The 113,080-nt window shown below is 68.7% G+C and carries 105 protein-coding genes, 3 tRNA genes and 1 pseudogene (1 of these 109 running past the window's edge); 35 read left to right on the top strand and 74 right to left on the bottom strand.

Going from position 1 to position 113,080, the window contains the following annotated elements; all coding sequences use genetic code 11:
- Positions 1-16: 16 nt before the first annotated feature.
- The 8 genes from ABC337_RS11730 to ABC337_RS11695 form a co-directional block, all read right to left on the bottom strand.
- Entirely contained in the window at positions 17-1,294 is a 1,278-nt protein-coding gene (locus tag ABC337_RS11730; RefSeq protein WP_412883799.1) for an MFS transporter, read from the bottom strand.
- A 15-nt stretch (positions 1,295-1,309) separates the two neighbouring features.
- The gene (locus ABC337_RS11725; RefSeq protein ID WP_412883800.1) at positions 1,310-1,747 is read right to left on the bottom strand and encodes a MaoC family dehydratase; all 438 of its coding nucleotides are present in this window, start codon (positions 1,745-1,747) and stop codon (positions 1,310-1,312) included.
- A 2-nt stretch (positions 1,748-1,749) separates the two neighbouring features.
- Positions 1,750-2,229, bottom strand: a complete 480-nt coding sequence (locus ABC337_RS11720) for an FAS1-like dehydratase domain-containing protein (RefSeq protein ID WP_412883801.1) — start codon at positions 2,227-2,229, stop codon at positions 1,750-1,752.
- Positions 2,230-2,248: 19 nt separating this feature from the next.
- Positions 2,249-2,473, bottom strand: coding sequence for a DUF3188 domain-containing protein (locus tag ABC337_RS11715; protein WP_412883802.1), 225 nt, complete (start codon positions 2,471-2,473; stop codon positions 2,249-2,251).
- A gap of 70 nt (positions 2,474-2,543) precedes the next feature.
- Positions 2,544-3,464, bottom strand: a complete 921-nt coding sequence (locus ABC337_RS11710; protein WP_412883803.1) for a DUF2797 domain-containing protein — start codon at positions 3,462-3,464, stop codon at positions 2,544-2,546.
- A 26-nt stretch (positions 3,465-3,490) separates the two neighbouring features.
- On the bottom strand, positions 3,491-4,354 hold the full coding sequence (locus ABC337_RS11705) for an HpcH/HpaI aldolase/citrate lyase family protein (protein WP_290255983.1): 864 nt from the start codon (positions 4,352-4,354) through the stop codon (positions 3,491-3,493).
- Positions 4,355-4,500: 146 nt separating this feature from the next.
- A complete protein-coding gene (locus tag ABC337_RS11700) occupies positions 4,501-5,415 on the bottom strand; it encodes an aldo/keto reductase (protein WP_487247084.1) in 915 nt (304 codons plus the stop codon).
- A 77-nt stretch (positions 5,416-5,492) separates the two neighbouring features.
- Positions 5,493-7,199 carry a glycoside hydrolase family 13 protein gene (locus ABC337_RS11695; protein WP_412883804.1) on the bottom strand — a complete coding sequence of 569 codons (1,707 nt, stop codon included), beginning with the start codon at positions 7,197-7,199 and terminating at the stop codon, positions 5,493-5,495.
- 84 nt (positions 7,200-7,283) lie between these two features.
- On the opposite strand from ABC337_RS11695, the gene ABC337_RS11690 reads away from it, so the two are divergent.
- The gene (locus ABC337_RS11690; RefSeq protein ID WP_412883805.1) at positions 7,284-8,507 is read left to right on the top strand and encodes an ROK family protein; all 1,224 of its coding nucleotides are present in this window, start codon (positions 7,284-7,286) and stop codon (positions 8,505-8,507) included.
- A 9-nt stretch (positions 8,508-8,516) separates the two neighbouring features.
- On the opposite strand, the gene ABC337_RS11685 is transcribed toward ABC337_RS11690, so the two are convergent.
- From ABC337_RS11685 to ABC337_RS11660, 6 genes are all read right to left on the bottom strand, one after another.
- Positions 8,517-10,088, bottom strand: a complete 1,572-nt coding sequence (locus ABC337_RS11685) for a Na+/H+ antiporter (protein ID WP_412883806.1) — start codon at positions 10,086-10,088, stop codon at positions 8,517-8,519.
- A 127-nt stretch (positions 10,089-10,215) separates the two neighbouring features.
- On the bottom strand, positions 10,216-10,875 hold the full coding sequence (locus tag ABC337_RS11680; RefSeq protein WP_412883807.1) for an NAD(P)H-binding protein: 660 nt from the start codon (positions 10,873-10,875) through the stop codon (positions 10,216-10,218).
- 158 nt (positions 10,876-11,033) lie between these two features.
- Positions 11,034-11,107 (bottom strand) — tRNA-Met (locus ABC337_RS11675).
- Positions 11,108-11,168: 61 nt separating this feature from the next.
- Positions 11,169-11,240 (bottom strand) — tRNA-Thr (locus ABC337_RS11670).
- A gap of 255 nt (positions 11,241-11,495) precedes the next feature.
- On the bottom strand, positions 11,496-13,508 hold the full coding sequence (locus ABC337_RS11665; RefSeq protein ID WP_412883808.1) for a DEAD/DEAH box helicase: 2,013 nt from the start codon (positions 13,506-13,508) through the stop codon (positions 11,496-11,498).
- Between the two features lie 440 nt (positions 13,509-13,948).
- Positions 13,949-14,602, bottom strand: coding sequence for an MOSC domain-containing protein (locus ABC337_RS11660; RefSeq protein WP_412883809.1), 654 nt, complete (start codon positions 14,600-14,602; stop codon positions 13,949-13,951).
- Positions 14,603-14,782: 180 nt separating this feature from the next.
- On the opposite strand from ABC337_RS11660, the gene ABC337_RS11655 reads away from it, so the two are divergent.
- From ABC337_RS11655 to ABC337_RS11640, 4 genes and pseudogenes are all read left to right on the top strand, one after another.
- Positions 14,783-15,457, top strand: coding sequence for a Tat pathway signal protein (locus tag ABC337_RS11655; RefSeq protein ID WP_412883810.1), 675 nt, complete (start codon positions 14,783-14,785; stop codon positions 15,455-15,457).
- Positions 15,458-15,459: 2 nt separating this feature from the next.
- Entirely contained in the window at positions 15,460-16,680 is a 1,221-nt protein-coding gene (locus ABC337_RS11650) for a glutathionylspermidine synthase family protein (protein WP_412883811.1), read from the top strand.
- On the top strand, positions 16,677-18,197 hold the full coding sequence (locus ABC337_RS11645; protein ID WP_412883812.1) for an APC family permease: 1,521 nt from the start codon (positions 16,677-16,679) through the stop codon (positions 18,195-18,197). The genes ABC337_RS11650 and ABC337_RS11645 overlap by 4 nt, the downstream gene beginning before the upstream one ends.
- A 9-nt stretch (positions 18,198-18,206) precedes the next feature.
- Positions 18,207-19,397, top strand: a pseudogene (locus ABC337_RS11640) (acyl-CoA dehydrogenase family protein).
- Between the two features lie 24 nt (positions 19,398-19,421).
- On the opposite strand, the gene ABC337_RS11635 reads toward ABC337_RS11640, so the two are convergent.
- The 7 genes from ABC337_RS11635 to ABC337_RS11605 form a co-directional block, all read right to left on the bottom strand.
- Positions 19,422-20,207, bottom strand: a complete 786-nt coding sequence (locus tag ABC337_RS11635) for an SDR family oxidoreductase (RefSeq protein WP_412883813.1) — start codon at positions 20,205-20,207, stop codon at positions 19,422-19,424.
- A 5-nt stretch (positions 20,208-20,212) separates the two neighbouring features.
- Positions 20,213-21,613: a glycosyltransferase 87 family protein gene (locus tag ABC337_RS11630; protein ID WP_412883814.1), complete on the bottom strand. Its 1,401-nt coding sequence runs from the start codon at positions 21,611-21,613 to the stop codon at positions 20,213-20,215.
- A gap of 92 nt (positions 21,614-21,705) precedes the next feature.
- Positions 21,706-23,112 (bottom strand): MFS transporter, encoded by a 1,407-nt coding sequence (locus tag ABC337_RS11625; RefSeq protein WP_412883815.1) that lies wholly within the window; start codon positions 23,110-23,112, stop codon positions 21,706-21,708.
- Entirely contained in the window at positions 23,109-23,621 is a 513-nt protein-coding gene (locus tag ABC337_RS11620; RefSeq protein ID WP_412883816.1) for a winged helix-turn-helix transcriptional regulator, read from the bottom strand. Before ABC337_RS11620 ends, ABC337_RS11625 begins: the two co-directional genes overlap by 4 nt.
- Positions 23,622-23,670: 49 nt before the next feature.
- Positions 23,671-24,948: a glycosyltransferase 87 family protein gene (locus ABC337_RS11615; RefSeq protein ID WP_412883817.1), complete on the bottom strand. Its 1,278-nt coding sequence runs from the start codon at positions 24,946-24,948 to the stop codon at positions 23,671-23,673.
- A 5-nt stretch (positions 24,949-24,953) separates the two neighbouring features.
- Complete coding sequence (locus tag ABC337_RS11610; protein WP_412883818.1) at positions 24,954-26,132, bottom strand: cystathionine gamma-synthase; 1,179 nt, start codon at positions 26,130-26,132, stop codon at positions 24,954-24,956.
- Between the two features lie 17 nt (positions 26,133-26,149).
- A complete protein-coding gene (locus ABC337_RS11605) occupies positions 26,150-27,535 on the bottom strand; it encodes a cystathionine beta-synthase (RefSeq protein WP_412883819.1) in 1,386 nt (461 codons plus the stop codon).
- 132 nt (positions 27,536-27,667) lie between these two features.
- Between ABC337_RS11605 and ABC337_RS11600 the strand changes: the two genes are divergently transcribed.
- The gene (locus tag ABC337_RS11600) at positions 27,668-28,801 is read left to right on the top strand and encodes an ArsB/NhaD family transporter (RefSeq protein ID WP_412884940.1); all 1,134 of its coding nucleotides are present in this window, start codon (positions 27,668-27,670) and stop codon (positions 28,799-28,801) included.
- Between the two features lie 25 nt (positions 28,802-28,826).
- Here ABC337_RS11600 and ABC337_RS11595 read toward each other — a convergent pair whose 3' ends face one another.
- Positions 28,827-29,228, bottom strand: a complete 402-nt coding sequence (locus ABC337_RS11595; RefSeq protein WP_412883820.1) for a VOC family protein — start codon at positions 29,226-29,228, stop codon at positions 28,827-28,829.
- Positions 29,229-29,362: 134 nt separating this feature from the next.
- On the opposite strand from ABC337_RS11595, the gene ABC337_RS11590 reads away from it, so the two are divergent.
- Positions 29,363-30,343 carry a DNA-3-methyladenine glycosylase family protein gene (locus tag ABC337_RS11590; RefSeq protein ID WP_412883821.1) on the top strand — a complete coding sequence of 327 codons (981 nt, stop codon included), beginning with the start codon at positions 29,363-29,365 and terminating at the stop codon, positions 30,341-30,343.
- A 23-nt stretch (positions 30,344-30,366) separates the two neighbouring features.
- Here ABC337_RS11590 and ABC337_RS11585 read toward each other — a convergent pair whose 3' ends face one another.
- Positions 30,367-32,040 (bottom strand): AMP-binding protein, encoded by a 1,674-nt coding sequence (locus tag ABC337_RS11585; protein WP_412883822.1) that lies wholly within the window; start codon positions 32,038-32,040, stop codon positions 30,367-30,369.
- Positions 32,041-32,152: 112 nt separating this feature from the next.
- On the opposite strand from ABC337_RS11585, the gene ABC337_RS11580 reads away from it, so the two are divergent.
- Positions 32,153-32,431 (top strand): putative quinol monooxygenase, encoded by a 279-nt coding sequence (locus ABC337_RS11580; RefSeq protein WP_412883823.1) that lies wholly within the window; start codon positions 32,153-32,155, stop codon positions 32,429-32,431.
- A gap of 122 nt (positions 32,432-32,553) precedes the next feature.
- Here ABC337_RS11580 and trxA read toward each other — a convergent pair whose 3' ends face one another.
- From trxA to ABC337_RS11535, 9 genes are all read right to left on the bottom strand, one after another.
- Positions 32,554-32,958 (bottom strand): thioredoxin, encoded by a 405-nt coding sequence (gene trxA, locus ABC337_RS11575; protein WP_290256008.1) that lies wholly within the window; start codon positions 32,956-32,958, stop codon positions 32,554-32,556.
- A gap of 124 nt (positions 32,959-33,082) precedes the next feature.
- Complete coding sequence (locus ABC337_RS11570; protein WP_412883824.1) at positions 33,083-33,628, bottom strand: acyl-CoA thioesterase; 546 nt, start codon at positions 33,626-33,628, stop codon at positions 33,083-33,085.
- 64 nt (positions 33,629-33,692) lie between these two features.
- Positions 33,693-34,421, bottom strand: a complete 729-nt coding sequence (locus ABC337_RS11565) for a Type 1 glutamine amidotransferase-like domain-containing protein (RefSeq protein WP_412883825.1) — start codon at positions 34,419-34,421, stop codon at positions 33,693-33,695.
- Positions 34,422-34,498: 77 nt separating this feature from the next.
- Positions 34,499-35,050, bottom strand: a complete 552-nt coding sequence (locus ABC337_RS11560; protein WP_412883826.1) for a GNAT family N-acetyltransferase — start codon at positions 35,048-35,050, stop codon at positions 34,499-34,501.
- A 4-nt stretch (positions 35,051-35,054) separates the two neighbouring features.
- Positions 35,055-36,221: an EAL domain-containing protein gene (locus ABC337_RS11555; RefSeq protein WP_412883827.1), complete on the bottom strand. Its 1,167-nt coding sequence runs from the start codon at positions 36,219-36,221 to the stop codon at positions 35,055-35,057.
- Positions 36,218-36,394, bottom strand: a complete 177-nt coding sequence (locus ABC337_RS11550; protein ID WP_290256012.1) for a DUF1059 domain-containing protein — start codon at positions 36,392-36,394, stop codon at positions 36,218-36,220. Before ABC337_RS11550 ends, ABC337_RS11555 begins: the two co-directional genes overlap by 4 nt.
- A 194-nt stretch (positions 36,395-36,588) precedes the next feature.
- Positions 36,589-37,011: a DUF7793 family protein gene (locus ABC337_RS11545; RefSeq protein WP_412883828.1), complete on the bottom strand. Its 423-nt coding sequence runs from the start codon at positions 37,009-37,011 to the stop codon at positions 36,589-36,591.
- 135 nt (positions 37,012-37,146) lie between these two features.
- A tRNA-Tyr gene (locus tag ABC337_RS11540) sits at positions 37,147-37,228 on the bottom strand.
- A gap of 208 nt (positions 37,229-37,436) precedes the next feature.
- Positions 37,437-37,691, bottom strand: a complete 255-nt coding sequence (locus tag ABC337_RS11535; RefSeq protein WP_412883829.1) for a hypothetical protein — start codon at positions 37,689-37,691, stop codon at positions 37,437-37,439.
- Positions 37,692-37,893: 202 nt separating this feature from the next.
- Here ABC337_RS11535 and ABC337_RS11530 point away from each other — a divergent pair, with 202 nt between their 5' ends.
- Positions 37,894-38,385 carry a YajQ family cyclic di-GMP-binding protein gene (locus ABC337_RS11530; protein ID WP_290256015.1) on the top strand — a complete coding sequence of 164 codons (492 nt, stop codon included), beginning with the start codon at positions 37,894-37,896 and terminating at the stop codon, positions 38,383-38,385.
- A 19-nt stretch (positions 38,386-38,404) separates the two neighbouring features.
- Here the strand turns inward: ABC337_RS11530 and ABC337_RS11525 are convergent, their stop codons facing one another.
- Together ABC337_RS11525 and ABC337_RS11520 are read right to left on the bottom strand one after the other, a co-directional pair.
- Entirely contained in the window at positions 38,405-39,514 is a 1,110-nt protein-coding gene (locus tag ABC337_RS11525; RefSeq protein WP_412883830.1) for a tyrosine-type recombinase/integrase, read from the bottom strand.
- Positions 39,489-39,890 carry a helix-turn-helix domain-containing protein gene (locus ABC337_RS11520; protein ID WP_412883831.1) on the bottom strand — a complete coding sequence of 134 codons (402 nt, stop codon included), beginning with the start codon at positions 39,888-39,890 and terminating at the stop codon, positions 39,489-39,491. The genes ABC337_RS11525 and ABC337_RS11520 overlap by 26 nt, the downstream gene beginning before the upstream one ends.
- 115 nt (positions 39,891-40,005) lie before the next feature.
- Between ABC337_RS11520 and ABC337_RS11515 the strand changes: the two genes are divergently transcribed.
- From ABC337_RS11515 to ABC337_RS11460, 12 genes are all read left to right on the top strand, one after another.
- Entirely contained in the window at positions 40,006-40,227 is a 222-nt protein-coding gene (locus tag ABC337_RS11515; protein ID WP_412883832.1) for a helix-turn-helix transcriptional regulator, read from the top strand.
- 174 nt (positions 40,228-40,401) lie between these two features.
- Positions 40,402-40,779, top strand: coding sequence for a DUF3039 domain-containing protein (locus ABC337_RS11510; RefSeq protein ID WP_412883833.1), 378 nt, complete (start codon positions 40,402-40,404; stop codon positions 40,777-40,779).
- Positions 40,776-40,901: a hypothetical protein gene (locus ABC337_RS11505; protein WP_412883834.1), complete on the top strand. Its 126-nt coding sequence runs from the start codon at positions 40,776-40,778 to the stop codon at positions 40,899-40,901. The genes ABC337_RS11510 and ABC337_RS11505 overlap by 4 nt, the downstream gene beginning before the upstream one ends.
- Before the next feature lie 28 nt (positions 40,902-40,929).
- A complete protein-coding gene (locus ABC337_RS11500) occupies positions 40,930-41,655 on the top strand; it encodes a hypothetical protein (RefSeq protein ID WP_412883835.1) in 726 nt (241 codons plus the stop codon).
- Entirely contained in the window at positions 41,652-41,951 is a 300-nt protein-coding gene (locus tag ABC337_RS11495; RefSeq protein ID WP_412883836.1) for a hypothetical protein, read from the top strand. The genes ABC337_RS11500 and ABC337_RS11495 overlap by 4 nt, the downstream gene beginning before the upstream one ends.
- 1 nt (position 41,952) lies before the next feature.
- Complete coding sequence (locus ABC337_RS11490; RefSeq protein WP_412883837.1) at positions 41,953-42,123, top strand: hypothetical protein; 171 nt, start codon at positions 41,953-41,955, stop codon at positions 42,121-42,123.
- 277 nt (positions 42,124-42,400) lie between these two features.
- Positions 42,401-42,553, top strand: coding sequence for a hypothetical protein (locus tag ABC337_RS11485; protein ID WP_412883838.1), 153 nt, complete (start codon positions 42,401-42,403; stop codon positions 42,551-42,553).
- Positions 42,554-42,564: 11 nt separating this feature from the next.
- Positions 42,565-43,389 carry a hypothetical protein gene (locus tag ABC337_RS11480; protein ID WP_412883839.1) on the top strand — a complete coding sequence of 275 codons (825 nt, stop codon included), beginning with the start codon at positions 42,565-42,567 and terminating at the stop codon, positions 43,387-43,389.
- A gap of 69 nt (positions 43,390-43,458) precedes the next feature.
- On the top strand, positions 43,459-43,764 hold the full coding sequence (locus ABC337_RS11475) for an HNH endonuclease (RefSeq protein ID WP_412883840.1): 306 nt from the start codon (positions 43,459-43,461) through the stop codon (positions 43,762-43,764).
- 696 nt (positions 43,765-44,460) lie between these two features.
- Complete coding sequence (locus ABC337_RS11470; protein WP_412883841.1) at positions 44,461-48,177, top strand: peptidoglycan DD-metalloendopeptidase family protein; 3,717 nt, start codon at positions 44,461-44,463, stop codon at positions 48,175-48,177.
- A gap of 302 nt (positions 48,178-48,479) precedes the next feature.
- The gene (locus tag ABC337_RS11465; protein ID WP_412883842.1) at positions 48,480-48,878 is read left to right on the top strand and encodes a Panacea domain-containing protein; all 399 of its coding nucleotides are present in this window, start codon (positions 48,480-48,482) and stop codon (positions 48,876-48,878) included.
- Entirely contained in the window at positions 48,879-49,337 is a 459-nt protein-coding gene (locus ABC337_RS11460; protein ID WP_412883843.1) for a hypothetical protein, read from the top strand. It abuts the gene before it with no gap.
- 8 nt (positions 49,338-49,345) lie between these two features.
- On the opposite strand, the gene ABC337_RS11455 is transcribed toward ABC337_RS11460, so the two are convergent.
- Entirely contained in the window at positions 49,346-49,576 is a 231-nt protein-coding gene (locus tag ABC337_RS11455) for a helix-turn-helix domain-containing protein (protein ID WP_412883844.1), read from the bottom strand.
- Positions 49,577-49,603: 27 nt separating this feature from the next.
- Here ABC337_RS11455 and ABC337_RS11450 point away from each other — a divergent pair, with 27 nt between their 5' ends.
- Together ABC337_RS11450 and ABC337_RS11445 are read left to right on the top strand one after the other, a co-directional pair.
- Complete coding sequence (locus tag ABC337_RS11450; RefSeq protein ID WP_412883845.1) at positions 49,604-49,789, top strand: hypothetical protein; 186 nt, start codon at positions 49,604-49,606, stop codon at positions 49,787-49,789.
- Positions 49,790-50,037: 248 nt separating this feature from the next.
- Positions 50,038-51,480: an IS30 family transposase gene (locus ABC337_RS11445; protein ID WP_487247083.1), complete on the top strand. Its 1,443-nt coding sequence runs from the start codon at positions 50,038-50,040 to the stop codon at positions 51,478-51,480.
- A gap of 120 nt (positions 51,481-51,600) precedes the next feature.
- On the opposite strand, the gene htpX is transcribed toward ABC337_RS11445, so the two are convergent.
- Entirely contained in the window at positions 51,601-52,470 is an 870-nt protein-coding gene (htpX, locus tag ABC337_RS11440) for a zinc metalloprotease HtpX (RefSeq protein WP_412883846.1), read from the bottom strand.
- Positions 52,471-52,544: 74 nt separating this feature from the next.
- Positions 52,545-53,816 (bottom strand): MFS transporter, encoded by a 1,272-nt coding sequence (locus tag ABC337_RS11435; protein WP_412883847.1) that lies wholly within the window; start codon positions 53,814-53,816, stop codon positions 52,545-52,547.
- 81 nt (positions 53,817-53,897) lie between these two features.
- Between ABC337_RS11435 and ABC337_RS11430 the strand changes: the two genes are divergently transcribed.
- Both ABC337_RS11430 and ABC337_RS11425 read left to right on the top strand, forming a co-directional pair.
- Positions 53,898-54,365, top strand: coding sequence for a Fur family transcriptional regulator (locus ABC337_RS11430; RefSeq protein WP_412883848.1), 468 nt, complete (start codon positions 53,898-53,900; stop codon positions 54,363-54,365).
- 26 nt (positions 54,366-54,391) lie between these two features.
- On the top strand, positions 54,392-55,888 hold the full coding sequence (locus tag ABC337_RS11425; protein ID WP_412883849.1) for a catalase: 1,497 nt from the start codon (positions 54,392-54,394) through the stop codon (positions 55,886-55,888).
- Between the two features lie 100 nt (positions 55,889-55,988).
- Here ABC337_RS11425 and ABC337_RS11420 read toward each other — a convergent pair whose 3' ends face one another.
- The 9 genes from ABC337_RS11420 to ABC337_RS11380 form a co-directional block, all read right to left on the bottom strand.
- Complete coding sequence (locus tag ABC337_RS11420) at positions 55,989-56,858, bottom strand: ABC transporter ATP-binding protein (protein WP_412883850.1); 870 nt, start codon at positions 56,856-56,858, stop codon at positions 55,989-55,991.
- Positions 56,848-57,621: an ABC transporter permease gene (locus ABC337_RS11415; protein ID WP_290256021.1), complete on the bottom strand. Its 774-nt coding sequence runs from the start codon at positions 57,619-57,621 to the stop codon at positions 56,848-56,850. Before ABC337_RS11415 ends, ABC337_RS11420 begins: the two co-directional genes overlap by 11 nt.
- Positions 57,618-58,463: an ABC transporter permease gene (locus ABC337_RS11410; RefSeq protein ID WP_412883851.1), complete on the bottom strand. Its 846-nt coding sequence runs from the start codon at positions 58,461-58,463 to the stop codon at positions 57,618-57,620. Before ABC337_RS11410 ends, ABC337_RS11415 begins: the two co-directional genes overlap by 4 nt.
- Positions 58,460-59,443, bottom strand: a complete 984-nt coding sequence (locus ABC337_RS11405; RefSeq protein ID WP_412883852.1) for an ABC transporter substrate-binding protein — start codon at positions 59,441-59,443, stop codon at positions 58,460-58,462. The genes ABC337_RS11410 and ABC337_RS11405 overlap by 4 nt, the downstream gene beginning before the upstream one ends.
- Before the next feature lie 248 nt (positions 59,444-59,691).
- Entirely contained in the window at positions 59,692-61,266 is a 1,575-nt protein-coding gene (locus ABC337_RS11400) for an amino acid permease (protein WP_412883853.1), read from the bottom strand.
- 106 nt (positions 61,267-61,372) lie between these two features.
- On the bottom strand, positions 61,373-61,789 hold the full coding sequence (locus ABC337_RS11395) for a DUF779 domain-containing protein (RefSeq protein ID WP_412883854.1): 417 nt from the start codon (positions 61,787-61,789) through the stop codon (positions 61,373-61,375).
- A gap of 82 nt (positions 61,790-61,871) precedes the next feature.
- The gene (exaC, locus tag ABC337_RS11390) at positions 61,872-63,395 is read right to left on the bottom strand and encodes an acetaldehyde dehydrogenase ExaC (protein WP_412883855.1); all 1,524 of its coding nucleotides are present in this window, start codon (positions 63,393-63,395) and stop codon (positions 61,872-61,874) included.
- A 176-nt stretch (positions 63,396-63,571) separates the two neighbouring features.
- The gene (locus ABC337_RS11385) at positions 63,572-64,984 is read right to left on the bottom strand and encodes a GAF domain-containing protein (protein ID WP_412883856.1); all 1,413 of its coding nucleotides are present in this window, start codon (positions 64,982-64,984) and stop codon (positions 63,572-63,574) included.
- 195 nt (positions 64,985-65,179) lie between these two features.
- A complete protein-coding gene (locus ABC337_RS11380) occupies positions 65,180-66,619 on the bottom strand; it encodes an FAD-dependent oxidoreductase (RefSeq protein ID WP_412883857.1) in 1,440 nt (479 codons plus the stop codon).
- Positions 66,620-66,797: 178 nt separating this feature from the next.
- On the opposite strand from ABC337_RS11380, the gene rarD reads away from it, so the two are divergent.
- Positions 66,798-67,859 (top strand): EamA family transporter RarD, encoded by a 1,062-nt coding sequence (rarD, locus tag ABC337_RS11375; protein ID WP_412883858.1) that lies wholly within the window; start codon positions 66,798-66,800, stop codon positions 67,857-67,859.
- Between the two features lie 12 nt (positions 67,860-67,871).
- Here the strand turns inward: rarD and ABC337_RS11370 are convergent, their stop codons facing one another.
- The 8 genes from ABC337_RS11370 to ABC337_RS11335 all read right to left on the bottom strand — a co-directional run bounded on the left by ABC337_RS11370 (position 67,872) and on the right by ABC337_RS11335 (position 79,972).
- Positions 67,872-68,744 (bottom strand): universal stress protein, encoded by an 873-nt coding sequence (locus ABC337_RS11370; RefSeq protein ID WP_290256028.1) that lies wholly within the window; start codon positions 68,742-68,744, stop codon positions 67,872-67,874.
- A gap of 130 nt (positions 68,745-68,874) precedes the next feature.
- The gene (locus ABC337_RS11365; RefSeq protein ID WP_412883859.1) at positions 68,875-70,470 is read right to left on the bottom strand and encodes an endo-1,4-beta-xylanase; all 1,596 of its coding nucleotides are present in this window, start codon (positions 70,468-70,470) and stop codon (positions 68,875-68,877) included.
- Between the two features lie 164 nt (positions 70,471-70,634).
- Positions 70,635-72,422: a polysaccharide deacetylase family protein gene (locus ABC337_RS11360; protein WP_412883860.1), complete on the bottom strand. Its 1,788-nt coding sequence runs from the start codon at positions 72,420-72,422 to the stop codon at positions 70,635-70,637.
- Between the two features lie 58 nt (positions 72,423-72,480).
- Positions 72,481-74,283: a polysaccharide deacetylase family protein gene (locus ABC337_RS11355; protein WP_412883861.1), complete on the bottom strand. Its 1,803-nt coding sequence runs from the start codon at positions 74,281-74,283 to the stop codon at positions 72,481-72,483.
- On the bottom strand, positions 74,273-75,622 hold the full coding sequence (locus ABC337_RS11350; RefSeq protein ID WP_412883862.1) for a glycosyltransferase family 2 protein: 1,350 nt from the start codon (positions 75,620-75,622) through the stop codon (positions 74,273-74,275). The genes ABC337_RS11355 and ABC337_RS11350 overlap by 11 nt, the downstream gene beginning before the upstream one ends.
- Positions 75,619-76,077, bottom strand: a complete 459-nt coding sequence (locus ABC337_RS11345; RefSeq protein ID WP_412883863.1) for a hypothetical protein — start codon at positions 76,075-76,077, stop codon at positions 75,619-75,621. The genes ABC337_RS11350 and ABC337_RS11345 overlap by 4 nt, the downstream gene beginning before the upstream one ends.
- Before the next feature lie 1,030 nt (positions 76,078-77,107).
- Positions 77,108-78,472 (bottom strand): 4-aminobutyrate--2-oxoglutarate transaminase, encoded by a 1,365-nt coding sequence (gene gabT / locus ABC337_RS11340; RefSeq protein ID WP_412883864.1) that lies wholly within the window; start codon positions 78,470-78,472, stop codon positions 77,108-77,110.
- A 69-nt stretch (positions 78,473-78,541) separates the two neighbouring features.
- Complete coding sequence (locus tag ABC337_RS11335) at positions 78,542-79,972, bottom strand: gamma-aminobutyraldehyde dehydrogenase (RefSeq protein WP_412883865.1); 1,431 nt, start codon at positions 79,970-79,972, stop codon at positions 78,542-78,544.
- Between the two features lie 160 nt (positions 79,973-80,132).
- Here ABC337_RS11335 and ABC337_RS11330 point away from each other — a divergent pair, with 160 nt between their 5' ends.
- Entirely contained in the window at positions 80,133-81,575 is a 1,443-nt protein-coding gene (locus tag ABC337_RS11330; RefSeq protein ID WP_412883866.1) for a PucR family transcriptional regulator, read from the top strand.
- A 173-nt stretch (positions 81,576-81,748) separates the two neighbouring features.
- On the opposite strand, the gene ABC337_RS11325 is transcribed toward ABC337_RS11330, so the two are convergent.
- Positions 81,749-82,288 carry a hypothetical protein gene (locus ABC337_RS11325; protein ID WP_412883867.1) on the bottom strand — a complete coding sequence of 180 codons (540 nt, stop codon included), beginning with the start codon at positions 82,286-82,288 and terminating at the stop codon, positions 81,749-81,751.
- 172 nt (positions 82,289-82,460) lie between these two features.
- Between ABC337_RS11325 and ABC337_RS11320 the strand changes: the two genes are divergently transcribed.
- Complete coding sequence (locus ABC337_RS11320) at positions 82,461-83,327, top strand: DUF1206 domain-containing protein (RefSeq protein ID WP_412883868.1); 867 nt, start codon at positions 82,461-82,463, stop codon at positions 83,325-83,327.
- 26 nt (positions 83,328-83,353) lie between these two features.
- Here the strand turns inward: ABC337_RS11320 and ABC337_RS11315 are convergent, their stop codons facing one another.
- The 12 genes from ABC337_RS11315 to ABC337_RS11260 all read right to left on the bottom strand — a co-directional run bounded on the left by ABC337_RS11315 (position 83,354) and on the right by ABC337_RS11260 (position 96,767).
- Positions 83,354-84,343, bottom strand: a complete 990-nt coding sequence (locus ABC337_RS11315) for a DNA topoisomerase IB (RefSeq protein ID WP_412883869.1) — start codon at positions 84,341-84,343, stop codon at positions 83,354-83,356.
- A gap of 91 nt (positions 84,344-84,434) precedes the next feature.
- On the bottom strand, positions 84,435-85,883 hold the full coding sequence (locus tag ABC337_RS11310; protein ID WP_412883870.1) for an FAD-dependent oxidoreductase: 1,449 nt from the start codon (positions 85,881-85,883) through the stop codon (positions 84,435-84,437).
- Positions 85,884-85,927: 44 nt separating this feature from the next.
- On the bottom strand, positions 85,928-87,196 hold the full coding sequence (cobA, locus tag ABC337_RS11305) for a uroporphyrinogen-III C-methyltransferase (RefSeq protein WP_412883871.1): 1,269 nt from the start codon (positions 87,194-87,196) through the stop codon (positions 85,928-85,930).
- A gap of 106 nt (positions 87,197-87,302) precedes the next feature.
- Positions 87,303-88,232, bottom strand: a complete 930-nt coding sequence (locus ABC337_RS11300) for an ABC transporter permease (protein ID WP_412883872.1) — start codon at positions 88,230-88,232, stop codon at positions 87,303-87,305.
- Positions 88,222-88,947: an ABC transporter ATP-binding protein gene (locus tag ABC337_RS11295; protein ID WP_412883873.1), complete on the bottom strand. Its 726-nt coding sequence runs from the start codon at positions 88,945-88,947 to the stop codon at positions 88,222-88,224. The genes ABC337_RS11300 and ABC337_RS11295 overlap by 11 nt, the downstream gene beginning before the upstream one ends.
- A gap of 38 nt (positions 88,948-88,985) precedes the next feature.
- Positions 88,986-90,173 (bottom strand): ABC transporter substrate-binding protein, encoded by a 1,188-nt coding sequence (locus ABC337_RS11290; protein WP_412883874.1) that lies wholly within the window; start codon positions 90,171-90,173, stop codon positions 88,986-88,988.
- Between the two features lie 102 nt (positions 90,174-90,275).
- Positions 90,276-91,007, bottom strand: coding sequence for a hypothetical protein (locus ABC337_RS11285; protein ID WP_412883875.1), 732 nt, complete (start codon positions 91,005-91,007; stop codon positions 90,276-90,278).
- 89 nt (positions 91,008-91,096) lie between these two features.
- On the bottom strand, positions 91,097-92,527 hold the full coding sequence (locus tag ABC337_RS11280; RefSeq protein WP_412883876.1) for a sulfate adenylyltransferase subunit 1: 1,431 nt from the start codon (positions 92,525-92,527) through the stop codon (positions 91,097-91,099).
- Positions 92,527-93,489, bottom strand: a complete 963-nt coding sequence (gene cysD, locus ABC337_RS11275; protein WP_412883877.1) for a sulfate adenylyltransferase subunit CysD — start codon at positions 93,487-93,489, stop codon at positions 92,527-92,529. The genes ABC337_RS11280 and cysD overlap by 1 nt, the downstream gene beginning before the upstream one ends.
- Positions 93,486-94,229 (bottom strand): phosphoadenylyl-sulfate reductase, encoded by a 744-nt coding sequence (locus tag ABC337_RS11270; RefSeq protein ID WP_412883878.1) that lies wholly within the window; start codon positions 94,227-94,229, stop codon positions 93,486-93,488. Before ABC337_RS11270 ends, cysD begins: the two co-directional genes overlap by 4 nt.
- Complete coding sequence (locus ABC337_RS11265) at positions 94,193-95,947, bottom strand: nitrite/sulfite reductase (RefSeq protein ID WP_412883879.1); 1,755 nt, start codon at positions 95,945-95,947, stop codon at positions 94,193-94,195. The genes ABC337_RS11270 and ABC337_RS11265 overlap by 37 nt, the downstream gene beginning before the upstream one ends.
- 88 nt (positions 95,948-96,035) lie before the next feature.
- Positions 96,036-96,767, bottom strand: a complete 732-nt coding sequence (locus ABC337_RS11260) for a sirohydrochlorin chelatase (protein WP_412883880.1) — start codon at positions 96,765-96,767, stop codon at positions 96,036-96,038.
- Between the two features lie 58 nt (positions 96,768-96,825).
- Here ABC337_RS11260 and ABC337_RS11255 point away from each other — a divergent pair, with 58 nt between their 5' ends.
- Together ABC337_RS11255 and ABC337_RS11250 are read left to right on the top strand one after the other, a co-directional pair.
- Positions 96,826-97,497: a trimeric intracellular cation channel family protein gene (locus ABC337_RS11255; protein ID WP_412883881.1), complete on the top strand. Its 672-nt coding sequence runs from the start codon at positions 96,826-96,828 to the stop codon at positions 97,495-97,497.
- A gap of 14 nt (positions 97,498-97,511) precedes the next feature.
- Entirely contained in the window at positions 97,512-97,940 is a 429-nt protein-coding gene (locus tag ABC337_RS11250; protein ID WP_290256052.1) for a hypothetical protein, read from the top strand.
- A gap of 113 nt (positions 97,941-98,053) precedes the next feature.
- Here ABC337_RS11250 and ABC337_RS11245 read toward each other — a convergent pair whose 3' ends face one another.
- The 4 genes from ABC337_RS11245 to ABC337_RS11230 all read right to left on the bottom strand — a co-directional run bounded on the left by ABC337_RS11245 (position 98,054) and on the right by ABC337_RS11230 (position 102,524).
- Complete coding sequence (locus ABC337_RS11245) at positions 98,054-98,890, bottom strand: DUF559 domain-containing protein (RefSeq protein ID WP_412883882.1); 837 nt, start codon at positions 98,888-98,890, stop codon at positions 98,054-98,056.
- Between the two features lie 392 nt (positions 98,891-99,282).
- The gene (locus tag ABC337_RS11240; RefSeq protein ID WP_412883883.1) at positions 99,283-100,383 is read right to left on the bottom strand and encodes a polyprenyl synthetase family protein; all 1,101 of its coding nucleotides are present in this window, start codon (positions 100,381-100,383) and stop codon (positions 99,283-99,285) included.
- On the bottom strand, positions 100,380-101,720 hold the full coding sequence (locus tag ABC337_RS11235; RefSeq protein WP_412883884.1) for a geranylgeranyl reductase family protein: 1,341 nt from the start codon (positions 101,718-101,720) through the stop codon (positions 100,380-100,382). Before ABC337_RS11235 ends, ABC337_RS11240 begins: the two co-directional genes overlap by 4 nt.
- Before the next feature lie 12 nt (positions 101,721-101,732).
- Entirely contained in the window at positions 101,733-102,524 is a 792-nt protein-coding gene (locus ABC337_RS11230; protein ID WP_412883885.1) for a demethylmenaquinone methyltransferase, read from the bottom strand.
- An 86-nt stretch (positions 102,525-102,610) separates the two neighbouring features.
- Here ABC337_RS11230 and ABC337_RS11225 point away from each other — a divergent pair, with 86 nt between their 5' ends.
- The 5 genes from ABC337_RS11225 (at position 102,611) to ABC337_RS11205 (ending at position 108,037) form a co-directional block, all read left to right on the top strand.
- Entirely contained in the window at positions 102,611-103,930 is a 1,320-nt protein-coding gene (locus ABC337_RS11225) for an isochorismate synthase (protein WP_412883886.1), read from the top strand.
- A gap of 302 nt (positions 103,931-104,232) precedes the next feature.
- A complete protein-coding gene (locus ABC337_RS11220) occupies positions 104,233-105,189 on the top strand; it encodes an ABC transporter substrate-binding protein (RefSeq protein ID WP_412883887.1) in 957 nt (318 codons plus the stop codon).
- Positions 105,190-105,215: 26 nt separating this feature from the next.
- Positions 105,216-106,181: an amino acid ABC transporter permease gene (locus ABC337_RS11215; RefSeq protein ID WP_290256059.1), complete on the top strand. Its 966-nt coding sequence runs from the start codon at positions 105,216-105,218 to the stop codon at positions 106,179-106,181.
- Positions 106,178-106,954, top strand: coding sequence for an amino acid ABC transporter ATP-binding protein (locus ABC337_RS11210; RefSeq protein ID WP_412883888.1), 777 nt, complete (start codon positions 106,178-106,180; stop codon positions 106,952-106,954). Before ABC337_RS11215 ends, ABC337_RS11210 begins: the two co-directional genes overlap by 4 nt.
- Positions 106,955-107,059: 105 nt before the next feature.
- Positions 107,060-108,037: an IS481 family transposase gene (locus ABC337_RS11205; RefSeq protein WP_412883889.1), complete on the top strand. Its 978-nt coding sequence runs from the start codon at positions 107,060-107,062 to the stop codon at positions 108,035-108,037.
- Between the two features lie 116 nt (positions 108,038-108,153).
- On the opposite strand, the gene menD is transcribed toward ABC337_RS11205, so the two are convergent.
- The 3 genes from menD to ABC337_RS11190 all read right to left on the bottom strand — a co-directional run.
- Positions 108,154-109,818, bottom strand: coding sequence for a 2-succinyl-5-enolpyruvyl-6-hydroxy-3-cyclohexene-1-carboxylic-acid synthase (menD, locus tag ABC337_RS11200; RefSeq protein WP_412884942.1), 1,665 nt, complete (start codon positions 109,816-109,818; stop codon positions 108,154-108,156).
- A gap of 38 nt (positions 109,819-109,856) precedes the next feature.
- Complete coding sequence (gene argS / locus ABC337_RS11195) at positions 109,857-111,620, bottom strand: arginine--tRNA ligase (protein ID WP_412883890.1); 1,764 nt, start codon at positions 111,618-111,620, stop codon at positions 109,857-109,859.
- Positions 111,621-111,802: 182 nt separating this feature from the next.
- Positions 111,803-113,080 carry the 3' portion of a PhoX family protein gene (locus ABC337_RS11190; protein WP_412883891.1) on the bottom strand. It continues 795 nt past the right edge of the window, so only the last 1,278 of its 2,073 coding nucleotides appear in the window; its start codon lies off the right edge, out of view; the stop codon is at positions 111,803-111,805.

Genomic DNA, 113,080 nt, shown 5'->3' with positions numbered 1-113,080 from the left:
GGACAACGGACCATCGTCAGGCGGTCTTGCGCGCCACCGGCGAGAGCAGGAAACTGACCACCAGCATCACCATCACGGCCAGCAAGGAGTGCAGGATTCCCACGTGCTCGGCCAGCAGTCCCAGCAGCGGCGGTCCGCAGAGGAACGCGCCGTAGCCGATGGTGGACACCACGGAAACCCGGGCCGCGGCGCGCACGGGATCGTCGGCCGCGGCGGACATCCCCACCGGGAAGCCCAGGGACGCGCCGAGTCCCCAAAACGCGAGGGCCACATAGGCCAGCCACGGCACCGGGGCGAAGACGAACAGGGCGAGGCCGCCGACGGCCAGCGCGGCGCACCAGCGCATCACCGGGACCCTGCCGAAGCGGTCCAGCGCCACGGTTCCGGCGAACCGGCCCACGGTCATGAAGGTGACGAACAATCCGTACCCGGCGGCCCCGGCGGCCTGGGTCTGGCCGTGGCCGTCGGCCAGCGCCAGTGCCACCCAGTCCCCCGCAGCCCCTTCGGCGAGGGCCAGGCCGAGGACCAGCACGCCCAGCAGCAGGGTCCTGCGGTCGCGCCAGGCCTGCGCGATCTGGCGTTTGTTGTCCAGGGGTATGGCCTGATCCTGGGTGGCCTGGCTGATCACAGGGATGGGCCCGGTGGACGGGTCCTCGAAGGTATCGGGGCCGGAGGGGGTGAAGGGTTCCTCGGCGGCCACCGGGGTGACGTCGGCGCGGAACCAGGTGGCGGCCGTGGCCACGGATCCGGCGACGACGGCGCCGACGACGGCCAGGTGCCAGGCGACCGGGATCCCGGCGCCGGCGGCCCACGCTCCGGCGCCTGCCCCGGCGACGGTTCCGAGGCTGAAGGCGCCGTGCAGGCGCGGCATGATGTGCCGGCGCACCGCCCGCTCGACGGCGGCCCCCTCGACGTTGGAGGCGGTGTTCCAGCTGGCAGTACCCAGGCCCACCACCACTAGCCCGGCCGCGACCGCGAGCGGGTTGACCAAAACGGAGGTGCCGATCCCGGCGATCACCAGCCCGATGCCGACCATGATGCTGCCGATCCGGATGGTCTGCTTGGACCCGAAGTGCAGCACGATCAGCCCGGACGCGGACACGGAGACGAAGGACCCCAGCGTCATGCAGAGCAAGAGCAGGCCCACGGTGCCCGGGGTCAGGTCCAGCCCGTCACGGATGGCGGGGATGCGGGACACCCAGCTGGCGAAGGCGACGCCGCTGAAGGCGTAGGCCGCGACTACTGCGTTGCGCCACCGGGTGATCTCGGTGGCCTGCGGGGTTCCGACCGTCACGGCAGCGCCATCGGGTCAGGCCACCTTGACGACGGCCTGGGCCTTCATCAGGACCTTCTGGCCGCCCGAGACTACGGTGAGGTCCACGCGTGCGGTGCCCGCGTCGGCGTCGAGCGCGCCGATGACGGCACCGACCTCGATCACGGCGCCGGCGTCGGGCGTTCCGGTGGTGTCCGCAACGGGGACCGGCTTGCTGAAGCGGGTCTGGAAGTCGACGACGGCGGCGGGGTCGCCGGCCCAGTCGGTGACGAGCTGGACGACTGCGCCCATGGTGAACATGCCGTGCGCGATAACGCCGGGCAGTCCGACGCCGGTGGCGAAGGCCTCGTTCCAGTGGATGGGATTGAAGTCTCCGGAGGCGCCGGCGTACTTGACCAGGTCCGTGCGGGTGACCTCGATGGTGCGGCTGCCGAGGTCCTGGCCGACGGTGAGTTCTGTGAAGGTGGGGCTCATGGTTACTGTCCCTCTCCGCGGACCAGGATGGACGAGGTGGTGGTGGCGACCGGGACGCGCTGTCCGGCGTCGGCTCCGGCGTCGCCGCCGGTGACGGCGAAGATTTCGGCGCGGGTGGTGATCATGGCCCCTCCGCCCATGGCGCGGACGCCGTCGACGTGCAGTTCGGCGACGAGCCGGTCCCCTGCGGTGATGGGGCGGTGGTGGACGAAGCGCTGGTCCGCGTGGACCACGCGGGAAAAGTCGATGCCGGAAGCCGGGTCCGCGATCAGCTGGGCGTCGGCGCGCTGGGCGACGATGATGGCGAAGGTGGGCGGTGCCACCAGGTCCGCGTGGCCCAGCGACCGTGCGGCCTCGACGTCGAAGTGGGCGGGGTGGGTGGCCTTGACGGCGCGCGCGAATTCGCGGATCTTTTCCCGGCCGACGTCGTACACCTCTGCGGCAGGGTAGCTGCGGCCCTGCAGGTCCGGATTAATAGTCATGAGTCCAGCCTAGCGGCCGCTAACGCTGGAGTTTTTTGCGGATCGCCTGGCCGCGGACCACCATGCCGGCGATGTGCAGGATGAGGCCGGCGCCGATCACGCCGAGGGCGGTGAACGACAGCGGCTGGTTGCCGGTGGAGTTGCCGATCAGGGTGAGGATGATGCCGGCGGCGATCAGTCCCATGGCTCCGAATACGAGCACCTTGTAGCGGGTCGGCGCGGTGGCCCAGAATTCGTTCAGCACCCTGCCATTCTACGGGGCCGGTCCGGGCGGCCCGCGCCGGCGTGGAAGCTCCGGTGTGGAAGCCACAGGCTCAGAAGAGCGGCTCCTGGACCGCCGGCACCTCGGAGCGGTGCTCTCCGGTTTCCAGCCGGCGGCCCTTCAGGTCTCCGAGGTTGACGACGAACTCCGGCCCGTTGTCTGTCAGGCCGGCCAGGGCGATGCCGCCGCTCAGGGACCGGATGGTGAAGCCGTGGGCGTCGGCGGCGAGGGGGTGCGGGTACGGATGCCGGGGGCTTCGGCCGCAGGCCAGGTCCGCCAAGGCCGGCCGGGTCCAGCGTTCGTCCACCGCCTCGTACCCGTCGCCGCCGGCCACGGCCAGCAGCGCCCGGGCCCGTTGAGCTGCCTCGGCGGTGCGGGCCTCGATCTCGGCCGCGGGGCGCGGATCGGCCAGGCCTGCGGCCTTGGCGGCGGACCGGATCTGCTGGGGCAGGCCGGCATCCCGGGTGATCAGGTCCTCGAGCAGCCGGACGATCCGGCCGTCGTCTGCCCGGGCGATGTACCGCGCCGCCACGGCGCCCTGTTCGGCGAGCCGGTGCCATTTCCGCAGCGCGGAGGCCGTGCCCACCTTGGTGGCGCCGTGGGCGAAGGTGGCGACGTACAGCCAGTGCGGCTGCATCAGGTACGCCCGCAGGCCAATCGGGACGCGGCCACCGCGGTGGAAGTCGTGGATCAGGCGGGAATCATCCGCCGCGAAGCAGGGGCCGCACTGGTTCCCGCGTTCTGCGTGGGCGTTCCGTGGGCAGGGGATGTGGTCCCGCTCGGCCGGGCCGTGCACCCTGTGGTGGCCCAGGCAGTGTTTGCCGGGGACGGAGATCCGGAACCCGAGCCGGGTTCCGGCGTCGAGCCCCACGTCCCGGAAGCCGCCCGCGGCGTCCTGGACGCGCAGGGCGGCGCGGGGGTTCTCCGGTTGATCCCAAAAGACCCCGTGAACCAGCTCGTTGGCCTGGATCACGGGGTCTCCTGACGGGTCGGGCGCGGCTACAGGGCCGGCTGCACCCCAAAGGCTACCGCGAGCTTCATGATCTTCTCGGCGCGGCCCAGGCGCGGCAGGTCGGAGCCGTCGCGGATGACGCGGCCGTTGGCCTCGAAGTCGGCCATGAAGTCGGTGGCCCAGGCGACGTCCGATGGCGTCGGGCTGATGACCTCGTTGATGACGTGGGTCTGGTCAATGGCCAGGCACAGCTTGCCGGTCATGCCCATCATCACGGTGATGCCGGTCTGCTCGCGCAGGATCGGGTGGTTGGTGCCCACCGTGGGGCCGTCGATGGGGCCGGGCAGGTTGCCGACGCGGCTGGCGACGACGAGCTTGGCGCGCGGGTAGGCCATGGCCTCCGGGGTGGCGGCCATGCCGGTGTCGCGGCGGAAGTCACCGGAGCCAAAGGCGAGGCGGAACGCGCCCTGGGCCTTGGCGATGTGGTTGGCTTCCTCGATGCCGACGGCGGATTCAACCAGCGGGATGACGGGGGTCTTGCCGTCCATGCGGTGGAAGCTCTCGGTGACCTGGTCCGCGGACTCGGTCTTGGCCAGCATCACGCCGAGCAGGCCGGGGGTGCCGCGGAGGCCGGCGAGGTCGTCGGCCCAGAAAGGGCTGGTGGCGTCGTTGATCCGGACCCAGGCGTTGCCGCCCGCGGTCAGCCAGTCGACGACATGCTGCCGGGCCTGATCCTTCTGGGAGGGGTCCACCGCGTCTTCGATGTCCAGGATGATCGCGTCGGCGCGGGACTCCGAGGATTCGGTGAACAGCTCCGGCTTCATGGCGTTGACCAGCAGCCAGGAGCGGGCGATCTCGGCCGGGACATTGCGTTGGGGCCGGACAATCCCGGCGGTGGTCGTAGAGGTCATGCCTCTACGCTAGCCGCCCGGAACGTCCGGCCGCCAAGTAATACCCCTGTTCCGGGCGACCATTACGACCAAAATCACGTTCCGTTCGCCCGCGGGCCGGCAGGCAAAGCCTGTAACGGCCTCGCCTGCCGGCCCGGTGGGGTCGGTTAGGGGATGTTGCTGCCGCGGGCGGTGATCCAGAGCCGGTACCACTCCGGCCGGGTCATGGCCGCGGCCACGTCCGCCGCACCGGCGCAGGCGCGGATCCGCTCAGGGTTGGCACTGCCGATCACCGGGGAGATGCCGGCCGGATGCTTCATCAGCCAGCCGAGCACCACGGCTTCGCCGGTGGTGTCCTTCTCCGCCGCCATCGCGGCGACGAGGTCCGCCGTCGCGCTTGCGGCGGCATCCCCACCACCCGCCGCCCCGGTATACCGGCCCTGGGCAAGCGCCCCGTAAGCCTGCAGCCCGATGCCACGACGGACGCAGTGCTCCACGGTGCCGTGCGGGAAGCTGTAGTCCGTCCCGTCGGCGTGGTTCACCAGGACCGTGCTCTCCAGCCAGGCCCGCGCCGCCAGGCTCATCTCCAACTGGTTGGCCACGACGGGTGCCTCCAGCCGGTCCTGCAGCAGGTCGATCTGCGCCGCGGACATGTTGGACACGCCAACCGCGCGGACCTTGCCCTCGGCCATGAGCCGGCCGACGGCGGAGGCCACCTCGGCCGGATCCAGCAGGGGATCCGGCCGGTGCAGCATCAGCACGTCCACGTAGTCCGTCTTGAGCCGGGCCAGGCTGCCGTTGACCCGGTCCAGGATGGACTCGCCGCTCAGGTCGTAGTAGGCGTCGAGTCCGTTCTCGCCCAGCCGGATCCCGCACTTGGTCTGCAGCCGGATCTTCTCGCGCAGGCCCGGGGTCCGCGCCAGCACCTCGCCGAACACCGCCTCGGCCTTGCCGCTGCGGTAGATGTCGGCATGGTCGAACAGGGTGATCCCGGACTCCAGGGCGGCATCAACCGCGGCCGCCGCCTGATCGACGTCGGCGGAGGTGTACGGCTCCGCCGACAAGCTGCCGCCCAGGCCCATGCAGCCATAAATCAGTTCCTGGACAGGGCTCAGTCCCTGGAACGGTTCCTGAGCGGGAATCACTTCCTGAACGGGACTCACCGCAGCCAGACGGTGGTGTTGCCGGGCAGCCGGCCGCCGTCGAGGGGTCCGCTGCTGATCAGCACCTCACCGGCGGGCAGGTCGACGGCGTCGGAGCCGAAGTTCGTCACCGACTGCCAGCCGTCGTGCCGGCGGAAGTGCAGGACACCCGCGTCGGCGTTCTCCACCCATTCCAGGTCCTCGGAGGCCTGCAGCTCGCGGCGGAGCTTAAGGGCCTTGCGGTAGAACTCCAGGGTCGAGCCCTCCTGGCCGTCCTGGGCGGCGACGGCGTAGCGGCCGAACCACTCAGGCTGGGGCAGGTGGGCACGGCCGGCGCCGAAGCCGAAGGAGCTGCCCCCGGTTTCCCAGGGCAGCGGGACACGGCAGCCGTCGCGGCCGATCTCGACGCCCTTGTTGCGGAAGAACGTGGGGTCCTGGCGCTCGGAGTCCGGGATTTCGCCGACTTCCTGAAGGCCCAGTTCCTCACCCTGGTACAGGTAGGCAGAGCCGGGCAGCGCCAGCATCAGCAGCGTGGCGGCCCGGGCGCGGCGCAGGCCGAGTTCGATGTCGAGTTCCTCGGCGGGGGCGCCGGCGAGGAGCCAGCCCTTGCCGTCCTGGCCCTTGGCGTGATTGCCGCCTCCCTGCGGGAGGCCGTAGCGCGTGGCGTGCCGGACGACGTCGTGGTTGGAGAACACCCACGTGGACGAGGCACCGGACTCGGTGGCCTCGGCGAGGTTGCGAGTGATGATCTCCCGGAACTCGTCCGCGTCGAAGTCGGCCTGCAGCAGGTCGAAGTTGAACGCCTGGCCCAGGCCCTGCGGGCTGGCGTAGCGGGCGCGGCGGCTCGCGTGGACCCAGGCTTCGGCGACGGCGGTGCGCGGCGGGTTGTATTCGTTGAAGACTTCGCGCCACTCGACGTAGATCTCGTGCACCTCGTCGCGGTCCCAGAACGGGTGCGAGCCGTCGATGAAGCCGTCGGTGCCGGTGTTGGCCTCGCTGAGCTCCAGCTTGGAGAGCAGCGGCTCGGTCAGGTCCTTGGTCAGGGCGTGCGCGACGTCGACGCGGAAGCCGTCCACGCCTCGGTCGGACCAGAAGCGCAGGGTCTTCAGGAAGTCGTCCCGGATCTCGCGGTTGGACCAGTTCAGGTCCGGCTGTTCCTTGGCGAAGATGTGCATGTACCACTGGCCCGGGGTGCCGTCGGGCTCGGTGATGCGCTCCCAGGCGGGGCCGCCGAAGACGGACTCCCAGTCCGAGGGCGGGATCTCGCCGTTCTCGCCCTTGCCGTCGCGGAAAATGTAGCGTTCCCGGGCGTCCGAGCCGCGCGGGGACGCGAGGGCCTCCTTAAACCATTCGTGCCGGTTGGACGAGTGGTTCGGGACGATGTCCGCGATCAGCTTGATCCCGGCGGCGTGCAGTGCGGCGGACATCTCGTCGAAGTCGGCGAGGGTGCCGAGCTTGGGATCGACGTCGCGGTAGTCGTCGACGTCGTAGCCGCCGTCGGCGAGGGCGGACGGGTAGAACGGGGAGAGCCAGACGGCGTCAATGCCGAGGGCCTTCAAGTAGGGGACCTTGGCGGTGATGCCCTTGATGTCACCGATGCCGTCGCCGTTGGAGTCGGAGAAGCTGCGCGGGTAGATCTGGTAAACGGACGCCTGGCGCCACCAGTTCGGGTCGGCGGCGGCGTCGGATCCGGACAGGGTGGCCAGCGTGGCGGTGTTCGACAAGTGAAGTCCTTTTGAGAGCCGGGGTCTGATACTTTGGACAGCATATTTTAGATAGAAACTAAATCTATTACCGCTCAATTATGGGTGGCACGTCACAGGGAGGTCAAGATTCCGCAGCCGCACACCGCCGGTACGCCGCAGTCCCTCCGCCGGGTCAACGCCCAGGCGGTGCTCGCCGCCGCCCGCACCACGGACGTGGCCACCGGCACCGGGCTGATGGCAGCCACCGGACTCACCCGTGCCACCGTGATCGCCGTCTGCGAGGATCTGGTCGGGAGCGGCTGGCTGAGGGAGCTGGACCCCCCTGCCCGCGACGGCGCCTCCCCCTCCGCCGACGCCGGCAAACCGCGGAAGGGCAGGCCCGCGCGGCGCTTCGAGCTGAATGCCCGCGCCGGCGTCGTCCTCGGTGTCGACATCGGCGCGGCCACCACGACGGCGGCCGTCGCGGACCTGCGCGGCACAGTCCTCGGCCGGGCCAGTGCGGCCTTCCGGGCCACAGACATCCCGGCGGAGGAGCGCGTCAGCGTGGTGGACCGGGCCTGCCTGGACGCACTCCGGGAGGCCGGCGAGACCCCGGAGAAGGTGCTGGCGGTGACGGCCGGTATCGCCGCCCCGGTCGACCGGGAGGGTGCCGTTCTTGCCGCCCAGCATTTCTGGACCCTGTTCGATGTCGGGCTCCGCTCCGCCCTCCACAAACGGCACTGCTGGCCGGTGCGGCTGGAGAACGACGCCAATCTCGCGGCCCTGGGCGAACGCTGGCGCGGAACCGGCGCAGGGGTGGCCGACCTGGTGGTGCTGCTGGCCAGTGAGCGCCTCGGCGCGGGGGTTCTGGAATCGGGCCGGCTGCTGCATGGCCGGGCGGGCGGCGCCGGGGAGATGGGATTCCTCTCGCTGGTGGAAGGCGTGGGCTCCAGCGCGGGCATCGCGAGCCTGGCCCGGACGTGGCAGGCGGAGGCCGGGGGGCCCACCGGCGGCGGTCCGGCAGGGGCCCGGAGGGTGTTCGCAGACGCCGCGGCCGGGGACGCCGCCGCTCTGGAGATCCTCGACCGCCTCGCCGAGCGGATGGCGCGGGTGATTGCCGCGATCGCCAGCTTCATCAACCCCGAGCAGGTGGTGATCGGCGGCGCCGTCGCCGATTCAGCCGGCGCACTGTTGCCCGGCATCACCGCTGCCCTGCCGGCTCTGACCGCTACTCCCCCGCGCGTGACCGTGTCCACGCTGGGGGATGCGATCGTGACGGTCGGCGCCGTCCGGCACGCCCTGGACTACGTCGAGGCGAACGCCCTGGACCTGCAGCTGACTCCGTAGCGGCCGCGCCTACTCCGGCATGGTCATGGTGCGCAGGTCCAGCTGCCGCAGCACGCGGTCCGCCACCTCGGGGTCCATGTCCGGTTCGCTCCGGGCGGCCACGACCTCCTGGCGGGCCGCGTCCAGGGCGATGGTCTGTACCGCGATCGCCAGCTCCCGGCCGCGCTTGCGCTTGTCCCCCAGGCTCTCGTTGTGCAGGCTGCCGTCGAGCAGCTCGGCGTGCAGGCGGGTCATCTTCTCCTTGACCAGCGCCACTTTCTCCGGTGGCAGCTCCTTCATCAGCTGGTGGTCCTTCAGGGCGGCGACGGCGGCCTGCTGGGCGCGGGCGGCCAGCAGGCGGGCGGCATCCCGCTCCACGGACCCGTCCTCGGAGGCCTTCAGCACGCGCATCAGCCAGGGCAGCGTCAGCCCCGGAAGCACCAGGGTGGCCAGCAGCACGGCGCAGGCGATGACCAGCAGCTCGCTGCGGGCCGGGAACGGTGAGCCGTCCTCCAGGGTCAGCGGCAGCGCGAGGGCCAGTGCCAGGGTGGCCAGCCCGCGCATGCCGCACCAGGTGAGGATCAGCACCTCCTTGGCGGAAGTGGGCCGGAGCGTGTTCTTGCTGCTGCGGGCCAGCCCGGACATCAGGGCCAGCCAGCCGAAGCGGACGGCGAAGACCAGGACGCAGATGACCGCCGCGGTGCCGACCATGCCGAGGACGGCAGAGCCCTCGTCATGGATGACCTGCCGGATTTCCAGGCCCACTAGCCCGAACGCCAGGCCCGTGACAAGCAGTTCCACCACATCCCAGAACGCGGTGCGGGTGATCCGCTCGGCGGCGTCCTGCGGCCGAGCGTGGCGCTGCACCTCGAGGGCGGTGACGACGACGGCGATGACGCCCGAAGCGTGCAGCTCCTCGGCGAGGATGTAGGCGGCGAACGGCACCACCAGGGTGACGGCGCTGCGGGCCACCATAGACTGCACCAGCCGGGTGATGAGGCCGGTGAGCCAACCCATGGCGATCCCGACGCCCACGGCCAGGGCCGCGCCGAGCGCGAACTGGAGGACGACGTCGGGCCCCAGCTTGGTGCCCGAAACGGACGCGGCGACGGCGGCCTGGAAGATGACGATGGCCGCCGCGTCGTTGAAGAGGCCCTCGCTTTGCAGCACGGTGATCAGCCGGCGGGGCATGTGGACCCGGCCGGCGATGGAATCCACGGCCACGGGGTCCGGGGGTGCCACCATGGCCCCGAGGGCGATGGCGGCGGGGATGCCGATGCTCGGAATCATCAGCCATGCGGCACCGGCCACGACGGCGGTGGAGACCACCACCAGGGCGACGGCGAGCATGAGCAGGGTGCGCCAGCGGACCCGGAAGACGGCCCAGGAGCTGCGTTGCGCTGTGGCGAAGAGCAGCGGCGGGAGGAAGACCGGCAGGATCAGCTCCGGGGAGATGTCCACCTCCGGGAAGCCGGGGATGAAGGTCAGCCCCACCGCCAGGATCAGCATCAGCACCGGGTAAGGCAGCCGGAGCCGGTCCCCCAGACCCACGGCCACGACGGTGGCCAGTAGAAGTCCAATAATGAGGGCCAAAAGGTCCATGTGCTCACTTTCCCCGGGGTGACTGTTGCAGGCCCCTCGGCGGAGCCGTCATTTCGGCGCGGCCGGGAGCCCCTACCACCCTACCCGGGGGCGCGCAGGCGCCCCCGGGTACGGGGAGCGGGAGGACCTAGACCAGGGACTTCAAGGCGTCCGCCACGGGAGTCGACCCGTCACGGAATTCGATGGTGTGCCCCGCGGTCTTCGGCTCGGCCAGCACGGCGGCCGCGACCAGCGCAACGTTGGCGCGGGCGGTGTCGGTGCCGTCCGAGGTGTCGGCCGGGTTGGCCTCGATCAGTCCGTTGCCCTCGCCGTCGGTCAACGAGCCCGGACCCAGGATGGTCCAGTCCAGGCCGCTCTGGCGCAGGTGGGCGTCGGCCGCCGCCTTGGCCTCGGCGTAGGCGTAGAAGCTGTTGTCCTCGGGGACGCCATGGTCGGGCCCGGCGCCGAGGTAGGAGACCATGACGTAGCGGCGCACGCCGGCCTGGTTTGCGGCGTCCATGGAGCGAATGGCCGCGTCACGGTCGACGGCGTAGGTGCGTTCCGGGCTTCCGCCGCCGGCTCCGGCGGACCAGACGACGGAGTCGTGGCCGTCCAGCGCCGCGGCGATCTCCGCCGTCGTCGAGCTTTCCACGTCCAGCACCAGCGGGGTGGCGCCGGTAGCGGCGACGTCGTCCCGGTGCTCGGGGTTGCGGATGACCGAGGTTACCTCGGCCCCGTCCTTGGTGAGGTTCCCGGATAGTTTCAAGGCCACTTTGCCGTGGCCGCCGATGATCGCAATTTTCGTCATCGTTCCATTCTGTCCCACCCAGACGACCACCGCACCCGTTGCGCTATCACTTCGGGCAGCTAACCGGCCCGGATAGGCCCCGGAAGTGATGGCGCAACGCCCGGAGGCGGGAAACAGAAAACCCCCGGATGCTTTCGCAGTTCCGGGGGCCTTATCTGTAGCGGTGGGGAGGCTCGATCTCCCGACCTCACGATTATGAGTCGTGCGCTCTAACCAACTGAGCTACACCGCCACGAATGAGAAAAACCTGCGTCAAGCCGGTCAAAACCGCCTTGACGCAGGCCCTCATTCAGAGCCCCCCACCGGAATCGATCCGGTGACCTCGTTCTTACCAAGAACGCGCTCTACCACTGAGCTAGGGGGGCAACGAGTAAATACTCTACCGGAAGATTCCGCTCCCAACAAATCGACGCAGCCGTCGGCCCATTACCCCCAAAATCCGCACCAGGACGCGGATGCGGCACCACCCGAAGCCCCCGAAACAACGACGGCGGGACCCCCCCGGCCCGGATGTGACGAATGCTACTTCGCTCCCGGACCAGGTCCAAGTGGAGCGACAAAAAAGGACGGACCGGCTCGCGATGAGCCGGCCCGTCCGGGTGGTGCTTAGCTACAGGTGGTTACCACTTGTTGCGGGGCTTGAAGCCGCCCTCGGTCCGCGGCTTGCGGTCGCCGAAGCTGCGCTCGGAACGGTCGCTGTAAGAGCGGCCGCCACGGTCAGCGGAGGAACGCTCGCCGCCGTCGTTCTTGCGGAACTCGCGCTTGAAGCCGCCGCTGCCCTTGAAGTTGCCGCTGCCGCCGGAGTAGCCGCCACGGCCGCCGTGGCCGGCGCCGCGGTCCCCGGAGGGCTTCCGGCCGTTGTCCAGCTCCAGGTGGATCAGCTCGCCGCCGATGCGGGTGCGGGACAGCGCCTTCAGCTGCTCGGGGCTGAGGTCCGCCGGGAGCTCCACGAGGGAGTGGTCCGAGCGGATGTCAATGCCGCCGATCTGGGCGGAGGAGATGCCGCCCTCGTTGGCGATGGCACCCACGATGGAGCCGGGCATGACGCGCTGGCGGCGTCCGACGGCGATCCGGTAGGTGGCGTTGCCCTCGGTCAGCGCGCGGGTCGGGCCGCGGGAGCCGAAGCCGTCCTTGGCGCGTTCGCGCTTCTGGTACTCGGGAGCGGCCGGGAGTTCCTTGACCAGCAGCGGCTGTCCACCCTGGGCCATGACGGCCAGGGCGGCGGCGATCTCCGCCGCGGGAACGCCGTGCTCTTCCTCGTAGGAGGCGATCAGGTCACGGAACGCGGCGACGTCCTCGGACTCGAGGGTCTCGGTGATCTTGTCCGCGAACTTGCCCAGGCGGAGGGTGTTGACCGTCTCGGCGGTGGGCAGGTGCATCTGCTCCACCGGCTGGCGGGTGGCCTTCTCGATCGACCGCAGCAGGTACTTCTCGCGCGGCGTCATGAACAGGATTGCCTCGCCGGAGCGGCCGGCGCGGCCGGTACGGCCAATCCGGTGCACGTAGGACTCGGTGTCGTGCGGGATGTCGTAGTTGATGACGTGGCTGATGCGCTCGACGTCGAGGCCGCGGGCGGCGACGTCGGTGGCGACCAGGATGTCGATCCGGCCTTCCTTGAGCGCGTCGACGGTGCGTTCGCGCTGCTGCTGCGGGATGTCGCCGTTGATGGCGGCAGCCTGGAAGCCGCGGGCGCGGAGCTTGTCGGCGAGGTCCTCGGTGGCCATCTTGGTGCGCACGAAGGCAATGACGCCGTCGAACTCTTCAACCTCGAGGATGCGGGTCATGGCATCGAGCTTGTGCGGGCCCATGACCTGCAGGTAGCGCTGACGGGTGTTGGCGCCGGTGGTGGTCTTGGACTTGACCTGCACCTCGGCCGGGTTGTTCAGGTACTGCTTGGACATCCGGCGGATCTGGCCGGGCATCGTGGCGGAGAACAGGGCAACCTGGCGTCCCTCGGGGGTCTGCTGGAAGATCTGCTCCACGTCATCGGCGAAGCCCATGCGCAGCATCTCGTCGGCCTCGTCCAGCACCAGGTACTGGAGTTCGGACAGGTCCAGGGAGCCCTTGGCGATGTGGTCGATCACGCGGCCGGGGGTACCGACAACAACCTGGGCGCCGCGGCGCAGGCCGGCCAGCTGCGGGCCGTAGGCGGAGCCGCCGTAGACGGGCAGGACGGTGAAGTCGTCGATGTGCTTGGCGTAGGAGGTGAAGGCCTCGGCAACCTGAAGTGCGAGCTCGCGGGTCGGGGCAAGCACCAGGGCCTGGGTCTTGCGGGACGGGCCGTTCAGGTCGTGCAGTTCGGCGAGCCGGGACAGTGCCGGCACCGCGAAGGCTGCGGTCTTGCCGGTGCCGGTCTGGGCGAGGCCCACGACGTCGCGGCCCTCGAGCAGCAGCGGGATGGTGGCCGCCTGGATCGGGGACGGCTTCTCGTAGCCGACGTCCTGCAGGGCGGCGAGGACGCGGCCGTCGATGCCGAGGTCGACGAACTTGACGCCCTCTTCTTCCTGGCCGGCGTTCTCAGCGGGCTGCTCGGCCGGAGTCCCGGCGTCAGCGGTTTCGGTGGTCTCGACGTCGTTCAAACCGGTCGCGGTGGCGGTCTCGGTGTCGACGGAGTGGTCCTGATTTTCGGGCATAGGTGAATCTTCCTCATCCATAGGGGCCAAGCGGCACAACCCGAGGTGAGCGGAGCCGCAGAACGCGTGACGCACTAACGCCGGGCATCCTTTGACCGGCCGGTCACAGAAGTCCGGCGCTTTCGCAATCCCTGGCAGGACTTCACGCTGCATCTCTTGGCTGCTATCCCAGCAGTCTGTACAGCGTTTTCTTTAGCCGGCTCTCCCTATGAAAATGCCCGCTCACAATGGCGGGCCCCAACACTTACCAGTCCTGCCTCAAAAATTGGGCAGGAATTAGGGATTTCCGGAGTGGGGGATGTTTCAAGTGTAGGCCATGGCCCCGCACAGGCGCCAACGGAGAACGACGACGACGTCGGTGAGCTTGCGCACACCGGCCGGCGCGGGGCCGGAGCCCAGGCCTGTTCAGGCGCTGCGCAGGGCCACGGCTACGACCCGCTTCAGGCCATGCGGCCGGCCTGCAGCTTCTCGAACATCCGGTGGTATTCGGGCTGCAGCCGGATGGAACCGTCCGCTTCGGCGTCGCGCAGGGCATCCGCGTCCTCCACGGTGGGGTCCGAGAACCACTTGCCGACCGTGACGCCATGCGCCGGGACGTAGAGCCGGTGGATGTGGTCCCCCGCCTGGATGGTGCCGGGCTTGACCACGCGCAGGTAGGTTCCCACCCGGCCGGCCTCGGTGAAGCGCTTGACCCAGTGCGGCTCCCCCACCCGGCGCTGGAACGTGCTGCACGGAACGCGGGGCGAGGTGACCTCCACCTCCAGGTCCAGCCCGATCCGCCAGCGTTCGCCGATCACCGCGCCCGTCGCGGACAGGCCCGCGACGCGCAGGTTCTCGCCGAAGTACCCCGGCGGGATGTCCCGGCCCAGTTCCTCCGCCCAGTAGTCGGCATCGTCCTGCGAATAGGCGTAGAGCGCCTGGTCCTCGCCGCCGTGGTCCAGCCGGTCGGCCTGCACGTCGCCGCGCAGTCCCAGCCGGTGGACCTTGACCGGGCCCTGGACCGGACGCTTGTCGATGGCGGTGACGCCCAGCCGTCCCTCATCGCTGAGCAACTGGTGCACTACGCAGACGGCAAGCACGGATGCGGTTTCCATGGCACCAGTGTAGGCCGGTGCGGGGACAGCGCGGCCGGGTTTTTGGGCGGTCGAATCCGCTGCGGACCGGCCGTTTGCCGGTTAGGCTGGCTTTCAGAATTCCGCGGGACCGCCCGAGTGCCGAGCCGTCCCGGCCGGCGCAATGCCGCAATTCGGAGAAGCAACCACGCAGGGGGAAGCATGGACACGCACGACGGCGGGCGTAACGCCGCGGACCAGCCCGGTGAACCGGCCGGAGACCAACCCGCCAACCGGGCCGCCGACAAGGCCGGTCACCAAGGCGACGCGTCCAAGCCCGGGAAAGGTCCCAAGCCGCCACCCTGGCAGGTCCCCCAGCCCGAACTCCGGCCCGAGCTGCTGGATCAGGCCGGCACCACCCCGGGTCCGGCTCAGGGACCCGCGGAGGCCGGCCCCACCGCCGTCTTCGATCCCTTCGAGCGGGACCGCGAGCGCGCCGCAGCGGCGCGGAAGAAGCGCTCCCAGCGCCGCACCGTCGTCGTCGGCCTCGGTGTCACCGCGCTGCTCGCCGGCACCATCACCGCCATGGTCTCCAGCGGCGGCGACGACGCCGACTACGCCCAGGTCTGCTTCAACGACGAGACCGGCGAGCGCGTTGACGACTCCCAGTGCGGTAACAGCAGCACCGCCGGCCGCAGCTCGGGCGTCTACGCCTGGTACTTCTACTCCCGCGGCGCCAGCGTCCCCGGCATCGGCCAGAACCGCTCCGCCTACCCCAGCTACAGCAAGACCGTCCCCTCCGGCGCGAAGGCCTCCACCGGCTACAGCTCCAAGGGCGGAACTGTCAGCCGCGGCGGCTTCGGCGGCAGCGCCAAGGGCGGAAGCACGGGAGGCTAGGGATGAAACGGCTGCACTCCACACCGCGCCCGGACTGGAAGGCGCGGATCGAATCCCAGGGGCTGGTGTTCTCCACCACCGAGCTTCCCGACGGGAAAACCCTCGAGTACTGGAACGAGGACGCCTACTACGAATTCACCATGGACGAGGTGGAGACGCTGGAGGCGACCGCCGAACAGATGCACCTCATGTGCCTGGAGGCGGCAAAGTTCCTGGCCACCGGGGCGATGGGCGGGATCGGCATCGGCCCGCAGGCACTGGAGCTGGCGGCCGAATCGCTCCAGGCCGGCGACGTGGATATCTACGGCCGCTTCGACTTTGTCTACGACGGGCGCGGGGGGCCGGCGAAGATGCTGGAGTACAACGCGGACACCCCCACCGGCCTCATCGAGGCGGCCGTCGCCCAATGGTTCTGGCTGCAGGACGTCCACCCGGAAAAGGACCAGTGGAACGGCATCCACGAGGCCCTGATCCGGCAATGGCGCAAGCTGCAGTACCGGACCGGGATGAGCACCCTGCACGTGGCCCACGCCGAGGAGGAGGAATCCGGCGAGGACTGGATGACCGCCGCGTACATGCGTGACGTCGCCGAGCAGGCCGGCTGGAGCACCATCGGGATCAACATGTCCGACATCGGCTGGGACCCCAACCTCAACCGGTTCGTGGACCTGGACAACTACCTGATCAGCACCATGTTCAAGCTCTACCCCTGGGAGCTGATGATCAAGGAACCATTCGGCCAGCGGCTCTTCCAGCGGGCCTCCAATCCCCGCTGGGTGGAACCGGCGTGGAAGATGCTGCTCTCCAACAAGGCCCTCCTTGCCGCGCTGTGGCACCTGTACCCGGACCACCCCAACCTGCTGCCGGCCTACCTGGACGGCCCGGGCCCGCTGCGGGAGTGGGTCGCCAAACCGCTGCACGGCCGGGAGGGGGACAACATCCGGATCCACGCCGACGGCCTCAGCCTGGAACAGCCCGGGGACTACGGCCGGGAGGGCTGGTGCTACCAGCAGTTCCATGCCCTGCCGGACTTCGACGGCAACCGGCCGGTGCTGGGGCTGTGGGTGGTCGACGGCGAATCGGTCGGCTGCGGCATCCGCGAATCCGACGGCCCGGTCACCGACTACTTCTGCCGCTTCGTCCCCAACACCATCGACGCCCCGTCCCCCGCTCCCCCGGCAGGCCGCAACCAGAATTCAGCCAAGGCAGGTATCGCGCTATGACCATCCCCTCCACAGCGGCGCCCGGAGCCGCGGACGCCGTCCCGGCCAAGGGCCTGCGCGCCGGCATCCTGGACCTGGGCGACTCCGTCATGCTGGGCCTGGCCTCCACGGCCCCGGTGTACTCCCTCGCCGCCACGCTGGGCCTGATCGTGGCCGTGAACGGGAATGCGACGCCGCTGATCCTGCTGCTTGGCTTCGTTCCGGTCCTCTTCATCGCGTACGCCTTCCGCGAGCTCAACAGCGCCATGCCCGACTGCGGCACCACCTTCACCTGGGCCCGCAGCGCCTTCGGCCCGTGGGCCGGCTGGCTGGGCGGCTGGGGCGTGGCGCTGGCCGGGATCGTGGTGCTGGCCAACCTCGCCCAGGTCGCCGGGCAGTACCTCTGGCTGCTGATCGGCGACGGGTCCGTTGCCGGCAACCCGCTGGTGGTGACCGCCACCGGCGTCGTCTTCATCGTGTTCATGACCCTGGTGAATTACCGCGGGATCAGGCTGGGCGAGCACGTCCAGCGCACCCTGACCTACGTCCAGTACGTGTCCCTCGGCATCTTCGCCGTCGCCCTGATCGTCCAGATCGCCGCCGGCAGCCCCGCAGCCTCGGGCCAGCCGTTCGACCCGGCCTGGTTCAACCCGGCGGCGCTGGTCACCGATCCGGGCGCCGCGGTGCACGGGGTGCTGCTGGCCCTGTTCATCTACTGGGGCTGGGACACCTGCCTGGCGGTCAACGAGGAGACCGAGCACCCGGCCACCACGCCCGGCCGCGGCGCGGTGCTCTCCGCGGTGATCCTGGTGGCGATCTATGTCTCGGTGGCGCTGCTGGTGATGATGTATGCCTCGGTGGGAACGGACGGGATCGGCCTGGGCAACGAGGCCAACCGCAGCGACGTCTTCCTGGCGATGAAGGACACCGTGCTCGGCCCCTGGGGCTGGCTGATCGTCGTCGCCGTCCTGGCCTCGGTGCTGTCCTCGACCCAGACCACCATCCTCCCGACGGCCCGCGGCACACTGTCGATGGGCGTGCACGGCGCTCTCCCCCGGCGGTTCGCCCACGTGCACCCGCGCAACCAGACCCCCGGGTTCTCCACCCAGGTGATGGGCGCCGCGGCGGTGGGCTACTACGTGCTGATGAGCGTCCTGAGCCAGAACCTGCTGGCCGATTCGATCAGCTCGATCAGCCTCTTCATCGCCTTCTACTACGCCCTCACCGGGTTCGCCTGCGTTTGGTACTTCCGCGGGACCCTGCTCGCCTCGGCCCGGAACCTGTGGTTCCGCGGCATCCTGCCCGCCGTCGGGGCCGTGGCGCTGACGGCGGCGTTCGTGGTCTCCGCGGTGCAGATGTGGGACCCGGGCTACGGCAACACCACCATCCTCGGCGTCGGCGGGGCCTTCGTCAGCGGGGTGGTACTGCTGGCACTGGGCGTGGTCCTCGCCGCCGTCTGCCGCTTCGCCCCCGCCACCCGGGACTATTTCGTCCGGCCCGCGCGGACGGAGCCCGCGGTCGACCGCGCCCGGCCGTAGGATGGCCGCATGAGCCGACCCGCTGAAGTGTCCGACGTCTCCGACGTCCTCGCCATCGATTCCCTGCTCAGCTCCGAGGAGCTGGCCGTCCGGGAGAAGGTCCGCGACTTCACCCGGCAACGGATCCGCCCCGGCATCGCCGAGTGGTTCGACGAGGGCGTGTTCCCGCTGGAGCTGGCCCCCGAGCTCGGCGAGCTGGGCGTGCTCGGCATGCAGCTGGAGGGCTACGGCTGCCCGGGGCGCTCCGCCGTCGAATACGGCCTGGCCGCGATGGAACTGGAGGCCGGGGACTCCGGCATCCGCACCTTCGTCTCGGTTCAGGGTTCGCTGGCCATGACCGCCATCCACCTGTGGGGCTCCGAGGACCAGAAGCAGCAGTGGCTGCCGCGCATGGCCGCGGGCGAGGCGATCGGCTGCTTCGCCCTGACCGAACCCACCGCCGGCTCGGACCCCGCCGCCATGCAGACCTTCGCCCGCCGGGACGGCAGCGGCGAGGACGCCGGCTGGATCCTGGACGGCGCCAAGCGCTGGATCGGGCTGGCGTCCGTGGCGGACATCATGGTGGTCTGGGCCATGACCGACGACGGCGTGCGCGGCTTCCTGGTCCCCGCCGGCACCCCCGGGGTCACGGCCGCGCCGATCCGGCAGAAACTCTCGATGCGCGCCTCGATCCAGTGCGACATCACCTTCGACGGCGTCCGGCTGGGCCCCGAGGCTCTGCTCCCGGCCGCCCGCGGACTGCGCGGACCGTTCAGCTGCCTGAACGAGGCCCGCTACGGGATCGCCTGGGGTGCCATGGGCGCGGCCCGGGACTCCTACGAGGCCGCGCTCCGCTACGCGCACGAGCGCCTGCAGTTCGGCTAACCGCTGGCCGGCTACCAGCTGACGCAGGAGAAGCTGGTGAACATGCTGCTGGAGATCCAGAAGGGGACGCTGCTGGCCCTGCAGCTGGGCAGGCTCAAGGACGCCGGGCAGCTGCGGCCCGAACAGATTTCCCTCGGCAAGCTCAACAACGTCCGGGAAGCCATCGCGATCGCCCGGGAGGCCCGGACCATCCTGGGCGGCAACGGCATCACCCTGGACTACTCACCGCTGCGGCACGCGGCCAACCTCGAATCGGTGCGCACCTACGAGGGCACCGACGAGGTGCACACCCTGGTGCTGGGCCAGCACATCACCGGTCTCCCGGCCTTCCGCTAGCGGTTCGGGCCGGGCTCCGGGGCGTCAGGCGGAGAAACCGCCGTCGGCCTTGACCAGCTGGCCGGAGATCCAGCGGCCCTCGGGCGAGAGCAGGAACGCCACCGTCCCGGCAACGTCCGCGGGGGTGCCGAGCCGTCCGCCGGGCTGCCGCCCGGCCAGGTCCTGGCGCAGCTGCGCATCCATCCACCCTGTGTCCACCGGGCCGGGGTTGAGCGCGTTGGCGCTGATTCCCTGCGGTCCCAACTCCCGCGCCGCGGCTATCACGATCCGGTCCAAGGCGCCCTTGGACGCTCCATAGGGCAGGTTGAAGGCGGTGTGGTCGCTGGTAAGCGCCACGATCGCGCCGCCCTCGGCCGGAGCCTGGCGGGCAAACGCCGCGATCAGCTGCCAGCTGGCGCGGGTGTTGACGGCGAAGTGCCGCTCAAAGCTGGCCAGCGACGTATCCAGGATGCCGGAGTCCACGGATTCCGCGTGGCTGAGCACAAGTCCGTGCAGGGTGCCGGCCTCCTCCGCGACCGTGGCCATCAGCACGTCGACGGCCTGCGGATCCTCGAAGTCGGCGGGCACCGTCACCACCGCCGCCCCGGTGGCCTGCAGTTCGGCGGTGAGGCGCTCGACGTCGTCCGGCTGGACGCCCCAGGGCATCCGGGCGTCGTAGTCCTGCCAGTAGGTGAGCACCAGGTCCCAGCCGTCGGCGGCCAGCCGCCGCGCGATGCCGGCGCCGAGGCCCGCGAGCCGTCCGACGCCGGTCACCAACGCCGTCCTGCGCTGTACCGGGGCGGGGTCTGGGGCAGCGGGAGTCGGCGTCATGCGCTTCAGCCTAGCGCGGCCCGCGCGGGCGCCGGTGCGCGGACCTGCGTTGGCGCGGGGTGCACGTCGAACGCGTGGGCCAGCGACCCGCGCCTCAAGGCCAGCCGCCAGCACAGCAGCAGGGCGACGGCGCAGAAGACCCCGGCGCTTGAGGCCATGATCCAGAGCCCCGGCGTCTGGACGTCGAGGTTTTGCGCGCCGAGGGCCGTGCCGATCGTCTTCGGCGAGAAGCAGAACACCAGGACGGAGACGCCCAGCACCGCGCCCATCAGCCAGCGCGTCCCCTGGTAGAGGTCCGGCGTTTCACGCAGGGTCCAGGCGAAGGCAGGCAGGACGACGGCGACCCATACCCAGTGGTGGGACCAGGAGACGGGGCTGATCAAAAGCATGGTGAGGGCGGTCGTGGAGATGGCCACCACCCGGGCTCCCTGTTCGCTCGCGGACTTGATGATGCCGGCCGCCAGCGCCACCACGAGCAGGCTCAGCACCAGCCAGGGCACGGTCACGGCGTCCTCGGGAACTCCAAAGTGCAACAGGGCGCCCTTGAGCGAGAGGTTGTCCACGTAGCCCGCCCCGCCGATCCGCGAGGTGTCCGGCAGGATCCGGAACCAGAACTCCACGGACTCGGCCGGGCGCAGCAGCGCTCCGAGCAGGACGGTGGTGAGGAATCCCGCGGCCATGTTCAGCAGGCCGCGCCAGTCCTTGCGAACCAGGAAGTAGAGCCCGAAGACCAGCGGCGTCAGCTTGATGCCCGCGGCCACCCCCACCAGGAACCCGCTGCCGGGGACAACGTGGGCCCGGCGGGGGTTCCGTGCCAGCAGGTCCGCCGCCATCAGGCCCATCAGCAGGATGTTGATTTGCCCGAAGGCCAGGGTCTCGCGCCAAGGGCCGAGGTTGAGCACGGCCAGGACCAGCACGGCCGCGGCCCATTGGTTGCTCAGGGACCGGAAGACGGCCCGCCAGTCGGCTTTGGCTGTCCAGTAGCGGAGCGCCCGGACCGCGACCCAGAGCGCTGCAAGGACGCCGGCGGTGTTGAACAGGTTCAGGGCGAGCTTCTCGGGCAGCAGGGCCAGCAGGCTGAAGAGGAGGGCGGCGAAGGGCGGGTAGGTAAACGGCAGGCCCGGTCCTCCGGCCCAGTCGACATTACCCCGATAGAGCTCCGACGCCGCCGGGCCCGCATCGTTCAGGATCTTCCCGCCGTACCAGTAAACGCTGAAGTCGAGCCCCTGCTCACCCCAGACGGTCAACCAGTGCCACACCGCGAGGGCGACGGCGGCCAGGCCCAGCGGAAGCAGGGCGGCGGCGAAGGCAACGCCGAGGCGTCGGTGGCGGCCCGGAACCCTGGGCGGCGTCTCCCGGGGTGCGGTCGGCGGGGCGTGCGGATAGTCGGCGTCGAGCAGTGGCATGTGTGGATCCCCCAATAGATGCTGCAGCGGGACTGGGGCACAGCGCGCCGGTGGCATCTGTGCCCGTCCCCGCCGTTCATCCTACCGAGAGCTCAGGCCGGCACCGCGACCTTGGCGTCCCGCCCGGCGTCCTTGCGGATGGTGGCGCTGATGACCGCGGCGATGGTGCACATGGCGGCCGCGGCGAACCAGGCGTAGGTGTACTGGCCGGTGGCGTCCCGGACGGCGCCGGCGGCCAGCGCGGCCGCTGCTGCGCCGAGCTGGTGGGCGGCGAATACCCAGCCGAAGACGACGCCGCCGTCGGCGCCGAACACCTGACGGCAGATCGCCGCGGTGGGCGGGACGGTGGCCACCCAGTCGAGGCCGTAGATGACGACGAAGACGATCATGCTGGGCTGGACCTCGGCGCCGAGGAGAAGCGGGAGAACCAGCAGGCCGATGCCGCGGAACTGGTAGTACACGGCGAGCAGCACCCGCGGGTTGAAGCGGTCCGTGAGCCAGCCGGAGGCGATGGTGCCGACGATGTCGAAGATCCCGACGACGGCCAGGAGCCCGGCCGCTGTGGTCTCCGGCATGCCGTGGTCGTGCGCGGAGGGGATGAAGTGGGTGCCGATGAGCCCGTTGGTGGTGGCGCCGCAGATGGCGAAGCCTGCCACGAGTGCCCAGAAGGTGCGGACCCTGCTGGCCCGGCGAAGCACCCGGAGGGCCCGGACGGCGGCGTTGACGCGCGGGGCGGCCTCTGCTGCCGGCTCCTTCGCGTGCTGCCCGTCGGCGTGCCCCGCCGGGGCGGGTGCCGCGCCGGCGGAACCCGCCCCGGCGTCAGTCGGCTCCGGGGCGTCGGCACCGTAGGGCAGGACGCCGGCGTCGGCCGGGGAGTTCTTCAGGAATTTCAGCACCAGCGGGACCACGGCCAGGGCTCCGGCGGCGATCAGCAGGGAGGCCTGCCGCCAGCCGGGGTGCTGGGCCAGCGCCGCGATGAAGGGCAGGAAGACCAGCTGCCCGGCCGCGCTCCCGGCGGTGAGGATGCCGGTCACCAGGCCGCGCCTGGTGGCGAACCAGGTGTTGGCGATGGTGGCCGCGAAGACCAGCGCCATGGAGCCGGTGCCCAGCCCGATCAGCAGCCCCCACGTGAGGAGGATCTGCCAGGACTGGTTCACCAGGACGGTGAGGGCGCTGCCGGCGCCGATCAGCGCCAGGGCGACGGCGGTCACGGACCGGATGCCGAAGCGCTCCATCAGGGCCGCGGCGAAGGGGGCGGTGAGGCCGAACAGGACCAGGTTGATGCTGACCGCGGCGGAGAGGACCGTGGTGGACCAGCCGAATTCCTGCTGCAGCGGGACCATCAGCACGCCGGGAGCGGCCCTGAATCCTGCGGCGCCCACGAGGGCCAGGAACGCGACGGCCGCCACCGTCCATGCGGGGTGGATGCGGCGCCGGTGGCCGAACGGTGGCCGGGTCGACGCGGCGACGTTGGGGGAACCGGCGGGACGGGCGCTCATGCCGCGGCTCCGTTCCGCGGGGCGGGGGCGGTGGCCAGCGGGACGGGCTGGTCCGTCCGGGTGAGGCTGTGCCAGCTGGTGTTGCCGGCGGTCAGGCGCTCGCCGCAGCCGGTGCAGGTGTCGGCGGAGCTGGTCCGCTGCCCGCAGCCGGTGTGGACCACGAACATGTGGGCCTCCGGGGTGGGGGCCGGCAGGTGCTTTTCGGCCCAGATGACGACGGCGTTGAGCACCGGCAGCGCGTCCTGGCCCTTGGCGGTGAGCACGTATTCCTCCCGGCTCCGGCCGCCGTCTTCGTAAGGGCGCCGGGTGAGCAGCCCGGCCTCGACGAGCGCCGTGAGCCGCCGGGTCAGCACCGAGTCGGAGGCGCCCAGCCGGTCCTTGATCGCATCGAACCGGCCGTTGCCAAAGAAGATCTCGCGGAGGACCAGGACGCCCCAGGGGTCGCCCAGGATGTCCAAGCCACGGGCCATGCTGCAGGTGCGTTCGGACCAGTCGGATCTCAGTGCCATACCGGCAGGCTAGCTGACTTCTTTCAAGAAAGCCAGAGTGTGTGAGGGACTAGTTCCGGGAGCGGAGGGCGGCGCGGGACGGCCGGTACGCCAGCGCCCAGTAGGCAAGCATCGCGATCCCGCACAGCACGCCCAGGCTGGCGAGCGTGAGCTGCCACTGGGTGTGAGGTCCCTTGCCCCACTCGTGCGCCCCGGCCAGGACCGCAAGGTACTTGGGCGTCAGGTAGAACGCCGCGGCGGTGGCGGCCAGGATGACCCACCCGGCGACCCGCATCCTGCCGTTCCGGGAGGGCACCCGGTGGATGGCGAAGCCCAGGCAGGGCAGCGCGACGGCCATCCAGACCCAGTGGTGGGACCAAGAGACGGGGCTGACCAACAGCATCAGCACGGCGGTTGCGGAGACGGCCACGAAGTTCTCGTCGGCGGCCAGCGCCCAGCGGATGACCAGCGCGGCCACGGCGGCCAGCGCCAGCGACAGCACCAGCCAGAGCAGGGTGGTGGAGGTGGCGTCCGGCAGGCCCAGGTGCAGCAGCAGGCCCTTGACCGAGAGGTTGTCCACGTAGCCCGGCCCGCCGATCCGGCCGGTGTCCGGGAGGATCTTGGTCCAGAAGGTGACCGAGGCGGCGGGCAGCAGCGCCCAGGCCAGGGCAATCGAGCCGAAGAAGCCGGCCGCCATCCAGGCCAGGGCCTTGAAGTCCCGGCGGACCAGGAAGTACAGCCCGAACGCCAGCGGGGTCAGCTTGATGCCGGCTGCAATGCCGATCAGCAGCCCCGCGGGCCAGCGCAGCTCCCCCGCGCGGGACTTTCCGTACAGGGCGAAGTCGGCCAGGATCAGGCCCATCAGGATGATGTTGATCTGGCCGAAGTCGAAGGTGTCCCGCCAGGGCCCCAGCAGCAGCACCGCGGCGGTCCCGGCCAGGGTCACGGAGCGAAACCGCCAGTCAGCGGCCGCGTCCCGCCACCGGCCCAGTCCGAAGTAGTGCCGGGTCAGCCAGGCGGAGACCACGAGGGCGCCCAGCAGAGCCGTCGCAGTGAAGACCGTGCTGCCGCCGGCGGACCCCAGCAGGGCCATCGCGGCGAAGACCAGGGCCGCGAACGGCGGGTAGGTGAACGGCAGCCCTTCCCGGGGTGCGTAGAGTTCGTTCACCCCGGTCTCGCCGGTCTGCAGCACGCGGTTGCCGCCGTAGAAGTAGACCTCGAAGTCGTTCATGAGCGGCTCGTACGCCGTGTAGAGGACCACCAGAGCGACGACGACGGCGGCCGCACCGGCCGCCGTCGCGAGCCAGCCGCGCAGCGGGGTGCGGGCCCGCGTGGAGAGAGCGGACACCGGCGTTAGCTGCCCGGCTGGAGCCGGGAGAAGGCCTGCTCGAGGTCCGCGATCAGGTCCTCCACGTCCTCGATGCCGCAGGAGAGCCGGAGCAGGTTCTCCGGGACGGCCAGCTCGGTGCCCTTGACGGAGGCGTGCGTCATTTCCGAGGGGTAGTTCATCAGCGACTCGATGCCGCCGAGGGATTCGGCCAGCGTGAACACGGACGTGGATTCCGCCACCGTCCGGGCCGCCTTCTCGCCGCCCTTGAACTGGACGGAGACCATGCCACCGAACTTCTTCATCTGCTTCTTCGCCAGTTCGTGGCCGGGGTGCGAGGGCAGGCCCGGGTAGAGCACGGCCTCCACCTCAGGGCGCTGCAGCAGCCATTCGGCCACGGCCTGGGCGTTGTCGCTGTGCCGGTCCATCCGCACGCCGAGGGTCTTTAGCCCGCGGGTCGTGAGGAAGGCGTCCATCGGGCCGGACACGGCGCCCACGGCGAACTGCACGAAGCCGATCTTCTCGGCCAGCTCCGGGTCGTTGACCACGATCGCGCCGCCGACGACGTCGGAGTGGCCGCCAATGTACTTGGTGGTGGAGTGGACGACGACGTCGGCGCCCAGCGCCAGCGGGTTCTGCAGGTACGGGGACGCGAAGGTGTTGTCCACGACCAGGAGGGCCCCGGCGTCGTGCGCCACCGTGGCGAGCGCGGCGATGTCGGTGATCTTCATCATCGGGTTGGACGGGGTCTCCACCCAGACCAGCCGGGTCTGGTTCGCGGCGACCGCGGCGGTGACGGCGTCCAGGTCGGACATGTCCACCGGGGTGTTGCCGATCCCCCACTCGCCGAGGACACGGCTGATCAGCCGGTAGGTTCCGCCGTAGGCGTCGTTGCCGAGGACGATGTGGTCCCCGGGCCGGGTCAGGGCGCGGATCATCGAGTCCTCGGCGGCCAGGCCGGAGCCGAAGGAGTAGGCGTGCGATCCGCCCTCGAGCGCGGCGAGCTGCTCCTGCAGCGCGTCGCGGGTGGGGTTGCCGCCGCGGCCGTACTCGTAGCCGGAGCGGAGTCCGCCGATGCCGTCCTGTGCATAGGTGGAGGAGAAGTGCAACGGCGGGACCACGGCGCCGGTGCGCGGCTCGAAGGCCTGGCCGGCGTGGACGGCGCGGGTGTTGAAGCCTGCGGGGGTGCTGTCAGACGAGGACATGGGACTCCTTGGAGGTGTCAGTTGCTGAGGTAGGCGAGGAGGTCGTGGCGGGTGAGGATGCCCACCGGCGCGCCGACGAAGGTCACCATCAGGGTGTCCGCGTCGGAGAGGAGTTCGCGGGCGGTCGAGATCGATTCGAGCGAACCGATCACGGGCAGGCGGGGCTCCATGTGTTCGGAGATCTTGTCCGTGAGGGCCGCCTCGCCGCGGAACAGCTTGGCGGTCAGCGTGCGTTCGTCGACGGAGCCGAGGACCTCGCCCATCACCACCGGCGGTTCCTGCGAGAGGACCGGGATGTGCGAGACGCCGTACTCGTTCATGATGTTGATGACGTCGCGGACGGACTCGTTCGGGTGGATGTGCACCAGGTCGGGCAGTTCCCCGGTCTTGGCCTTGAGCACCTCTTCCACGGAGGCCTCGTCGCCGCTGGCGAGGAAGCCGTAGGAGCGCATCCACTGGTCGTTGAAGATCTTGGCCAGGTAACCGCGGCCGGAGTCGGGCAGGATGACCACCACCACGGCGTCGGCCGGCAGGTCCTTGGCGGCCCGCAGCGCGGCGACCACGGCCATGCCGGAGGAACCGCCCACCAGGAGGCCCTCCTCGCGGGCCAGGCGGCGGGTCATGGCGAAGGAGTCGGCGTCGGTGACGGCGATGACCTCGTCCGGGACGCCCTTGTCGTAGTTGCCGGGCCACATGTCCTCGCCGACGCCTTCGACGAAGTAAGGCCGGCCGGTGCCGCCGGAGTAGACCGAGCCGGCGGGGTCGGCGCCGATGATCTTCACGACGCCGCCGTCGGCCTCGGGGCGGTCCGCGGAGACTTCCTTGAGGTAGCGGCCGGTGCCGGTGATGGTGCCGCCGGTGCCCGCGCCGATGACGCAGTGGGTGATCCGCCCGTCGGTGTCCCGCCAGATTTCGGGGCCGGTGGTCTCGTAGTGGCTGCCGGGGGCGGCGGGGTTGGAGAACTGGTCCGGCTTGTAGGCGCCGGGGATTTCCCGGACCAGCCGGTCCGAGACGCCGTAGTAGCTGTGCGGGCTGTCCGGGGCGACGGCGGTGGGGGTGACGACCACCTCGGCGCCGTAGGCCTGCAGCACGGAGCGCTTGTCCTCGCCGACCTTGTCGGGGACGACGAAGATGCAGCGGTAGCCCTTCTGCTGGGCCACCAGGGCCAGGCCGACGCCGGTGTTGCCGGAGGTCGGTTCCACGATGGTGCCGCCGGGCTTGAGTTTGCCGCTGCGCTCGGCCTCGTCGATCATCTTCGCCGCGATGCGGTCCTTGATGGACCCGCCGGGGTTCAGGTATTCCACCTTCACCAGGACCGTGGCGGCGATGCCTTCGGTGACGTGGTTGAGCTTGACGAGGGGCGTGTTGCCAATGAGGTCCAGGACGGACGGCGCGTACTTCATGACTACCAAGTTACCGTCTTCGCGCCGCCGGGCCGCTCCCGTGCCATGCGGGGCCCGCACGGGTGCGAGGATTAGCCGGTGAAGCGAAATTCCTGGCTGCCTGCGCTGCGCAGCTACGCGGTTCCCGGCGGCATGCTGCTGGCCGTTGTCCTGGCGCTGGCGGTGGGCCTGCTGCCGCTGCCGGCGTTCGGCGAACTGGCCGACCGCACCGTGCCCGTGCTGGCGTTCGTGGTGGCCATGTCATTGGTGACCGAACTGGTGGACGATGCCGGCCTCTTCCGGGCTGTGACGGACCGGCTGGCGGCGTGGGGACGGGGAAGGGTCCTGCTGCTGTGGCTGCTCGTGATCGGCCTGTCCACGGTGTCCACCATCTTCCTGTCGCTGGATACGACGGCGGTGCTGGTCACGCCCGTCGTCGTCCTGCTGGCGGTGCACGCGCGCATCCCTCCCCTGCCGTTCGCCTTGACGACCATCTGGCTGGCCAACACGGCCTCGCTGCTGCTCCCGGTCTCGAACCTGACCAACCTGCTGGCCCAGTCCCGGCTGGGCCTGAGCCCCGCCGCCTTCGCGGGCCTGGTGTGGGCTCCCTCACTGGTGGGCATCCTGCTGCCGCTGGTGCTGCTGTGGCTGGCGTTCCGCAAGGACCTGCGTGGCGGGTACGGCCGCCAGGCCCCGCACGGGGTCCGGGACAAGGTGCTGCTCTACGCGTCATCGGGCGTCATGATTCTCCTGCTGCCGGCGCTGGTCTCCGGCCTGCCGGTCTACATTCCGGCTGGCATCGCGGCCGCGGCGCTGCTGGTGCTGTTCCTCTGGCGCCGCCGGTCCTCGCTGCGCTGGTCCATGGTGCCGTGGCGCCCGCTGGTGCTCACGGTCGGACTGTTCATGGTGGTGGAAACCCTGCACTCCAACGGCCTGACCCGTGCCCTGGCGGGAATCGCCGGGTCCGGGGACAACCTGCCGGCGCTGTTGCAGTTGGCGGGCCTCGGCGCGGGGGCGGCCAACGTGGTCAACAACCTCCCCGCCTACCTGGCGCTCGAGCCGGTGGGCGGCTCGCCCGTGCGGCTGGCGGCCCTACTGATCGGCGTGAACCTGGGTCCGCTGGTGACCCCGTGGGCCTCCCTGGCCACCTTGCTCTGGCACGAGCGGCTGCGGGCCCTGAACGTGGAGATCCGCTGGGGCGGCTTCGCCCTGGCCGGCCTCGCCGCCGTCGTCCTCACGCTGCCGCTGGCGGTCGTGGCGCTGTGGCTGACCAGCGGGATGCACTGACCCTCTCCTGGTAGGAAACGCTGCCCTAGCCGCCGGCGGCATCCCCGGCGGGGGCTGCGTTCTGCCACAGTCCCACCACGTTTCCCTCGGTGTCCGTGAAGTAGGCGTTCCAGCCGGAGCCCGGTACCTCCATCTTGTCGCGCAGGACGGCGCCGCCGCGGGCGGCGACGTCGCGGAGGGCGGCGTCGATGTCCTCGACGTCGATGGTGACCACGGGCGCGCGCAGCTCGCCGCGGCGGAAGATCCCGCCGTTGATGGACCCCGTCACGGCCGGCCGCCCGTGCTCGTCCATGGGTGTGGTCAACGCCAGGCTGTATTCCATTTCCGGCATCACCTGAAAGGTCCAGCCAAACACCGCCTTGTAGAACCCGCGGGCCCGGTCCTCGTCGTCCGCGGGAAGTTCAAAGTGCACCACGCCGCCGCCCATGAGCCGCTCCTGTCCCTTCGGGGTCCGCGCCTTCGGCCCGGACCCGCTTCTCCTGGGGGGATTGTAGGGCCGGGATCACGCCGCCGGTCAGGGCCGTTCGACTCGGCGTCGGAGCTCCGTGGGAACATGGAAGCATGACCACCGCAGAACTGTCCGCCGGCGCGTCCGCGTCCGCGGATGCCTCGCTGCGCTGGCGTCCGGGCGGCCCGTTCGACCTGCTGCAGACCATCAGCCCGCTGCGCCGTGGCCACGGAGATCCGGCCGTCAAGGTCGCTGCCGACGGCGTGTGGCTGGCCTTTACCACTGCGGCCGGTCCGGCCAGCCTGCGCCTGGTGTCCCAGGGACCGGCGTCGGATCCTGTGGTCGATGCCCGGGCCTGGGGTCCCGGCGCGGAGGAGGCCGTCGCTGCCGTTCCCCGGCTGCTGGGCGGCGACGACGACTGGACGGACTTTGACGAGCCGTCCTTCCACGCCACGCTCCCCCGCATGGTCCGGGACGCCCGCCACCGGAACCGTGCCGTCCGGCTGCCCGCCACCGGTCGCATGGTCGACGCCCTGGTCCCGACCATCATGGAACAAAAGGTCACCGTGATCGAGGCCCGCCGCGGCTACCGCTACCTGGTCTACCGCTTCGGGACACCGGCGCCGGGTGCGGGCACCGTGGCCCCGGCCACCCTGATGGTCCAGCCCACGCCCCGGCAGTGGCTCGCCATTCCGTCGTGGGAGTGGCACAAGGCGGGCGTCGGACCGCAGCGCTCGGACACGGCCATGCGCGTCCTCCGCTCCGCCGCGGCCCTCGAACGGCTGGCCGGGCTGCCCTCGGCCGAGGCCGCCACCAAACTGCAGACCCTCCCGGGGGTCGGGATCTGGACCGCGGCCGAGGTGGTGCAGCGGACCCACGGCTGTCCCGATTCGATCGCGGTGGGCGACTACCACCTCGCCGCCTACGTGGGCGCGGCCCTCACCGGCCGGCGCACCGACGACGCCGGGATGATCCGGCTGCTGGCGCCCTGGGCCGGGCACCGCCAGCGGGTGGTCCGGATGATCGGGCTCAGCGGGTTCCGGAAACCCGTCTTCGGCGCGCGGATGACCATCCAGGACCACCGGCACCACTAGGTCCCAGCGGGCCGGGACCCCGGTCAGAGGCCCAGGCGGGCCACGGCCTCCTGCCGCATGTCGACCTTCCGGATCTTGCCGGACACGGTCATCGGGAAACTGTCGCGGACCTCCACGTACCGGGGGATCTTGTAGTGCGCCAGCTTGCCGCGGCAGAAGCCGGCCAGGGATTCGGCGTCCATCGGGCCGGCCTCCGGCTTGAGGATCACGCAGGCCATCAGTTCCTCCCCATAGGTGGCGTCGGGAACGCCGATCACCTGCACGTCCTGGATGTCCGGGTGGGTGTAGAGGAACTCCTCGATCTCGCGCGGGTAGATGTTCTCGCCGCCGCGGATCACCATGTCCTTGATCCGGCCCTCCACCACGATGTACCCGTCCTCATCCATTCGGGCCAGGTCGCCGGTGTGCATCCAGCCCTCCGCGTCGATCGCCTCGGCGGTCTTCTCCGGCTGGTTCCAGTACCCCCGCATCACCGAGTAGCCGCGGGTGCACAGTTCGCCGATCTCGCCGCGCTGCAGCACCTCGCCGGTGACGGGATCGATGATGCGGCTCTCCAGCTGCGGCATGGTCCGGCCCACGGTCTGGGTCCGCTGCTCCATGGTGTCCACGCTGCGGGTCATGGTGGACACCGGCGAGGTCTCGGTCATGCCGTAGCAGATGGCCACGTCGCGCATGTTCATCTCCGCGATCACCCGGTTCATCACCTCGATGGGGCACAGGGAACCGGCCATCACCCCGGTGCGGAGGGTGGAGAGGTCGTAGGAGTCGAAGTCCGGCAGCGCGAGCTCCGCGATGAACATCGTGGGGACACCGTAAAGCGAGGTGCCGCCGAAGTCCTGGACCGCTTCCAGGGCGGCGGCCGGGGAGAAGCCGCGGCCGGGGATGATGGTGGCCGCGCCGTGGCTGAGCGCCGCCAGGTTGCCGATCACCATCCCGAAGCAGTGGTAGAACGGCACCGGCAGGACCACCCTGTCGTGTTCGGTGTAGTCCAGCAGCTCACCGATCGAGTAGCCGTTGTTGAGCAGGTTGTAGTGGGTCAGCGTGGCGCCCTTGGGGAAACCCGTGGTGCCGGAGGTGTACTGCAGGTTGATGGCGTCATGCGCGTCCAGTCCCGCCATCCGGTCCTTGAGCGCGGCATAGGGAACGTCGTCGGCGCGCCGGAGCAGCTCGGCGTAGCTCTGCTCGGCGTCGTTTTCCGGTTCCGCCCCGGTGAGCCCGGGCTGGCCGGCGGGCAGGAACACGAGTTCCTTCAGCTCCGGGCATTCCGCCAGGGCCTGCCGTGCCATGGCGGTGTAGTCGCTGTTCTTGTCCGACGGCGCAGTGACCAGCATCCGCATGCCGTTCTGCTTTACCACGAACTCGAGTTCGTGGCTGCGGTAGGCGGGGTTGACGTTAACCAGGACGGCGCCGATTTTGGCGGTGGCGTACTGCATCAGGGTCCACTCGGCGCAGTTCGGGCTCCAAATGCCTACCCGCTCCCCCTTGTCGACGCCGAGGGCGAGCAGCGCGCGGGCCAGCCGGTCGACGTCGTCGTTCATTTTGGCGTAGCTCCAGCGCCGGGCTTCACCGCCCGGGGCGGCGGCGGCCTCGATCAGGGCGTCATGGTAGGGGAACCGGGCGGCGATCCGCTCAAAGTTCGCGCCAATGGTTTCATCGATCAGCGGGACGTCAGTGTCCCCGGCGGTGTACGCAAGCATGATGTGACGCTACCAACACGCCGCCGGCAAAAGAAGAGGAAAGCGTGGATGTCCTAGGAAATCTTTCGGTCGCCCGGGGCGTCGCGCGGGGACGCCAGCTAGGCTGGAGGACATGAGCGAACCCATTGATCTGCGAGCCACTTTCATCCCCAACGACGGCGAATTCTTCCGCGTGAAACTTGCCCTCGAGATTGCGATCGACGAGGTGGTCAACGAACCCGGCTGCCTGCGCTACGAACTGACCGAGGCCACGAAGGAGCGGCTGGTCCTGACCGAACAGTGGGCCAGCCAGGAGGACCTTGACCGCCACGCGAAGGGCAGCGCCCTCCAGGACCTGAACGAGTCCATGAGCGCCCTGCTGGCCGAACCGGTGAAGGTGGAGCGCGTCTAGCCCATCCGGCGGGGCAGCCCACCGCCCCTAAACGACGCAACGCGGGGCCGCTCCAGGCTCGCCATCCTTGAGAGGATGGGCCTGGGGCGGCCCCGCGTTGGTTGTGACGCCGGCTGTGGGGCCTAGGCGTCGGGGATCTGCGTGCCGTCCTGCTTGGTGGCAGCTTCGGCCTGCGAGCGGGCCACGTGGGCGTGGACTTCCTCCATGTCGAGTGCCTTGACGGCGTCCACCACCTGTTCCAGCTGCTGGGCGTTCAGGGCGCCGGGCTGCGAGAAGACCAGGACCTTCTCGCGGAACGCCATCAGGGTGGGGATCGAGGTGATGCCGGCCTCGGCGGCCAGCTGCTGCTCGGCCTCGGTGTCCACCTTGGAGAACACCACGTCGGGGTGCTTCTCCGAAACGGCGGCGTAGGTGGGGCCGAACTGCTTGCACGGGCCGCACCATTCGGCCCAGAAATCTACCAGGACAATATCGTTGTCCTCGACGGTCGCTGCGAACTGTTCACCTGTAATGTCTACGGTTGCCATTTCTCAACGGTACGCGAGACGGGCCGGAAAGTCGCCGGTGTTTCGCTCTTGGCTCATCCGGCCGGCGGCCGTGCGCGCATGCCTGGACGACTCCCCCGGCGGGCGCGGAGGTGCGTTTGACCGGTCAGCCCCAGAGGTGCGGCGCCGGGCGGCGGGCACCCGGGAGCGCGTTGGTTTCGCGCCAGGAGTGCAGCCATTCGGGCAGCTCGAGGCCGGCGGGCGGCTCACCGAATTCGCGCAGGATGTCCTCCTGGCTGACCGGCTTGCCCTTGCTGACCAGCCGGGTGGCGATGTGCGCGCGGGCGTAGATTTCGCCGTCGACCACCATCCGCTGCTCGAAGTAGATGGCCTTGGAATCCAGGCCGATCACCTTGGTCTCGATGGTGTACTGCTGCCAGAGCTGCAGCGAGCGGCGGAATGCGATGGTCTCGCCGGCCACCACGGGGGTCCAGCCGCGCCGCCGCATGGCCTTCCAGGTGCCGCTGCGCGCCATCAGGTCGAACCGCCCAAGGTCCATGAGCGAGAAGTACATGCCGTTGTTGACATGCATCGCGATGTCGATGTCCGTGGGCAAGACCCGGAGCGGCAGGCTCGCGGCTTCCCAGATGCCCAGCTTCGGGCGCCGGGACGCGTTCATCAGGAGGAAGAGGGTGCGGAGCAGCAGGTGCATGCCAGCCATGTTACCCGTGAGTAACTATGGTGCCAATGATGACGCCGCGCGGCGGAGCGCGCGCCTAGCCGGCCGTCAGCACCGCCACCGTTGCCTTGGTGCCGGAACGGCGGATGGACCAGCAGTGTCCGGCCCCAAGGACCTGCAGGTCCTCGAGGTCCTGGTGCCGTAGCACCAGTGCGGTGTTTTCATCGATCGCCATCACCCGCTCCGCGAGTCCCCCGGTGACGACGGCCACGGCGCGGCTCAGGGTGCCCGCCTGCGCGGCATGGACGTCGACGGCGAAGGGCACCAGGCCCAGCCCGTCGCGGATCTCGAGCTCTTCGAGGCCCTCGGAGCATTCTTCCTCGCAGACGTCGACGCCGTGGAGGCGGTACCCGCCGATGAGGGCCCGCTGCGGGACGATCATGGCGCCTGCCGAAAATCCCAGATAAGGCACGCCGTCTGCCACCGCCGCACGGATGGCCCCCGCAGAGTCAAACAGTCCGCGCAGGTACTCCGGCGTCGGGCCGCCGCCCACGACGATGCCGTCGACGTCGGCGAAGACCGCCGGCTCCGGGCGTTCGCCGGTCCGTACCGGGACGGGGATGATCCGGCATTCCGCACGGTCCCGGAGCGGTGTCTCGTAGGCCGGGAGAAAGTAGTCCCAGCTGCCTTCCCGATCGAACAGCGCCACGGCCACCCGCGGCGGCCGGGTTCCCCCGGCGCGGCGCCGCAGCTCGTCGGCGAACCGGTCAAAGATGGCGGAGGTGGTGACCGTGTCGGGACCGCCGCCCACCAGCAGAATGCTCATGGGCCACACGCTACCGCGGCGGCCGCCCGGCGGGCACTCCAGCCGCCAGCCCGCCGCTGTTTCCCGTGCGGACGCCGCTAGTACAGCAGCCGCTGGAACAGCAAGTGGTCCTGCCAGCGCCCGGCGATGTTCAGGTACTGCGGGGCGACGCCGATCTCCTCGAAGCCGGTGCGCCGCAGCACTTTCTGCGAGGCGTCGTTGTGGAGCAGGGTGGCCGCCTGGATCCGGTGCAGTCCCAGGGTGGTGGATGAGGCTTCGAGGACGTGGGCGACGGCGGCCGAACAGATCCCGCGGCCGTTCAGGTCCTGGTCCACCCAGTAGCCCAGGTTGGCGCTGAGGAACGGGCCCCGCACGATGCCGCTCAGGGTCATTCCGCCGACCACCCGGCGTCCGGAGAGCAGGATCCAGGGCACGCCGGTTCCGGCCTCAAACATCCCCAGTTTGCCGCGGGTGTTCGCGAGCTGGCCGGCTTCGGTGAGGAACTCCTCGCCGCGGACCGGCTCCCAGGGCGCGAGGTGAGCGCTGTTGCGGCGGTAGGCGTCGGCGAGCTCACCGGCGTCGTCCTCCCGGACGACGCGCATGACGACGCCGTGGGGCAGGTCGGCCGCCAGGGATTCGGGAAGGGGCATGCCCCTATCCTTCCACCGCATCTGCCCCGGGTGCGGCCAGGGCCAGGATCATGCGCTCCATCCGGGCGACCCCGGCGAACCGGCCCGCGTTGTCCGTGACGAGGAGGGCCTCGTAGCGCTGCTCCCTGGGCCGGGTCATGGACCGCGCCAGGGCCTGGTCCAGCGGGGTGTCCAGATTGACTCGGATGCCCTGGCTGACCACGCCCATGGCCGCCGCCCCGGGATCCAGGATTGCTACGGGCCGCAGGTTCTCCCCGAGGAGGACCACATCCTCCAGGGTCGGATTGGCTCCGAAGGCATCCGCTGCCGCGGCGACAGTCGGGACGGCCGGAGCCGCCTCCACGATGTCCCGGATAACAGTCTTGTCCGCCACCGTGCGCGAGCTGGCCAGCCGGTGCGCGACGTCAAGCTCGATTCCGGCCCAGGGCGGCCCGGGCCGGGCAAGGTAGTAGCCCTGCACCAGGGGAACGCCCAGGGCCACCAGGGCATCAAGTTCCTCGGACCGCTCCACGCCCTCGGCCAGGATCCAGGCGTCGACGCGGCTGGCGAAGGCGCCCATCATCTCGATCAGCGCCCGCTTCGCCTCGTCCCGGTCGACGTCCTGGATCAGCTCGCGGTCGATCTTGATCATCGAGGGCCGCAGCGCCAGCAGGTGGCGCAGGCCCGCGTACCCCGCACCGGCGTCGTCGACGGCGATCAGGGCGCCGGCCGAGCGCAGCTGGTTCAGGTCGGGCTCGAGGCCGACGTAGGAGTCAATCGGGGTCTGCTCGGTGAGCTCAACAATAAGGCCGCCCAGCTGCCCCTCGTCCCGCCAGACGGAACGGATGCATTCGGAGGTCAGCAGCTCCGGGGAGATATTGACCGTCAGGAAGCAGTTGGCCGGCAGTGCCGCCCTCGCCCGGAGGGCCATGCGCAGTGCGGCGGCTTCCAGTTCGGCGGCCTTGCCGTGGGTCCGCGCCGCGGCAAACCAGACCTCGGGGTTCTTCTCTGTGTAGCCGGGGAACCGCGCGAGGGCCTCGTACCCGACGACGCTCCCGCGGGAGGTGTCCACGATCGGCTGATACGCCGCCGCCAGGCCCTCGCCGCGGCAGGCGGCGGCGAGCAGGGCGTCCCAGTCCGGCGGCGTTGCCGTGCCGGTTTCCGGGCCCGACCTGCCCGCCCCGTGACTCAACTGACCGGGCGGATGGACTTCTGCACCGACGAGACCAGCTCGTGCGGCAGTTCGGTCAGGCCGTGGACGGATGCGGCGTGCGCACCGACCTGGACCAGGATTTCATCTTCAGTGCTGCAGACCCAGCGTGCTTCACAGCCCGGGACCACGTCACCACATGCAAACGACTTCACTTCAGCTCCTATGCTTCAACACGAATAACGGCACAACCCTACTTCCCGGTAGGGTCCGCCAACCGATTGCACGGAAGATGACTTTTTCGGCGTGCCGCGGGGTGCCGTGGGCTGCAGCGGCGCGCCGGATTGGGCGGGATGTCCGGGCGCCGCCCCGGGGTGGATTCGTCGGCGGTTCGCGCCCGCGGCGGGAGTTAGGCCGGGGTGGGTTCGACGGCGGTTGCGACGGCGGGCTCAGGGTCGGAGGCCGAGGGCCGTTCGAGCCCGTTCAGCCACGCCTCGGCGTCGCTGAGGTCGGTGAAGTACCGCTGGGGGCAGTCATTGCCGCGGCGCATCCACGCCGCCACCACGCGGTCCACATTGGTGGCGCCCACGAGGGCGACGGCGCACACGAAGCGGCTCTCCAGGTAGTGGTTCCGCGCGCCGGCGCTGACGTCGACGTCGCTGATGTCGATCAGCAGGGGCAGCATCCGCCCGGCGCTGACCTTGCCGACCGCCAGCACGGATTCCATGGCGTCAACGGCTTCCACAGAGGAACCCTTTGCCCAGCTCAGACGCAGAATGCCGCTCCGGTCGAGGGTGAGCGTACCCTTGCCCGCCGCCAGGCTGATGTCCATGTCGAATCCTTTCCAGCGCCAGAATAACCCCGGTCCGCCGGATCGGTGCGGTGGCCCGCGGTCCGCGCGCGGATGTGACGCCGGGCAAAAGAAAAACCTCCGGAACCGTGATGGTTCCGGAGGCTTTTCCGAGGGTGGCAGATGAGGGATTCGAACCCCCGTAGGCGTTGCCAGCTGATTTACAGTCAGCCCCCTTTGGCCGCTCGGGTAATCTGCCGAACTTCAAAAGAAGATCACTCGCGCCACCGTCCTGGTTCGTCCTGTTTCCAGTTCGTTCCGTGTCCGGCAACCGCGGGCAAGACAACTTTACAGAACTTCCGCCGAAGAATCGAATCGGCCCCGCTGCTCCCCGTGAAGGCCGCCAGAGGGCCGAAACGACGGCGGCAGTACGCGGCGGAAGCGGGCCGCCAGTGAGTGGGTTGCCGTCAGGAGTCGCCGAGGATGCGGCCGGCCAGCCTGGCCTCGAACCGCGCGGCCTGCTCGGAGGTGACCTGATTGAGCTGAACGGCCCGGGCGAGGTCGGCGTGGACGCCGTCGAGCCGGGCGATCGTCCCGGCGGCGGGGCTCAGGACCACCGAGGCAGCCAGGGCGGCCGCGGCCATGGAGGTGGCCGCCGTCGTCAGTGAACCGGCGGCCGCTGCGGTGGTGGCGGTGACGTAATGGATGGCTTTGCGGCTCATGGGCCCTGCCTTTCGTGAAACTCTTTCAACGCCTTCAACCCTGCCGGGCCAACCTTCGTTCCCACCTGCGTTTCGCTTTGAGCCGACTGTGAACGGGGCCCGCTACGTCCGGGCCATCCGTATTAGGCTGGATGGCAGGAAGTACCGCCCTTTTCGGGGCCGGCACAGTCAACCATCACCGACAAACAGCAGGAGGACAGTCATGGCAGGCGAATCCACATTCGACGTCGTCAGCAAGGTCGACAAGCAGGAAGTTGCCAACGCGCTGAACCAGGCCCAGAAGGAACTGGCCCAGCGGTACGACTTCAAGGGCGTCGGCGCCGAGGTCGACTTCAGCGGCGAGAAGATCCTGATGAAGGCCAACTCCGAGGAGCGCGTCCTGGCCGTCCTCGACGTCCTGCAGTCCAAGCTCATCCGCCGCGGCATCTCGCTCAAGTCCCTGGACACCGGCGAGCCCTACCCCTCCGGCAAGGAGTTCCGCCTGGAGGCGAGCATCAAGGAGGGCATCGCGCAGGATCTGGCGAAGAAGATCAACAAGCTGATCCGCGACGAGGCGCCCAAGTCCGTGAAGTCCCAGATCCAGGGCGACGAGCTCCGCGTGACCTCGAAGTCCCGCGATGATTTGCAGGAGACCATGGCCCTGCTGAAGAACTTCGACGAGGCCGACCTGCAGTTCGTGAACTTCCGCAGCTAGAGCCGTTTCAGCCGCGTGTTTACTGGGAAGTTGCTTCAGTAGTCCGCGCAGAGTCCGCAGAATCTCCGAGGACCGCAGCGATCAGTCTTGATCCTGCGGTCCTCGTTTTGTCTTCGGCCGTCGGCCAGAGGTGCGAGTACGTGTTGAGCGTGATCGACGGCACGGCATGACCGAGGGCCCGCTGCACGGTGACGACATCGCACCCATCTGCGATGAGACCGGAGGCGTAGAAGTGCCGGAGGTCGTGGAGGGTGAACTCGCCAATGCCTGAGTCGTCGCGGACCTGGCGCCAGCGGTCGGCGGCCGAGTTTCGGTTGAAGTAGGTCCCGCCGGTTCCGAAGAGCCACCTCTCGTCTCCAAAGACGCCAGTAGTTTCGACGTGCCGGGCAACGGTTTGGATGAGCTCTTCGGCCACGTAGATTACGCGCTCGGAGCCGTGCTTGGGCGGCACGACTTCGGCGTTCGACTTGGTGCTCCCCTGGATCTGCCTGGAGACGCTGATGGTCCGGCGGAGGAAGTCGACGTCGCCTAACTGGAGACCCGCCGCCTCACCGAGACGCAAGCCTGCGAAGGCACAGACGGAGATGAATGGCTCAAACCAGCCCGGAGCCGCCTCTAGCGCCTTCCCCACCTGTTCCGGTGTTGGGATGGTCATTGCCGCTTCCCGCCGCCGCTCACGGGGCAGCTTCGCCCCCGCGCAAGGGTTCTCAGCAATGACCTTGTCAGTGACCGCCGACCGGAAAGCCGAGCTGACGATGTTGAAGTACACCTTCACCGTGGCCGGCGCCAGCCTCCCAGACATCCCCTTCACCCAGGCCTGCACATGAGACGGGAGGATACTCCGGATCTGGTGATCCTTGAACGCAGCTATTGCCAGTGCTTGCTCGGCCTTGAGCCTGGTACCCGTGGCCCACACCTGAGCAGCAGCCCACTGCTCAAACCACTGAGCAAACGTGATCTTGCCGGCCTTCGGATCCACATAGCGGCCCGTGACCACGGAAGCGGTGACCTCATTGATCCAGTGCTGAGCGTCGATCTTCCGCGGGAAGTGCCTGGCGTGTTCCTTTCCGGCCGCGTCGCGGTACCGTGCGCGCCACCGGCCGTCAGGCCTCTTCTGAATGCTCGCCATTCTCGCCCTCCTCGTCTAGCGGAATGAGCCTCGATCTATCGAGTCCTGAAATGCCACCGGCCAAGTGGTCGAGGGACTGGCCGTAGATGTAGGCCAGTGCCATGGCCTCGTTGAGCTTGATTCTGCGCTTGCCGGACTCAATCTTCGCCACCACGGTCTGGTGCCAGGGGATCTTGAAAAATTCCGTCATATAGGCAGCTACTGCCTGCTGAGAAAGGTTCAGGTATTCGCGACGCATTCGAGCGCGTTCACCGAACAGTTCTTCGGCATCCTCCACTGCCACGCGGGCGAACATATTTATTCCGATTCGGTACCTCCGGCCGTCCAACGTCGTCGTCAGGCCGTGCCAAAGATTCTCGTGGTTGCTTGTCGCCATGGCCCAAACATACCCCAATCCAACCGACTATAGGTTGACCTCCACAACAATCGGTGGTTCTATATCAATATCGGTTCAACCGATTAGAGGTTGACCACTACGGAGGGAGTGTGCCATGACGGCTCAAATCACCAAGGCCCACAGGGGTCCAGGGGCAGTCAAGCTCCTCACGCTTAGCGAAGTAGCCGAGATGCTGCGCAAGACACCGGCGCAGCTCCGCTGGATGCGACACAACGGTTCTGGGCCGCACGGGGCCAAGCTCGGCGGCCGCGTCATGTACCGCGAGCAGGATGTCATCGACTGGGTGAATGCCGCATTCGAGGACGCGGCCTCCTGATGAGCGGCTGCGGCTGCGAGTGGCCGGGAGAGTGCACCTGCCAGCCGGTGGAACTGCCCGTGACGACACCGGCGAAGGCGTGCAAGATCCGCCTGAAGACAGAGAAAGGCCGCGGCGTTCCCTACGAAGAATCCGCCACGGCCACTGAATCGACATCCAGCGAGGAGTAGATCCGTGATCAAGACTATCAAGACAGACGCCACCGTGACAGAGTTCGCCAAGGCGGCTGAAAGCATCGGCATCAGCCTGCCCGAGCTTGTCGGCCTCCTCGAGCGCATGTTCGGCAGCCGCCTGCCGGAGCGCGCCCAGGAGATTGACCTCCAAACCCTCAAGAGCACCTATGCCGACTTCTTCAACCCGACTGTCCTGCACTACCACCGGAGCGAAGACATCGAGCGGTCGATGGATACGGGTGCAGCTATCACGGCGCTTTGCGGCCTCCGCGGGGCTGTTGGCGCCTCTGCCGAACGATCATCGAAGCCGGGCCGCACCGTTGTGTGTCCGCTGTGCGCCACGGTCTTCGCAGAGCTTCCCCAGGCTGGCCGGAAATGAGGGCGCGAACGGTCCAAAGGGCCGCGCATGCCGCGTTCTGGACCCTCGCCACGTGCGTGGTCTACATCTTCCTGGCCGTGCCACCCACGCTCGCCCGGCTCATCTTCGGCTCGCCCTCCTGAGCCCCGCAAAACGAACGGAACCGCCTTCATGGGAGCACAGAACGTCGCCAAGGTATTCGCCCATTGGAGGCACCTTGGGCACCGGGAGGCACGGGCTCTGGCGTTCATGGCAAACACCGCTCTCGACGCCGACAACCCGCCTGTCTACTTCGGAGGATGGACCGCCGTCGCGGAAGCGCTGGGATACGACGCTGAGGGGAAGCGTGCCAACGCCAAGGAACAGTTCCGAAGGGCCCTTTCGTCGCTAGTTGCAGCTGGAGCTGTCGTTTCGAGCGGACAGGCCCGGCTGGGCGTCCGGGCAGAGTATGCCCTGACATTGGATCCTCAGCTCACCTACCTACCTTCCGGCAGCGGCCGAGCTGGCCGCGGTATCGCCTGGACTGCAACCGCTCGCGAGGACTCCCGAGAGTGTCGCGAATCTGCTGACAGGGGCACCCGAGAGGTGCCCCAGGTGGACCACCTGAGAGGTGCCCCACCAGCCACCGAAAAGGTGCCCCACGTGGGGCACCCGGAAGGTGGAATGAGGGCCACCCAAGAGGTGCCCCCTAGGAGTACTGAGGAACCACAGGGAGGAATACCTGAAGAAGAACAGGGAGGAACAACAATCCGGCCAAGTTACGTAACTAGGGAACCAACGCGCGAGAGAGAAAGCGACAGCGCCTTGGATGCAGATACGTCTCTCGAGGATGAACGGGCCAGGCAGCTGCGGGAACTCGACCAGCTCATAGCCGAACAGAAAAGGAAAGCATCTTGACCATCGACATAAGCACCGACCTCTTCGTAGCCAAACCTGGGAAGCAGAGTACGAACCTCAGGCAGGCGGCATCGCTCACCGCGCAGCCCGCTGTCCAGATCACCGCTACCGGAAAGAGGGAACCCGCCGTCCTGCTTCGGGCCGGCGGGCAGATTCGAGGAGTCCTGCCGCTCGCGGAAGCCCTCAGGGTAGCGACAGAGATGGCAGACATCATCGAGGCGCATCGAGCCAACCAGCGCAGCTCCGGCGGCATGAGGGCCAATGCCCGAACCCAAACGCGACGACAGGAGAACTGAAATGCCGCAGAAGCACGACATCGGGCAGCAAAAGCGCAAGAAGGGCGCCGCAGCAACGCCCATCGCACCGACGAAGCCGGCCAAGCTCGCCATCGACCTTGTTCGCCGAGGCCTCGCAAACCCGCCCATTCTCGACGGGATGACCAGTCGCTTCACCAAAAGCGGGGACTGAACCGTGGCCAGGCACCTGACCGTCACACCCGAAAGCGTCACTGTTGCGGCCGTGACGGTCAGGTGCCCGCGCTGCAACTACCTTCACCAGTACCCGACACAAGAACTCAAGCCGTGGCCGATCGCACCAGGGGACAAACGCACAGTCAAGGCCAAGTGCGTCGAAACCGCCGCCAGGTACGCCCACGCCGGCCACCACGACTCAGCCACAGAACTCATCTGGGGGCCGTCCGGAGCCCGGACCTTCACCATCAAATTCGAGAAACAGGAAAGCCCCAATGACCGAGAAGAAAACCCTCGCCGACGGCCGCAAGCTCTACGGAGCAAAAGCCGGCAAACCAGCAGCCGAACCAGCCGAACCCAACGAGAACGATAAGCCCCGGACCCTCGCCGCCGGCGCGCAGCTCTACAAGACCAAAAACAACAAGTAGGAGAAACTCCCTTGAGCAAGATCAACATCAACGTCCAGCAGACCGAATTCCAGATCGGGCGCCTCATCGCGAACCTCAAGTCGAGAAAGACCAGCATCTCACCGGAACTGCTCGCCGGGCTCCCCTACCCGAACGGAAACGCGCTCGGCCTGATCAACCAGGTAGCCCCACCCCGCGACTACATCGGCGAAGCAGCCCAGGCCGTCCTCAACGGGCAGGATCCCGACCCGATTCTGGCTCTCGCCAACGCCGGCGATCTGCGACCCAAAGTCGGCGAAGTCCTCGCCCGGGATGCCAACCGAAAATACGTCGACGCCCTCAACGCCAACGCGGCCGCCATCATCCGCACGCTCCGCGCTGAAGCCTTCGAGCCCATCATCGAGGCGCTGACCATCTTCCACGACGAACACGGCGCCCAGGCTGACCTCAACGCCGCTGTCAAAGCCGAGAACTTCGACCTCGCAGCCGCCATCCGTGCCGCAGAGGACAGCATCGGAGAAGTCATGACCCTCCACGAAGCACGCCAACTCCTTCACTCTTCCGAGGGGCCCCGCGGTGGAGAAAACCTGTTCATGGACAGCGCCGCCTGGGTTCGCGAGCCGGGAGCCTTCGACGAAGTTGGAGACGCCTCAAAGCTCGACGAACGGAAGGTACCCAACATGCACCGGCTCCAGTGGTGGCTGGACCTGCTCGAAGCCGGGTACACCCCCCACTACCCCACCTACGCCGAATGGCAGGAGCTCCGCACATCACAGGAGTTCACGAACTACCAGCTGACCCACGACGAACCGGAAGAGCCAGTCTTCGCGGCCGGCGTCAAGATGACCGCGAGCTGACCCCGGACACAATGCGCCGCCCCGGCCCTGGCCGGGGCGGCGCCTCACCCCAGCGACAGGAGACCACGGATGACCACCAGCAGGACAGGCACCAGCACGTGGAAGAAGCTTAGGAAGCGAGCGCTTCACCTCGCTCAAGCGCAAGGCCTGACCCACTGCCCCTACTGCAGTGTCCAGCTGGACTACGCGATCAGTCTCACGCCATGCAGCGCCGAGGTCGACCACGTCATCCCGCACTCAAAAGGAGGGCGAGACCGGCGCGATGAGACACAAGTGATCTGCAGGCGCTGCAACCAGTCCAAGGGGAACCGACCAGCACCGAAACGAGTCACAGTCCTCAAAGCCAATCCCCTACGAACGAGCCGGCAATGGTGACCAGAAGCCCGACGACGGCGCACGGAGACCCGAGAGCACCCAGGGGAGCATCCCCTCCGGGGGCCCCGGTTTTTCGCTCCTTCAGCGTAGTGAAATATATCCCCCCGAGCTCCGGCGCCAACGGCAGGAAGTGCTTCTGGTAGCCATTTGGAGGCCTCCAGGCGGTCGAATAGATGGCTTGGAAAGCTTTTTGGGCGCCTGAATTCCTGCCACGGCACAGGGCTTTGGCCAAATCGGAATGCGCCTACTTCCCTTTGTTTTCAAGGAGAAAGTGTGACATTCCATGCGGGCCTGACCAAGAGTTGAAGTACACATAGGAGGAAATGAGTATGAGCGTCAAAAACCCGAGGTGCACCCGATGTGGTCGCCGGTATCGCGGTTCCGACGATTGGTCGGTACAGCTCACCGAGGACGCATCCGCGGCCAATGCAATCTTCTGCCCCGGATGTACAACCCCGGAAGAAAAGTCGGAGGTGACCCTCCGCCACGAACTCGGGCACAAGTTCACTGCGGTCGCGACAGCGGGAGGCAGATGGGTGAATAAGCGCCCAGCCGACACGCCGGAGAATGCCGCTTCTTTGCTATCCAGGATCACCGCTAAGCACGTTGTTAATTCAGACGAATTGAATTAAAATCGAGCTGTCCACACACCCGGGACGCTTAGCCAGAATTGGCGACGAGAGAAACGGGTGACGTGTGCCGACAATCGGGTACGCAGAGATTCTAGTAAGACCCTCATTCAAAGGACTCCAGGAGTCCATCGGCCGTGAGCTCGACGGCATCGGAGAGTCTGCTGGCGACAAGGCCGGCAAGGGTTTCGGGAGCAAGCTGACCGGCGCCGTCACGGGCTTCATGGGCGGCGCACTCAAGGCCGCCGGGATTGCTGGCGGGCTCTCCGTTGGTGGCGCCTTCGGCACTGCGCTCTTCAAGGGCTTCGGTCGGTTGCAGGCCATTGAGAACGCGAAGGCGAAGCTCACCGGCCTGGGCCACGACGTCGAGTCGGTAACGGCCATCATGGAGAACGCCATGGCCGCCGTGAAGGGGACCGCGTTCGGCATGGACGAAGCCGCCACTGTGGCCGCTGGCGCGGTCGCCGCTGGTGTGAAGCCGGGCAAGGAACTGGAACGAACTCTCAAGCTGACCGGTGACGCGGCGACCATCGCTGGCGTCGGGATGGGCGAGATGGGTGCGATATTCAACAAGGTCGCATCGTCGAACAAGATCCAGGGCGACGTCATTGCGCAGCTCAACGACGCTGGCATCCCCATCATCCAGCTGCTCGGTAAGGAGCTCGGCAAGTCTGCCGAGGAGACGGTCAAGCTCGCATCTGAGGGCAAGATCAACTTCGAGACCTTCCAGAAGGCGATGGAGGCTGGTCTTGGTGGCGCCGCACTGAAGTCGGGCGACACCCTGCAGGGCGCTTTCAAGAACACGATGGCTGCCGTCAGCCGCATCGGGGCGAACCTGCTCAGCGGGGTCTACCCGAAGATCCGCGACTTCTTTGCGGGCGCAATCGAGTGGATGAAACCACTCGAAGAGGGAGCGAAGGTCGCCGGGGCCCGCGTCGGCGAGTTCGTGGACCAAGCCATTATCGGCGCCCAGGGTCTCTACGACCTGATCGTGAAGGGCGACTACACGGGGAAGCTCGAAGCCGCGTTCGGCTGGGCTGAGGACTCCCCATTCGTGGATTTCCTCCTGCGGGCCCGAGACGCCTTCATGGCCGCCCGTGAGGGTGTCCTGAATTTCGCCGCCGGGCTCGGTATGGGCCGGGACGAAGTTCAGAAGATCGACGGCGACATCGACCCGTTCGTCAAGGCCGGCTTCGACGTGAAATCTGCTCTTGAGGGCATCGGTTCGTACATCAAGACGGATCTTGTGCCACGCCTGCAGGCGATGGGCCAGTGGGTGAAGGACAACAGGGACTGGCTGGAATCACTGGCCATCGGCGTCGGTGGTGCGGTCGCCGCGTTCAAGATCTACACGACAACGCTCGCCCTCCACGCCCTTGCCACCGGGGGCCTCGCTGCTGCTCAGACGGCTATGGCGTGGACGGCCATCGCGGCATCCTTGGCCTTCTACCGGCTGAACGACGCGATGCGGTCCAACCTTATCGGCATCATCGTTTTCGCCGTGATCGGCCTTGTCACCGCGCTGGTCTGGTTCTTCACGCAGACCGAGATGGGCCGGGACATCGTCAAGAACGTCTGGGGCTTCATCCAGTCCGTGATCGGCGGCGTCGCCGACTGGTTCACCAACACCGTCGTCCCCGGCTGGAACGCAGCTATCTCGGCCATCGGCGGATTCTTCTCCTCCCTGTGGACGGATTGGATCAAGCCGGTATTTGACCGGATTGCTGGTGCCGTTGGGGCAGTTGGTGACGCATTCGGGGCACTGTCGGAGGGTGCCGGCCAAGCATCGTCCGGGGTGGGCTCAGCCTTCGACTGGCTCTACAACACCGTGATCAAGCCTGTCTTCGACGGGATTTCCGCGGCAGTCAAGGTCGTGGGTGACGGGTTCCGGTCCTTCTACGAATCCACGATCAAGCCGGTTTTCGATTCCGCGGCCGTCATCATCGGCGGCTTCCTGCTCTTCTTCCAGGGCGTCGGCCAGCTCATCGCATCGGTCATCACCTACATCCTGGCGCCGATCTTCATGGTCTTCTGGAACCAGATGATCGCCACCTGGACCGGGATCGGCAACACGATCGCGGACTGGTGGAACTTCGCGGTCGGCATCTTCAACGGTGCCGTGGGGTTCGTCCGGGACGTGTTCGCTGCAGCCTTCACTTGGCTGCATGACGTCGTGATTGTCCCGGTCTTCAACGCCATCGGATCGGCCATGCAGTGGGTCTGGGACTCCATCGTCAAGCCCCTCTTCGACTCGTGGGTCAACATGCTCACGGTCGTAATCCCGGCCGCGCTGAACTGGCTCTACGTCAACGCGGTCCAGCCCGTGTTCAACGCGATCGGGTCAGCCGTGAACTGGGTGTGGACCACCATGCTCAAGCCCATCTTCGACATGCTGGCTAACTGCTTCACGGTGGTCATCCCTAATGCCGCCAACTGGATGTACTCGAACGGCATCAAGCCAGTGTTCGACGCGGTTGGCAACGCGATCAAGTCGGTCTGGGATGGTGTGATCAAGCCCGTCTTCCAAGCACTATCGAACTTCATCACGAAGACGATCCCGGATGCATTCACAAAGGGCGTCGACTTCATCAAGACGGCGTGGGACCGGGTGCAGGAGATTGCGAAAGCTCCGGTTCGATTCGTCATCGACACCGTTATCAACGACGGGCTAATCGGAACGTTCAACAAGATCGCCGACGTCCTGCCCGGGATCAAAAAGCTGCCTAACGTCGCCCCGCCGGCCGGTTTCGCCCGCGGCGGCGTGCTGCCGGGCCAATCGTCCTGGCGCAACGGTGACGACCAGCTCGTCCCAATGCGCAAGGGTGAGGGGGTTTACGTCTCCGAAGTCATGCAGGATCCCTATGAGCGGGCCCGCCTTTACGCCATGAACAAGGCCGCGATCATGGGCCGGAAAGCATCCGAGGCACGGGCACTGTTCGGTGAGGGTCTGGCAAAGGGCGGCATCGTGAGCCCCCTGAAGCAGCTACTCGAGACTCAGGGCTACAACCGGGTCCACAAGGGCATCGACTTCGCCGCCGGCGTTGGCACCCCCGTCTTCGCTACCGAGGCGGGCCGGGTTTCCTGGTCCGGCCCTGGCGTTCAGTCGCCGGGCGTCTGGGGTGGTAATGAGATCCACATCGACGGCCAGTCGGGCATTCAGGAGTGGTTCGCTCACCTGTCGAGCATGGCGGTGAAGGTCGGCGACATGGTCCGCGCCGGTCAGCAGATCGGACTGTCGGGCAACACGGGCATCTCGTCCGGACCTCACCTGCACTTCGGTACCTTCTCCGGAGGATGGCCGAACGACATTGACCCTCACGGCTACCTGTCTGGCGCCGGTATCCCATCCGGTGGCGGGTTCAATCCGCTCGCCGGGATCATCGATGGGCTGCTGTCGAAATTCCGGGACGCTTTCCCGGCCGCCGGGATGATCGCTGACCTCGCCATCGGCGTGGGTAAGAAGATCTTCACGAGCGTCTCGGACCTCATCACGGGTGGCGGGAAGGGTTCTGCCGCCGGGGACCCGACCCTGTACGACCTCGGCGGCATCCTGCCGCCGGGCGTATCGCAGGTGGTCAACCGCACGGGCAAGCCGGAGGCGATCCTCAACCCGCAGCAGTGGGCTGACGTCCACCTCATCGCAACGCAGTCCGCCGGCTTCGACAGTGACGCCCTTGATCGTCTCACCGAGGCAGTCAAGAGCGCCCGCCAGATCATCATCCCCGACATGTCGTCGGATCGCGCCAGGGTCCTCGCCCTGTCGCGGGCAATGGAAGGAGTCTGATGCGCGGCACAAGTCGACCAAGGTAGGAATGAGCCCGGGGCGTCCCTAGCGCGTACACCCCGGGCAAGAAGTCGTCTGCTAGGGCCCACCGTACTCAGTGGACTTCCCAAACATGTACACTAAAGTTCAACCAAACCCTGTGGATAAGAGGGTGGGAAAGTAGTGGAATTCTGTGGATAACCTGTGGAATTCTAAACTGAAATGAGGGGTGGCCGTTCTGACGGCCCCAAGCTGGGGAAGCGGTGATATGGGTGGCGAGCGTACATGATGTAGCGGCTTACATCCTGGAGCAGAAAGGCAGCATGTCTGCCATGAAGCTCCAAAAGTTGGTCTACTACTCTCAGGCGTGGCATCTCGTCTGGGAAGAACGGCCCCTCTTTCCCGAGCGGATCGAAGCCTGGGCGAATGGCCCTGTGGCGCCTGACCTGTACTCCAGGCATCGCCGCATGTTTACCGTCAACGACTGGAAGCAATGGGGCAATCCCGATGCTCTCGACGACGGTGAGAAGTCATCGATTGACAACGTCCTAAACTTCTATGGTCCCCGCCCTGCTCACGAACTAAGCGAGCTCACTCACCGGGAAGATCCGTGGAGGAATGCACGCGGAGACCTACCCCCGGGCGCCAACTGTCGTACGGAGATTTCCACCGTAGACATGCACGAGTACTACGACGGGCTCGTCGGCACCTCTCGCTCGTAGATGAGCAACAGGAAGAACCGCGCTAAGACGTTCCCGGAGATTGCGTCCACAACCGCGAGGACCCCGTACGCGGATTTCCCGCCCCCGGAGCGCCGTCCCGTCGCTGGACCCCTGGAGAACGAGGCGCACCTGCGGTTCCGATTCGGGGATGTAGATCACGGCGGAAAGTGGCCCCTGAGTAAGATCGCCAAGGCCGATCATGTCCAGCTTCTGAAGAAGCTCAAACACTATGAAAACCTGACGGTACAAGATGCCAAGCGCACCGGCGCGCTGGCAGATTACGACATGGCCAAGTGTCCAAACAAGCTTGCAACACGGAGGCTCGCCGAGCAGTTCGACGGCCGGGACGACCTCTCCCGGCTCAAAGTAACTGACCAGCAGCGGTTGCTTGGCTTCCGGGTCGGTAACGAGTTCAGCATCGTCTGGTGGGACCCGGCTCATGAGGTGTGGCCCTCCTAGATCCCTATCTATAGATCGCGGAGCGCCTTAGAGACGATGTCGCGCCGTTCCTTGGTCCACGGTTCCTGAGGCTCAGGGGTGGCGATGATGGCCTGGTAGTGCTCTTCGGTGAAGCGATAGAGCCGGCCGATCCTTGTGTGGGGCCACTGGCCTGCCGTGCACTTACGGCGCACCGTGTCAGTCGAAACGTTGAGTCGGGCAGCCAGCTCCGCGGCCGTTAGCATTCGAGGCCCGTCCATCTGCGGAGCATATCTAAGATCAATGCCATGACGATTCCGAAACTTGCCCTCACTTTCGATGAAGTAGCCGAAGCAAGCGGATACAGCGTCCGCACTCTCAAGTACCAGGTAGCCGCGGGTAACCTGCTGGCACGCTACGCGAACTCCAAGGGTGTCATCCGCGTGGAAGACCTGGCGCAGTGGCTAGATGACCTGCCGGCGGAAGCGCCTTAGTCCGCAGAAAGTCCGCAAGAGGTCCGCAAAACGACGCTTTCAGCCAATCGCCACCAACCTCGGAAAGCCCGAAATCTAGCGACAGACAGCATGGAACTGCTTCGCCCAATAAGCCGTCGGCAGTTCGTGAACTTCCGCAGCTAACCTCCCCTGGTTTTCGACGCGCGAAAGGCCTGTCGCTCCCGGTATCCCGGGGCGGGTTCTAGCGGTCGTTGCAACACCCAGAATTTTTGGGAGTTGCAACGACCGTGTCGTCTTTAACGGCAAAGCCACGAACCAGCAAGAGATACACCCAGGAACAGAAGGATCAGTTCTTTACCGTGTTTGACCGGCTGAGGAGCACGCGGGCAGCGGCCAGGGAGCTTGGATTCAGCCCGGATACGTGCGCTGCCTGGGTGCGTAAAGCTGGCTTGAAAGGTCAGGGGAAGCCGGGGGCGCGCCCGCACCAGGGACGGGACGAGTACTTCCGGTTGCGCGGTACCGGCTGGAGCCGGCGGGAGGCGGCCACGATGGTCGGCGTGCATCCCAGGACGGCGGCGGAGTGGGACCTTGGGATCCGTAAGTCCAACGGCCGACGTATTTACCCTGATGGTCGCATGGTCGATTACAAACGTGGTGTGACCACAATGACCACGCCCGCTGCCGGGCTCGGAATGGCGCCCGTTCCTGCGATGCCGGTGTCGGCGCTGGAGAAGACCATCGATTCGCGGTTTCTGAGTGTGCAGGAGCGGGAACTGATCCGGGATCTGCAGGCCGCAGGCTCCTCAATCAGGGCAATCGCCCAGGCGCTTGGTCGTGCGCCGTCATCGATCAGCCGGGAGCTGCGCCGGAACGCCGATGCGCGGATGGGGTATCTGCCGCACGGGGCTCACCGGAAAGCCGCCGCCCGCCGGAGACGCCCCAAGATGGCCAAGCTCGCGGGCGGGTCGGACCTGCGTGACTATGTGAAGGGGAAATTGCTCATACGCTGGTCACCGGAACAGATCAGCCACACGCTGGTCGAGGAGTTCCCCGACAACCCGGAGATGCGTGTGAGTCCCGAGACGATTTACCAGGCCCTCTACGTCCAGGCGCGGGGCGGGCTTAAACGCGAAGTCCAGGCGGCGCTGCGCACCGGCCGGACCCGCCGTAAATCCCACCGGACAGGGGAACAACGCACCCCCAGGTTCGTGGATCCGATGGTCATGATTTCCGAGCGGCCACCAGAGGTCGAGGACCGGGCCGTGCCCGGGCATTGGGAAGGAGACCTCATCACCGGCGCGCTGAACCAGTCAGCGATCGGCACCCTGGTCGAACGCACCACCCGCTACGTCATGCTCGTCCACCTGCCCGGGAACCACACGGCCGAAACCGTCCGCGATGGACTCATCAACACCATGGCCGCCCTGCCGGCGCACCTGCGCGGCTCACTGACCTGGGACCAGGGAGCGGAAATGGCAGGGCACAAAACCTTCACCCTCGCCACCGACATGCAGGTCTACTTCTGCGACCCCGCCAGCCCATGGCAACGCGGCTCGAACGAAAACACCAACGGGCTGCTGCGCCAGTACTTCCCCAAAGGCACGGACCTTTCCGCCTACGGCCCCGAAGACCTCGAACACGTAGCCCAGGAACTCAACGGCCGCCCACGCAAAACGCTCGGCTGGAAAACTCCAGCCGAGCGTCTGCGTGATTTACTAATACCCACCTAACCAGCAGGTGTTGCAACGACCCCTAGAAACCGCCCGGCAGCGGCAGGCCTTTTGCGTGTCGCGGGGCGCATCCCGCGTCCCTGAGCGACGTACGGTCCCGGAGCGGTGAGATGAAGGGCCCTAGCCCAGCCGCTGGCCCGCCATCCGTTCCAGCCGGTCGATCCGGTCGTCCATCGGTGGGTGGGTGGAGAACATCCGGGCCATGCCCCCGCCGCGGAAGGGGTTGGCGATCATCAGGTGCGAGGCGTTGACCAGCCGCTGGTCCTGCGGCAGCGGCGCCAGCTGCACCCCCTGTTCGATTTTGCGCAGCGCCGAGGCCAGCGCCAGCGGATCCCCGGTCAGCGCCGAGCCGTCCTCGTCGGCGTCGTACTCGCGGGTGCGGGAGATCGCCATCTGGATCAGGGACGCCGCGAACGGCGCCAGAATCGACATGGCCAGCAGGGCGAGCGGGTTGGCGTTCCGGCGGTCCCCGCCGCCAAAAAAGAGCAGCAGCTGCCCCACCGAGGTGATCACGCCGGCGACGGCGGCCGCGACCGAGGAGGTGAGGATGTCGCGGTTGTAGACGTGCATCAGCTCGTGCCCCAGGACGCCGCGGAGTTCCCGCAGGTCCAGCAGCTGCAAGATGCCCTGCGTGCAGCAGACGGCGGCGTGCTGCGGATCGCGGCCGGTGGCGAACGCGTTGGGCGCCATGGTCGGGGAGATGTAGATCCGCGGCATCGGCTGGTTGGCCCGGGCGGAGAGCTCCCGGACGATCTGGTACAGCTGCGGCGCCTCGGCCTCCGAGACCGGGAAGGCCTGCATGGCCCGGATGGCGAGATTGTCGCTGTTCCAGTAGCCGTAGAAGGTGGTGCCGACGCCGATCAGCGCCATGATCCACAGCGGGGCCGAGCTGCGGGTCCCGGACGCGATCAGGGCACCCAGCGCCAGCAGCACCGCCCACAGGGCACCGAACAGGGCGGCCGTCTTCAGGCCGTTGTGATGGTTGTGCACAGATCCTCCCAAGCCAAACCGGAACCGTCCCCCGGTGCGGAAACACCGGGCCGGTCCACTCTGAAAACGAACCGCTACGGCACCGGGTTCCGGGCATCATAGCGAAGGAAACCGGACTGCCACCGGGCCACCAGCCAGGCCGCAACGGCGCACAGGACGCCCCCGGCCAGGAGCACCCAGCCCTCGCTCAGCACCTTGGTCGCACCGCCGGCCAACAGGTCCCCCACGCGAGGCCCGCCGGCGACGACGACAACAAAAACCCCCTGCAGCCTGCCGCGGAGATGATCGGGTGCGGCGGACTGCAGGATGGTGGTCCGGAAGACGGCGCTGACCGAGTCGGCGATGCCGGCGAGCGCGCAGCAAAGCGCGGCGGGAATCAGCCAGGCCGTCACGCCGGCACCGCCGGAGCGGCCGGCCAGGACGACGACGAGCCCCAGCCCGGCGACCGAGGCGCCCCACCCCATCACGGACCAGACCACGGCAGCCCCCTGGGCGCGGACGCCGCCGAGGGGACCGGAGAACAGCCCGGCCAGGAAGGCGCCCACGGCGGTGGCGGCCAGCAGGATGCCGACCGTGGCCTCCCCGCCGCCGATCATCAGGGCGCCAATGGCCGGCAGCAGGGCCCGAGGCTGGGCGAGGATCATGGCGATCAGGTCGATCACGAAGGTCATCCGCAGGTTGGGCCGGGTGCCGAGGAACCGGAATCCTTCCACCACGGAGCGCAGCCCGGCCCGGTGCGTCACCCGGTCCGGCGGCATGGGCGGCAGCTTGACCAGGGCCCAGACCACGAACGCGAAGCTGGCCACGTCGATGGTGTAGGTCCAGGCGAAGCCGATAGTGGCGACAAGGACGCCGGCCAGCAGCGGCCCGGCGGTCATGGAGAGGCCCATGCTCATCATGGACAGGGCGTTCGCGGCCGGCAGTAGCTCCTTGCGCACCAAAACCGGGATGATCGCGCTGCGGGCCGGCTGGTTGATGGCCTGGGCGCCGCTCTGGACCGCCACCAGGGCGTAGAGCAGCCAGACGTTGCCCACCTGCAGCCAGGCCTGAAGCGCCAGGCAGCCGGTGGTCAGCCAGAGGACGGAGGAGGCCAGCAGGGCCACCCGGCGCCGGTCGTGGGCGTCGGCGATCGATCCGCCCAGCAGGCCGCCGAGAACCAGCGGGACCAGCGCGAAGATGCTCAGCAGGCCGACGTAGAAGCTGTCCTGGGTGAGGCGGTACACCTCGAGGCTCACGGCCACGAGGGTGAGCTGGCTGCCGACGGCGGAGGCCGCGGTTCCCAGCCACAGGCGGCGGAACGCCGGGCTCTCGCGAAGCGGCGTGATGTCAGCCAGGAATTTCCCCACCCGGCAACTCTAATGGGACGGCAAGACTAACTAAGTCCCGCCTTATTGCGACTTGCTAAAAATAGATGCTTGAATGGGACCATGAAGGCTACCCCCGGCAGCAGCGACGCATGGGCCGAGGCCCTGCGCGCCCACGGCCGCCGGGTGACCAAACAGCGGCTGGCCGTGCTCGACGCCGTCGAACGCCACCCGCATTCGCCGGCCGAGCGCATCCTGGCCGCCGCGCGGGAGGAACTCCCGGAGCTCACCGCCCAGTCGGTCTACGTGGTCCTGGGCGACCTCACCGAGCTGCAGATGCTGCGCCGCTTCGAACCCCCGCACTCCCCCGCCCTGTACGAGACCCGGGTGGGCGACAACCACCACCACGCCGTCTGCATCGGGTGCGGAAAAGTGGAGGACGTCGAGTGCGCCGTCGGCCACGCCCCCTGCCTGACCCCGCAGTGGGGCTCCGGGACCGCACCGATGACCATCCAGATCGCCGATGTCCTGTACCAAGGCATCTGCGAAGAGTGCCAGCGCACCCAAAAACTGCCCGCCCACAGCAACTAGGTTCACAACAACAATTGAGGAGAACGATGACTCAGAACATTTCTGTGCCCGTGTCCACGACCCAGTCCGGAGCGCCGGTCACGTCGGACGCACACTCGCAGTCCGTCGGTGCGGACGGCGCCATCATCCTGACCGATCACTACCTGATCGAAAAGCTCGCCCAGTTCAACCGCGAGCGGGTTCCGGAGCGCGTCGTGCACGCCAAGGGCGGCGGTGCCTTCGGCACGTTCAAGACCACCGAGGATGTCTCGAAGTACACCAAGGCAGCCCTCTTCCAGCCGGGCACCGAGACGGACATGCTGATCCGCTTCTCCTCCGTCGCGGGCGAGGCCGGCTCGGCCGACACCCTGCGCGACCCGCGCGGCTTCGCGATCAAGTTCTACACCTCCGAGGGCAACTACGACCTCGTGGGCAACAACACCCCGGTGTTCTTCATCCGCGACGGCATCAAGTTCCCGGACTTCATCCACTCCCAGAAGCGCCTGCCGGGCTCGCACCTGCGCGACGCCGACATGCAGTGGGACTTCTGGACCCTCTCCCCCGAGTCCGCCCACCAGGTCACCTGGCTGATGGGTGACCGCGGCCTGCCCGCCACCTGGCGCGAGATGCAGGGCTACGGCTCGCACACCTACCAGTGGATCAACGCCGAGGGCGAGCGCTTCTGGGTCAAGTACCACTTCAAGTCCAACCAGGGCGTCAAGTCCCTGACCAACGACGAGGCGGCGGAACTGGCCGGCAACGACGCGGACTTCTACATCCGCGACCTGCGCGAAAACATCGACGCCGGGAACTTCCCCGCCTGGGACCTGCACGTCCAGGTCATGCCCTACGAGGACGCGAAGACCTACCGCTTCAACCCGTTCGACCTGACCAAGGTGTGGCCGCACAGCGACTACCCGCTGATCAAGGTCGGCACCATGGAGCTGACCAAGAACCCGGAGAACTACTTCGCGCAGATCGAGCAGGCCACCTTCGCGCCGTCGAACTTCGTGCCGGGCATCGCCGCCTCCCCGGACAAGATGCTGCAGGCCCGCATCTTCTCCTACGCGGACGCGCACCGCTACCGCGTGGGCACCAACCACGCCCAGCTGCCGGTCAACGCCCCGAAGAACGAGGTGCACAACTACAGCCAGGACGGCGCGGCCCGCTACCACTTCAACGCCCCGACCGTTCCGGTCTACGCACCGAACTCCCTGGGCGGCCCCGCCGCCGTCGAGCCGCAGAACCCGGCCGGCGGCTGGGAGAACGACGGCGCACTCACCCTCTCCGCGCACTCCCTGCACGCCGAGGATGACGACTTCGGCCAGGCCGGCACGATGTACCGCGAGGTCTACGACGACGCCGCCAAGGCCCGGTTCCTTGAGACCATCACCACCGCTGTGGGCGGCGTGAAGAACGCCGACATCAAGGAACGCGCCATCCAGTACTGGACCAACGTCGACGCCGAGCTCGGCGCCAAGCTGCGCTCCAACCTCGGTGCCGCCAACCCGTCCGACGCCGAGGCCGCCAACAAGATGGCCTAGGCGTCCCCTGGACACCACAGCGCCCCGCCGCGGATCTTCCGCGGCGGGGCGCTGTTGTATGCGGGTAGTGTCGTGTGGGCCAGGCTCAGGTAGGCCAGCGTCAGGCGGGTTTGGCCGCGCTGCCGGCCGGGGCGGGTTCCGCCGCGGCGGGGCGGTGGCCCTTCTTGGCCAGCTGGATCTGCTCGTACACGTGGTGCCGGAGCTCGGTGAACCGCGGCAGGGACCGGGTCTCCAGCTGGTCCCGCTCCACCGGCAGGTCGATCCGGATGTCCTCCTGGACCACCGTGGGCGAGCTGGAGAGGATGATGACCCGTTCGCCCAGGTAGACCGATTCGTCGATGTCGTGGGTGACGAAGAGGACGGTCACGCCGAACTTCTTCCAGATCGTCCGGATCAGGTCCTCGAGGTCGGCGCGGGTCTGGGCGTCCACAGCGGCGAACGGCTCGTCCATCAGCAGCACCTCGGGCTGGTAGGCGATGGCCCGGGCGATCGCCACACGCTGCTGCATGCCGCCGGAGAGCTGCCAGGGGTAGGAGCGCGGCACGTGGGACAGGCCCACAGCCTCCAGCGCCTCGTCCACCAGCCGGTCGCGTTCGGCCTTCGGCACGCCCTGGTTCTTCAGCGGCAGCGCCACGTTGTCCCGGACCCGCATCCAGGGAAAGAGGGAGCGGCCGTACTCCTGGAAGACCACCGCCATCTTCTTCGGCGGACCGGAGACGCGCTTGCCGTCGAGCAGGACCTCTCCCTCGGTGGGCGCCATCAGGCCCGAGATGCACTTGAGCAGGGTGGTCTTGCCCGAGCCCGAGGGGCCCACCAGGCACGCCAGTTCCCCGGCGCGCAGGTCGAACGTGAGGTTGCGGACGGCCTCGATGTCGCCGCCGTCGGTCTGGTAGACCTTCTTCAGTCCGCGGACCGAGAGCATGGCCTCCGGCCGGATGGTCCCGGCCTCGGGTGTGGTGTCAGGCTGCATTTTCTACCTCTTTCTGGCCGTGGTACCAGCGCAGGATGTTCCGCTCGGCCCACTGGAAGATGAACGACATCGTCACGCCCAGCAGCCCCAGCACCACGATGCCGGACCACATTTCCGGGATGGCGAAAGAACGCTGGAACTGCACGATGGTGAAGCCAAGCCCGGAGGACGAGGCGAACATTTCGGAGATGACCATCAGGATCAGCCCGAGCGAGAGCGACTGGCGGACGCCGGCCAGGATCTGCGGGCTGGCCGAGGGCAGCACCAGGTACCGGACCCGGGCCCAGCCGGAGATTCCGTAGGTGTGGGCCGAGTCGGAGAGGACACCGTCGACGGCGCGGACGCCCTCGATGGTGTTCAGCAGCACCGGCCAGACGCAGCCGGAGATGATCACCGCGATTTTCATGGAGTCGGTGATGCCCATCAGCAGCATCAGGACCGGGACCAGCACCGGCGGCGGGATGGCCCGGAAGAACTCCAGGGTGGGTTCCAGCAGGGCGCGCAGCCACCGGACGGAGCCGATCACCACGCCGCCGACGACGCCGATCGCGATCGCCGCGACGACGCCCACCAGGAGCCTGCCAATGCTCGGCAGCACGTCGGAGAAGAACCGCGGGCCGAACCAGGTCTGGGCGAACTTCTGCACCAGCGCCGCCGGCGTCGGCACGAAGAAGTTCACCGCGCCCAGGGTGGAGGCCCACCAGAGCAGGACGAGCAGCACCGGCAGCGCCAGCACGTAGCCCAGGGTTTTCAGGGCCTTCATACAATCACCTCGGAGCGGACGGAGGAGTGCCAGGACAGCGTCTTCTTCTCGATCAGCCGCATCAGGGCGTTGATCACGACGCCGATCAGGCCGGTGGCCAGCACCAGGGCGTACATCCCGGAGATGGCGCCGCCGGACTGCGCCAGCGCGATCTCCCGGCCCAGGCCCGGGGAACCGATCACGAGCTCGGCCGTGATCGCGAGGACCAGTGCCACGGTGGCCGCCAGCCGCACGCCGGTCATCAGGTAGGGCAGCGCCGTCGGGAAGACGACGTAGCGGATCCGGGCCAGCGGCCCGAGCCCGTAGGTCTTGGCCGTGTTGTTGGCGACCATGTCGACGTCGGCCACGCCGTAGAGCACCTGGATCAGGACCTGCCAGAAGGCGGCGTAGGTGATCAGCATCAGCGAGGATTCCAGCTTCACGCCGAACAGCAGCACGGCCAGCGGAATCAGCGCCACCGACGGGATGGGCCGCAGGAACTCCACCGTGGAGTTGGTGGCCCGGCGGAGGAAGGTGCTGGACCCGATCACGAAGCCCAGCACGACGGCGAGGACGATCGCGAGGACCAGTCCCAGGAACCAGGCCTTCATGGTCTCCCCCACCGAAACCCAGAACGCGGTGAGGCCCAGGTCGCGGACCAGTGCCATCACCACCTCGCTGGCCGGCGGCAGGTACTTGGCGTCGATCAGGCCGAGCCGCGGAATCAGTTCCCAGGTGGCCAGGAAGCCGAAGATCCCGGCCAGGCCCAGCAGCCGCTGGCCGGGGAAGGCGCGTTTGCCCGTGCGGCGGCCGCGTCCCGCACGGGTCGAGCGGCCGCCGGTGGCGAGGGCGTCGGCGCTCACGGCAGCAGGTCGCCCGCGTTCGGGGCCTTGGAGAGGGTGCCGTATTTGGCGGCGGCGTCGCCCAGGGTCTTGAAGGCGTCCTTGTCGAAGTTGACCGTCCAGTGCGTGAGGGTCATCTTGGAGCGGGCGGCCTCGTCGATCTTGGTGTACGTGCCCACGATGTCCCGGACTTCCTGCGGGTGGGCCTGGGCGTACTCGAGGGACTTGTTCATGGCCCGGGTGAACTTCTGGGTCAGCTCCGGCTTGTTCTTGATGGTGTCGGCCTTGGTGAAGTACCCGGCGATGTCCAGCTTGGGGCTGACGTCCACGAAGTTCCAGGACACCACCGTGCCGCCGTCGGCCAGGGCCTTGGACATGAAGGGTTCGAGGATCCAGGCCGCGTCGACCTGCTTGTTGGCGATGGCTGCCGGCGCGTCCGGGAAGGCCACCTCGACGAACTTCACGGAAGAGGGGTCGCCGCCGTCCTTCTCGATCGCGGACTTGATGCTGGTGTCGCCGATGTTGGAGAGGTTGTTCACGGAGACGGTCTTGCCGGCCAGGTCCTTGGCGGACTTGATCGAGGAACCGGCCGGAACGACGACGCCGCCGACGTCCTTGCCCTTCTCACCCGTGGTGGAGGCGCCGTTGGCGACGAACTTCAGGTCGAGGCCCTTGTCCTTGGCAACCATCACGGAGATCAGGTTGGAAAAGGCGAAGTCGAAGCTGCCGCTGACGACGCCGGGGACGATCGCGGCGCCGCCGGTGGCGGTCTGGATGTCCAGTTGGAGTCCCTCGTCCCTGAAGAAGCCCAACTTGTTGCCCAGGTAGACCGGCGCGCAGTCGACGATCGGAATGACGCCGACGCTGACCTTGGTCAGGTCTCCCCCGCCGGCGGCCCCGCCCTGGGCGGTGCCGCCCGTCGAGCTGGGCGATCCGCTGCCGCAGGCCGCAAGGGCCAGGACGGACGCGGCCGCCAGCAGGGAGAAGGTACGACGTAACATGTTCACTCCTTTGTGCACTGCGGCCCGGGAGTGACTCGCCCCCAACCACCGCCAATGTTCGCTTTTCGAACAAACGTTCAAATATCAAGTCTGGTCTAAGGCTACTGTGAGGTCAACCACATTCGGGGCATTGTTACGGCTCTGAGACAGGCGTCAGGGCACAGCAAAGCGGGGCCACTCCGGTCCGGTCCGGCGGTGCCGGACGGGACGGAATGACCCCGCTGTGCGGTGCTGCGGGAGGCTGCCCGCTAGGGGCGGGAGACTTCCTCGGAGGCGACGGTGCCGGGTTTATCAGTGGAGGGTTCGCCGGTACCAACAGCGGCCGGGCCGCTGACGGACGCCCGCGCCTCGGCGAACTTCTCGTTCAGCCGGGAGTGCCGGCGGCCGTAGGAGAAGTAGATGATGATGCCCACCACGAGCCAGAGGGCGAAGAAGATCCAGGTCTCCACGGCCAGGTTGGTCATCAGGTAGAGGCAGAGCACGGCGGAGACCACCGGAACCACCTTGCCGAACGGCACGCGGAAGGAGGGCTTGAGGTCCGGCCGCTTTTTGCGCAGGACCAGGATGCCCAGGCTGACCATCACGAAGGCGGACAGCGTGCCGATGTTGATCATTTCCTCCAGCAGGTCCACCTTGGTCAGGCCGGCCACCAGGGCCACGGCGGCACCGCAGATGATCTGCAGCCGGGCCGGGGTGGCGCGGATGGTGCTGGTCTTGGACAGGGAGCGCGGCAGCAGGCCGTCGCGGCTCATCGCGAGGACCACGCGGGAGAGGCCCATCAGCAGCACCATGATCACCGTGGTCAGGCCCACCAGCGAGCCGAAGGCGATCACCTTGGCGGCGTCGTTGTTGCCCACGGCCTCGAACGCGGTGGTGAGCGTGGGGCTCTCCGCCTCCGCGAGCTTGCTGTAGGGGACCATGCCGGTCAGCGCGAGCGAGACCAGGATGTAGAGCACGGTGACGATCGCGAGGCCGCCGAAGATGCCGCGCGGCAGGGTCTTCTGCGGGTTCTTGACCTCCTCGGCGGAGGTGGCGACGACGTCGAAGCCGATGAAGGCGAAGAAGACCAGCGCGGCACCGGCGAAGATGCCGAGGGTGCCGTACTGGGCGGGGGCCGCGCCGGTGAGGAAGCCGAAGAAGGACTGCTTGAGCACGTCGGTGGTGCCGGTGCCGCCGGTGGGCTGGGAGGCCGGGACGAACGGGCTGTAGTTCTCAAACTTCACGTAGGTGAAGCCGACGACGATGACGAAGAGGACGACGGCGATCTTGATCAGCGTGAAGACGTTGCCGACGCGGGCGGAGAGCTTTGTCCCCAGCACCAGCAGCACGGTGAAGATGGCCACGATCAGGAAGGCCCCCCAGTAGAGGTCGACCCCACCGAGGGAGATGGACGGCGGGACGTCGAGCCCCATCAGCGCGAAGACCTTGCTGAGGTAGATGCCCCAGTACTTGGCGATCACGGCGCCGGCGGTGAACAGTTCCAGGATCAGGTTCCAGCCGATGATCCAGGCCAGCACCTCGCCCATGGTGGCGTAGGTGAAGACGTAGGCGGAGCCGGCCACGGGGATGGCGGTTGCGAACTCGGCGTAGCACATGATGGCCAGGGCACAGGTGACGGCCGCGATGGCGAAGGAGATGGTGACGGCGGGGCCGGCGAAGTTGGCGGCGGCCTTGGCACCGACCGAGAAGATCCCGGCGCCGACGGCGACGGCGACGCCCATGATCATCAGGTCCCAGGTGCTGAGCGAGCGCTTGAGCTTGCGGCCGGGCTCTTCGGCGTCGGCCATCGACTGCTCGACGGACTTGGTCCGGAAAAGGTTCATAGGAAGGTCCAGGGTCTCTATAGCAGGGGAAAACGGACCTATTAATAGTAGTGTCCATCCACTGGACGGCCGCTTTAATCCCACATGGTGAGACGCTGGGGAGGTCTTAAACCGGCCAGTCCATCAGCGTGGAGCGGATCAGGAAGCGCTTGCCCTCGGGTGCCTCGACCGAGAACCCGCTCCCCCGACCGGGCACGACGTCCACCGTCAAGTGGGTGTGGCTCCAGTAGTTGAACTGCTCGCGGGACATCCAGAACTCAATCGGCTGGGCTGCTTCCGCGCCGGTGTCCGCGGCGATGTCGAAGCGTCCCAGCAGCACGTCGGAGCCGCCGGTGATGAACTCCCCGGCCGGGTAGCACATGGGCGAGGAGCCGTCGCAGCAGCCCCCGGACTGGTGGAACATCAGCGGCCCGTGCTGGTCCCAGAGTTTGCGCAGCAGCTCCACGGCCTCGGGGGTGAGGGCCACCCTCGAGAAGTCTTCGCCGGGAAGGGTGGACTCCGCGTCGAGCACGGGCTGGATCATGGCGGACTCCTGGGGTGTGGGAGGGGCTGAACGGGGTGCTGCGGGCCGGTCCCGGGTGGGGCCGGCCCGCCGCTGCCGCGGCTTAGAAGAAGCCGAGCTTGTTCTCGTTGTAGCTGACCAGCAGGTTCTTGGTCTGCTGGTAGTGGTCGAGCATCATGGCGTGGTTCTCGCGGCCGATACCGGAGGACTTGTAGCCGCCGAACGCCGCCCCGGCCGGGTAGGCGTGGTAGTTGTTCACCCAGACGCGGCCCGCCTGGATCTCGCGGCCGGCACGGTAGGCGACGTTGCCGTTGCGGGACCAGACGCCGGCGCCGAGGCCGTAGAGGGTGTCGTTGGCGATCCCCATGGCGTCGTTGTAGTCGCTGAACCGGGTCACCGAGACCACCGGGCCGAAGATCTCCTCCTGGAAGATGCGCATCTTGTTGTGGCCCTCGAAGATGGTCGGCTGGACGTAGTAGCCGCCGGCCAGGTCGCCGTCGAGCTCTGCGCGGGCACCGCCGGTAAGGGCCTTGGCGCCCTCCTGCTTTCCGATGTCGATGTAGGAGAGGATCTTCTCCAGCTGGTCGTTGGAGGCCTGGGCACCCAGCTGGGTGTCAGTGTCCAGCGGGTTGCCCTGGATGATCTTCTGGGTCCGGGCCAGCGCGTCGGCCATGAACGAGTCGTAGATGCCTTCCTGCACCAGGGCGCGGGAGGGGCAGGTGCAGACCTCGCCCTGGTTGAACGCGAAGAGCGTGAAGCCCTCCAGGGCCTTGTCGTAGAACGCGTCGTTGCTGTCGGCGACGTCGTTGAAGAAGATGTTCGGGCTCTTGCCGCCGAGCTCCAGGGTGACCGGGATGAGGTTCGCGGAGGCGTACTGGCTGATCAGGCGGCCCGTGGTGGTCTCGCCGGTGAAGGCGATCTTGCGGATCCGAGGGCTGGAGGCGAGCGGCTTGCCGGCCTCCACGCCGAAGCCGTTGACCACGTTGATCACGCCGGCCGGAAGCAGGTCGCTGATCAGTTCCATCAGGACCAGGATCGAGGAGGGGGTCTGCTCGGCGGGCTTGAGGACGACGGCGTTGCCGGCGGCGAGGGCGGGGGCCAGCTTCCAGACGGCCATGAGGATCGGGAAGTTCCAGGGGATGATCTGGCCGACGACGCCGAGCGGTTCGTGGAAATGGTAGGCGGTGGTGTCGTCGTCGAGCTGGGAGAGCCGGCCCTCCTGGGCGCGGACGGCGGAGGCGAAGTAGCGGAAGTGGTCGGCCGCGAGCGGGATGTCCGCGTTGAGGGTTTCGCGGATCGGCTTGCCGTTGTCCCAGGTTTCGGCGACGGCCAGCAGCTCGGTGTTCTCATCGATCCGGTCCGCGATCTTGTTCAGGATGGCGGCGCGTTCGGCGACGGAGGTCTTGCCCCAGGAGGGTGCCGCCTTGTGCGCGGCGTCCAGGGCGAGCTCGATGTCTTCGGCGGTGCCGCGGGCCACCTCGCAGAAGGCCTTGCCGGTCACCGGGGTGATGTTTTCGAAGTACTGGCCCTTGACCGGGGCCACCCACTCCCCGCCGATCCAGTTCTCGTAGCGGTCCTTGAACTGGACCTTCGAACCGTCGGTACCGGGTTGTGCGTAAACAGTCATTGCTAGCTCCTTTGCTGTGCAAGGTCGGTGGCGGACGCGGCCGGGACATCGCCGGCCGCCGCTGCACCCAGCGTAGGAGCGGGAAGGTTGCAGCCAGGTTGCATCGGCGTGACCCGGGTCACGTTCCGCGCGGCGGGCGCGGTGACAACCCCTGCCTGAGAGGGTCCGCGGGCCGGTCAGGCGCTGAGTTCGGCTTCCAGGCGTTCGAGTTCGGTGACGACGGCAGCCCGGCGCGGCGAGCGGGCCGGGAGCAGGCGCAGGGCCGCGGCACGGACCTCGACGTCGTCCCGCGCCTCGGGCAGGGCGGCGTACTTCAGGAGGGCATCGGCGCTGCCGTCGGTGAGGACCGCCTCCCGCAGCAGCGTCGCGACCCGGCCACGCAGCTCGACGACGCCGGGCGCCTCGGACCCTGGCAGGACGGCGCCGCGGTAGAGCTCCAGCGCGATCCGATGCGCGCCGCGCTGCAGGCAGCCGAGCACTTGTCCGGTGTCCGGGACCAGGTCCACCGGCAGGCGGTACGGCCGCGAGTCGGGCACGGCGGCGGGGTTGAGCTGCTGGAGGACCTTCCGCAGCCGCACCATCTCGGCCCGCAGCGTGGTGGTCGAACCGTCCCCCGGGTAAAGCAGGGCGGTGAGCCGCTCGGCGCTGAGGCCTTCCGGGTGGGAGCTGAGCAGCGCCAGGATCTCGCTGTGCCGGGCTGAGAGGGTGACGGTCCGGCCGTCGAGGGTGAGCACGGCCTGGTCCCGGCCCAGCAACTGCAGCCCGTTGCGGTAAAGAGTGCCGCCGGCGTTTCCGGTGCCCCGCCCGGCGGCGGCCGCGGCGGATCCGCCGGCAGCCGGGCTGGTCCGGCGGCGGCCTGCGGGGGTGGTGAGGCGGGCCGCCTCCCGCTGCAGGCGTTCCACCCGCAGGTGCGCCTGGGCGGCGGCGACGGTCGCCTCGACGAGGGACAGGGTGTGCGGGGCGACGGCGTTCTCGGTGCCGGTGATGTCGACGACGCCGAGCAGGGCACCGGAGTCCGGATCGTGGAACGGCACGGCCGTGCAGCTCCACGGGTGGACGGAGCGCTTGTAGTGTTCGGCGCCGGCAATCTGGATGCCTCGGCCCAGGGCCAGGGCGGTCCCCGGCGCGCTGGTGCCTACGGTGGCCTCGGACCAGTCCGCCCCAGGGACAAACATCATGGACTCGGCCCGGCGCTGCAGGATCGGGTTGCCCTCCACCCACAGCAGCCTGCCCACCTCGTCACCCACCGCCACGAGCATGCCGCTGTCGTGACTTGGCAGGATGAGGAGCTTGTGGATGACCGGCATGATGGCGGCCAACGGGTGCTGGCGCCGGTATTCCTCGAGTTCCTCGCGGTCCATGGCCAGCGGGGCCTCGGGGTTGTCCGGGTTGGCGTGTGACCGGGCGGAGCGCTGCCACGATTCCTGGACCAGGCTGCGCAGGCCGGGGACCGGGCCGTCGGGGAGGGCGGCGGTGTCACCCGCGGCGCCGAGGAGTTCGTGCCCGGCGCGGGCATACCGCTGCGTCAGCTCCGGGTCGGGTCCGGCGTAGGGTCCGTGCGGGGCTGGCTGCTGGAGCGGATTCCTCATTGAACTCCCCTGGCCGGCATCGGCGTCGATGCTCTGCAACTCGTCCCGTCGAGTCTACGGTCGCTGCACGCCGCCCGCCAGAGGATGGACCGACGTCGTTCGGGGCCTGCGACACGGAAAATGCCCGCCGCCCCGGTTGTTCCGGGTGCGGCGGGCATGATGTGCGTCGTCGGCGCAGGACCGCCTCAGGCGGCGTTAGTCGCGGGAGATCCGGATCATGTCCTCGCGCGGAACCACCTTGACGCGTTCGCGTTCGATGCCGTTGGCCGGGTGGGCGGCGGTCCAGGCGGCGCCGAGTTCCTTCTCGTGGGCGTCGAGCTTGTTCCAGCCTTCCCAGGTGGTGTATTCGACGCCGCGTTCCTTGAGGAGGTCGATAATGGCCTGCGGGTCCGGGTTCTGCGCCGGGGGCAGCGTGAGCCGGTCCTCCAGCAGGAATCCGATGGTCTCCAGGGCGTCGCCCTTGGTGTGGCCGATCAGGCCCACCGGGCCGCGCTTGATCCAGCCGGTGGCGTAAATCCCGGGGACCGGGCTGCCGGAGGTGTCCAGCACGCGGCCGCCCTCGTTGGGGATGACGCCGCGGCGGGCGTCGTACTCCAGCTCGGCCAGGGGCGAGCCGTGGTAGCCGATGGCGCGGTAGACGGCCTGAACCGGGTAGTCGACAAACTCGCCGGTGCCCTTGGCGTTGCCCGTGCCGTCGAGCTGCATGCGCTCGAAGGTCATGCCGGTGACCTTGCCGGGGTGGGCGGGGTCGTCGTGGATCTCGACCGGGCTGTGCAGGAAGTGCAGGTGCAGCCGGCGGGAAGCCGTGAGCTCGGAGAGGTCCTCGGGCTGCTCGGCGATCCAGTTCGTGAGCGTGCCCACCATCGTCTTGATCTGGTTGTTGGACTGGATCGCCTCATCCGAGGCCTCGTCGAACTCGAAGTCCTCCGCATAGAGGACGATGTCCACGTCCTTGGAGTGGGAGAGTTCGCGCAGTTCCAGCGGGGTGAATTTCACCTGCGCCGGGCCGCGCCGGCCGAACACGTGCACATCCGTGACCGGGGAAGCCTTCAGCCCGGCGTAGACGTTGTCCGGAATCTCGGTCACCAGCAGGTCATCGGCATGCTTGGACAGGATCCGGGCCACATCCAGGGCCACGTTGCCGTTACCGATCACCGCAATCTCCTTGGCCTCCAACGGCCACTCCCTCGGCACGTCCGGGTGCCCGTCGTACCAGGAGACGAAGTCCGCGCCGCCGAAGGAGCCCTCCAGGTCGATGCCGGGGATGTTCAGGTCCGCGTCCTTGATCGCACCGGTGGCGAAGATGACCGCGTCGTAGAAGGCCCGGAAGTCGCTGAGGGTAAGGTCGCGGCCGTAGGTGACGTTGCCCAGGAAGCGGATGTCGCCGCGGTCCAGGACCTTGTGCAGGGCGTTGACGATGCCCTTGATCCGGGGGTGGTCCGGGGCCACGCCGTAGCGGATCAGGCCGTAGGGCGCCGGGTAGGCCTCGAAGAGGTCGATGCTGACCTCGAGGTCCCCGTCCTTGACCTGGTTCGACTTTGTCAGGATGTCCGCGGCGTAGACGCCGGCCGGTCCGGCGCCGATGATGGCGACGCGGAGGGGACGATTGGACGGTGATTCGGCCGAGTTGGACACCGGGAACCCTTCTGACTCTTGGCGGATGCGCCGGCACGATGCGGCGCGCAGTCTTCCATTCTAGATGCCCGCGCCCGTTCCAGGCCCGGAAATCGGGAGCGGGCGTGACGGACGTCGCAGTGCGGCGGCATCCCGGACACGGCCCGGCGGGAGGAATAGGGTCCGCGGAGGTGATGTTATGTCTCCTGTGCCTACTTCCGACGGATCCTCCGCTCCCACCGCCCTGACCCCCTCGGGAGATGCTTCCCCCGCAGCGAACGGCGTCTCCCGCGGCAGCGGTCCCGGCCCGGCGGCAACGCCCCCGGTAACGGACAAGACAGCGGACAAGGAAACGACGACGGGCATCCTCTTCGGCATCGGTGCGTACGGGCTGTGGGGGCTGCTCCCGCTCTACTTCTATGTGCTGAACCCGGCCGGCGCCGTCGAGATCGTCGCCAACCGCGTGGTCTGGTCGCTGCTGTTCTGTGCCCTGCTGATCACCGTGTCCCGCGCGTGGCCCGCCATCGGCGCCGCCTTCCGCAACCGCACCGTGTTCGGCACCCTGGCCCTCGCGGCCGGCCTGATCGCGGTGAACTGGGTGACCTACACGTACGGTGTGACCACCGGCCAGGCGGTTGAGACCTCGCTGGGGTACTTCATCAACCCGCTGGTTTCGGTGCTGCTGGGCGTCTTCGTCCTGAAGGAGAAGTTGCGGCCGCTGCAGTGGGCGGCGGTGGCGGTGGGCTTTGTCGCCGTCGGCGTCCTGACCTACTCCTACGGCAAGCTGCCCTGGATCGCGCTGACACTGGCCTTCAGCTTCGGCCTCTACGGCTTCGTGAAGAAGCGGGTGGGCCCGCGCGTTGACGCCCTTACCAGCCTCAGCGTGGAGACGTTCGTCCTGGCCCCGATCGCCGCGGTGGCCATGGTGGTCCTGGCGGTCACCGGCGCCGCCACCCTGACCAGCAACGGCTCCGGCCACTTCTGGCTGCTCGCCGCCTCGGGCGTGATCACCGCCGTGCCGTTGCTCTTCTTCGGCGCCTCCGCGCGAAGGCTGCCGATGACCACCATCGGGCTGTTGCAGTACTTCGCCCCCGTGCTGCAGTTCATCGTGGCGCTGGTGGTCTTCAAGGAGGCGATGACCCCGGAGCGCTGGGTGGGCTTCGGCGTCGTCTGGCTGGCGCTGCTGCTCCTGACGGCGGACATGCTCCGGGCCGCCCGCCGGAATGCGGTGACCCGGAAGCGCGCCCGCGCCGCCGCCTAGTTGTTAGTAGGCCTAGTCCTCCGGGCTGCTGTCAATCCGGACGTAGTCCCGCGGGACCACGACCATCGGAACCGGCAGGGCGCGCAGGACCTTGTTGGCCGTACTGCCGAGGAACAGCTTGTTCTTCTCGGCCAGCCGTGAGGACCCGACGATCATGATTTCGGCGTCGTCCCACTCGAGGTCGTCGATGGCTTCCTCGATGGTCCGGCCGTGGGCGACCTCGACGCTGACGTGGTGGCCCTCCGGGAGCCGTTCGGCGGCCGCCCGCAGGACCGTGTTGGCGTGGACGTGGGCCGCGTTGACGTTCTCGCCGCCGTCGCCCTCGGCGTCCAGTTCCACCAGGGAGACCAGCCGCAGCGGCACGCCGCGCCGTTCGGCCGATTCGATGGCGACGTCGATCGCCGCTTCCGCGCCGGTGCGCTGGCCCACGGCGAGGGTGAGACGGCTGACCGGTTCGGTGCGCCGGTAACCGCGGGGAGCGAGCGCCACCGGAACCGGGGAGGCGTGCAGCAGGGCGTTGGCCACGCTGCCGATGCTGAACCGCTTGAACAGGCCGTTGCCGGCGGCGCCCACCACGATCAGGCCGGCCCGGTATTCCTTCGCGGCGTCGATCAGTCCGGCGGCGAAGGACTCCGCCTGACGGACGTGGAAGCGGGCCTGCAGCCCCTCCGGGACGAGGGCCAGCCCCTGCCGCTCCGCCGTGAGCACCGATTGTTCCGCGGCGCTCACGCGGTTGCCCTGCGGGTTCAGCGCCACGTACGGGGTGTTGCGGTCCACCACGTGGACCAGGTCCAGGTGGGCGCCCTGCGCCCGGGCCATGGCGGAGGCGAGCGCGACGGCGTCCGCGCCGCGGTCGTTGGGGGTGTAGCCGACGATGTATCGCATGTGTACCCCTTGTGGGTCCGGGCAGGACCGGGCATCCGCCCGGGATCCCGGGCTGCGCTGGCCGGCCTGCATTCCTGCAGTGTTGGCACGACTCTAGCCCAGCAATGCGCGGATGCGGGAGGTTTCAGGCTCAGCCGCCCAGGACCTTGCGGAGCGCGTCGTAGGCGGGGGTGGGTTTGCCGCCGTCGAACAGGAAATCATGGCCCTGTTGCAGGGTCCCGTCGTCCTCGATCCGCCAGTCGTAGCGGTCGTCGACGCCCCAGGTCGTGTAGGAGACGCAGGTCTGCGAGCGCAGGCAGGTGGAGAGGACGGCGGCGTATTGCTCGGCTTGGGCCTGCTTGCCCCTGCCGTCGGTGACGTCGTTCTCCGAGATCCGCACCCGCAGCCCGGCGTCGCCGAATTTGCCGAGGGTTTTGGTGAGGTCGGCCGCGGAGATGGCGTCCGTTTTCAGGTCGTAGATGTGGGCCTGCAGGCCCACGCCGTAGATGTGGCCGCCCGCGGCATTGGTGTCCAGGGCGAGCTTGAGCAGGGCGTCCTGCCGGCGGCCGGGGACGTCTGCGCCGTTCTCGTTGATGTACTGGCGGACGTCCGGGTCCGCGGCGAACACGGCCTTTGAGATGACGGCCGGGTAGTTGGCGCCGAGCACCCGGTACCAGACGTTCTTCTGCATGCTGGTGCCCTGGTCCACGTCGAAGGGTTCGTTGACGACGTCGAGCGAGGCGAGCCTGCCCTTGAAATGAGTCACCACGGTTTTCACGTAATCCAGGAGGGCCGCGGCGCTGGAGCGGCGTTCGGCATCCGTGCCGCTGGGCAGGTCCTGCATCCAGCGCGGCAGTGCCTCGGAGAAGGTGATGGTGTGTCCGTGCACGGCCATTCCCTTGCTCTGGGCGATCGCCAGGATCGCGTCGGCTTCCTCGAAGGTGTACTGGCCGCGGGCCGGGGACAGGAATTGCGGCTTCATGGCGTTTTCCGGGGTGAGGGCGCCGAAGTTGCCGGCGAACGCGCGGGCGTAGTCAGGGTCCCCCGTCAGCGGCCCCAGGGCGACGGCGGCCCCGATCCGGAAGTCGGGCCGGATTTTGGCGGCGAGCGCCTGCAGCCCGCCGGTGGCGGAGCCGTCCGCGGCAACCGCGGCGCCGGAGGCGCGGAGCCCGGTGGACGCCGGCGCCGTCGCCGTGAGGGAGGTGACATCGAAGCTGCCCGCTCCGGTGGAGAACCCGAACCAGAGGGTGCCGGAGGAGAAGATGTTCGCCAGCGGCTGGGAGGAGAGAGTGTCCGGGCCGTTGAGGATCTTCAGGGTGTCCCCCGACCGGTTGACCGTCAGGGCGGCCGCGGGGTCCTTGAGCGTGACGGTCTCATCGTGCACGGGGGCCGGCCGGGTCACGTCCTTCTTTTGTTTCCCGTCGAACACGGCGATGTGCAGGGCCGTCCCCTGGAGCGTGAGACGGAGTGAGGCCGGTTCGACCCGGAATTCGTCGGCGATGATCGGCGGCTGGTTGTAGACAGTCCATGTCGCGTCGGTGCCGATGTTCGTGAAGGTGGCGGCGAGGGTGAAGTCCCCGGCCGCCTCCAGGTGGGTGCCGGCGAGGTTCACCGGCGGGTTGGGCTGGCCACCGGAGCCGTCCTGTTCGACGATGGTCCGCTGGAGCGCGGAGACCTGCAGGGCGCCGCCGTCGGCCGTGATGCCTGGGGTGTGCTCCCAGTCCTGGCGGAGCAGGTCGATGGTCACGTCGGGTTTCGGAGCCGGCGGCGTGCACCCCGCGGCAACGGCAAGGACGGACGCCAGCACCACCAACCGTGATGCCCGGCGCCCGCCCATTGCGTCTCCAATCGTCCTTTCGTTTCTACTCTCTTTGTGCCCGGCGCGCAGCCCTCGCGCACCGGGCACGGGCCCTACGGTTTGGTCCAGCGCACGTCGTCGAAGTACCCCTGGACTCCGGAGTTCCCCTGCACGATGACCTGGAGGCTCGCCTTGGCGACCGACGTCGTGCTCGGCGAGTAGGTCAGGTCCACGTTGGTGACACCGGCGGCGGTGACCCCGAGTTTGTATTGGCCGGAGATCCACTGGCCGGCGGAGTTGTACTCGTCGATGTAGAAGCCCACCTCACCGCTGGTCCGTGCCGTGACGTTTAGGTAGCTGGCGATCTTGTACGTTCCGGCGCTGACGGCGACCTGCGGCGAGAACAAGTGCTTGTTCGCCGTCGTGGCCGTCATCTTGACCGAGTTCACCGGGTTGGCGGGGCTGCCGTGGTTGGCGGCGTCGGCCAGGATGGTGGTGGCCGAGTCGGTGGTCCAACCGGCGCTGATGCCGGCGTCGAAGGTGCCGTTGGCCACGAGGTTGGTGGCCGGCTGCGGGGCGGTCTCGGCGCCGAGGGCGAACATCTGCATGTTGTCCACGTAGGCCGTGATGCCGGTCCCGGTGACGTACACCTGGAGGCTGGCGGAGGCGACGCTGGTGGAGCTTGGCGTGTAGGTGAAGTTCATCGACTCCACCCACTTGGTGTTCTCCCGTTTGCGGAACTGCCCGGAGATCCACTGTCCGGCGGAGTTGTATTCGTCGACATAGAAGCCCACCTCACCGCTGCTGATCGCGGCCACGTTGAGGTAGGCCTTGAACATGTAGTTCGTGGCCGGCGTGACCGGAACCTTGGGCGAGAAGAGGTGGCGGGAGGCGGTGCCGGAAACCAGCTTCACCGATTTGGCCGGATCCGGGTAGTTGCCGTTGGTACCGGAGTCGGCGGTGATGCCGGTCGGCGCGTCAGTGGTCCAGCCGTCGGCGATGCCGTTGTTGAACGAGGCGTTGGGCAGCTTGTTGGGGCTGCCGTTGACCAGGCCCTTGCTGACATTGACGTTCTTGATCAGGCCCGCGGAGACCTTGGTCTTCACGTACGCGGCCAACTGGTCCAGTTCGGCGGTGCCGTACTCGTAATCATCCGGGTTCTGGCTGGGCGAGGGCCGGATGTCGTGGAAGGTGAAGATCACCCAGGTCTTGTTCGCGATGGCCGAGTCCACCTGGGCCTTCAGGTTCGAGACCGGTGTGGTGACCTCCTGGACGGGGACGTCACGGAGCAGGTAATCCCCCAGCGGCCAGGGGTTGTTGCCGGTGTCCGCGAAGCCGCGCATCGAGCTGTAGTACTTGGCGATACGGGCCAGGGCGGACATGTCGTAGTCGCCGTAGGGCGGTGCGAACGCGGTCGGATTGAAGCCGTGCGACACCAGGGCGGAGCGGCTGTTGGCCAGCTCGGCCTCCACCTGCGCGGCGGTGAGCTTGGTGGCCTGGCAGTCATTGCCGACGCTGACCAGGCACTGGTGGTCCACGGTGTGCGAGCCGATCTCCCAGCCGTAGGTGTTCTGCAGCTGGGTGATCTGGTCCCACGTCATGTACGGGACATCGGTGTTCGCCCGGCAGGTGTTGGGCGCCGTCGTCATTCCGACACAGTTGGTGATCACGTAGCTGGTGCCGGTGAGCCCGTACTTCTGCAGCGTGGGGGCGGCCTGGGTAATGGCGCTCTGCTGGCTGTCGTCGAAGGTGAAGGACACGAGCGGAGTCGCCGAAGGGTTGTCCACGGCGGCGTTGGCCACGGCGGGCGTGAGCAGTGCGGCACCCATGGCCGCCACCGCCACCCCGACGGTCATCAGCAAGGCGCGCCCCCGCGCTAAGCCGGATCTGGTTCTGGTCATGAATTTCTCCGTATCTCTTGGGTGACCTCAGCTGCGGGGCCGCACCGCCGGACGGCGGTCAGGGTCCCTGCAGCTGCGTGAACGCCTTCGCTACCGTCTGCACCCGGATGCCGCTGTCGGCGATGATCTGGAGCTGGGTGGCAAGGGCGTCGCTCGTGATGGTGCTTCGGTCCGCCGCGATGGTGTGTTCCTGGGTGCCCGTCGAATCGGGAGCCGAGATCTGGTGGTAGACCATGATGAGCCAGCCGTTGGCCTGTGCGGTCTCGGCGAGCGCTTCCTTGAGGGTTTCCGGCGTGGTTTCGTCGGTGACGTAAAGGACCTTCAGGTCCTCGGGGTCGAGGTTCTGCCGCGTGTTGATGCCGTCGTCGGTTCCGCGGATGACGTTGAAGTATTTCCCGGCGTACCACTGGACCTGTGGATCGGTGCGCCCGTACGGGGGCGCCAGGTCATCGGTGGAAAGCCCGGCGGCGGCCAGCCCGTCTTCACTCTTGCGCAGCTGCTCATCCAGTGCGCCGGTGCCGATGGAGGTCAGGTCCAGGTGCTGGTAGCTGTGCGCCGCGATCTCGTGCCCGGACCGGTGCAGCTGCTGGATTTCGGCCGCGGTCATGAAGTTCGGCGTCTCGATGGAACTGGCGTTGATGTAGTGCGTGGAGACGAAGTTGTGCTTGTTCAGCAGCGGCAGCGCCCTGTCGTACACCGACTGCCAGCCGTCGTCGAAGGTGATGGAGACCATCGGCTGGTTCCACCGCAGCGGCCCGGGGCGGGTGATGTCCTTCAGGGAGTAACCGCGGACGGCCGTGGTTCCGTTGGCGTGGGAGATCAGGGTGACCATCACGGAGGTGGCTCCGGCCGGGGCCTGGACGACCTCGCTGACCGTGGTCCACTCCCCGGCCGGCGGCACGGTGGCGAGGTTCCGGAATGTCCGTCCGCCGCCGGCCAGTTCGAACTCGGCCACGACGTCCACCTCCCGGTCGGCCCGGTAGCTGGCGCCAAATTCGTAGGAGCGGTCCGGACTCACGGTGACCGGCGGGTACTGCCATTTGCCCTCGCCGTTCTGGTAGTTGCTGATGCGGGTCCAGAAGAAGCCGCCGTCCTGGTCCACGCCCCGGCCGGATTGCATGGCCAGGGCACCGTAGGTGAAGGGGGCCCAGCCGTCGGCATCGCCGGGCTGCGGGCCGGCGGGGCCGGGCGGGGGGATCAGGTTCGGTCCGGCCGGGGACGCGGGCGGGACGCGGACGTCGTCGGCCGCCTCCAGGTAGGCGCCTTCAACCCGGAGGGTGCCCTTGGACGCCAGCCGGAAGACGTACTCCACCGCCGTCGTCTTGTCGTTGGTGTCGAAAGCGTCGCTGACTGTGAAGGGGGAATTTCCGGGTTTCTGCAGCGGGTTGCGCAGTTGTTCGAGGGTGGCGCTGCCGTCGGCGTGGTGGTGCCGGGCCAGCAGGGTGAAATCGGCGTCGCTGCTGGCGAAGGCCTTGAACAAGTAGGTCTTGCCGGGGGCGACGTTGACGCGGGGCGTGGTCAGCGTGACGTCCCCGGAGGAGTAGCCGGTGATATCGAGCTTCAATGCCTGGCCGATCACCTGCCCGTCCGTCACGTCGAGGGAGGTTTTGGCGTCCCCGCTGTGGTTGACGGTCCAGCCTCCGGTGGGCGCGGCGTTCGCGGCTCCGGAGACTGAGCCGGCGGAGCCCTCCGCGGTGCGGACCAGCGGCGGCATCAGGTTCGCACCCGGGCGGGCCTGGGCGATGCCGTTGGTGGCGCCCGTGTACAGCATCCACCCGGCCGCCACCAGGGCCACCACTGCAGCGATGACCACCAGGGGGTTTAGCAGCAGCCTCAGGATCCAGGGGCGCCTACGTGCCATGGGCTACCACCGCCGTCGTGCTTCCGGCCCGCTGCGGCGACTTCCATGTGTTCACTGCGGGACGGCGGAACAGGCCGCGGGAGCGGACGATGCAGCGGACCGCCGCCGTCAGCTGGACCAGGTCCATGATGTAGAAGAGGAAGTACGCCGTGGGCGCGTAGACGGTGAGCCGGGTGCGTTCCCGGGAGTTGAGGTTTTCATCCAGCCAGATGGTCATCAGCGTGTAAGCGGTGATGGTGAGGTAGGCGCCCAGGACCAGCGCCGGTGTCCTGGTCACCAGGGACCAGTAGACGGCGTAGGTCCACGCCAGCGGGGAGATCAGCAGGGTGAACTCGCTCAGCAGGGCCATCGGCATCCGGTAGTAGGCCAGGGTCCGGGTGTAGCGGCGGCTGGGGTTGAACATCATGCCGCGGTACTTGATCAGGTTCTGCAGGCTGCCGTACTTCCAGCGGTAGCGTTGCTTCGCCAGCGCCCGGAGGCTCATGACGCCCTCGGTCTTGGCCACGACGTCGGAGCCGTAGACCAGGCGGAAGCGCCGGTTGCCGAGACTGGTGACCTTCTCGCTCAGGCCGATGTCCTCCGTGAGGGTGTCCGTGTCGTAGAAGCCCACCTTCCGCAGCACCCGCATCCGGTAGGTGGAGGCCACTCCCCCGACGACGAACTCGCAGTTCATCAGGGAGTACAGCTTTTTGGAGCGGTAGCCGATCATGTGTTCGAAGCGCTGCAGGATGCCCAGCGCGGTGGTCTCCTCCAGGATCTTGACGTTGGCGGCAACGCCGGCCACGTAGGGGTCCTCGAAGTAGGCCAGGGCGTTGGAAATGGCGTCCGGGGCGATGATCGAGTCGGCGTCCAGGGTCATGACGAACTGGCCGCGGGCGTGCCGGCGCAACGCCGCGTTCAGGGCGGCGCCCTTGCCCACGTTGTGGTGCATCCGCACGATCCGCAGGTTCATGCCGGGATGGCGAACCTGGTAGTCCCGGACCAGGCGGCCGGTCAGGTCAGTCGAGGCGTCATCCGCCACGATCACCTCGAAGGAGCGGTACAGGCTCCGCCCGATCGAGTCCAGGGTCCGGACGATGACGGCTTCCTCGTTGTGGGCGGCGACAATGATCGAGACCAGTCCCGGGACCTCGGGCGCCGCGCGCCGGGTCCAGGTGGCGGTCGCGGCGCACTCCGGTTCGAAGTCGACGCGGCGGGGGACGGCCCTGACGGCCTTGCGGCGTTGCTGCCACACGTCGTAAAAGTTGGCACCGACCAGGTACAGGCCGAAGTGCATCACGTACAGGATGCTGACGCCGGCGAACAGCCAGAACGTCAGCAGCGGCATATCCAGGCTCACGGCTTCGCTGCCCTCGCTGACATGGCGGGGAGGTGCTCGTCGGTGCGGGCCGTGGGGTGCAGGTCACGGGGCCGCCGGTAGGGCAGCGTGATGGCCGCGCCCGCGCCGTGCGCTGCCAGGGCCGGACCCGCGGCGGCCGGGAAGGGCGCCGGCCCGGCGGACGGCAGGCCCGCCCCGGGCGGGTCGTCCGCCGGGTGCCCGGCCGCTACCGGCGCCACGCTGGCGGCGACGGTGGCCGGGCGCGCTTCGGGCGGCTGGATCAGGTCGACGGCGGCGTCGATCACGGCGTTGACCGCCGGCTGGGCCGCCTCGACGGCTGCGTCGATCACGGCGGTAACCGCCTGAGGCAGCAGGTCCGCAGGGGAGTCCACCGGGGAGGCGACGACGGCGGACTGGCGTGCGGCACCACGCCTGGCGGCGCGGCGGTATACGCGGATTGCCGACGAAACGGACAAGGACGGTGAAGATAACGAGCGCCCACAACACCAGGCTCATCTGTGCGACGAAGCCCAGCAGGGCCTCGAACAGCGCCCCGTCCCGGCCGAAGGTCGTCTCCGCGGGCACGGCTACGGCAGCGGGAAACGGCCCGGTCATGCCGGCACCTCCTTGAAGGCACGCGCGCCGGAAACCGCTCCGGCCGTCACGGTGCGCGCCATGCTGCCGCCGGCTTGGGTGCCGGCAAGGCAGCCGACGAGTGGATGTCGGTGGAGCCGGCCGGATAGATGCCGGGTGTTTGGGTGTTGGGTATGTAGACGCTGAATCATTTGCATGTCCCCTCTCTCGTGCAAAAGTTGGTGCCACGGCCCCCACGGATCGGCATCGTTGACGTCCATGGCGCGGTGGCCGCGCACGGTGCATTCCCCGCCGGAACAGAGTGGTTTCCGGTATCGGGGCGCGCTAACGCAGGGTGGTGGCCGGTCCGCGGTAGCGGAGTGAACCGGACTAAGCTCCGGTTGCGTGGGCCGTGGGTGCCGTGTCAGGCAGGAGGTCTCCCCTGCGTTCCCCGGGTCCCTCGCCGGGGGTTGAGTTGTGATGAGGTTTTCAATGGCGACTCCCCTCATGGGGGCCTGCCAGCATCGGCTGCCGGCCCTTTCTTCACTTCCACGGTACGGAGGCGGCCGGAGGGCGAACACGAGTAGCCGGTACTACAAAAAGGACCGAGTGATTACCTAGGCAAAGGTCCCCTCCCGGCCCCGGTCTGAGTAGTCGGCGGGCCGGGGCTACGCGGACCGAAATGCGGCTCTGACATGGGTATTTTCCGCGGGCTACCTGTGGCTACGCGCGCTAGGGCCTTTAGTACCCGGCCAGCCTCCGGCGGGGCCCGCAAGTGGTGCTCAAGGGGCCGGAGCGACGGAGGGGAAACAAAAAAGCAGCACCCCCGCGATGCGGGGGTGCTGCTTCGGATGAGTACTGCTGCCGGGTGCTTACCGGGCCCGGGTCAGGAACCGGGCCGGCCGTCCGGCCGGTTTAGCCAAGGCTGAACGCTCAGGCGTGGGCCTTGATGGCGGCCGCGAGGACTTCCAAGCCGTCGGTGAGCAGTTCGTCGCTGATGACCAGCGGCGGGAGCAGGCGGATGACGTTGCCGTAGGTGCCACAGGTGAGGATGATGACGCCCTCCTTGAGGCAGGCGGCGGCGACGGCCTTGGTCAGCTCCGGGTTGGGCTCCTTGGAGCCCTGCTGGACCAGTTCGACGGCGAGCATGGCGCCCCGGCCGCGGATGTCGCCCACCACGGAGTCCTCGCCGAGTTCGGCGGCGAGCTCACGCAGCTTGCCGGTGGCGAGTTCCTCGATCCGGCGGGCACGGGCGTTCAGGTCGTACTGCTCCATCGAGCCGATCGCGGCCAGTGCCGCGGCGCAAGCCACGGGGTTGCCGCCGTAGGTTCCGCCGAGGCCGCCCGGGTGGACGGCGTCGAGCAGGTCGGCGCGGCCGGTGATCGCGGAGAGCGGCATGCCGCCGGCGATGCCCTTGGCCATGGTGATGATGTCCGGGACGACGCCCTCGTGGTTGACCGCGAACCATTCGCCGGTGCGGCAGAAGCCGGACTGGACCTCATCGGCGATGAAGACGATGCCCTTGTCCTTGGCCCAGGCGGCCAGGGCGGGCAGGAAGCCCTCGGCGGGGACAATGAAGCCGCCTTCGCCCTGGATGGGTTCGATGATGATCGCGGCCACGGACTCGCCGCCGATCTGCTTCTCGATCATGGTGATGGCGCGCTTGGCGGCCTCGGCACCGGTGATCTGCGGGTTTTCCTCGCGGAACGGGTAGCTCATCGGCATCCGGTAGACCTCGGGCGCGAACGGGCCGAAGTTGGTCTTGTATGGCATGGCCTTGGCGGTCAGCGCCATGGTCAGGTTGGTGCGGCCGTGGTAGGCGTGGTCGAAGGCGACGACGGCGTCGCGGCCGGTGGCGAGGCGGGCCACCTTGACGGCGTTCTCGACCGCTTCGGCGCCGGAGTTGAACAGCACGGTGCGCTTCTCGTGGTCGCCCGGGGTGAGCCGGTTCAGCTGCTCGGCGACGGCCACGTAGCCCTCGTAGGGGGTGACCATGAAGCAGGTGTGGGTGAAGTGCTCCACGGCCTCCTTCACGGCGCCGACGACGGCGGGGTCGGAGGCGCCCACGCTGGTGACGGCGATGCCGGAGCCGAGGTCGATGAAGGAGTTGCCGTCAACGTCCTGGATGATGCCGCCGTCGGCGTCGGCGACGTAAACCGGGACGCTGGACGCGACGCCGGAGGCGACGACGGCCTTGCGGCGCTCGGTCAGGGCGACGGACTTGGGGCCGGGGAAGTCGGCCTGCACGCGGCGCTTCTGCTCCAGGCGGTAGGTGAGTTCGTTGGCGGTGGTGGTCATGGCGGGGCCTTTCTCAGGGTGAAGTGGTCGGCAGGAGCCTGCGTTATGCGACAGCGTTATGCATTGGCGTTATGCATCGAGTGCGGTCATCACGTGCTTGATCCGGGTGTAGTCCTCGACGCCGTACATCGAGAGGTCCTTGCCGTAGCCGGACTGCTTGAAGCCGCCGTGCGGCATCTCGGCGGTGAGCAGGATGTGGGTGTTGATCCAGACCGCGCCGAAGTCCAGGTCGCGGCTGACGCGCATCGCGGTGCCGTGGTCCGTGGTCCAGACGCTGGAGGCGAGGGCGTAGTCGACGTCGTTGGCCAGCTCGATCGCCTCGGCCTCGCTGCTGAACTTCTGCACGGTGATGACCGGGCCGAAGGTTTCCTTCTGAACGATGTCGTCGGTCTGCTTGGCGCCGGTGATGATGGTGGGCTCGAAGAAGAAGCCCTTGTCCCCGGCGCGGTGGCCGCCGGTTTCGATCCGGCAGTTCTCCGGCAGGTTCTCCACCACGGAGGTGACCGCGTTGAAGTGGTTGACGTTGTTCAGCGGGCCGAAGTAGTTGTCTTCGTCGTTCTGCGAGCCCGTGTGCAGGGTCTTGGTGTGCTCCACCATGGCGGCCACGACGTCGTCGTGCACGGAATCCTCGACCAGTACGCGGGTGATGGCGGTGCAGTCCTGGCCGGCGTTGAAGAAGGCGAACTCGGCGATCGCCGCGGCGCTCTTCTTGATGTCCGCGTCCTTGAAGACGATCGCGGGGGCCTTGCCGCCGAGTTCCAGGTGGGCGCGCTTGAGGCCCTTCGCGGCGCCGGAGGCGACGGCGATGCCGGCCCGGACGGAGCCGGTGATGGAGACCAGCCCGGGGACCTTGTGCTCGACCATCATGGCGCCGGTCTCGCCGGTGCCGAGGACCACGTTGAGCACGCCGGCGGGGAGGATTTCGCCGGCGAGGCGGGCCAGGACCAGGGTGGATTCGGGGGTGGTGTCGGAGGGCTTGAGCACCACGGTGTTCCCGGCGGCCAGGGCGGGGCCGATCTTCCAGATGGCCATCAGGAACGGGTAGTTCCACGGGGCGACCTGGGCGACGACGCCGATCGGTTCGCGGCGGATGAAGGAGGTGTGGCCTTCCATGTACTCGCCGGCGGACTTGCCCTCGAGGAGGCGGGCGGCCCCGGCGAAGAAGCGGAGCTGGTCCGCGCCGGCGGCGACTTCTTCGGCGGCGATCAGCGAGCGGACCTGGCCGGTGTTGCGGTGCTGGGCCTCGACGAGCTCGTCGCTGTTGGCTTCGACGGCGTCGGCGAGCTTGAGCAACATCAGCTGGCGCTGGCCCGGGGTGACGTGCTTCCAGCTGGCGAAGGCGTCCTTCGCGGCGGTCATGGCGGCGTCGACGTCAGCCTGGACGGAGATCGGGGACTTCGCCACAACCTCGCCGGTGGCGGGGTTGACGATGTCCAGCAGGCCGGTGCCGGCAGGCGTGACGAACTCGCCGTTGATGAAGTTCTGCAAGGTTTGAACCACGGTGTACAACCTCTTTCGTGCTGGCCTGGGTCAGGCAGGGATGAGGGGATCGGTGACTGCTCCGAGCCTATGCCAGGGTGCTTGGGGGTGGAATAGGCAGCTGCACACCGGCCCGGCGGCACTTTAGTGCGCCTGACCAGCACGCCGCTATCCTGAATCCATGGCAATTTCTCTCGCCGCCCTGCTGGGGGTTCCGTCCCTGCGGCTGACGAAGGCCGGCCTGGCCGAGACCACCTGGCACCAGGACATCCACTGGGTGGCGGTTACCGAGCAGGAGGACCCGCAGCGCTTCCTCAACGGCGGGGAACTGGTCCTCACCACGGGCATGCGGCTCCGGTCCGCCCCGGAACAGCGCCGCTTCGTGCGGCAGGTGCAGCGGGCCGGTGCGGTGGGGATCGGCTTCGGCGTCGGCCTAACCCACGAGGCGGTCCCGCCGGCCCTGGTGGCGGAGGCCAACCGCTGGGGGCTGCCAGTGGTGGAAGTTCCCTACGAGACGCCGTTCATCGCCATCGGCAAGCTGGTGGCGGACGCCCAATCCGCGGACCACTACGCCAAGCTGGAGCGGCTCATTGCCGGGCACCAGATCCTGGCCCGGGCACTGCTCACCGGCGGCGGGCTGGCCGAACTCCTCAAGCACCTCGGGACGATGCTGCGCACCGACCTAATCCTGACCCAGTTCACCGCGGAGCTTTACAACAGCGCCCCGGGCGGGTCCTCCCCCAGCACTGACGGCTGGGCGTCCTACCCGATTCCCACCGGACGCCGGGACGCCTGCACCCTGTGGGTGAAGCAGCCCTTCGAGGACACCGGGATCATCGGCTACGCCCAGAACCTGATCAGCGTCGAACTGAACAACATGGTCAAGCAGCGGCAGGCGCAGCGGGCCCTCGCCGGGCAGGTGCTGGAGGATGTCATCCACGGCACGCTTGAGCCCACCGAGGCCGCCCGCCGGCTCGCCGGGATCGGCGTCGACAGCACCCGCAAGAACGTGGTGCTGCTGGCCGAATCGCCTGCCCACGCCAAGCAGCTGGGGAGTTCCTCCTTGCCCCAGCCTCTGCGCGCCGCCGTGACCGCCGTCGTGGGCAAGGACCTGGTGGTGGTGGTCGCCGACGACGGCAGCGGCGCCAGCGCCCTGGCCCGCAACCTCAGCGACCACCTGGCCGAGGCCGGCATCCATGCCACGATCGGACTGGGCGGGGCATACACCAAACCGAACGGGCTGCGCTGGAGCTACTTCGAGGCCCGCGAGGCGGCCAGCCACGGCCTTCCGGTCAACGAACCCGAACGGCTGAGCCTGACCTCGCTGCTGCTGGCCAGCGAGGACGTCCCGCTGGCGGACATGGCCAACGAATCGCTCAACCCGCTCCGGCAGTTTGACGCCGCGCACGGGGCGGAACTGATGACAACGCTGGAGAGCTACCTGAACAACAACGGTTCCGTTGCCGCGGTGGCCGAGGAGCTGACCCTGCACCGGAACACGGTGCGCTACCGCCTGGCCCAGATCACGGACCTGACCGGGTACGACCCGGCCCAGACCGCGGACCGGGTCCAGCTCTGGCTGGCCCTGGCCGTGCAGCGGCTCAGCGCCCGCCACCCACGTTAGGGCTCCCGGCCGCCGTCCTGAGCCGCGCCCCCGCTCCGCTCGTCGGCCCGAAATCCGCCGAACCACTGTTTGCCCGCACAGCACGGCGGGGCCGGATCCGGTGCCGGGATGGTTCCCGGGCCGGTTCCGACCCCGCCGTGGTGGTGCCGCGGAAGGACGGTGCTGCTGAAGGATTAGGAGCGGCCGAGGCCCTTGAGGACGTTCTTCGGCCGCTGCATCTCGCCGTGCTTCGCGCCCAGGACGATCACCCAGCCGGCGAAGACCGGGATGGCCCACTGCAGGATCTTCAACTGCTGCTGCGCGGAGCGGAGTTCCTCGGAGGCGCCCGGCTTCGGTTCGGTGGCGCCCTCGGCGCCTTCGGCGGCGAGCTTCTCAACCTTGGCGCCCTGCATGCCGGCGTAGAGGGTGACGCCCGCACCGGCGGCGGTCACGATCGACTTGTAGATGCTCAGTCGGGTGACGCCGTCCTGCTTGGCCATCCGACCCTTGTTCTCCCACATGATGGCCAGGCCGGAGAGGAAGTGCGCGCCGAAGGCCGCGGTCTGGTACGGGGCCCACTTCTTCCAGCCCAGGCTGGAGAGGCGGGTGCGCTCGGCCGGGTCCTTGGCCTCCGCGGTGGCGCCGTTGAGTCCGATGGCGCCCATCAGCGAGCCGCCAAACCAGGCGCCTGCGGTCAAATCGTGAATGGAACGTGCAACGAGGTTTCCTGCCATGATGAGCTTCCTATCGTCTGTCTGCGGGTTCGGGCCGGCACGGCCAAGGATCAACCATGCCCCAGCACATAGTAAGCACACTTACCAACAAGTGTGAAGTCCGGCCTCACCGCCGGCCGGCCACTGGCGTCAACGTCCGGGACACACCCTCCCGGCGCGTAAACTCAGGGCCATGAAACGGCAGACGGACTGGGTGCGTGGCGGCGGCACGGCACCGGACGTCGACGGCGGACTCGACGGCGCCGTCGACGCGGCCGAGGCCGCCTCCAACAGCCGGGCGCTCGACGTCGTCGCCCGCTGGGGATTCGCGGTAATGGCCCTGCTGCACATCGTCATCGGCGCGATCGCCGTGGCCCTGGTCCTGGGGGCGCCCGGCCAGGCCGAACCCACCGGTGCCATCGAACAGCTTGCCGACAACCCGTGGGGCCCGGCGGTGATGTGGGCCGGGTTCATCGGCTGCGCGGGCCTGGCGCTGTGGCAGCTCAGCGAGGCCACCCTGCGGGCACGGCACCTGCCGCGCGGCGAGCGCCTGGGCAAGCTGGTCTCCTCCGGGTTCCTGGCAGTGGCCTACGGCAGCGTGGGCTGGACCTTCGCTAATTTCGCGATCGGGGTCCGCAGCGACTCAGGTGATTCCACCGCCGCCCTCAGCGAGAATCTGATGAGCCGCCCGCTCGGCGGACCGCTGCTCATCGGCTTGGGCCTGACCGTCGGCGGGATCGGCGTGTACTTCGTGGTCAAAGGTCTGGGCAAGAAGTTCAAGGAGGAGCTGCGGCACTTCGAGGGCACCCACCGCGGCCACCTGATCAGCGGCCTGGGTGTGGCCGGGCACGTCGCGAAGGGCGTGGCCCTGATCCTCACCGGGCTGCTGTTCGTCATGGCCGAGGTCACCGACGACCCCGCCTCCTCCACCGGCCTGGATGGGAGCCTGAAGGCCCTCCAGCATCATCCGTTCGGCCCGTTCCTGCTGCTGGCCATCGGCGCCGGCTTCATGGCCTACGGCTTGTTTGCCCTGATCCGGGCCCGCTTCGGGCGGATGTAGCCGGGCCCGGCGGCCCTCAGCGCAGCTCAGCGCAGCGGCACCACGTTGCCCTCCTGGTAGAGCAGGGCGCGGATCTCCGACTCGGCCGAGTCCAGCCGCTTGGGGTCGATGGTCTCCCCCGCGGCGAAGTGGTCCAGCAGCCGCGGGTCGACGTAACTCTTGCGGGCGATCGAGGGCGTGTTGCCGAGGACGGCGGAGGCGTCCACCATGGCCCGGCTCACCGCCCGCTTCCGTGCCGAGACCTTGGGCTGCGGACCGCTCTTGGCCAGGCTCACCGCGGCCGCGACGGTGCCCCGGAGGGTCCGGAAGTCCTTGGCGGTGAAGTCGCCGCCGGTGCGCTCCTTGACGTACTCATTGATTTCGGCGCTCGTCACGGGGTGCCAGCTGCGGCCGTTCTTGTAGGCGAGCAGGCGGGCGTTGCCGCCGCGGCGCTTGAGCGAGCGGACGACGGCAGCCAGGTCGGCGTCGTCGATGCGGGACTCCCAGGTCTTGCCGCTCTTGGCCGGGAAGGTCAGGCGCAGCTCGTCCTTGCGGACGGTGACGTGGGCGCAGAGCAGGGTGGCGAGGCCGTGGCTGCCGTTTTCGTTCGTGTAGCGCTCCGAGCCGACCCGCAGCGAACCGCTGTCGAGCATCCTGAAGGCGGCCGCGAGGACCCGCTCCCGGGTCAGACCCTCGGACCGGAGGTCCAGCGTGACCCCGCGCCGGGCGGAGGGCAGCGTCTCGGCGAGCTGGAGCGACCGGTCGAACTTCACCCGGTCCTTCCGCTCCCGCCAGGTCGGGTGGTAAATGTACTGCCGGCGGCCGACGGCATCCACACCCGTGGCCTGGATGTGCCCGTTCTCGTAGGGGGCGATCCAGACGTCCGTCCAGGCCGGCGGGATGCCGAGGCCTTCCAGCCGGTCCCGGAGCTCGCCGGGCGGAATGGTGGAACCGTCCAGGTCCTTGTAGCTGAACCCGGACCCGGAGGGCACGCGTCGGTAGCCGCGGCCGGAGGCGTTGCTGCGGCGGAGCCTCACCGGAGCGGCCCGAGCATCGAGTGTGCGTTCATGACGGTAAGCCTACTGACTATCCGCCCGGAATGCCGCCACTTTGGACGCGCGGTGTTCCTTAGACCTGCGCCGTCACTCCGCCGCGGGAGATCCCCACCATCTCGTCCCGGGGGACCACCTTGATGCGCTCGCGCCGGAGGCCCGCGTCAGCGGCGCGGCCGCCCAGGTCCCGTTCGTGGGCGTCCAGCGCCAGCCATCCCTCCCAGGTGGTGAAGTCGGTGCCGCGTTCCTCCAGCAGGGCGACGACGGCGTCCGGGGCAGGTGCCGGGGCGGCCGGGAGGGTGTCCCGGTCCTCCAGCAGGAGGGTGATGGTCTCGAGGGCGTCGCCCTTGGTGTGGCCGATCAGGCCGACCGGGCCGCGCTTGATCCAGCCGGTGGCGTAGATCCCGGGGACCGGGCTGCCGGCGGTGTCCAGCACCCGGCCGCCGTCGTTCGGGATCACGCCCTTGCTGTGGTCGAAGTCCACCTCGGGGAGGGCAGAGCCGAAGTAGCCGATGGCGCGGTAGACGGCCTGGGCCGGGTAGTCGACGAACTCGCCGGTGCCGCGGGCGTTGCCCGTGCCGTCGAGTTCGGTCCGTTCAAAGCGGATCCCGGCCACGGTGCCCGGCGCCGTCGCGTCGTCGTACACCTCGACCGGGCTGTGCAGGAAGTGCAGGTGCAGCCGCCGCGAGGCCGTGAGCTCGGAGAGGTCCTCGGGCTGCTCGGCGATCCAGTTCGTCAGCGTGCCCACCATGGTCTTGATCTGGTTGTTGGACTGAATCGCCTCATCCGAGGCCTCATCGAACTCGAAGTCCTCCGCGTAGAGGACGATGTCCACGTCCTTGGAGTGGGAGAGTTCGCGCAGTTCCAGCGGCGTGAACTTCACCTGCGCCGGGCCGCGCCGGCCGAACACGTGCACGTCGGTGACCGGGGAGGCTTTCAGCCCGGCGTAGACGTTGTCGGGGATCTCGGTCACCAGCAGGTCGTCGGCGTGCTTGGACAGGATCCGGGCCACGTCCAGGGCCACGTTGCCGTTGCCGATCACCGCGATCTCCTTGGCCTCCAGCGGCCACTCCCGCGGCACGTCCGGGTGCCCGTCGTACCAGGAGACGAAGTCCGCGCCGCCGAAGGAACCCTCCAGGTCGATGCCGGGGATGTTCAGGTCCGCGTCCTTGATCGCACCGGTGGCGAAGATGACCGCGTCGTAGAAGGCCCGGAAGTCGCTGAGAGTAAGGTCGCGGCCGTAGGTGACGTTGCCGAAGAAGCGGATGTCGCCGCGGTCCAGGACCTTGTGCAGGGCGTTGACGATCCCCTTGATCCGGGGGTGGTCCGGGGCCACGCCGTAGCGGATCAGGCCGTAGGGCGCCGGGTACCGGTCGAAGAGGTCGATACTGACGGTGAGCGCGCCGCTGGTGACGGCCTCGCTCTTGGTCAGGATGTCCGCGGCGTAGACGCCGGCCGGACCGGCGCCGATCACGGCGACGCGGAGGGGACGCGCTGGGGTTCCTGTGGGGAGGGTTGCTGACACGGCTGTGTTCCTTTGGTTCGAGCGGTGGCTGGTTCCGGGCGTGCCTAGGGGGCGGCGACGCGCGGGGTGTTCGGGGAGGTGGTGCTGTAATCCGCGGTCTTGAAGTACGGCGGGGCGTAGGGGCTGACCCGGACGACGTCGCCGATGACCACGACGGCGGGGTTCGCCACCCCGGCGGCCTCCGCCTGGTCCGCGATGGTCCCGAGCGTCCCGATCGTGACCCGCTGGTTCGGCAGGTAGCCGTTCTCCACGATGCCAACCGGCGTTGCCGCGGGCAGACCCGCCGCCGCGAGGGTGGCCGCGGATTCGCCCAGCCGCCCGACGCCCATGAGCAGGACGACAGTGTGGTCGGCCCGGGCCGGCACCTCCGCGAGCTCCTCGTGGCCGGTGACCACGCTGAAGCCCCTGGCCAGGCCGCGGTGCGTGACCGGGATGCCGGCGGCGGCGGGGACGGACACCGCGGACGTCACGCCGGGGACGAGTTCGACGTCCACGCCGTGCTGCCGGCAGTACTCGGCCTCCTCGCCGCCCCGGCCCAGGACGTACGGGTCGCCGCCCTTGAGCCGGACCACGCGGTGGCCGGCCAAGGCCTCGGCCACGAGGATCCGGTTGATCTCGGCCTGCGGGACGGGGTGGTGGCCGGGGGTCTTGCCGACTTCCACCACGCGGACGTCGGGGGCGAGTTCGTCGAGCAGTTGCCGGGGTCCCAGCCGGTCGGCGACGACGACGTCGGCCTGGCCCAGGAGGCGCCGGCCGCGGACGGTGATCAGGCCGGGGTCGCCGGGGCCGCCGCCCACCAGGGCGACGGAGCCGGTGGCTGCGTCCGTCTGAACGCGGTGGCGGCGCAGCGGCAGGTCGCCGGTGTCCAGGGCGGTGGCGACGGCGTCGCGCAGCGCCATGGCCCGGCGCGGGTCTCCCCCGGCGTTGATGGCGATCTTGACGTCGTCCACGACGGCGACGGCGGGCGTCCAGGCGGCGGACGCCTCGTGGTCGGAGGCGTTGACGCACCAGGTCCGCTGCGCCTCGGCGTCGGCGGCGACCTGTGCGTCCACGGCCGGGTTCCCGGTGGCGGTCTGGATGAACCAGGCGCCGTCGGCATCGCCGGGGCGGTAGGGCCGGGCCTTCCAGGCCAGGAGCCCGGCGTCGGCCAGCTCCCGCACCCCGGCCCCGGCCTCCGGGGCGACGAGCGTGACCCGGGCGCCGGCGTCCAGCAGGCCCTTGGCGCGACGGGCGGCGACGGGTCCTCCGCCCACCACGAGTACTGGGCGGCCGAGCAGGCGCAGTGCCGCGGGATAGATGTCCTGGATGGTCATGCGTCGAGGGTAGGTCCGGGCCGGGCGGGCCGACCAGCGGCCGGGAAACACCGGTTCACGCGAGGTCACGGGGCGTCATCTGGGCTGTCATCTCTGGTCCGCCGGCTCAGCGGGTGCTGCCGGCCAGGAGCCCGCGGCGGCGGAGCAGGTGCTTCTCCACCGGGGCGAAGACCAGCAGTTCCACCAGGATGCCGATGGCGAGGATGAGCAGGATCGCGGCGAGCACCACCGTCATGTCCGCGAGATCGCGGCCCTGGTTGAGCAGGGAGCCCAGACCGAAGCCCATGCTGCCGCCCACGGTGATGATTTCGGCGGCCATCAGCGAGCGCCAGGAGAAGGCCCAGCCCTGCTTGAGTCCGCCCAGGTAGCCGGGCAGCGCGGCGGGCAGGATGATCCGGAGGGTCAGGTCCAGCCGGGAGGCGCCGAGGACGGAGCCGACGCGGCGGTACTGCGGGGGGATCTGGTCGACGCCGGAGATCAGGCCGTTGATGATCGACGGGATGGCCCCCATCAGGACCACGAAGTAGACGGTGGCGTCGCTGAGGCCGAACCAGATGATGGCCGCCGGCACCCACGCCACCGAGGGCAGCACCTGCAGTCCGGAGATCAGCGGCCCGAAGGCACGCCGGAGCGGGGCCACCTGGGCCAGCAGCAGGCCCAGCGGCGTCGCGATGAGCACGCTGATGACGAATCCCGCGGCGCCGCGCTGCAGGGAGGTAGCCACGGCCTGTTGCAGGGTGGCCTCACCCCAGAGGGCACCGAGCTGCCCGGCGACGTCGAGCGGACCAGGGACCAGGTCGCGGCGTTTGATGCCGAGCCAGGCGTAGGCCTGCCAGGCCAGGAGGAGCACGGCGAGCGCGGCCACCGGCAGCAGCACCCGGGACCAGTCGATGCGGGCGGTCCGGGCAGCGGCGGACTGCAACGAGTCCAGGCCGGCCTCCAACTGGCGGAGGTCTTCGACGCCGGGACGAACAGTCTCCTCCCGGGCGCCGGCCGGGGCAGCTGCTTCGGGTGCGGCGGTGGGGCTAGTGGGCATGGCGGCGGATCTCCTCGCGTAGCCGGGCGGTGATGGCGCCGGTAAGTTGTCCGGCCAGTCCGGGGTCGGTGCGGTGCTCTTCGGTGACCTGCCATTCCTGGACCACCCGGCCCGGGCGGGAGGAGAGCAGCAGGACGCGCTGGCCGAGCCGCACCGCCTCGGCGACGTTGTGGGTGACGAAGATGATGGTCCGGCCGGTTTCCTGCCAGACGCGTTCCAGTTCGTCGTGCAGCAGGTCCCGGGTGATGGCGTCGAGCGCGGCGAAGGGTTCGTCCATCAGTAGTAACGGCCGGTCCTGGGCCAGAGCCCGGGCCAGGGCCACCCGCTGGCGCATGCCGCCGGAGAGCTCGTGCGGGCGTTTGCCGCCCGCACCGGAAAGGTGCACCAGGTCCAGCAGTTCCCCGGCCGTCCGGCGTCGTTCCGCCTTCCCCACCCCGCGGAGCGTGAGGGCCAGTTCGACGTTTTCCCGGGCGGTGAGCCAGGGAAAGAGGGCCGCGTCCTGGAACATGAACGCCGCCCCGTCGCTGGGCACCTCAAGGGCTCCTGCGGTGGGCGCCTCCAGCCCGGCGATGATGTTCAGCAGGGTGGATTTCCCGCAGCCCGAGGCGCCCAGCAGCGCCACGAACTCACCGGCGCCGATGCTGGCGTTCACGTCCTCCAGGACGGGCGCGCCGTCGTCGAAAGTCTTTCCGAGGTTTTCCAGCAGTACCGGCATGAGGAGGTCCTCCCTTGGTTGCGGTGGTGGCGGGGTGGTCAGTCCCTGCCCAGGCCCCGGGCGGACACGTGGGTGGCGGAGACGGCGTTGAGGGCTGTCAGGTCGAAGATGCCGCTGATGTCCGCGGGTTTGGTGATGCCCGCGTCCGCCCCGTCCTGCAGCAGCTTCGGGTAGGTGCCGGCGAGCGGGTCGACGGTGAAGACGATGTTCTGCAGGGAGCGGTCCACGACGTCGGCGGGCAGCTCGGCACCCCCGGCGTCCTTGAGCGCGGTATTCAGGGCGGCGGCCTTCTCCGCGGCCGGGGCGTGCTGCAGCCAGTCCACGGCCTGGACGTGGCCCTTGAGCAGCGCCTTGACGGTGTCCGGGTGGGCCGCTGCGTAGGCCTTGTTGACGATCAGCACGGTGGTGGGGAACTGTCCCGGGGCGCCGGACAGCGAGCCGTCCCAAAGGTCCTTTTCGTCCACCAGGACCTTGGCGCCAGCCTGCAGCACAAGCCGGGACGCCCAGGGTTCGGGCAGCCAGGCGCCGTCGAGCTTTCCGGCCTGGAAAAGCTTGAGGGTCTGGGCATTCTCGGTGGGGTTGATGGTGACGTCGCCGCCGCCGCCGGGGCTGACGTGGAAGCCCTGTCTGCCCAGCCAGGCCCGGAGCGCCACGTCCTGGGTGCCGCCCAGTTGCGGGGTGGCGAGCGTCTTTCCGCGCAGCTGGTCAGGCGTGCTGATCTCCGGCCGGACCACCAGTTGGGCGCCTCCGGAGGCGGCACCGGCGACGATGCTGATGGATTCGCCCTTGCTCTTGACGAAGGAGTTGATCGCCGGGCTGGGGCCAATGTAGGTGGCGTCGATGGCGCCGGCGTTGAGGGCCTCGATGGCGGCGGGGCCGGCGTTGAAGACCTGGGTGCTGAGCCTGGTCTGGCCGAGGCTTGCGGCGATGAAGCCCTTGCTGACGCCGATCAGGGCGGCACCGTGGGTGACGTTGCCGAAGTAGCCGAGTTTGAGTTCGGCCGCGGGGGTGCCCCCGGCCGTGCCGGCGTCCGGGCCCGGTGCCGGGCCGCGGCTGACGGTGGAGGCCACGGCGGCGCCCGCCCCGATGAGCAGGGCGAGTCCGACGGCGACGCCCACCTCGAGGCCGCGGCGGCGCCGGGACTTGTTGTGCCGGGTTTTGTGGTGCCGGGAAGGTCCCGGTTCACCGGCAACGATCCGGGTGGTCCGGGGCTGTGAGCTTGTCATGGCTTCACCCTAGGGAGCAGTCCGAACCGGGTTAAACGGTCCGGAAACCGGGGGTCACGGGGGTTCACGCAGCGTCACACTGGGCGCCGCACCGGGACGGGGTCAGCCCTGCGGCGGTGTCGGAAAGCGCGGTGAGTAGCGGGTCCAGAGGCCGAAGTAGCGGCGGCCGCTGCGGACCAGCGCGACGGCGAGGTACGCGACGGCGGCGACCGCGCCGAGCCCCACGGTGACGGGCACCGGGGCGGCCAGGGTTCCGGCGGCGGCCGCGGTCAGGAGGCCCGCGAGCGCGGCGTTGACCGCGGCGATGAAGACCATGCTGCTGCCCAGGAACTGGCTTACGTGCCTCCGGTTGCGGAAGAAGAAATAGGTCTGCTCGGAGCCGGACCGGTCGTCGTGCGGGGAGGACATCAAATACGGCGCCAGCCCGGGGTCCAGGCTCACATACCCCGCCCGGATCCGGTTCATGGCAATCACGTACATCAGGTCCTCGATGCCGACGTTCATGACACGGACCTGGGTGAGGACTCCCACCAGCGTCACGAAGCCGAGGACCGAGAGCTCGTACACCGGGAACAGCCCGGTGAACCCCGTCGCCTGGCCCACCAGGGCCAGGCTGACCAGCCCGGCGGAGGTCAGCGTGAGGAACATGCTGATCCGGGTCAGGACCTCGCTCTGGGTGGTGCTTCGGGAGGCCAGCAGGCTCCAGTGTTCGGTGGCGAGCAGTTGCGCCCGCACCGCGGGCGGCGGCCCGGCGGGTTCACCGCCAGGGCCAGATTCCAGTGCAGAGCCGCGTTTCGGCGCTGGGGCCGGGATGGGAGCCGTGTTCTCCGGCATGGCGCCCATTGTCCTCCACCGGTTTGGCAGCGGCTAGGGTCGTTGGGCGCCGCCTCCGCCGCGGCTCAGATGGCGACTCAGATGCTGGCTCAGATGCTGTAGCGCTCGTCCTCGTGGTCGCCGGGGTGGTCCCGGACCAGTCCCGCGGCGAGGGTGTTGCCGTCCCGCGGGTCGATCACCAGGAACGCGCCGGTCCGCCGGTGGCGCTGATAGTTCTCCAGCGGCAGCGCAGCGGCAAGCCGGAGCTGGGCGTGGCCGATGTCGTTCAGTTCCAGCGTGGTGGCCGGTTCAACCCGGAAGCTGCCGAGGTCCAGCCTGCCGCTCAGGGTCCGGACCAGGGCCTGGACAGTGCGGGTGCCGTGTTTGACCAGCACCTTGGCCCCCTCCCGCAGCGGCTTAGGCGAGAGCCAGCAGAGCGAGGCGTACAGGTCGGCGGTGGACTCGGAAATCGTCCCGGCCGCCGCGATCGTGTCGCCGCGTGCGACATCGAACTCGTCCGCCAGCCGCAGCGCCACCGACTGCGGGGCCACGGCCTCCGTGAGCTGCCGGCCGGCGAAGTCGATCCCTGTGACCGTGGTATTCCGCGGCGCCTGCCCGGGCGTCAGGACGGTAACCGAGTCACCGAGCTTCACCGCGCCCTCCGTGATCTGGCCGGCGTAGGCCCGGTAGTCGCGGTACGCGCCGGGGTTGAGGCCGCGGGCGATCGCGTCGGGGGCCAGCGCCCCCTGCGGCCGGACCACCAGCTGGACCGGGAAGCGGAAGCTTTCCAGGTGGGTTTCGATCTCGTCCGCGGCCGGGAGGGTCTCGAGTATCTCCAGCAGCGCCGGTCCGCGGTACCAGGGGGTGCGCGCGGACCGGTCGACGACATTGTCGCCGTCGAGCGCGGACACCGGAACCACCAGCAGCCCGGAACCGTCCCCGTCCCCCAGCCCGAGTTCGCGGCCCACGTGCTGCACCTCGGCCTCGATGGTGCGGAAGACGTCCTCGCTGAAGTCCACCAGGTCGATCTTGTTCACCGCCACGATCACGTGCGGCACCCGCAGCAGGTGCAGCACGGACAGGTGCCGGCGGGTCTGTTCCAGGACGCCCTTGCGGGCATCGATGAGGACCACGACGGCGTCCGCGGTGGAGGCTCCGGTCACCGTGTTCCGGGTGTACTGCACGTGCCCGGGGCAGTCGGCGAGGATGAAGCTGCGCCGGTCGGTGGCGAAGTAGCGGTAGGCGACGTCGATGGTGATGCCCTGTTCCCGTTCGGCGCGCAGCCCGTCGGTCAGCAGCGCGAGGTCGATCCGCTGCCCTCCGGTCTCCCCGTCCGCCGCGCCGAAGCCGCGGTCCGCGGAGGTACGGGCAACGGCGTCGAGCTGGTCGGCGAGGATGGCTTTCGAATCGTGCAGCAGCCGGCCCACCAGGGTGGACTTGCCGTCGTCGACCGAGCCGGCGGTGGCGAACCGGAACAACGAGGCGGAGGAGAGTCCCAGGTCTGCGGCGGCGGCATCCTGGGTGGCGGGAATGGTGCTCATTAGAAATAGCCGTCTTTCTTGCGGTCTTCCATGGCGGCCTCGGAGATGCGGTCATCGGCCCGGGTGGCGCCACGTTCGGTGATGGTGGAGGCGGCAACTTCAATCACGACGTCGCGCACGGTGGCGGCGGCGGATTCGACGGCGCCTGTGCAGGACATGTCCCCGACGGTGCGGTAGCGGACCGTCCTGGTGATGACCTGCTCGTCGGGGCGGGGTTGCGAGACCTCCCCGACGGCGAGCCACATGCCGTCGCGGGCGAAGACCTCGCGCTCGTGGGCGTAGTAGAGGCCGGGCAGGTCGATGTTCTCGCGTTCGATGTAGCGCCAGACGTCCAGTTCGGTCCAGTTGCTGATCGGGAAGGCCCGGACGTGCTGGCCCACGGTGTGCCGGCCGTTGTACAGGTTCCAGAGTTCCGGGCGCTGGTTGCGCGGGTCCCACTGGCCGAATTCGTCGCGCAGGCTGAGGATGCGTTCCTTGGCCCGGGCCTTGTCCTCGTCCCGGCGGCCGCCGCCGAAGACGGCGTCGAACCGGTTGCGGCTGATCGCGTCCAGTAGAGGCACGGTCTGCAGCGGGTTGCGGGTGCCGTCCGCGCGCTCGGCCAGCTCGCCGGAATCGATGAACTCCTGCACGGAGCCCACCACCAGCCGGAGTCCCAGCCGCTCCACGGTCCGGTCCCGGAACTCGATCACCTCGGGGAAGTTGTGCCCGGTGTCCACGTGCAGCACCGGAAACGGCACCTTCCCGGGCCAGAACGCCTTAGTGGCCAGGTGCAGCATCACCACGGAGTCCTTGCCCCCGGAGAACAGCAGCGCGGGCCGCTCAAACTCGGCAACAACCTCCCGGATGACGTGGATTGCCTCGGACTCGAGCGTGTCGAGGCTGGAAAGGCGGGCCGACGGGGGAGCCGCAGCGGCATCTGCTGTGGAGGCGTAGCCAGCCACGAAAGTCTCAACATTGCTCATACGTGTAGTCCGCATTCTGTCTTGTCGGTTCCGGCCCAGCGGCCGGCGCGGGGGTCCTCGCCGGGGGCGACCTGGCGGGTGCAGGGCTGGCAGCCGATGGAGGGGTAGCCACTGGCGAGCAGCGGGTTGACAGGCAGGAGGTTCTCCTCCGAGTAGGCCACCAGCTGGTCGAAGGTCCAGGCCGCCACCGGGTTGACCTTGACCAGTCCGTTGGCTTCGTCCCAGGTCACAAGCGGGGTGTTGGTGCGGGTGAGAGCCTCGTCGCGGCGGACGCCGGTGAACCAGAGTTCGTAGCCGGCCAGGGTGCGGCGCAGCGGGGCGACCTTGCGCAGCGCGCAGCACTGGGCGGCGTCGCGGGCGAAGAGCTCCTTGCCCAGCAGCCGGTCCTGCTGCTCCACGGTGGTCTCGGGCAGCACGTCCACGACAGTGACACGCAGGTTCGCGGCCACCTCATCCCGCGTGGCGTAGGTTTCCGGGAAGTGGTACCCGGTGTCCAGGAAGAGCACGTCGACGCCGGGGATCCGTTCCGCGACGAGGGCAGGCAGGACGGCGTCGGCCATGGAGCATGCGACGGCGACGGCGGGCCGTTCGAAGGTGCGCGCCACCCAGCCGATCACCTCGCCGGCCGGGGAGTCCCAGCCGAGTTCGGCGGCCCCGGCAGCGGCGAGGGCCTTGAGCTCCTCGCGACTACGGAGGGCGGCGGTCACTGCAGGTCCCCTTCGTCGGCGGCGAAGGCCCATTCGGCGAAGCTCTGGCCCTCGGTCCTGGTGGCGGCGAACTTTCGCACCACCCGCTCCACGTAGTCGGGCAGTTCGTCGGCGGTGACCTTGAGACCCCGCACGGTGCGGCCGAGGCCCGCTTCCTCCCGGTCCGTGGAGGCGAGTCCGCCGCCGAGGTGGACCTGGAAGCCGGGGGTCGGGTCGCCGTCGGGCGTGGGAAGCATCATGCCCTTGAGGCCGATGTCCGCCGTTTGGATGCGGGCGCAGGAATTGGGGCAGCCGTTGATGTGCAGGGACAGCGACTCCGGCAGCTTCCCGGTGTCAACGAGGTCGGCGAGGCGCCGCTCCAGCTCGGCCACCGCCGTCGCCGCCGTCGCCTTGGTTTCGACGATCGCGAGCTTGCAGAATTCGATGCCGGTGCAGGCGATGGTGCCGCGGCGGAACACGGAGGGCCGGGCGGAGAGGCCCAGGGCGTCGAGCTCGGCGACGAGCGGTTCCACCTGGTCGCCGGGGACGTCCAGGACCACGAGCTTCTGGTGCGGGGTGGTCCGCAGCCGCCGCGAACCGCGGGATTCGAGGGTGTCGGCGAGGGCCACCAGCTGGCTGCCGGAGAGGCGGCCGGCCACCGGGGTGGCGCCGATGAAGAACCTGCCGTCCTTTTGTTCGTGGGCGCCGATGTGGTCGCCGGGGGTGGCGGGCTTGGGCGCGGCCGGGCCGTCGCTGAGCGTGTAGCCGAGGTATTCGTCCTCAAGGACCCGGCGGAATTTTTCCGGACCCCAGTCGGCCAGCAGGAACTTGAGCCGGGCCTTGGTGCGCATCCGCCGGTAGCCGTAGTCGCGGAAGATGCTGGTGACGCCGAGCCAGACGTCGGCGGCCTGGTCCGGGCGGACGAAGGCGCCGAGGCGCTTGCCGAGCATCGGGTTGGTGGAGAGCGCGCCGCCCACCCAGAGGTCGTAGCCGGCGCCGAGTTCGGGGTGGACCAGGCCCACCAGGGCGACGTCGTTGATCTCATGGACCACGTCCTGGCTGGGATGGCCGGTGATGGCCGTCTTGAACTTGCGCGGCAGGTTGGCCAGCTCGGGGTCGCCGATGAAACGCTCGGCGAGCTCCCGGATCAGCGGGGTGGGATCGATGATCTCGTCCTTGGCGATCCCGGCCACCGGGGAGCCCAGGATCACGCGGGGCACGTCGCCGCACGCCTCCGTGGTGGACAGTCCCACCGCCTCGAGGCGGCGCCAGATCTCGGGGACGTCCTCGACCCGGATCCAGTGCAGCTGGATATTCTGCCGGTCCGTGAGGTCGGCCGAGTCCCGGGCGAAGTCCACGGAGATCCCGCCGATGACGCGCAGCTGCTCGGTGGTGAGGGCGCCGCCGTCGATCCTGACCCGGAGCATGAAGTACTTGTCCTCGAGCTCGTGCGGCTCCAGGGTGGCTGTCTTGCCGCCGTCGATCCCGGGCTTGCGCTGGGTGTAGAGGCCCCACCAGCGGAACCTGCCGTGCAGGTCGGTGCCGTCGATCGAGTCGAAGCCGTGCTTGGCGTAGACCGACTCGATCCGCTCGCGCACGTTCAGGCCGTTGTCTTCCTGCTTCCAGGTTTCGTTGGCGTTCAGCGGCGCGGTGCCATCCACCTTCCACTGCCCGTGCGGCTTGGCGGCGGGCCGGCCGGGCCTAGCGGCGCGGGCCGCACGGCCGCCGGCGGTCTGGTCCTGGGGCGCTCCGGCTAGAGCTGTATCAGTCATGGCTCGACTGTAGGGGCGGGCCGAATCGGCCGACAACGGATCAGAAACGCGGGGTCACCGTGGGCAACAATTCGTCATCTGCGGACCTTTAGGATCCGGCCACGGCCGCGTCGTAGCGGTCCAAGGCGATCCGGGCGAGGTCCGGGGAGGGCAGCAGCGGCGCGGTGACCAGGTCCGCCCCGGCCTTGGCGAGCTGGTTGTGGAAGAACCCGGGCGCCAGCAGGTAGGACGCGATCACCACCCGGCCGCCGAGGTCGACGGCGCCGGCGGACGCCCCGGCCCCCGCTCCCCCGGCAGCCTCCTCACGCAGCATTGCGACGGCCTCGGGAACGGACGGTTTCGCGGAGGCTCCGTAGGCGGCGACGATCCGGTTTGAACGGAGGGCCCGCAGCTGACCCACGAGCTCTTCGACGTTGTCCGCGGCAGTGGGGTCGGAGGAGCCCGCGGCGGCGACAATCACGGCGTCGTTGTCCGTCACCCCGGCCTCCCGCAGCCGACGGTCCAGCAAGGCGGCGAGGCGCGGGTCCGGTCCCAGCGGCGCCGCGGCGGCCGTTCCTGGGCGGCTGCCCACGGCCCGGGCGATGTCCACCTTGACGTGGTAGCCGATGCTCAGCAGCAGCGGCACGACGACGGCGCTCCGCCCGGCGGGGAGCCCCGCGACGACGTCGGGCAGGGCGGGCTCCTGGACGTCGACGTAGGCCTCGAGGACCTCCAGTCCGGGGCGGAGGGCGGCGATGGCGGCGCGCAGGGCGTTGACTTCGGCGGCGCCGTCGGGGTTGGCGGTTCCGTGGGCGCAGGCGATCAGGAGGGGGCTATCCATAGCCGTTAGCGTAACCTTGGAGCCGCCCCTCCGCCCCGCCGAAAAAACCAGGACCGCCATGACCTTTTCCTTCAGCCTCGTCCTGGTGTGGTTGGACCTGGCCGGTGTCTTCTTCTTCGCGGTGTCCGGGTCGCTGCTGGCGGCGCGGAAGGAATTCGACATTGTCGGGTCCCTGCTGCTGGCCTCGGTGGTGAGCCTGGGCGGCGGCGTCATCCGGGACATCATCATCAACAATGGTTCCCCGGCGGCGTTCACCAACCCCGCCTACCTCGCTCCCCCGCTGCTGGCGACCGTCCTGGTGTATTTCCTCTACTCGAGCGTCCAGCGGTTCACCTCGCTGCTGGTGCTCTTCGACGCCGGCGGCCTGGCCCTGTTCTGCATCACAGGCAGCCTGAAGGCCCTCGCCGCGGGGATGCACCCGGTGGCCGCGGTGCTGCTGGGTGTGACGACGGCGGTGGGCGGCGGCCTGCTCCGCGACATCACCGCCAACGAGGTGCCGCAGCTCTTCGACCCGGGCGACCTGTACGCCCTTCCCGCGTTCGCCGGCGCCGGGTTGACGGTGGCGCTGTCCGTGACGGGCTCCTTCAACCCGGTCACCGGACCGGTGGTGGCGGCCCTGGTTTTCGCGTTCCGGGTCACCGCGTGGCGGCGCCGCTGGCGGGTTCCGCTGGCCGTGCGCGGCTGGCACCGGCTGGGCCTGGGCCGGGCGGGGAGAGGGCCCGCGGATTAGCTAGGATATGAAGCATGACTGACATGTTCCTCGAGAAGTTCCGCGCGCTTGTTCCGAAATATCTCGAAGACGAATGGCAGGAAGCGGACGGCCTGTCCGAGCAGGAGCTGGACGAGGCCCTGGCCGAGCACCAGTTCACCATCCCGCTGGTTCTCCGCGAGTTCTACCTGGCCCTGGGCGGCTGCGAGGACCTGATGGAGGCGTACCACTACTTCTGGGATCCCGAGGAACTCGAAGTCGACGACGAGGGCTTCCTGATGTTCCTCGAGGACGAGGAAGAGCAGTTCACCTGGGGCTTCCGCGTGGGCGACCTCAGCGTCCCGGACCCCATCGTGTACCGCCGCAACAACGCCCGCGGACAGTGGAAGAGCGAAGAAGGAACCTTCTCCGAGTTCGTCTTCGACATGTTCGAGTGGGCCTTCAACGACGACGACGAGGACTAGCCTCCCGCCGTCGGGGTCCCTCCGGGGGCACCTTGACACGGACACGCCGCAATAGGTGCCTGTGAACACCTGATCCGGCGTCGAACTGCCCCCGTACCGCTTGTGATGCAGCGTCACGGCCGAAACCCTCCCCTGCGCCAGAGATCAATGAGTGCAATGACCTGGGTCACCATCCGCTCCGGGTGGTGTACGACGTCGTCGTAGCCGAACCGAAGGACAAGGTAGCCGCCGACCACGGCGGTATTGTTACGCCGCCGGTCCTTCTTGACTTGGAACGGTTCCAAGTGGGTTGCCCCGTCGGTCTCGACGATCACCAAGTCCTCCACGAGGAAATCAACCTCCCCGACGCCGGGTATCTCCACGTGCCGGCGGATATAGAGGCCGGCACGTACGAAGGCGGCGTTGGCGAGGACCTCGAGCAGCGAGTCGGCGCGGGGAATGATCAGATCCAGCACTGACCGTGCCCGGGCGTTCCGGTTCCCGGTGAGGCGTCCGCGCAGGAAAGCCAGGCTGATGTCACCACGGCCGACCGCGCACTGAATCATCACCAAGGCCTCACGTTCCGGCAGGCAGCGCAAGGCGTGCAGCAGGACGTCAGCCAGGCCGACCATCGGCAGGGTCGGGTGCCTGGGATGAAGAATGCGGCCGTGTTGGATGACGCCGGGCGGGGCCAATCGGTGGCCTACGCAGACGTGACGACGTGCAGCAGGCACGAGCGTCCACAAGCCGTAGCCGGGCGCAGCCGAAAGGCAGGTCAGCAGACCCCGGATCTCACGGGCGGCCCCATATTCACCGGCGTTCCCCGGCAGGGCATAGTGTCCGCGGCGGACCCTCACAACGACGCCCGACGCCACGCCTGCCGTGAGGCGGTGACGGGTAAACCCGGCCCGCTGCAGCGCCGCCGTCGTCGCCATTCCACCCCGCCCTGCCAAGAATGTGAAAAGCTCCATCAGCTCAATCTCACGGACACCATGCGCACGCGCACCTGTGCCGGTGCCGTATGTGGACAGCGTCGCCCTATCCCGTTCAGCCGGACGGGGGCACTTCGGCCCAGACACGCCGGCGCCTGAGGGGCAAGGTCAGGCAGAGGGGATTCAATGTGCCCCCGGACCGCCAGCAGCGAGCCCCGGCAAAAACCATGACAGCAAAATTACAGAAACCCTAGACAGTTTGACAGAGTTGTCATACGCTTATTCATGGGTTCACTAAACGCCTCCGGTGAATCTGATGCGAACGGAGAAATGGCCCCGGTTCCGCACAACGGACGACTCGAACGTTGTGAGGACCGGGGCCATTCCGCGTCCACAGGGGTGCCGGCCCTGATAAGGACCACGGCAAGAACCTAGCTGCTGCGCTCCACTACGGCGTGCGCGAAGCTGGTCAGCGAATCCTTGACCACGCCCTCGGGCAGCGGCTGGAGGGCGGCGATCGCCTCGGCGGCCCACTCCCGCGCCACGGTCCAGGACTGGGCGGTGACCGGGTGCTCGCGCAGCCCGGCGACCGCGGCGGCCAGCGCCTCATCGGAACTCAGGTCCCCGTCGATCAGGGTCAACAGGTCCACGGCGGACTGGTCGCCGTCGGCGGCGGCCTTGCGCAGCAGCAGCACGGGCAGCGTGGGCACGCCCTCGCGCAGGTCGGTGCCCGGCGACTTGCCGCTCTTGACCTTGACGCCGGTCACGTCGATTACGTCGTCGGCCAGCTGGAAGGCCACGCCCACCTTCTCGCCGTACTCGACCAGCAGGGCTTCGTAGGACTCGTCGGCCCCGGAGAAAATCGCCCCGAGCTGGCCCGAGGCCGCCACAAGGGAACCGGTCTTGTCCGCGATCACGGACAGGTAGTGCTGGACGGGATCCTCGTCCGGCCGCGGCCCGACGGTCTCGTGCAGCTGGCCGAGGCACAGCCGCTCGAAGGTGCGGGCCTGGATGCCCAGGGCACGCGAACCCAGTTCGGAGACCAGGATCGAGGCGCGGGCGAAGATCAGGTCGCCGGTGAGGACGGCCACGGAGTTGCCCCAGACCTCGTGCGCGGTGGGGGCCCCGCGGCGGAACGGCGCGGAGTCCATCACGTCGTCGTGGTACAGCGTCGCCAGGTGCGTCAACTCGACGACGACGGCGGCCTGCACCACGGCGGGCCGGGAGGCATCCCCCAGGTGCGCGCACAGCAGGGTCAGCAGCGGCCGGATGCGCTTGCCGCCGGCCTCCACCAGGTGACGGGAGGTGGCATCGGCCAGCGGGTCGGAGTTGGCGATCGCCTCGCGCAGCTTCTTCTCCACGCGGGCGAGGTTGGTGGTGATCGCGGGGCCCAGTTCGGCGTCGCCGGCGATCGCCGCAAACCCTGCCGGAAGCTGCAGCCCGGTGGCGATGGCGGTGGTGTTCAGGTCGGGCTCGGAGCCCTGCAGGCCGTGCCCGGCGTGCGTCCAGCTTTGGTCTGCGGAGTTGGTCACGGGTTAACCCTAACTTTTTGTTGCGGAAACCGCGGATTCGGGGCCGGAACGGTGCCGGTATTGGACGTCGCCGGGACCAGGGCCTCCAGGACCCGGATCATCCGGTCCTCGATGCCCCTGGCGGAGGGGTCGGTCAGGTTGGCCATCAGCCGGACCACGAACTTCATCAGCAGCGGCAGCGGCATGCCGGTCCGCAGCGCCAGCTTCATGACCGCCGGCTTGCCGATCACGGCGGCGAAGGCGCGGCCCAGGGTGAAGTGCGAGCCCCACTGGTCCCGGACGTAGCCGGCGTACCCGGACAGGTGCGCGTCGGCGTCCTTCCGGTCCCAGCCGGCCGCCGCGGACCGGGAGGCGGTGTCAATCAGGTATTCGGCGGCGAAGCGGGCGGACTCCATCGCGTAGGAGATACCCTCGCCGTTGAACGGGGAGACCATGCCGCCGGCGTCGCCGAGCAGCAACAGGCCCGGCGCGTAGTGCGGGGTGCGGTTGAAGCCCATGGGCAGCGCGGCGCCGCGGATCTCGCCCACCTGGTTCTCCGGGGTGAAGCCCCACTCCGGCGGCATCCCGGCGGTCCATTCGCGCAGGACCTGCTTGTAGTCGAGCTTGCCGAATTCCTTAGAGGAGTTCAGGATGCCCAGGCCCACGTTGGAAGTGCCGTCGCCGACGCCGAAGATCCAGCCGTAGCCGGGCAGCAACTGCCCGTCGGCGCCGGGCAGTTCCAGCCAGCCCTCCATCCAGTCGTCCTCGTGGCGGGGGCTGGTGAAGTAGGTGCGCACCGCCACGCCAAGGGGGCGGTCGTCGCGTTTGCGCAGGCCCAGGGACACGGCGGTGCGGGTGGAGTTGCCGTCCGCGGCGAGGACGACGTCGGCGGCGAAGTCCCGGGTCTCCCCCGTCTTCCGGCCGGCGTCATCGAGCAGTGCGGCCCGTACGCCGGTGACCCGGCCGGCGTCGCCGCGGAGTGCCTCGGTAACGCTGTGGCGTTCCAGCACGACGGCGCCCGCGGACTGGGCGTGCCGGGCGAGCTCCTCGTCGAAGCCCAGCCGGGTCCGGATCAGGCCGTACTGCGGGAAGTCGGAGACCTCGGGCCAGGGCAGTTCGATCGTGCGGCCGCCCGCGATCAGCCGGAGGCCCTTGTTCCGCCGCCAGCCCTCAGTCTCGGGGTGCGGAAGGCCGAGCTTCTGGATTTCACGCACCGCGCGGGGCGTGAGGCCATCGCCGCACACCTTTTCGCGCGGGAAGCTGGTCTTCTCCAGCACCGTAACCTCGAGGCCCGCCTGCGCCAGGTAGTACGCGGCGGTGGATCCGGCGGGACCCGCGCCGACGATCAGTACTTTCACGGCATCGCCGGGCTAGCGCCCGGGCCGGATGATGTTGCGGCGCAGCTTCGCGACCGGGCCGGTGTGATCGGCCAGGGCCTGCGCACCGGCGGCCGGGCCGTCCGCTGGACCGGCAGGCTTCTGCGCCCGGTGCACGGCAACGATGCCGCCGCTGAGGTTGCGGTAGCTGACGGATTCCCAGCCGGCTTCCTGCAGCCAGGCAGCCAGGTGGTCCTGGTCCGGCCAGGCGCGGATGGATTCGGCGAGGTAGACGTAGGCGTCCGGGTTCGAGGAGACCTTGACGGCGATCGCCGGCAGCGCGCGCATCAGGTACTCGGTGTACATGGTCCGCCAGAGCGGCACCACGGGCTGGGAGAACTCGGCGATGACCAGCCGGCCGCCGGGCTTGGTGACCCGGAGCATCTCGGCGAGGGCCTTCTTGGGCTCGTTGACGTTGCGCAGGCCGAAAGAGATGGTGCTGGCGTCGAAGGTGTTGTCCGCGAACGGCAGCCGGGTGGCGTCGCCGGCGATGAAGTCGATGTCCGGGCGGCGGCGCTTGCCCACCTTGAGCATGCCCAGGGAGAAGTCGCAGGCGACGACGTCGATCCCGGCGTCCGCGTACGGCTCGCTGGAGGTGCCGGTTCCCGCGGCCAGGTCCAGCACCCGCTGGCCGGCCTTGACGTCCATGGCCTCGACGACGATCCGGCGCCAGCGCCGGGTCTGTCCCATCGACAGCACATCGTTGACGACGTCGTATTTAGGCGCGACGTCGTCAAACATCGTGGCTACTTCGTCCGGACGCTTATCCAAGGATGCTCGGTTCACCTCGTCATTGTCTCAAAACTTCCACCCTCCCCCTAACCGCCGGACCGGGCAGAGGGCGGGAGACGCGGGAGTAGTGTTGTCTCATCATGACGAGCGCGCCCGGCACCAGACGTATCAGGACCCTGACAGTCCCCCTCGATGCTGATTCGTTCCCCGGGGGGCTGCCGTCATTTCTGGTCCGTGACGACGTGCTCTGCTGGACCCGCCGCGAGGCCGGCCTGGTGGGCTTCGGCGAGGTGGACCGGTTCACGGCCACGGGTCCGGAGCGGTTCCTGGAGGCCGACATCTGGTGGCGCCACCTGGTCCTCGAGGCCGACGTCACCGACGCGGTGGAGTGCCCCGGCACCGGCCCGGTGGCCTTCGGCTCCTTTGCCTTCTCCAAGGTTTCCGCGCACGAATCCCGGCTGATCATCCCCGAGGTCGTGGTGGGACTGCGCGACGGGACGGCCTGGCTGACCCAGATCACCGCCGACGACGTCGAACTCACCGAGGCGGGCGCGCGCGCCGCCCTGAACCGCTGGCTGGACACCGCGCCGGAGCAGGCGCCGCAGGGCGATCGCGAGGCCAAGCTCAGCACCGGAGCGCTCAGCGAGACGGACTGGATGGCCGCCGTCGCCGCCGGCGTCGCCGAAATCCGCACCGGCGCCCTCGAGAAGCTGGTGCTGGCCCGGGACATCGTGGCCACCCTGCCCGACGGCGTGCACGCGGCCGCCATCCTCCGCGAACTGGCCGTCCGGTACCGCGAGTGCTGGACCTACGGCGTGGACGGACTGGTGGGCTCCACCCCCGAGATGCTGATCCAGGTGGAGGGCCGCACCGCCCAGGCCCGCGTTCTGGCAGGAACCCTGGACCGGCGGGACGCCGACGGCGTCGAGGGCAGCCCGCTGGACTTCGCCGAACGGGTCCTGGCCGGGTCCGAGAAGCAGCGCCACGAGCACGACATCGCCATCGCGTCGCTGACCACCCAGCTGGCGCCGTTCTCCGAGGCCATGAACGCCCACAGCGAGCCCTTCATTCTCGAGCTGCCCAACGTCTGGCACCTCGCCTCCGACGTGAAGGCCGAACTGACCGAGGTGGAGGGCCACGTCCCCACCTGCCTGGCGCTGATCAACGCCCTGCACCCCACCGCGGCCGTCTGCGGCACCCCCACCACGGTGGCCGGCGCGCTCATCCGCAAGCTCGAGCACCTGGACCGCGGCCCCTACGCCGGACCGGTGGGCTGGCTGGACGCGGCCGGCAACGGCGAGTGGGGCATCGCCTTGCGCGGCGCGGTGGTCGAGGGCCCGGACACGGTCCGGCTCTACGCGGGCTGCGGCGTGGTGGAGGGCTCTGTTCCGGAAATGGAGCTGGCCGAGACGTGGGCGAAGTTCCGGCCGATGCTGGAGTCCCTCGGCATCGAGAGCTGAACCCCGGCTCTCCCCGCGCACACCGGCGTGCTCGCTGGCGGCGAAAAGCCGGCACACTGGCGCGCCCCGTCGCCCACGGAAGGCCGGCGCACCGCCGTCGTACGCCTGTTACACAAGGCGGCCCGCCGCCGCGACACCGAATCCGGGATTCCAGACATCTCCCCGGCGGTAATGGTTGCAAAAGCGTTCACTATAGTTATCCAATAGTGAAACTTAGTTTTCTGTGACGTACATCTCTTGTTCGGCGATACACTATGAACCGATTTAGTTCCCGGCTCCCCTGCAACAAAAGGTAAGAAAAAATGCAGATCTCCCGTTCGCTCCTGAGCGCCTCCACGCTCAAGGCCGCCACCGTCCTTGCCGTCGGTGCCCTGGCACTGTCCGCCTGCACCAACGCCTCCGAGACCGGGTCCGGCGCCGGCAGCCCCGCAGCCTCCGGCGCGTCGAAGGCCAGCTTCGACCCCACGACGGTGCAGAAGGACGACTCCCTGGCAGCCATGGTCCCCGCGGCCATCAAGTCCAAGGGCACCCTGACCATCGGCGCAGACACCAGCTACGCCCCGGCCGAATTCCTCGGCCCGGACGGCCAGACCCCGGTGGGCTACGACGTCGACATCGCCAAGGCGATCGGCGCGACCCTGGGCCTCAAGGTTCAGGTCCAGACCGCGGAATTCACCGGCATCCTCCCGGCGCTCGGCCCGAAGTACGACCTGGGCATCTCCTCCTTCACCATCAACAAGGAGCGCCTCGGCGCGGTGAACATGGTCAGCTACTTCAACGCCGGCACCGCCTGGGCAGTGAAGAAGGGCAACCCGAAGGGCTTCTCGCTCGATGACGTCTGCGGCAAGGCCATCGGCGTCCAGACCGGCACCGTGCAGGAAGACCCGGACCTCGCCGACCGCAACAAGAAGTGCACCGCCGAGGGCAAGAAGCCGATCGAAATCGTGACGCTGAAGAACCAGACTGACGTCACCACCCGCCTGGTCAACGGCAGCATCGACGCGATGGCCGCCGACTCCCCGATCATCGGCTACGCCCTGACCCAGACCAACGGCCAGCTGGAGAAGCTCGGCGACGTCTACGACGCCGCTCCGCAGGGTATTGCCGTCGCCAAGTCGGACACGGCACTCGCGGACCTCGTCCAGAAGACCATGACCAAGCTGATCGCTGACGGGTCCTACAAGAAGATCCTCGAGGGCTGGGGTAACGCCGAAGGCGCCATCACCAAGTCCGGGCTCAACCCGGCGGCGTCGTCTTGAGCCTAACCGGCCACTCGGATGCTGCAATGAAGGACCGGAATGAGGAAGCACCGGTACTGAACAAGTCGGTACCGGTGCGCCACCCCGGCCGCTGGATCAGCGCCATCATCATCGGTGGCGCCCTGGTCCTGCTGCTGCAGAGCCTGGTGACCAACCCCAACTTCCGCTGGGACGTCGTCGCCACCTACATCCTGGACGTGAAGGTAGTCCAGGGCGTGGGCTGGACCCTGCTCCTGACCGTCACCTCGATGGTCCTGGCGATCGTCCTGGCCATCCTGCTGGCGGTCATGCGGCAGTCCGACAACCCGGTACTGCGCTACACCAGCTGGCTCTGGGTGTGGTTCTTCCGCGGCACCCCGGTCTACACCCAGCTGGTGTTCTGGGGCCTGGTCACCGTGCTCTACCCGGCCATCACCCTGGGCATCCCGTTTGGGCCGGAGCTGTTCAGCTACGCGCTCTCGGATCCCAGCAAGGGCCTGATCCCCGCGATCCTGGGCCTGGGCCTGAACGAGTCCGCGTACCTGGCCGAGATCTTCCGGGCCGGCCTGAAGTCCGTGGACCGGGGCCAGACCGAGGCCGCCGAGGCGCTCGGCATGTCCAAGGGCAAGATCATGTGGCGGATCATCCTGCCGCAGGCCATGCGGATCATCGTCCCGCCCACGGGCAACGAGACCATCGGCATGCTCAAGACCACCTCCCTGGTCCTGGCCGTGCCGTTTACCCTGGACCTGACCTTCGCCACCAACGCCCTGGCCAACCGGATCTACCTGCCGATCCCGCTGCTGATCGTCGCAGCGTTCTGGTACCTGCTGGTCACCAGCATCCTGATGGTGGGCCAGCACTACCTTGAGGCGTACTACGGCAAGGGCGTGGACAACCTGGCACCTGCCGCGGTGAACCCCGCCGCTGCCAAGGCCGCCGCCGCCGGTACCCCCGGCGCCGACGCCCAGCGGTCACTGAAAACGGACTTCCCCGAGGAGAGTGCCCGATGACGGCCATCGCCGAGAAGCCACTGGTCGAGATCCAGGGGCTGCACAAGTACTACGGCCACCACCACGTGCTGCGCGGCATTGACCTGACCGTCAACCAGGGCGAGGTCTCCGTGGTGATCGGACCGTCCGGTTCCGGCAAGTCCACCATGCTCCGCTGCGTGAACCTGCTGGAAACCATCAGCGCCGGACGGATCTCGGTCGGCGGATCGCTGATCGGCTACCGCGAGGTCAACGGCCGTCTGCATGATTTGAAGACCAAGGAGGTCGCCGCCCAGCGCCGCGAGATCGGCATGGTCTTCCAGCGCTTCAACCTGTTCCCGCACAAGACGGCGCTGCAGAACGTGATGGAGGCTCCGGTCCAGGTCAAGGGCCAGCCGAAGGACGTCGCCAAGAAGCGCGCGTTGGAGCTGCTGGACCGCGTGGGCCTGGCCGACCGGTCCGGGCACTACCCCTCGCAGCTCTCCGGCGGGCAGCAGCAGCGCGTGGCGATCGCCCGTGCGCTGGCCATGGATCCGGAGCTGATGCTCTTCGACGAGCCCACCTCGGCACTCGACCCCGAGCTGGTAGGCGACGTGCTGAACGTGATGAAAGATCTGGCCAAGTCCGGCATGACCATGATCGTGGTAACCCACGAGATCGGTTTCGCCCGCGAGGTCGGTGACCGGCTGACGTTCATGGACGGCGGCGTCGTCGTCGAATCCGGCGACCCGCGCGAGGTGCTGTCCAACCCGCAACACGCGCGCACCAAGGAGTTCCTGAGCCGGGTGCTCTAGGTGTAGTTCACACGGAGGTTGTGAACAGCGTGGCTTGATGTAAAGAGCGAGAGCCTCCGGTATCGATTTGGGTTACCACACTCATCTCGACGCCAGGAGGCTCTCGTGTCCTACGTTACCCATGCCAACGCAGACCTGACACCCAGGGCCAGGGGAAAGCTCGCACGGCTGGTCATCGAGCAGGACTGGACTCTGCGCCGCGCCGCAGAACGGTTCCAGTGCTCGCCGGCCACGGCCAAGAAATGGGTGGACCGGTACCGGGCCTGCGGCGAGGACGGCATGGCTGACATGTCATCGCGACCTCACCGGAGCCCGAACCGCACCAACACCCGCACTGAGCGGCGGATCCTGGCGCTGCGCTTCACCCGCCGCTGGGGACCCCACCGGATCGCGGCCCACCTACACCTTGCCCGCTCGACGGTAGGCAAGGTCCTGGCCCGGTACCAGATGCCCCGACTGGCCTGCCTTGACCAAAGCACCGGCCTGCCCGTGCGCAAGCCTGCGCCACGACGCTACGAACACGACCATCCCGGGGACCTGATCCACGTGGACATCAAGAAACTTGGGCGCATCCCACAAGGCGGCGGGCACCGCACCCTGGGCCGGGCGCTGGGCCGCAGGAACCGCCGCGCAGGGACCGGCTACGCCTACCTGCACCACGCCGTGGATGACCACTCGCGGCTCGCATACTCAGAAATCCTCACCGACGAAAAGAAGGAAACCGCCGCAGCGTTCTGGCTCCGCGCGACCGCGTTCTTCGCAGCCCACGGAATTGCCGTCAAAGCCGTGCTCACCGATAACGGGGCCTGCTACCGTTCCAGAGCCTTCGCCGCCGCACTGGGCCCGCACATCAAGCAACGCCGGACCCGCCCCTACCGGCCCCAAACCAACGGCAAGGTAGAACGCTTCAACCGGACCCTCGCCACGGAATGGGCATACGCCCGGCCCTACACATCAGAAACCGAACGGGCAGCCACCTACCCAGACTGGCTCCACCACTACAATCACCACAGACCCCATACCGGCATCGGAGGCAAAACCCCCATCAGCCGCGTTCACAACCTCCGTGGGAACTACATCTAGGGCCCGGCCGCGATTTCGCGCCGAAAAAGGACAGCCGCTCCGTGGATCCACGGAGCGGCTGTCCTTTTTCGTAGCGGAAACCGCCTGCAGTTGCGGAATCGGCGGGCGGCGCGGAGCTACCCGCCGAGGGTGCCGGCGACGGCGGCGGCCACCGCGGTGCGGATGCTGCCGTGCAGGGCCCGCAGGCGCCGCCGGTCGGTCCGGACCTCGATGATGCTGCGACCCTCCACCGGTTCGGCCAGGGCCGCGGCGAGCTCCGCCGTCGTGGTCACGGCCCGGTGCGGCACGCCATAGGCGGTGGCAAGGGCGGCCAGGTCCACGGTGTGCGGGGTGCCGAAGAGGCGTTCGACGGCGGTGCCGTAGCGGCCGGACTGGTCGATCCCGCCGTGTTCCAGCAGCCCGAAGATCGCCCCGCCGGCGTCGTTGAGGACCACGATCCGCAGCGCCGGGTCCTTCTCCCCCGCCCCGAGGAACAGGCCCCCGGCATCGTGCAGGAACGTGACGTCGCCCAGCAGCACCGTGGTTTCCTGCCGGCCGCCGACCGCGACGCCGGTGGCGGTTGCCAGGGTGCCGTCGATCCCGGCGAGGCCGCGGTTGGCGAAGATCGTGGCCCGCGGTTCCTGCGGCGGGACGCCGGCCAGGTCCACGTCGCGGATGCCGTTGGAGGAGCCCAGCACCAGCTGCCCGGAGGCGTGCTCCCAGACCTGGGCGCCGACGGCGGGACCGGTGGCCTCGGCAGTGCCGGCAAGGACGGAGTCCAGGGCGTGCTGCGCGGCAGCCCCGGCCAGCACCCAGGAATCCAGCCAGGCGGCGGGTCCGCGGCCGGCGAACTCGGCGAGGTCCGCGAGGGTTTCCAGCGGCAGCTCGGTCCGACGGCCTGGTTCGTACCAGGCCACCGGGACCGGCTGGTAGAGGGCGGAGGGGACGTCGGCGCGGGCCAGCAACGCCGAAACCGGCCGGGACAGGGTGGGCCGGCCAAAGAGGACCACCCGTTCGATGGGCTGGGCCGCGTCCGGGCCGAAGTGCTCCAGCAAGAGCCGGTACGGGCCAACGGCGTTGGGACCGAACCGGGCGTTGGAGGACGGTTCGGCCAGCAGCGGCAGTCCGTGGGCGCGGGCGAACGCCTCGGCGACGGGGCCGGCGTCGTGCCCGGCGAGGACCACGGTGCGCCGCTCGGGCAGGGCGGCATCGGCGGCGGGGAAGTCCAGCGCCAGCGGGGTCCGCGGGGCGTGGTGGACCCGGCGGGCGGCGGGATCGCCCACGCTCTCCCCCTCGGCGGGGACCAGCGGGTCCCGGAAGGCCAGGTTCAGCTGCACGGGGCCGGGCGGAATGTCCTCGAAGGCTCCCGTGGCGGCGCTGAGCGCGGTCTCCACCGCGCGGACCGGGTTGTCCCCGGCGGCCACGTCCACGGCGAAGCGGACGTGCTCGCCGAACAGGTCCGGCTGGATGGTGGTCTGGTTCGCGCCGGTGCCGCGCAGTTCGTCGGGCCGGTCGCCGGAGAGGACCACCAGCGGCACGGCGGCGTGGTTGGCCTCCATGACGGCCGGCAGCAGGTTGCCGACGGCGGTCCCGGACGTGGTGAGGACGGCGGCGGGGGCACCGGTGGCGAGGGCCAGGCCCAGGGCGGTGAAGCCGGCGTCACGTTCGTCGATCCGGACCAGCAGCTCCACCCGGCCGGCGGTGTCCGCCTCGGCCAGCGCGTACGCCATCGGCGCGGACCGGGAGCCGGGGGCGACGACGACGTAGCGGACGCCGGCCCCGAGCAGGGCGGCCACGGCCATCCGGGCGCTCTCGACGGCGCCCAGTCCCCCGCCCTGGCTCACATGTTCTCCGGCGTCTCGATGCCCAGCAGGTCCAGGCCCGCGCTCAGCCGGCGCAGCACCAGCCCGCAGAGGGCCAGTCGGGATTCCCGGACGGTGTCCTCGGCCTTGAGTACCGGGCACTGGTCGTAGAAGGAGGTGAAGAGCTGCGCGAGCTCGAACAGGTAGGCGCAGAGCCGGTGCGGTTCGAGCAACTCGGCAACCTTCCGCAGCGTGGCGTCGTACTCGAGCAGGTGCAGGGCCAGGGCGCGTTCGGCGGGCTCGACGACGGCGATGGTGGCCGCCGGGGCGGTCCCGGCCGCGGCCTCGTGCTGCTCCAGCGCCCCGGCCTTGCGGAGGATGGAGCGGATCCGGGCGGCGGCGTACTGGACGTAGGGGCCGGTGTTGCCGCTGAGGGCCAGCATCCGGTCGAAGTCGAAGACGTACTCGGTGTCGTGGCCGGTGGAAAGGTCGGCGTACTTGACCGCCCCGATACCCACCTGGCGTGCGGTGACGGCGCGCTCCTCATCGCTGAGTTCGGGCCGGTTGGCGTCGATGACGGCGCGGGCCCGGTCCACGGCCTCCTGCAGCAGCGCCATCAGCTTGACCGGGTTCCCGGCACGGGACTTGAGGATCTTGCCGTCCTCGCCCAGGACGTTGCCGATCTGGACGTGGGTGGCCTCGACGGTGTCCGGCAGCCAGCCGGCGTCGCGGGCGGTGGCCATGACCATGCGCAGGTGCACGTTCTGCGGGGCGCCGACGACATAGAGCACCCGGTCCGCCTGCAGCTCGCGGACCCGGTAGCGGATGGTGGCCAGGTCGGTGGTGCCGTAACCGTAGCCGCCGTCGGACTTGCGGATAATCAGCGGGAGCGGATCGCCCTCGCGGCCGGTGAAGCCGGCCGGGAAGGTGCAGAGCGCGCCCTCGCTGATCCGGGCGATGCCGCGTTCCTCGAGCTCCTGGCACAGCTGTGCCAGATGGGCGTCGTAGGAGCTTTCGCCGGCGATGTGGTCGTCGGTGAGGCTGATGCCCAGCATGGCGTAGATGGCGTTGAAGTAGCGCTTGGACTGGGCCACCAGGCGTTCCCAGACGGCGAAGGTTTCCGGGTCCCCGCCCTGCAGGGCCACCACGCGGAGGCGGGCGCGGGTGGCGAAGCCGTCCGGTTCCTCGGTGGAGGCGTCGAACTTGGCGCGGGCGGCCTGGTAGAAGGCGCTGGGGTCATCGACCAGCAGGGCGGCCTCGGGGGAATCCTCGCCCACCTCCAGCCAGTGTTCGATCAGCATGCCGAACGGGGTGCCCCAGTCGCCGATGTGGTTCTGCCGGATCACGGTGTGGCCGAGGGCCTCCATGACCCGGACCAGGCTGTCGCCCACCACGGTGGTGCGGAGGTGGCCGACGTGCATTTCCTTGGCGACGTTCGGGGAGGAGTAGTCGACGACGACGCGGTGCAGCGGGGCGTGCCGGTCACCACCGGCGCCGGCGGGGGTTGTTGTGCTGGCGGCGGTGGGGGCGTTGAGCAGCTCCTCGATCCAGGTGCCGTCGAAGGTGAGGTTGATGAAGCCGGGGCCGGAGATCTCGACCAGGCTGCAGACCCCGTCCAGGTCCAGTGCCTCGACGATCCGGGCGGCGGCGTCCCGGGGCGGCAGTCCCACCTTGCGGGCCAGGGCCAGGGCGGCGTTGATCTGGATGTCCGCGAACTGCGAGGGGCGGATCACCGGGTCCGTTCCCCGGAACTCGTCGCCGAACGCGGTGGCAATCGCTGCCTGGACTCTGGGGACAACCATTTCGGCCGGATTATTCACACTGTTCAAATTATCAGTTCCGCCCCGCGCCCCGGCGCCTGCAGAGCGCGCCTACGGAGCGCGCCCGCGGGGCAGAGCCACTCAGCGGACCCACGGGGTGCGCTCCCGGAGAACGCCCGCGGGGCCGGCCCGGTGAGCCGGCCCCGCAGGCGCGGGGGGGACGGCTAGTTGCCGCCGCGGAAGACCTGGACCACCGACGGGCGGGGAATCCGGGCCTGGCCGGGCTTCGGCGCCGCGCCGGCCCGCACGTAGTCGGGGAAGGCGGAATGCTGGTCCGCAAAAGTGCCCTCCTCGCCCGGGTGCTGGACGGCAACGAAGACGCGGCGTTCGTCGTCGTGGATGACCGGCCCGCAGGTTTCGGCGTCCCGGGGCACGGCGAGGAACTGCTCCACACGGCCGCGCTCGGAGCCGTCGAGGGTGACCTTGAACAGGCCGTCGGCGTAGCCGGTGCTGGAGGGGGCGCCGTCGGTGGAGATCCACAGGTTGCCCACCGAGTCGAAGGCCACGTTGTCCGGGCAGGAGATCGGCGAGACCTGGCTGGCCGGGAAGCCGGCGAAGTACGCGGAAGGGTTCCTGGCGGGATCGCCGCAGACCATCAGCAGGTTCCACGTGAAGGAGGTCGAGGTCTGGTCCCCGGTCTCGGAGATCTCGACAATGTGTCCGTCCCGGTTGATGGCGCGGGGGTTGACCTCGGTGGGGCCTTCCTTGCCGGCCTTTCCGCGGTCCGTGTTGTTCGTGCAGACCACGTAGACCTTGCCCGTGTGCAGGCTGGGCTGGACATCCTCGCAGCGGTCCATCTTGGTGGGCCCCACCTTGTCCGAGGCGAGCCGGGTGTAGACGAGGACCTCTTCCACGCTCATGCCGGGGACCTTGGACTGGCCGCCCACCACCAGCGGCAGCCAGTCACCGGCACCGTCGAAGGCGCCGTCGGCCGGCAAGGCACCGGAGCCGTCGATCTCCGCCGCGGGCGAATCTCCGGAGAACCGGGCGACGTAGAGGTCGCCCTCGGTGAGAAGGGTCATGTTGTGCGCCCGGTCGCCCTCCCGGTAGGTGTCCCGGGAGACGAACTTGTACAGGTAGTCGAAGCGTTCGTCGTCGCCCATGTAGGCGACGACGTGGCCCGAGGCGGCGACGATAACGTTGGCCCCTTCGTGCTTGAAGCGGCCCATCGCGGAGTGCTTGCGTGGCGTCGACGTGGGGTCAAGCGGGTCCACCTCGACGATCCAGCCGAAGCGGTTGGCTTCGTTCTCGAACCCGGGGTTGCGGGTGTCGAAGCGCGGGTCATCGAGCTCCCACTGACGGGCCGTGGGCTTGTTGGTCAGGCCGTAGCGCTTGTCCGCCGCGGACGTTCCCGCGGCGACGAAGTAGCCGTTGAAGTTCTCCTCGCCGGAGAGGATGGTCCCCCACGGGGTGGTGCCGCCGGAGCAGTTGCCCAGTGTTCC

The organism is Arthrobacter phoenicis, assembly GCF_047238215.1.
Lineage (GTDB): Bacteria > Actinomycetota > Actinomycetes > Actinomycetales > Micrococcaceae > Arthrobacter.
The sequence above is the reverse complement of the archived record's forward strand: the minus strand, read 5'-3'. Positions and strand labels throughout refer to the sequence as shown.

Excerpts from the sequence above, each read along its gene's own strand:
- ABC337_RS11725 (WP_412883800.1), bottom strand. The coding sequence starts at position 1,747 with ATGAGCCCCACCTTCACAGAACTCACCGTCGGCCAGGACCTCGGCAGC.
- ABC337_RS11720 (WP_412883801.1), bottom strand. The coding sequence starts at position 2,229 with ATGACTATTAATCCGGACCTGCAGGGCCGCAGCTACCCTGCCGCAGAG.
- ABC337_RS11705 (WP_290255983.1), bottom strand. The coding sequence starts at position 4,354 with ATGACCTCTACGACCACCGCCGGGATTGTCCGGCCCCAACGCAATGTC.
- ABC337_RS11700 (WP_487247084.1), bottom strand. The coding sequence starts at position 5,415 with ATGGGCCTGGGCGGCAGCTTGTCGGCGGAGCCGTACACCTCCGCCGAC.
- ABC337_RS11685 (WP_412883806.1), bottom strand. The coding sequence starts at position 10,088 with ATGGACCTTTTGGCCCTCATTATTGGACTTCTACTGGCCACCGTCGTG.
- ABC337_RS11680 (WP_412883807.1), bottom strand. The coding sequence starts at position 10,875 with ATGACGAAAATTGCGATCATCGGCGGCCACGGCAAAGTGGCCTTGAAA.
- ABC337_RS11665 (WP_412883808.1), bottom strand. The coding sequence starts at position 13,508 with ATGCCCGAAAATCAGGACCACTCCGTCGACACCGAGACCGCCACCGCG.
- ABC337_RS11660 (WP_412883809.1), bottom strand. The coding sequence starts at position 14,602 with ATGGAAACCGCATCCGTGCTTGCCGTCTGCGTAGTGCACCAGTTGCTC.
- ABC337_RS11655 (WP_412883810.1), top strand. The coding sequence starts at position 14,783 with ATGGACACGCACGACGGCGGGCGTAACGCCGCGGACCAGCCCGGTGAA.
- ABC337_RS11650 (WP_412883811.1), top strand. The coding sequence starts at position 15,460 with ATGAAACGGCTGCACTCCACACCGCGCCCGGACTGGAAGGCGCGGATC.
- ABC337_RS11645 (WP_412883812.1), top strand. The coding sequence starts at position 16,677 with ATGACCATCCCCTCCACAGCGGCGCCCGGAGCCGCGGACGCCGTCCCG.
- ABC337_RS11635 (WP_412883813.1), bottom strand. The coding sequence starts at position 20,207 with ATGACGCCGACTCCCGCTGCCCCAGACCCCGCCCCGGTACAGCGCAGG.
- ABC337_RS11630 (WP_412883814.1), bottom strand. The coding sequence starts at position 21,613 with ATGCCACTGCTCGACGCCGACTATCCGCACGCCCCGCCGACCGCACCC.
- ABC337_RS11625 (WP_412883815.1), bottom strand. The coding sequence starts at position 23,112 with ATGAGCGCCCGTCCCGCCGGTTCCCCCAACGTCGCCGCGTCGACCCGG.
- ABC337_RS11620 (WP_412883816.1), bottom strand. The coding sequence starts at position 23,621 with ATGGCACTGAGATCCGACTGGTCCGAACGCACCTGCAGCATGGCCCGT.
- ABC337_RS11610 (WP_412883818.1), bottom strand. The coding sequence starts at position 26,132 with ATGTCCTCGTCTGACAGCACCCCCGCAGGCTTCAACACCCGCGCCGTC.
- ABC337_RS11605 (WP_412883819.1), bottom strand. The coding sequence starts at position 27,535 with ATGAAGTACGCGCCGTCCGTCCTGGACCTCATTGGCAACACGCCCCTC.
- ABC337_RS11600 (WP_412884940.1), top strand. The coding sequence starts at position 27,668 with ATGCTGCTGGCCGTTGTCCTGGCGCTGGCGGTGGGCCTGCTGCCGCTG.
- ABC337_RS11595 (WP_412883820.1), bottom strand. The coding sequence starts at position 29,228 with ATGGGCGGCGGCGTGGTGCACTTTGAACTTCCCGCGGACGACGAGGAC.
- ABC337_RS11590 (WP_412883821.1), top strand. The coding sequence starts at position 29,363 with ATGACCACCGCAGAACTGTCCGCCGGCGCGTCCGCGTCCGCGGATGCC.
- ABC337_RS11585 (WP_412883822.1), bottom strand. The coding sequence starts at position 32,040 with ATGCTTGCGTACACCGCCGGGGACACTGACGTCCCGCTGATCGATGAA.
- ABC337_RS11580 (WP_412883823.1), top strand. The coding sequence starts at position 32,153 with ATGAGCGAACCCATTGATCTGCGAGCCACTTTCATCCCCAACGACGGC.
- trxA (WP_290256008.1), bottom strand. The coding sequence starts at position 32,958 with ATGGCAACCGTAGACATTACAGGTGAACAGTTCGCAGCGACCGTCGAG.
- ABC337_RS11570 (WP_412883824.1), bottom strand. The coding sequence starts at position 33,628 with ATGCACCTGCTGCTCCGCACCCTCTTCCTCCTGATGAACGCGTCCCGG.
- ABC337_RS11565 (WP_412883825.1), bottom strand. The coding sequence starts at position 34,421 with ATGAGCATTCTGCTGGTGGGCGGCGGTCCCGACACGGTCACCACCTCC.
- ABC337_RS11560 (WP_412883826.1), bottom strand. The coding sequence starts at position 35,050 with ATGCCCCTTCCCGAATCCCTGGCGGCCGACCTGCCCCACGGCGTCGTC.
- ABC337_RS11545 (WP_412883828.1), bottom strand. The coding sequence starts at position 37,011 with ATGGACATCAGCCTGGCGGCGGGCAAGGGTACGCTCACCCTCGACCGG.
- ABC337_RS11535 (WP_412883829.1), bottom strand. The coding sequence starts at position 37,691 with ATGAGCCGCAAAGCCATCCATTACGTCACCGCCACCACCGCAGCGGCC.
- ABC337_RS11530 (WP_290256015.1), top strand. The coding sequence starts at position 37,894 with ATGGCAGGCGAATCCACATTCGACGTCGTCAGCAAGGTCGACAAGCAG.
- ABC337_RS11525 (WP_412883830.1), bottom strand. The coding sequence starts at position 39,514 with ATGGCGAGCATTCAGAAGAGGCCTGACGGCCGGTGGCGCGCACGGTAC.
- ABC337_RS11520 (WP_412883831.1), bottom strand. The coding sequence starts at position 39,890 with ATGGCGACAAGCAACCACGAGAATCTTTGGCACGGCCTGACGACGACG.
- ABC337_RS11515 (WP_412883832.1), top strand. The coding sequence starts at position 40,006 with ATGACGGCTCAAATCACCAAGGCCCACAGGGGTCCAGGGGCAGTCAAG.
- ABC337_RS11505 (WP_412883834.1), top strand. The coding sequence starts at position 40,776 with ATGAGGGCGCGAACGGTCCAAAGGGCCGCGCATGCCGCGTTCTGGACC.
- ABC337_RS11500 (WP_412883835.1), top strand. The coding sequence starts at position 40,930 with ATGGGAGCACAGAACGTCGCCAAGGTATTCGCCCATTGGAGGCACCTT.
- ABC337_RS11490 (WP_412883837.1), top strand. The coding sequence starts at position 41,953 with ATGCCGCAGAAGCACGACATCGGGCAGCAAAAGCGCAAGAAGGGCGCC.
- ABC337_RS11485 (WP_412883838.1), top strand. The coding sequence starts at position 42,401 with ATGACCGAGAAGAAAACCCTCGCCGACGGCCGCAAGCTCTACGGAGCA.
- ABC337_RS11475 (WP_412883840.1), top strand. The coding sequence starts at position 43,459 with ATGACCACCAGCAGGACAGGCACCAGCACGTGGAAGAAGCTTAGGAAG.
- ABC337_RS11465 (WP_412883842.1), top strand. The coding sequence starts at position 48,480 with ATGTCTGCCATGAAGCTCCAAAAGTTGGTCTACTACTCTCAGGCGTGG.
- ABC337_RS11460 (WP_412883843.1), top strand. The coding sequence starts at position 48,879 with ATGAGCAACAGGAAGAACCGCGCTAAGACGTTCCCGGAGATTGCGTCC.
- ABC337_RS11455 (WP_412883844.1), bottom strand. The coding sequence starts at position 49,576 with ATGGACGGGCCTCGAATGCTAACGGCCGCGGAGCTGGCTGCCCGACTC.
- ABC337_RS11450 (WP_412883845.1), top strand. The coding sequence starts at position 49,604 with ATGACGATTCCGAAACTTGCCCTCACTTTCGATGAAGTAGCCGAAGCA.
- ABC337_RS11430 (WP_412883848.1), top strand. The coding sequence starts at position 53,898 with ATGAAGGCTACCCCCGGCAGCAGCGACGCATGGGCCGAGGCCCTGCGC.
- ABC337_RS11425 (WP_412883849.1), top strand. The coding sequence starts at position 54,392 with ATGACTCAGAACATTTCTGTGCCCGTGTCCACGACCCAGTCCGGAGCG.
- ABC337_RS11420 (WP_412883850.1), bottom strand. The coding sequence starts at position 56,858 with ATGCAGCCTGACACCACACCCGAGGCCGGGACCATCCGGCCGGAGGCC.
- ABC337_RS11415 (WP_290256021.1), bottom strand. The coding sequence starts at position 57,621 with ATGAAGGCCCTGAAAACCCTGGGCTACGTGCTGGCGCTGCCGGTGCTG.
- ABC337_RS11405 (WP_412883852.1), bottom strand. The coding sequence starts at position 59,443 with ATGTTACGTCGTACCTTCTCCCTGCTGGCGGCCGCGTCCGTCCTGGCC.
- ABC337_RS11400 (WP_412883853.1), bottom strand. The coding sequence starts at position 61,266 with ATGAACCTTTTCCGGACCAAGTCCGTCGAGCAGTCGATGGCCGACGCC.
- ABC337_RS11395 (WP_412883854.1), bottom strand. The coding sequence starts at position 61,789 with ATGATCCAGCCCGTGCTCGACGCGGAGTCCACCCTTCCCGGCGAAGAC.
- exaC (WP_412883855.1), bottom strand. The coding sequence starts at position 63,395 with ATGACTGTTTACGCACAACCCGGTACCGACGGTTCGAAGGTCCAGTTC.
- ABC337_RS11385 (WP_412883856.1), bottom strand. The coding sequence starts at position 64,984 with ATGAGGAATCCGCTCCAGCAGCCAGCCCCGCACGGACCCTACGCCGGA.
- rarD (WP_412883858.1), top strand. The coding sequence starts at position 66,798 with ATGTCTCCTGTGCCTACTTCCGACGGATCCTCCGCTCCCACCGCCCTG.
- ABC337_RS11370 (WP_290256028.1), bottom strand. The coding sequence starts at position 68,744 with ATGCGATACATCGTCGGCTACACCCCCAACGACCGCGGCGCGGACGCC.
- ABC337_RS11360 (WP_412883860.1), bottom strand. The coding sequence starts at position 72,422 with ATGACCAGAACCAGATCCGGCTTAGCGCGGGGGCGCGCCTTGCTGATG.
- ABC337_RS11355 (WP_412883861.1), bottom strand. The coding sequence starts at position 74,283 with ATGGCACGTAGGCGCCCCTGGATCCTGAGGCTGCTGCTAAACCCCCTG.
- gabT (WP_412883864.1), bottom strand. The coding sequence starts at position 78,472 with ATGACCACCACCGCCAACGAACTCACCTACCGCCTGGAGCAGAAGCGC.
- ABC337_RS11330 (WP_412883866.1), top strand. The coding sequence starts at position 80,133 with ATGGCAATTTCTCTCGCCGCCCTGCTGGGGGTTCCGTCCCTGCGGCTG.
- ABC337_RS11325 (WP_412883867.1), bottom strand. The coding sequence starts at position 82,288 with ATGGCAGGAAACCTCGTTGCACGTTCCATTCACGATTTGACCGCAGGC.
- ABC337_RS11320 (WP_412883868.1), top strand. The coding sequence starts at position 82,461 with ATGAAACGGCAGACGGACTGGGTGCGTGGCGGCGGCACGGCACCGGAC.
- cobA (WP_412883871.1), bottom strand. The coding sequence starts at position 87,196 with ATGACCATCCAGGACATCTATCCCGCGGCACTGCGCCTGCTCGGCCGC.
- ABC337_RS11300 (WP_412883872.1), bottom strand. The coding sequence starts at position 88,232 with ATGCCCACTAGCCCCACCGCCGCACCCGAAGCAGCTGCCCCGGCCGGC.
- ABC337_RS11295 (WP_412883873.1), bottom strand. The coding sequence starts at position 88,947 with ATGCCGGTACTGCTGGAAAACCTCGGAAAGACTTTCGACGACGGCGCG.
- ABC337_RS11290 (WP_412883874.1), bottom strand. The coding sequence starts at position 90,173 with ATGACAAGCTCACAGCCCCGGACCACCCGGATCGTTGCCGGTGAACCG.
- ABC337_RS11285 (WP_412883875.1), bottom strand. The coding sequence starts at position 91,007 with ATGCCGGAGAACACGGCTCCCATCCCGGCCCCAGCGCCGAAACGCGGC.
- ABC337_RS11280 (WP_412883876.1), bottom strand. The coding sequence starts at position 92,527 with ATGAGCACCATTCCCGCCACCCAGGATGCCGCCGCCGCAGACCTGGGA.
- cysD (WP_412883877.1), bottom strand. The coding sequence starts at position 93,489 with ATGAGCAATGTTGAGACTTTCGTGGCTGGCTACGCCTCCACAGCAGAT.
- ABC337_RS11270 (WP_412883878.1), bottom strand. The coding sequence starts at position 94,229 with ATGGGCCTTCGCCGCCGACGAAGGGGACCTGCAGTGACCGCCGCCCTC.
- ABC337_RS11265 (WP_412883879.1), bottom strand. The coding sequence starts at position 95,947 with ATGACTGATACAGCTCTAGCCGGAGCGCCCCAGGACCAGACCGCCGGC.
- ABC337_RS11260 (WP_412883880.1), bottom strand. The coding sequence starts at position 96,767 with ATGGATAGCCCCCTCCTGATCGCCTGCGCCCACGGAACCGCCAACCCC.
- ABC337_RS11255 (WP_412883881.1), top strand. The coding sequence starts at position 96,826 with ATGACCTTTTCCTTCAGCCTCGTCCTGGTGTGGTTGGACCTGGCCGGT.
- ABC337_RS11250 (WP_290256052.1), top strand. The coding sequence starts at position 97,512 with ATGACTGACATGTTCCTCGAGAAGTTCCGCGCGCTTGTTCCGAAATAT.
- ABC337_RS11245 (WP_412883882.1), bottom strand. The coding sequence starts at position 98,890 with ATGGAGCTTTTCACATTCTTGGCAGGGCGGGGTGGAATGGCGACGACG.
- ABC337_RS11225 (WP_412883886.1), top strand. The coding sequence starts at position 102,611 with ATGACGAGCGCGCCCGGCACCAGACGTATCAGGACCCTGACAGTCCCC.
- ABC337_RS11220 (WP_412883887.1), top strand. The coding sequence starts at position 104,233 with ATGCAGATCTCCCGTTCGCTCCTGAGCGCCTCCACGCTCAAGGCCGCC.
- ABC337_RS11215 (WP_290256059.1), top strand. The coding sequence starts at position 105,216 with ATGAAGGACCGGAATGAGGAAGCACCGGTACTGAACAAGTCGGTACCG.
- ABC337_RS11210 (WP_412883888.1), top strand. The coding sequence starts at position 106,178 with ATGACGGCCATCGCCGAGAAGCCACTGGTCGAGATCCAGGGGCTGCAC.
- menD (WP_412884942.1), bottom strand. The coding sequence starts at position 109,818 with ATGGCCGTGGCCGCCCTGCTCGGGGCCGGCGTCCGCTACGTCGTCGTC.
- argS (WP_412883890.1), bottom strand. The coding sequence starts at position 111,620 with ATGGTTGTCCCCAGAGTCCAGGCAGCGATTGCCACCGCGTTCGGCGAC.